This is a genomic window from Stenotrophomonas sp. BIO128-Bstrain (assembly GCF_030128875.1).
Classification (GTDB): Bacteria; Pseudomonadota; Gammaproteobacteria; order Xanthomonadales; family Xanthomonadaceae; genus Stenotrophomonas; species Stenotrophomonas bentonitica_A.
Genome location: NZ_CP124620.1, coordinates 2,853,862 through 2,963,277, shown reverse-complemented (window position 1 = coordinate 2,963,277; position 109,416 = coordinate 2,853,862). Strand labels below are relative to the sequence as shown.

General features: G+C 66.9%; 112 protein-coding genes, 13 tRNA genes, 1 other RNA gene and 2 pseudogenes (2 of these 128 cut by a window edge). 79 read left to right on the top strand and 49 right to left on the bottom strand.

The window, feature by feature from the left end:
* The 4 genes from POS15_RS13530 to POS15_RS13515 all read left to right on the top strand — a co-directional run.
* On the top strand, positions 1–735 hold the 3' portion of the coding sequence (locus tag POS15_RS13530; RefSeq protein ID WP_019185811.1) for an isocitrate dehydrogenase. Its footprint begins 273 nt before the window's first position; 735 of the gene's 1,008 nt are visible here — the last part of the coding sequence; the start codon falls outside the window, past its left edge; the stop codon is at positions 733–735.
* Between the two features lie 132 nt (positions 736–867).
* Complete coding sequence (locus POS15_RS13525; RefSeq protein WP_284128306.1) at positions 868–1,296, top strand: hypothetical protein; 429 nt, start codon at positions 868–870, stop codon at positions 1,294–1,296.
* A gap of 159 nt (positions 1,297–1,455) precedes the next feature.
* On the top strand, positions 1,456–2,199 hold the full coding sequence (locus POS15_RS13520; protein WP_046272381.1) for an isochorismatase family cysteine hydrolase: 744 nt from the start codon (positions 1,456–1,458) through the stop codon (positions 2,197–2,199).
* A gap of 57 nt (positions 2,200–2,256) precedes the next feature.
* Positions 2,257–3,165, top strand: a complete 909-nt coding sequence (locus tag POS15_RS13515) for a LysR family transcriptional regulator (RefSeq protein WP_046272380.1) — start codon at positions 2,257–2,259, stop codon at positions 3,163–3,165.
* 99 nt (positions 3,166–3,264) lie between these two features.
* Here the strand turns inward: POS15_RS13515 and POS15_RS13510 are convergent, their stop codons facing one another.
* The gene (locus POS15_RS13510) at positions 3,265–4,023 is read right to left on the bottom strand and encodes a Bax inhibitor-1/YccA family protein (protein WP_070426714.1); all 759 of its coding nucleotides are present in this window, start codon (positions 4,021–4,023) and stop codon (positions 3,265–3,267) included.
* 178 nt (positions 4,024–4,201) lie between these two features.
* Between POS15_RS13510 and POS15_RS13505 the strand changes: the two genes are divergently transcribed.
* The 17 genes from POS15_RS13505 to POS15_RS13425 all read left to right on the top strand — a co-directional run bounded on the left by POS15_RS13505 (position 4,202) and on the right by POS15_RS13425 (position 15,014).
* Positions 4,202–4,278, top strand: a tRNA-Pro gene (locus tag POS15_RS13505).
* 45 nt (positions 4,279–4,323) lie between these two features.
* Positions 4,324–4,400, top strand: a tRNA-Arg gene (locus tag POS15_RS13500).
* A gap of 35 nt (positions 4,401–4,435) precedes the next feature.
* A tRNA-His gene (locus POS15_RS13495) sits at positions 4,436–4,512 on the top strand.
* A gap of 81 nt (positions 4,513–4,593) precedes the next feature.
* Positions 4,594–4,669: transfer RNA gene (locus POS15_RS13490), tRNA-Lys, on the top strand.
* A gap of 161 nt (positions 4,670–4,830) precedes the next feature.
* Positions 4,831–4,906: transfer RNA gene (locus POS15_RS13485), tRNA-Lys, on the top strand.
* Between the two features lie 189 nt (positions 4,907–5,095).
* A complete protein-coding gene (locus tag POS15_RS13480) occupies positions 5,096–5,362 on the top strand; it encodes a hypothetical protein (protein ID WP_080341459.1) in 267 nt (88 codons plus the stop codon).
* A gap of 106 nt (positions 5,363–5,468) precedes the next feature.
* Positions 5,469–5,553 (top strand) — tRNA-Leu (locus POS15_RS13475).
* Between the two features lie 234 nt (positions 5,554–5,787).
* Positions 5,788–7,080, top strand: a complete 1,293-nt coding sequence (gene tig, locus POS15_RS13470) for a trigger factor (RefSeq protein ID WP_019185805.1) — start codon at positions 5,788–5,790, stop codon at positions 7,078–7,080.
* Positions 7,081–7,145: 65 nt separating this feature from the next.
* Positions 7,146–7,772 carry an ATP-dependent Clp endopeptidase proteolytic subunit ClpP gene (gene clpP, locus POS15_RS13465; RefSeq protein WP_019185804.1) on the top strand — a complete coding sequence of 209 codons (627 nt, stop codon included), beginning with the start codon at positions 7,146–7,148 and terminating at the stop codon, positions 7,770–7,772.
* Between the two features lie 126 nt (positions 7,773–7,898).
* Positions 7,899–9,188: an ATP-dependent Clp protease ATP-binding subunit ClpX gene (gene clpX / locus POS15_RS13460; protein ID WP_019185803.1), complete on the top strand. Its 1,290-nt coding sequence runs from the start codon at positions 7,899–7,901 to the stop codon at positions 9,186–9,188.
* Positions 9,189–9,330: 142 nt separating this feature from the next.
* Positions 9,331–11,805, top strand: a complete 2,475-nt coding sequence (gene lon / locus POS15_RS13455; protein WP_019185802.1) for an endopeptidase La — start codon at positions 9,331–9,333, stop codon at positions 11,803–11,805.
* A gap of 207 nt (positions 11,806–12,012) precedes the next feature.
* Positions 12,013–12,285: an HU family DNA-binding protein gene (locus tag POS15_RS13450; protein WP_019185801.1), complete on the top strand. Its 273-nt coding sequence runs from the start codon at positions 12,013–12,015 to the stop codon at positions 12,283–12,285.
* 11 nt (positions 12,286–12,296) lie between these two features.
* A tRNA-Val gene (locus tag POS15_RS13445) sits at positions 12,297–12,371 on the top strand.
* A 28-nt stretch (positions 12,372–12,399) separates the two neighbouring features.
* Positions 12,400–12,476, top strand: a tRNA-Asp gene (locus POS15_RS13440).
* Between the two features lie 107 nt (positions 12,477–12,583).
* A tRNA-Asp gene (locus POS15_RS13435) sits at positions 12,584–12,660 on the top strand.
* A gap of 90 nt (positions 12,661–12,750) precedes the next feature.
* Positions 12,751–12,827: transfer RNA gene (locus POS15_RS13430), tRNA-Asp, on the top strand.
* A gap of 213 nt (positions 12,828–13,040) precedes the next feature.
* Complete coding sequence (locus POS15_RS13425; RefSeq protein WP_284128305.1) at positions 13,041–15,014, top strand: peptidyl-prolyl cis-trans isomerase; 1,974 nt, start codon at positions 13,041–13,043, stop codon at positions 15,012–15,014.
* A 71-nt stretch (positions 15,015–15,085) separates the two neighbouring features.
* Here POS15_RS13425 and POS15_RS13420 read toward each other — a convergent pair whose 3' ends face one another.
* Together POS15_RS13420 and gloB are read right to left on the bottom strand one after the other, a co-directional pair.
* Positions 15,086–16,300, bottom strand: a complete 1,215-nt coding sequence (locus tag POS15_RS13420; protein ID WP_284128304.1) for a lytic transglycosylase domain-containing protein — start codon at positions 16,298–16,300, stop codon at positions 15,086–15,088.
* Positions 16,297–17,064 (bottom strand): hydroxyacylglutathione hydrolase, encoded by a 768-nt coding sequence (gene gloB, locus POS15_RS13415; protein ID WP_046272375.1) that lies wholly within the window; start codon positions 17,062–17,064, stop codon positions 16,297–16,299. The genes POS15_RS13420 and gloB overlap by 4 nt, the downstream gene beginning before the upstream one ends.
* A gap of 11 nt (positions 17,065–17,075) precedes the next feature.
* On the opposite strand from gloB, the gene POS15_RS13410 reads away from it, so the two are divergent.
* The 3 genes from POS15_RS13410 to dnaQ are packed head-to-tail and all read left to right on the top strand — an operon-like array spanning position 17,076 to position 18,920.
* The gene (locus POS15_RS13410) at positions 17,076–17,720 is read left to right on the top strand and encodes a methyltransferase domain-containing protein (protein WP_284128303.1); all 645 of its coding nucleotides are present in this window, start codon (positions 17,076–17,078) and stop codon (positions 17,718–17,720) included.
* 11 nt (positions 17,721–17,731) lie between these two features.
* Complete coding sequence (rnhA, locus tag POS15_RS13405; protein WP_019185795.1) at positions 17,732–18,184, top strand: ribonuclease HI; 453 nt, start codon at positions 17,732–17,734, stop codon at positions 18,182–18,184.
* A 4-nt stretch (positions 18,185–18,188) separates the two neighbouring features.
* A complete protein-coding gene (gene dnaQ, locus POS15_RS13400) occupies positions 18,189–18,920 on the top strand; it encodes a DNA polymerase III subunit epsilon (protein ID WP_019185794.1) in 732 nt (243 codons plus the stop codon).
* A gap of 48 nt (positions 18,921–18,968) precedes the next feature.
* Here the strand turns inward: dnaQ and POS15_RS13395 are convergent, their stop codons facing one another.
* On the bottom strand, positions 18,969–19,673 hold the full coding sequence (locus POS15_RS13395; RefSeq protein WP_019185793.1) for a protein phosphatase 2C domain-containing protein: 705 nt from the start codon (positions 19,671–19,673) through the stop codon (positions 18,969–18,971).
* 165 nt (positions 19,674–19,838) lie between these two features.
* Between POS15_RS13395 and POS15_RS13390 the strand changes: the two genes are divergently transcribed.
* Together POS15_RS13390 and POS15_RS13385 are read left to right on the top strand one after the other, a co-directional pair.
* Positions 19,839–19,929 (top strand) — tRNA-Ser (locus POS15_RS13390).
* Between the two features lie 667 nt (positions 19,930–20,596).
* Complete coding sequence (locus POS15_RS13385) at positions 20,597–21,004, top strand: DUF6165 family protein (protein WP_019185792.1); 408 nt, start codon at positions 20,597–20,599, stop codon at positions 21,002–21,004.
* Here the strand turns inward: POS15_RS13385 and POS15_RS13380 are convergent.
* The gene (locus tag POS15_RS13380; RefSeq protein WP_080341564.1) at positions 20,983–22,038 is read right to left on the bottom strand and encodes a glycosyltransferase family 9 protein; all 1,056 of its coding nucleotides are present in this window, start codon (positions 22,036–22,038) and stop codon (positions 20,983–20,985) included. The two genes, POS15_RS13385 and POS15_RS13380, sit on opposite strands and share 22 nt — an antisense overlap.
* A gap of 21 nt (positions 22,039–22,059) precedes the next feature.
* On the opposite strand from POS15_RS13380, the gene POS15_RS13375 reads away from it, so the two are divergent.
* Genes POS15_RS13375 through POS15_RS13365 form a run of 3 tightly spaced genes read left to right on the top strand, consistent with a single transcriptional unit; the run spans position 22,060 to position 23,947 of the window.
* Positions 22,060–22,809 carry a 3-deoxy-D-manno-octulosonic acid kinase gene (locus POS15_RS13375; protein ID WP_019185790.1) on the top strand — a complete coding sequence of 250 codons (750 nt, stop codon included), beginning with the start codon at positions 22,060–22,062 and terminating at the stop codon, positions 22,807–22,809.
* A complete protein-coding gene (locus POS15_RS13370) occupies positions 22,809–23,576 on the top strand; it encodes an MBL fold metallo-hydrolase (RefSeq protein WP_284128302.1) in 768 nt (255 codons plus the stop codon). Before POS15_RS13375 ends, POS15_RS13370 begins: the two co-directional genes overlap by 1 nt.
* Before the next feature lie 2 nt (positions 23,577–23,578).
* Positions 23,579–23,947: a nuclear transport factor 2 family protein gene (locus POS15_RS13365; RefSeq protein WP_284128301.1), complete on the top strand. Its 369-nt coding sequence runs from the start codon at positions 23,579–23,581 to the stop codon at positions 23,945–23,947.
* A 47-nt stretch (positions 23,948–23,994) separates the two neighbouring features.
* Here the strand turns inward: POS15_RS13365 and ffs are convergent.
* Positions 23,995–24,091, bottom strand: an RNA gene (gene ffs / locus POS15_RS13360) — signal recognition particle sRNA small type.
* Between the two features lie 278 nt (positions 24,092–24,369).
* Here ffs and sugE point away from each other — a divergent pair.
* Positions 24,370–24,687, top strand: a complete 318-nt coding sequence (gene sugE / locus POS15_RS13355; protein WP_019185787.1) for a quaternary ammonium compound efflux SMR transporter SugE — start codon at positions 24,370–24,372, stop codon at positions 24,685–24,687.
* A 90-nt stretch (positions 24,688–24,777) separates the two neighbouring features.
* On the opposite strand, the gene POS15_RS13350 is transcribed toward sugE, so the two are convergent.
* Together POS15_RS13350 and POS15_RS13345 are read right to left on the bottom strand one after the other, a co-directional pair.
* Positions 24,778–25,230 carry a GNAT family N-acetyltransferase gene (locus POS15_RS13350; protein WP_046273887.1) on the bottom strand — a complete coding sequence of 151 codons (453 nt, stop codon included), beginning with the start codon at positions 25,228–25,230 and terminating at the stop codon, positions 24,778–24,780.
* A 351-nt stretch (positions 25,231–25,581) separates the two neighbouring features.
* A tRNA-Ser gene (locus POS15_RS13345) sits at positions 25,582–25,674 on the bottom strand.
* A 136-nt stretch (positions 25,675–25,810) separates the two neighbouring features.
* Between POS15_RS13345 and dnaX the strand changes: the two genes are divergently transcribed.
* From dnaX to POS15_RS13325, 4 genes are all read left to right on the top strand, one after another.
* Positions 25,811–27,835 carry a DNA polymerase III subunit gamma/tau gene (gene dnaX / locus POS15_RS13340; protein WP_284128300.1) on the top strand — a complete coding sequence of 675 codons (2,025 nt, stop codon included), beginning with the start codon at positions 25,811–25,813 and terminating at the stop codon, positions 27,833–27,835.
* A gap of 6 nt (positions 27,836–27,841) precedes the next feature.
* Entirely contained in the window at positions 27,842–28,162 is a 321-nt protein-coding gene (locus POS15_RS13335) for a YbaB/EbfC family nucleoid-associated protein (RefSeq protein WP_019185335.1), read from the top strand.
* 96 nt (positions 28,163–28,258) lie between these two features.
* Positions 28,259–28,858, top strand: a complete 600-nt coding sequence (gene recR, locus POS15_RS13330; protein ID WP_019185336.1) for a recombination mediator RecR — start codon at positions 28,259–28,261, stop codon at positions 28,856–28,858.
* An 81-nt stretch (positions 28,859–28,939) separates the two neighbouring features.
* The gene (locus POS15_RS13325; protein ID WP_019185337.1) at positions 28,940–29,299 is read left to right on the top strand and encodes a histidine triad nucleotide-binding protein; all 360 of its coding nucleotides are present in this window, start codon (positions 28,940–28,942) and stop codon (positions 29,297–29,299) included.
* Positions 29,300–29,388: 89 nt separating this feature from the next.
* Here POS15_RS13325 and POS15_RS13320 read toward each other — a convergent pair whose 3' ends face one another.
* The 4 genes and pseudogenes from POS15_RS13320 to POS15_RS13305 all read right to left on the bottom strand — a co-directional run bounded on the left by POS15_RS13320 (position 29,389) and on the right by POS15_RS13305 (position 33,498).
* Positions 29,389–29,913 (bottom strand): Slp family lipoprotein, encoded by a 525-nt coding sequence (locus tag POS15_RS13320; protein ID WP_046273889.1) that lies wholly within the window; start codon positions 29,911–29,913, stop codon positions 29,389–29,391.
* Positions 29,910–31,594, bottom strand: a pseudogene (locus tag POS15_RS13315) (DUF3488 and transglutaminase-like domain-containing protein). Before POS15_RS13315 ends, POS15_RS13320 begins: the two are co-directional and overlap by 4 nt.
* Positions 31,587–32,501 carry a DUF58 domain-containing protein gene (locus POS15_RS13310; protein ID WP_284129646.1) on the bottom strand — a complete coding sequence of 305 codons (915 nt, stop codon included), beginning with the start codon at positions 32,499–32,501 and terminating at the stop codon, positions 31,587–31,589. The pseudogene POS15_RS13315 and the gene POS15_RS13310 overlap by 8 nt, the downstream one beginning before the upstream one ends.
* Before the next feature lie 43 nt (positions 32,502–32,544).
* Positions 32,545–33,498 carry a MoxR family ATPase gene (locus tag POS15_RS13305; protein WP_046273892.1) on the bottom strand — a complete coding sequence of 318 codons (954 nt, stop codon included), beginning with the start codon at positions 33,496–33,498 and terminating at the stop codon, positions 32,545–32,547.
* Between the two features lie 40 nt (positions 33,499–33,538).
* Between POS15_RS13305 and POS15_RS13300 the strand changes: the two genes are divergently transcribed.
* Both POS15_RS13300 and POS15_RS13295 read left to right on the top strand, forming a co-directional pair.
* Positions 33,539–35,380 (top strand): glycosyltransferase family 39 protein, encoded by a 1,842-nt coding sequence (locus POS15_RS13300; protein WP_046273893.1) that lies wholly within the window; start codon positions 33,539–33,541, stop codon positions 35,378–35,380.
* Between the two features lie 16 nt (positions 35,381–35,396).
* On the top strand, positions 35,397–37,106 hold the full coding sequence (locus POS15_RS13295) for a hypothetical protein (RefSeq protein ID WP_284128299.1): 1,710 nt from the start codon (positions 35,397–35,399) through the stop codon (positions 37,104–37,106).
* Positions 37,107–37,108: 2 nt separating this feature from the next.
* Here POS15_RS13295 and POS15_RS13290 read toward each other — a convergent pair whose 3' ends face one another.
* A complete protein-coding gene (locus POS15_RS13290; protein WP_284128298.1) occupies positions 37,109–37,681 on the bottom strand; it encodes a Maf family nucleotide pyrophosphatase in 573 nt (190 codons plus the stop codon).
* Positions 37,682–37,795: 114 nt separating this feature from the next.
* Between POS15_RS13290 and POS15_RS13285 the strand changes: the two genes are divergently transcribed.
* From POS15_RS13285 to POS15_RS13220, 14 genes are all read left to right on the top strand, one after another.
* Positions 37,796–38,305, top strand: a complete 510-nt coding sequence (locus tag POS15_RS13285) for a YceD family protein (RefSeq protein ID WP_019185345.1) — start codon at positions 37,796–37,798, stop codon at positions 38,303–38,305.
* 108 nt (positions 38,306–38,413) lie between these two features.
* A complete protein-coding gene (gene rpmF, locus POS15_RS13280; RefSeq protein WP_017357626.1) occupies positions 38,414–38,611 on the top strand; it encodes a 50S ribosomal protein L32 in 198 nt (65 codons plus the stop codon).
* 88 nt (positions 38,612–38,699) lie between these two features.
* Positions 38,700–39,677 (top strand): beta-ketoacyl-ACP synthase III, encoded by a 978-nt coding sequence (locus POS15_RS13275; RefSeq protein WP_019185346.1) that lies wholly within the window; start codon positions 38,700–38,702, stop codon positions 39,675–39,677.
* Positions 39,678–39,752: 75 nt separating this feature from the next.
* Positions 39,753–40,535 (top strand): serine/threonine protein kinase, encoded by a 783-nt coding sequence (locus POS15_RS13270; RefSeq protein ID WP_019185347.1) that lies wholly within the window; start codon positions 39,753–39,755, stop codon positions 40,533–40,535.
* 81 nt (positions 40,536–40,616) lie between these two features.
* A complete protein-coding gene (gene fabD, locus POS15_RS13265; protein WP_284128297.1) occupies positions 40,617–41,561 on the top strand; it encodes an ACP S-malonyltransferase in 945 nt (314 codons plus the stop codon).
* 74 nt (positions 41,562–41,635) lie between these two features.
* On the top strand, positions 41,636–42,379 hold the full coding sequence (gene fabG, locus POS15_RS13260; protein WP_046274024.1) for a 3-oxoacyl-ACP reductase FabG: 744 nt from the start codon (positions 41,636–41,638) through the stop codon (positions 42,377–42,379).
* A gap of 153 nt (positions 42,380–42,532) precedes the next feature.
* A complete protein-coding gene (gene acpP / locus POS15_RS13255; protein WP_017357544.1) occupies positions 42,533–42,772 on the top strand; it encodes an acyl carrier protein in 240 nt (79 codons plus the stop codon).
* A gap of 136 nt (positions 42,773–42,908) precedes the next feature.
* Complete coding sequence (gene fabF, locus POS15_RS13250; protein ID WP_284128296.1) at positions 42,909–44,171, top strand: beta-ketoacyl-ACP synthase II; 1,263 nt, start codon at positions 42,909–42,911, stop codon at positions 44,169–44,171.
* Positions 44,172–44,266: 95 nt separating this feature from the next.
* A complete protein-coding gene (locus tag POS15_RS13245) occupies positions 44,267–45,622 on the top strand; it encodes an aminodeoxychorismate synthase component I (RefSeq protein WP_046274026.1) in 1,356 nt (451 codons plus the stop codon).
* Positions 45,623–45,688: 66 nt separating this feature from the next.
* Positions 45,689–46,750 carry an endolytic transglycosylase MltG gene (gene mltG / locus POS15_RS13240; protein WP_046274080.1) on the top strand — a complete coding sequence of 354 codons (1,062 nt, stop codon included), beginning with the start codon at positions 45,689–45,691 and terminating at the stop codon, positions 46,748–46,750.
* The gene (tmk, locus tag POS15_RS13235; RefSeq protein WP_046274027.1) at positions 46,747–47,415 is read left to right on the top strand and encodes a dTMP kinase; all 669 of its coding nucleotides are present in this window, start codon (positions 46,747–46,749) and stop codon (positions 47,413–47,415) included. The genes mltG and tmk overlap by 4 nt, the downstream gene beginning before the upstream one ends.
* Positions 47,408–48,367, top strand: a complete 960-nt coding sequence (locus tag POS15_RS13230) for a DNA polymerase III subunit delta' (protein WP_019185354.1) — start codon at positions 47,408–47,410, stop codon at positions 48,365–48,367. Before tmk ends, POS15_RS13230 begins: the two co-directional genes overlap by 8 nt.
* Positions 48,364–48,717: a PilZ domain-containing protein gene (locus tag POS15_RS13225; protein ID WP_019185355.1), complete on the top strand. Its 354-nt coding sequence runs from the start codon at positions 48,364–48,366 to the stop codon at positions 48,715–48,717. The genes POS15_RS13230 and POS15_RS13225 overlap by 4 nt, the downstream gene beginning before the upstream one ends.
* A 65-nt stretch (positions 48,718–48,782) precedes the next feature.
* A tRNA-Val gene (locus tag POS15_RS13220) sits at positions 48,783–48,857 on the top strand.
* 120 nt (positions 48,858–48,977) lie between these two features.
* Here the strand turns inward: POS15_RS13220 and POS15_RS13215 are convergent.
* Both POS15_RS13215 and POS15_RS13210 read right to left on the bottom strand, forming a co-directional pair.
* Positions 48,978–50,669, bottom strand: a complete 1,692-nt coding sequence (locus tag POS15_RS13215; protein ID WP_284128295.1) for a hypothetical protein — start codon at positions 50,667–50,669, stop codon at positions 48,978–48,980.
* A gap of 88 nt (positions 50,670–50,757) precedes the next feature.
* Positions 50,758–50,949 (bottom strand): annotated as a pseudogene (locus POS15_RS13210) (IS30 family transposase); the annotation flags it as partial.
* Positions 50,950–51,214: 265 nt separating this feature from the next.
* On the opposite strand from POS15_RS13210, the gene POS15_RS13205 reads away from it, so the two are divergent.
* On the top strand, positions 51,215–52,126 hold the full coding sequence (locus tag POS15_RS13205; RefSeq protein WP_284128294.1) for a type II CAAX endopeptidase family protein: 912 nt from the start codon (positions 51,215–51,217) through the stop codon (positions 52,124–52,126).
* Between the two features lie 60 nt (positions 52,127–52,186).
* Here POS15_RS13205 and POS15_RS13200 read toward each other — a convergent pair whose 3' ends face one another.
* Positions 52,187–53,077, bottom strand: a complete 891-nt coding sequence (locus tag POS15_RS13200; protein WP_070473895.1) for a LysR family transcriptional regulator — start codon at positions 53,075–53,077, stop codon at positions 52,187–52,189.
* 112 nt (positions 53,078–53,189) lie between these two features.
* Here POS15_RS13200 and POS15_RS13195 point away from each other — a divergent pair, with 112 nt between their 5' ends.
* From POS15_RS13195 to POS15_RS13165, 7 genes are all read left to right on the top strand, one after another.
* The gene (locus POS15_RS13195; protein ID WP_102789132.1) at positions 53,190–54,248 is read left to right on the top strand and encodes an alpha/beta hydrolase; all 1,059 of its coding nucleotides are present in this window, start codon (positions 53,190–53,192) and stop codon (positions 54,246–54,248) included.
* Positions 54,245–55,453 (top strand): MFS transporter, encoded by a 1,209-nt coding sequence (locus POS15_RS13190; RefSeq protein WP_284128293.1) that lies wholly within the window; start codon positions 54,245–54,247, stop codon positions 55,451–55,453. The genes POS15_RS13195 and POS15_RS13190 overlap by 4 nt, the downstream gene beginning before the upstream one ends.
* Before the next feature lie 137 nt (positions 55,454–55,590).
* On the top strand, positions 55,591–55,938 hold the full coding sequence (locus POS15_RS13185) for a cyclophilin-like fold protein (protein ID WP_284128292.1): 348 nt from the start codon (positions 55,591–55,593) through the stop codon (positions 55,936–55,938).
* Between the two features lie 158 nt (positions 55,939–56,096).
* Complete coding sequence (locus POS15_RS13180) at positions 56,097–56,765, top strand: carboxymuconolactone decarboxylase family protein (protein WP_284128291.1); 669 nt, start codon at positions 56,097–56,099, stop codon at positions 56,763–56,765.
* Between the two features lie 49 nt (positions 56,766–56,814).
* On the top strand, positions 56,815–57,192 hold the full coding sequence (locus POS15_RS13175; protein ID WP_284128290.1) for an antibiotic biosynthesis monooxygenase family protein: 378 nt from the start codon (positions 56,815–56,817) through the stop codon (positions 57,190–57,192).
* A gap of 652 nt (positions 57,193–57,844) precedes the next feature.
* Positions 57,845–58,870: a DJ-1/PfpI family protein gene (locus tag POS15_RS13170; protein ID WP_284128289.1), complete on the top strand. Its 1,026-nt coding sequence runs from the start codon at positions 57,845–57,847 to the stop codon at positions 58,868–58,870.
* 14 nt (positions 58,871–58,884) lie between these two features.
* Positions 58,885–59,889 (top strand): GlxA family transcriptional regulator, encoded by a 1,005-nt coding sequence (locus POS15_RS13165; protein ID WP_284128288.1) that lies wholly within the window; start codon positions 58,885–58,887, stop codon positions 59,887–59,889.
* Positions 59,890–60,217: 328 nt separating this feature from the next.
* Here POS15_RS13165 and POS15_RS13160 read toward each other — a convergent pair whose 3' ends face one another.
* Positions 60,218–60,922, bottom strand: a complete 705-nt coding sequence (locus POS15_RS13160) for a LytTR family DNA-binding domain-containing protein (RefSeq protein WP_284128287.1) — start codon at positions 60,920–60,922, stop codon at positions 60,218–60,220.
* On the bottom strand, positions 60,910–62,619 hold the full coding sequence (locus POS15_RS13155) for a sensor histidine kinase (RefSeq protein ID WP_284128286.1): 1,710 nt from the start codon (positions 62,617–62,619) through the stop codon (positions 60,910–60,912). The genes POS15_RS13160 and POS15_RS13155 overlap by 13 nt, the downstream gene beginning before the upstream one ends.
* Positions 62,620–62,778: 159 nt before the next feature.
* Here POS15_RS13155 and POS15_RS13150 point away from each other — a divergent pair, with 159 nt between their 5' ends.
* The 4 genes from POS15_RS13150 to POS15_RS13135 all read left to right on the top strand — a co-directional run bounded on the left by POS15_RS13150 (position 62,779) and on the right by POS15_RS13135 (position 66,161).
* Positions 62,779–64,296 carry an alpha/beta fold hydrolase gene (locus POS15_RS13150; protein WP_235319016.1) on the top strand — a complete coding sequence of 506 codons (1,518 nt, stop codon included), beginning with the start codon at positions 62,779–62,781 and terminating at the stop codon, positions 64,294–64,296.
* Between the two features lie 97 nt (positions 64,297–64,393).
* Positions 64,394–64,690: a hypothetical protein gene (locus tag POS15_RS13145; RefSeq protein ID WP_284128285.1), complete on the top strand. Its 297-nt coding sequence runs from the start codon at positions 64,394–64,396 to the stop codon at positions 64,688–64,690.
* Positions 64,691–64,812: 122 nt separating this feature from the next.
* Positions 64,813–65,196 (top strand): YbjQ family protein, encoded by a 384-nt coding sequence (locus POS15_RS13140; protein WP_284128284.1) that lies wholly within the window; start codon positions 64,813–64,815, stop codon positions 65,194–65,196.
* Between the two features lie 86 nt (positions 65,197–65,282).
* On the top strand, positions 65,283–66,161 hold the full coding sequence (locus POS15_RS13135; protein ID WP_284128283.1) for an SDR family NAD(P)-dependent oxidoreductase: 879 nt from the start codon (positions 65,283–65,285) through the stop codon (positions 66,159–66,161).
* A gap of 73 nt (positions 66,162–66,234) precedes the next feature.
* On the opposite strand, the gene POS15_RS13130 is transcribed toward POS15_RS13135, so the two are convergent.
* From POS15_RS13130 to POS15_RS13110, 5 genes are all read right to left on the bottom strand, one after another.
* Positions 66,235–67,047: a sugar phosphate isomerase/epimerase family protein gene (locus POS15_RS13130; RefSeq protein WP_284128282.1), complete on the bottom strand. Its 813-nt coding sequence runs from the start codon at positions 67,045–67,047 to the stop codon at positions 66,235–66,237.
* An 88-nt stretch (positions 67,048–67,135) separates the two neighbouring features.
* Positions 67,136–67,318 (bottom strand): hypothetical protein, encoded by a 183-nt coding sequence (locus POS15_RS13125; RefSeq protein ID WP_152663795.1) that lies wholly within the window; start codon positions 67,316–67,318, stop codon positions 67,136–67,138.
* A complete protein-coding gene (locus POS15_RS13120; RefSeq protein ID WP_284128281.1) occupies positions 67,315–68,451 on the bottom strand; it encodes a PepSY-associated TM helix domain-containing protein in 1,137 nt (378 codons plus the stop codon). The genes POS15_RS13125 and POS15_RS13120 overlap by 4 nt, the downstream gene beginning before the upstream one ends.
* 140 nt (positions 68,452–68,591) lie before the next feature.
* On the bottom strand, positions 68,592–69,962 hold the full coding sequence (locus POS15_RS13115; RefSeq protein WP_152663796.1) for an ATP-binding protein: 1,371 nt from the start codon (positions 69,960–69,962) through the stop codon (positions 68,592–68,594).
* Entirely contained in the window at positions 69,955–70,638 is a 684-nt protein-coding gene (locus POS15_RS13110; RefSeq protein WP_070426764.1) for a response regulator transcription factor, read from the bottom strand. The genes POS15_RS13115 and POS15_RS13110 overlap by 8 nt, the downstream gene beginning before the upstream one ends.
* 177 nt (positions 70,639–70,815) lie before the next feature.
* On the opposite strand from POS15_RS13110, the gene POS15_RS13105 reads away from it, so the two are divergent.
* The 3 genes from POS15_RS13105 (at position 70,816) to POS15_RS13095 (ending at position 75,476) form a co-directional block, all read left to right on the top strand.
* A complete protein-coding gene (locus tag POS15_RS13105; protein ID WP_284128280.1) occupies positions 70,816–72,024 on the top strand; it encodes an efflux RND transporter periplasmic adaptor subunit in 1,209 nt (402 codons plus the stop codon).
* A 7-nt stretch (positions 72,025–72,031) separates the two neighbouring features.
* Positions 72,032–75,145, top strand: coding sequence for an efflux RND transporter permease subunit (locus POS15_RS13100; protein ID WP_046274042.1), 3,114 nt, complete (start codon positions 72,032–72,034; stop codon positions 75,143–75,145).
* A gap of 112 nt (positions 75,146–75,257) precedes the next feature.
* On the top strand, positions 75,258–75,476 hold the full coding sequence (locus POS15_RS13095) for a hypothetical protein (protein WP_143592064.1): 219 nt from the start codon (positions 75,258–75,260) through the stop codon (positions 75,474–75,476).
* Here POS15_RS13095 and POS15_RS13090 read toward each other — a convergent pair.
* A complete protein-coding gene (locus POS15_RS13090) occupies positions 75,473–75,883 on the bottom strand; it encodes a GFA family protein (protein ID WP_284128279.1) in 411 nt (136 codons plus the stop codon). The genes POS15_RS13095 and POS15_RS13090 overlap by 4 nt on opposite strands.
* A gap of 211 nt (positions 75,884–76,094) precedes the next feature.
* On the opposite strand from POS15_RS13090, the gene POS15_RS13085 reads away from it, so the two are divergent.
* Positions 76,095–77,072 (top strand): DUF4105 domain-containing protein, encoded by a 978-nt coding sequence (locus POS15_RS13085; protein ID WP_284129645.1) that lies wholly within the window; start codon positions 76,095–76,097, stop codon positions 77,070–77,072.
* Complete coding sequence (locus tag POS15_RS13080; RefSeq protein ID WP_070426768.1) at positions 77,069–79,018, top strand: alpha/beta hydrolase; 1,950 nt, start codon at positions 77,069–77,071, stop codon at positions 79,016–79,018. The genes POS15_RS13085 and POS15_RS13080 overlap by 4 nt, the downstream gene beginning before the upstream one ends.
* A gap of 21 nt (positions 79,019–79,039) precedes the next feature.
* Here POS15_RS13080 and POS15_RS13075 read toward each other — a convergent pair whose 3' ends face one another.
* Complete coding sequence (locus POS15_RS13075; protein WP_284128278.1) at positions 79,040–80,413, bottom strand: MFS transporter; 1,374 nt, start codon at positions 80,411–80,413, stop codon at positions 79,040–79,042.
* Between the two features lie 90 nt (positions 80,414–80,503).
* Here POS15_RS13075 and soxR point away from each other — a divergent pair, with 90 nt between their 5' ends.
* The gene (gene soxR / locus POS15_RS13070; protein WP_172838051.1) at positions 80,504–80,938 is read left to right on the top strand and encodes a redox-sensitive transcriptional activator SoxR; all 435 of its coding nucleotides are present in this window, start codon (positions 80,504–80,506) and stop codon (positions 80,936–80,938) included.
* Positions 80,939–81,099: 161 nt separating this feature from the next.
* Here the strand turns inward: soxR and POS15_RS13065 are convergent, their stop codons facing one another.
* From POS15_RS13065 to POS15_RS13055, 3 genes are all read right to left on the bottom strand, one after another.
* Positions 81,100–81,702, bottom strand: coding sequence for a short chain dehydrogenase (locus tag POS15_RS13065; protein WP_284128277.1), 603 nt, complete (start codon positions 81,700–81,702; stop codon positions 81,100–81,102).
* Positions 81,703–81,852: 150 nt separating this feature from the next.
* A complete protein-coding gene (gene proC, locus POS15_RS13060; protein ID WP_284128276.1) occupies positions 81,853–82,674 on the bottom strand; it encodes a pyrroline-5-carboxylate reductase in 822 nt (273 codons plus the stop codon).
* A 27-nt stretch (positions 82,675–82,701) separates the two neighbouring features.
* Positions 82,702–83,382 (bottom strand): YggS family pyridoxal phosphate-dependent enzyme, encoded by a 681-nt coding sequence (locus POS15_RS13055; RefSeq protein ID WP_284128275.1) that lies wholly within the window; start codon positions 83,380–83,382, stop codon positions 82,702–82,704.
* A 108-nt stretch (positions 83,383–83,490) separates the two neighbouring features.
* Between POS15_RS13055 and POS15_RS13050 the strand changes: the two genes are divergently transcribed.
* The 4 genes from POS15_RS13050 to POS15_RS13035 all read left to right on the top strand — a co-directional run bounded on the left by POS15_RS13050 (position 83,491) and on the right by POS15_RS13035 (position 87,651).
* On the top strand, positions 83,491–84,528 hold the full coding sequence (locus tag POS15_RS13050; protein ID WP_019185385.1) for a type IV pilus twitching motility protein PilT: 1,038 nt from the start codon (positions 83,491–83,493) through the stop codon (positions 84,526–84,528).
* 51 nt (positions 84,529–84,579) lie between these two features.
* On the top strand, positions 84,580–85,716 hold the full coding sequence (locus POS15_RS13045) for a PilT/PilU family type 4a pilus ATPase (RefSeq protein WP_019185386.1): 1,137 nt from the start codon (positions 84,580–84,582) through the stop codon (positions 85,714–85,716).
* Between the two features lie 111 nt (positions 85,717–85,827).
* Positions 85,828–86,391, top strand: coding sequence for a hypothetical protein (locus tag POS15_RS13040; protein ID WP_046274049.1), 564 nt, complete (start codon positions 85,828–85,830; stop codon positions 86,389–86,391).
* 276 nt (positions 86,392–86,667) lie between these two features.
* Positions 86,668–87,651 (top strand): aldo/keto reductase, encoded by a 984-nt coding sequence (locus tag POS15_RS13035; protein WP_046274050.1) that lies wholly within the window; start codon positions 86,668–86,670, stop codon positions 87,649–87,651.
* A gap of 103 nt (positions 87,652–87,754) precedes the next feature.
* Here POS15_RS13035 and POS15_RS13030 read toward each other — a convergent pair whose 3' ends face one another.
* Complete coding sequence (locus tag POS15_RS13030) at positions 87,755–88,576, bottom strand: alpha/beta hydrolase (RefSeq protein WP_046274051.1); 822 nt, start codon at positions 88,574–88,576, stop codon at positions 87,755–87,757.
* Positions 88,577–88,779: 203 nt separating this feature from the next.
* Between POS15_RS13030 and POS15_RS13025 the strand changes: the two genes are divergently transcribed.
* The gene (locus POS15_RS13025) at positions 88,780–89,487 is read left to right on the top strand and encodes a YitT family protein (RefSeq protein WP_019185390.1); all 708 of its coding nucleotides are present in this window, start codon (positions 88,780–88,782) and stop codon (positions 89,485–89,487) included.
* A 6-nt stretch (positions 89,488–89,493) separates the two neighbouring features.
* Here the strand turns inward: POS15_RS13025 and POS15_RS13020 are convergent, their stop codons facing one another.
* Positions 89,494–90,633 carry a hypothetical protein gene (locus POS15_RS13020; protein ID WP_284128274.1) on the bottom strand — a complete coding sequence of 380 codons (1,140 nt, stop codon included), beginning with the start codon at positions 90,631–90,633 and terminating at the stop codon, positions 89,494–89,496.
* Complete coding sequence (locus POS15_RS13015; protein ID WP_284128273.1) at positions 90,630–91,166, bottom strand: DNA-3-methyladenine glycosylase I; 537 nt, start codon at positions 91,164–91,166, stop codon at positions 90,630–90,632. Before POS15_RS13015 ends, POS15_RS13020 begins: the two co-directional genes overlap by 4 nt.
* Before the next feature lie 110 nt (positions 91,167–91,276).
* On the opposite strand from POS15_RS13015, the gene POS15_RS13010 reads away from it, so the two are divergent.
* The 3 genes from POS15_RS13010 to POS15_RS13000 are packed head-to-tail and all read left to right on the top strand — an operon-like array spanning position 91,277 to position 93,300.
* Complete coding sequence (locus POS15_RS13010; RefSeq protein ID WP_284128272.1) at positions 91,277–91,843, top strand: YqgE/AlgH family protein; 567 nt, start codon at positions 91,277–91,279, stop codon at positions 91,841–91,843.
* The gene (gene ruvX / locus POS15_RS13005; protein WP_019185394.1) at positions 91,836–92,333 is read left to right on the top strand and encodes a Holliday junction resolvase RuvX; all 498 of its coding nucleotides are present in this window, start codon (positions 91,836–91,838) and stop codon (positions 92,331–92,333) included. The genes POS15_RS13010 and ruvX overlap by 8 nt, the downstream gene beginning before the upstream one ends.
* Before the next feature lie 16 nt (positions 92,334–92,349).
* Entirely contained in the window at positions 92,350–93,300 is a 951-nt protein-coding gene (locus POS15_RS13000; RefSeq protein WP_019185395.1) for an aspartate carbamoyltransferase catalytic subunit, read from the top strand.
* 156 nt (positions 93,301–93,456) lie between these two features.
* Here POS15_RS13000 and POS15_RS12995 read toward each other — a convergent pair whose 3' ends face one another.
* From POS15_RS12995 to POS15_RS12915, 17 genes are all read right to left on the bottom strand, one after another.
* Positions 93,457–93,912, bottom strand: coding sequence for a transposase (locus POS15_RS12995; protein WP_284128271.1), 456 nt, complete (start codon positions 93,910–93,912; stop codon positions 93,457–93,459).
* Between the two features lie 329 nt (positions 93,913–94,241).
* Positions 94,242–95,042, bottom strand: coding sequence for a prolyl oligopeptidase family serine peptidase (locus POS15_RS12990; RefSeq protein WP_284128270.1), 801 nt, complete (start codon positions 95,040–95,042; stop codon positions 94,242–94,244).
* Positions 95,043–95,109: 67 nt separating this feature from the next.
* A complete protein-coding gene (locus POS15_RS12985) occupies positions 95,110–95,376 on the bottom strand; it encodes a hypothetical protein (RefSeq protein ID WP_046274053.1) in 267 nt (88 codons plus the stop codon).
* Between the two features lie 13 nt (positions 95,377–95,389).
* Positions 95,390–96,751: a magnesium transporter gene (gene mgtE, locus POS15_RS12980; protein ID WP_019185398.1), complete on the bottom strand. Its 1,362-nt coding sequence runs from the start codon at positions 96,749–96,751 to the stop codon at positions 95,390–95,392.
* A gap of 220 nt (positions 96,752–96,971) precedes the next feature.
* A complete protein-coding gene (gene ptsP, locus POS15_RS12975) occupies positions 96,972–98,681 on the bottom strand; it encodes a phosphoenolpyruvate--protein phosphotransferase (RefSeq protein WP_284128269.1) in 1,710 nt (569 codons plus the stop codon).
* Positions 98,682–98,740: 59 nt separating this feature from the next.
* Complete coding sequence (locus POS15_RS12970; RefSeq protein WP_019185400.1) at positions 98,741–99,010, bottom strand: HPr family phosphocarrier protein; 270 nt, start codon at positions 99,008–99,010, stop codon at positions 98,741–98,743.
* Positions 99,003–99,395, bottom strand: a complete 393-nt coding sequence (locus POS15_RS12965; protein ID WP_019185401.1) for a PTS sugar transporter subunit IIA — start codon at positions 99,393–99,395, stop codon at positions 99,003–99,005. Before POS15_RS12965 ends, POS15_RS12970 begins: the two co-directional genes overlap by 8 nt.
* A 197-nt stretch (positions 99,396–99,592) precedes the next feature.
* Entirely contained in the window at positions 99,593–100,483 is an 891-nt protein-coding gene (gene rapZ / locus POS15_RS12960; protein WP_284128268.1) for an RNase adapter RapZ, read from the bottom strand.
* Positions 100,480–101,430, bottom strand: a complete 951-nt coding sequence (hprK, locus tag POS15_RS12955) for an HPr(Ser) kinase/phosphatase (protein ID WP_019185403.1) — start codon at positions 101,428–101,430, stop codon at positions 100,480–100,482. Before hprK ends, rapZ begins: the two co-directional genes overlap by 4 nt.
* Positions 101,427–101,879, bottom strand: coding sequence for a PTS sugar transporter subunit IIA (locus POS15_RS12950; protein WP_019185404.1), 453 nt, complete (start codon positions 101,877–101,879; stop codon positions 101,427–101,429). Before POS15_RS12950 ends, hprK begins: the two co-directional genes overlap by 4 nt.
* Before the next feature lie 21 nt (positions 101,880–101,900).
* On the bottom strand, positions 101,901–102,227 hold the full coding sequence (gene raiA, locus POS15_RS12945; protein WP_046274055.1) for a ribosome-associated translation inhibitor RaiA: 327 nt from the start codon (positions 102,225–102,227) through the stop codon (positions 101,901–101,903).
* Positions 102,228–102,285: 58 nt separating this feature from the next.
* Positions 102,286–103,725, bottom strand: coding sequence for an RNA polymerase factor sigma-54 (locus POS15_RS12940; RefSeq protein WP_284128267.1), 1,440 nt, complete (start codon positions 103,723–103,725; stop codon positions 102,286–102,288).
* 42 nt (positions 103,726–103,767) lie between these two features.
* Complete coding sequence (gene lptB / locus POS15_RS12935) at positions 103,768–104,487, bottom strand: LPS export ABC transporter ATP-binding protein (RefSeq protein WP_019185407.1); 720 nt, start codon at positions 104,485–104,487, stop codon at positions 103,768–103,770.
* On the bottom strand, positions 104,487–105,062 hold the full coding sequence (gene lptA / locus POS15_RS12930; protein ID WP_019185408.1) for a lipopolysaccharide transport periplasmic protein LptA: 576 nt from the start codon (positions 105,060–105,062) through the stop codon (positions 104,487–104,489). Before lptA ends, lptB begins: the two co-directional genes overlap by 1 nt.
* Positions 105,040–105,606 carry an LPS export ABC transporter periplasmic protein LptC gene (gene lptC / locus POS15_RS12925; RefSeq protein WP_019185409.1) on the bottom strand — a complete coding sequence of 189 codons (567 nt, stop codon included), beginning with the start codon at positions 105,604–105,606 and terminating at the stop codon, positions 105,040–105,042. The genes lptA and lptC overlap by 23 nt, the downstream gene beginning before the upstream one ends.
* Positions 105,603–106,151: an HAD hydrolase family protein gene (locus POS15_RS12920; RefSeq protein ID WP_046274056.1), complete on the bottom strand. Its 549-nt coding sequence runs from the start codon at positions 106,149–106,151 to the stop codon at positions 105,603–105,605. Before POS15_RS12920 ends, lptC begins: the two co-directional genes overlap by 4 nt.
* A gap of 43 nt (positions 106,152–106,194) precedes the next feature.
* Positions 106,195–107,196, bottom strand: coding sequence for a KpsF/GutQ family sugar-phosphate isomerase (locus POS15_RS12915; protein ID WP_019185411.1), 1,002 nt, complete (start codon positions 107,194–107,196; stop codon positions 106,195–106,197).
* Between the two features lie 53 nt (positions 107,197–107,249).
* On the opposite strand from POS15_RS12915, the gene POS15_RS12910 reads away from it, so the two are divergent.
* The 3 genes from POS15_RS12910 (at position 107,250) to POS15_RS12900 (ending at position 109,167) form a co-directional block, all read left to right on the top strand.
* Positions 107,250–107,483 carry a BolA family protein gene (locus POS15_RS12910; RefSeq protein ID WP_019185412.1) on the top strand — a complete coding sequence of 78 codons (234 nt, stop codon included), beginning with the start codon at positions 107,250–107,252 and terminating at the stop codon, positions 107,481–107,483.
* Between the two features lie 104 nt (positions 107,484–107,587).
* Positions 107,588–108,862, top strand: coding sequence for a UDP-N-acetylglucosamine 1-carboxyvinyltransferase (gene murA / locus POS15_RS12905; protein ID WP_019185413.1), 1,275 nt, complete (start codon positions 107,588–107,590; stop codon positions 108,860–108,862).
* Positions 108,859–109,167, top strand: coding sequence for an EF-hand domain-containing protein (locus POS15_RS12900; RefSeq protein ID WP_284128266.1), 309 nt, complete (start codon positions 108,859–108,861; stop codon positions 109,165–109,167). The genes murA and POS15_RS12900 overlap by 4 nt, the downstream gene beginning before the upstream one ends.
* A gap of 33 nt (positions 109,168–109,200) precedes the next feature.
* On the opposite strand, the gene POS15_RS12895 is transcribed toward POS15_RS12900, so the two are convergent.
* A protein-coding gene (locus POS15_RS12895; RefSeq protein WP_019185415.1) for a DUF3108 domain-containing protein crosses the window boundary here: on the bottom strand, positions 109,201–109,416 show its final stretch. Its footprint extends 468 nt past the window's final position; only the last 216 of its 684 coding nucleotides appear in the window; the start codon falls outside the window, past its right edge; the stop codon is at positions 109,201–109,203.

Sequence of the window (109,416 nt, the reverse complement as noted above, 5' to 3'; positions counted from 1 at the left end):
TACGCCAACGTGCGTCCGGCGGTGTCCTTCCCGAACACCAAGTCGCGTTTCGGCGACGGCGTGGACCTGATCACCGTCCGTGAGAACACCGAAGGCGCGTACCTGGCCGAAGGCCAGGAAGTGTCGGCCGATGGCGAGACCGCCTTCTCCGGCACCCGCATCACCCGCAAGGGCTCCGAGCGCATCGTGCGCTACGCCTTCGAGCTGGCCCGCAGCACCGGCCGCAAGAAGGTCACCGCCGTGCACAAGGCCAACATCATCAAGTCGACCTCGGGCCTGTTCCTGGCCGTGGCACGTGAAGTGGCCGCCAAGTACCCGGACATCGAGTTCCAGGAAATGATCGTCGACAACTGCTGCATGCAGCTGGTGATGCGTCCGGAACAGTTCGATGTGATCGTGACCACCAACCTGTTCGGCGACATCATCTCCGACCTGTGTGCCGGTCTGGTCGGCGGCCTGGGCCTGGCCCCGGGCGCCAACATCGGTGAGAACGCGGCGATCTTCGAAGCCGTGCACGGCACCGCGCCGGACATCGCCGGCCAGGGCAAGGCCAATCCGTGCGCGCTGCTGCTGGCCGCCGCACAGATGCTGGACCATGTCGGCCAGGTCGAAAACGCCGAGCGCCTGCGCAAGGCCATCGTGGCCACGCTGGAAGCCAAGGATTCGCTGACCGGCGATCTGGGTGGCACCGGCAACACCATGGGCTTCGCCCAGGCCATCGCCAGCCGCCTGTAAGCGGCCGGCGCTCTTGCTGGATGCTGTCCCAGGCGGTATCCAGGCAACGCTGCGCATTGTTGAAGACGGGCCGTCCTTGTACGGCCCGTCTGCGTTTTAAAGTGTGGCTTTTCACCGACAGGGGTTTTGCAGATGCCTGATTCGGCTGTGTGGGTGGTGGCGGCTGTTGCCGTCTATGCGATCGGCGTAGGCATCTACTTCGTCTTCTGCTGGCCCTGGTCCCGTTCCCAGCGCGCGTTGCGTCGCCTGCGCAAGCACGGGGTCTGCATCCGCAACCTGCGGCACAGCGAAGCGCGCGCGCTGCAGTTGATCGAATGTCCGGCGGGGGCGCCGGTGTACCGGCTGGAGGGCGCCTGCGCGGAGTTCATCATCAGGGGCAAGAATGGGGCAGAGCATGTGCAGACCCTCGCAGGGGTGCCGGTGAAGTACCCGGCGGGCCTGGAACGTGCCGTGCGCGCTGGCAGCAACGCTGCCGAAGTGGTGCCAGGGCGAAAGGACGCGCTGATCGTGCGGCTCAATGGCGTCACGCTGGCGTCGTCGAGTCGAACCCTGCGCGGCTGATCGTTTACGGGCGCCCAAACGAAAAGCAGTCGCGCCTGGCGCGACTCCACACGATCGGTCTGTTCGAAATCTGCACAGATCATGTGTCAATCCATGGCTGGTTCGTGCGCCATCCGCCTCGCATCCTGTGCCCACTTTCCATCGCACAGGAGTCGTCCCATGAACCTCACGGCCTTCGGCCTGGCCAGCCTGATCGGCATGGCTGCCACCGCCCCGGTTGTTGCCACTGAACCGTCCCATCCCACCATCCGCCACATGGCGGGTGCCCCGGTGCCCGCCTCGCTCGACGCGGCGAAGACCGCGGTGCTGGTGATCGACTTCCAGAACGAATACTTCGATGCCCGTGCCGCGCCAGGTTTCGCCGGCGGCCGCATGGTCATTCCCGACGGCATGGCCGCACTGCGCCAGACCCGCCGCGTGGTCGACTTCGCCGATGCCCACGGCATCCGCGTCATCCACGTGCAGCATGTGCTGCCGGCGGGCGCGCCGCTGTTCGCGCAGGGGAGTGTCAACGTCGCCTTCCATCGCGACATGCAGCCGCGCAGTGGCGAAACCGTCATCCAGAAGGACAACGTCAGTGTGTTCGCCGGCGCCTCGGCTGCGGCGCTGGATACGGTGCTCAAGCAGGCCGGCATCGACACGTTGATCATCACCGGCCTGCAGACCCATGCCTGCGTCGTCGGGGCCGCCCGCGACGCGGCTGCCGCGCCGCGCGGCTACCGTGTCCTCGTGGCGTCCGATGCCAGCGCCAGTCGCGACCTCGACCTGGCCGATGGCACGCGCATCGGCCACCGCGCACTGCACGAGGCGTCCCTGGCGCAGATCGAGGATGCGTTCGGCGATGTCATGGCCACCGACGCGATCCTGGCCCTGACGGTCCGCGAGGCGGGCGAGGGCGCTTGATAAGCTGGGCAGGCCCGCATCCGGCGGGTCCTGCCACTCGCCTGGAGCTGACTGCCGATGGATCACTTCGCCGCCCTGCGCGCGCTGCGCGCCATCGTCGAGGCCGGCAGCTTCAGTACGGCCGCAGAGCGGCAGGGAACCACCCACTCCTCCCTGTCGCGGCAACTGCGGCAGCTGGAAGAGCACCTGCAGGTCCGGTTGCTCGATCGCACCACCCGGCGGCTGTCGCTGACCGAGGCCGGGCGCGACTATTACCGCGATGCCGTAGCCCTGCTTGAGCGGCTGGAGCTGGCCGACGACCGCGCCCGCGCGGGCCAGGCAGCGCCGAGCGGGCGCCTGCGCATCAGCGTGCCGCAGGTGGTGGCCAGCCAGGAATTGCCGCAGTGGCTGCCGGGGTTCCTGGCCCGCTATCCGCAGGTAAGCCTGGATCTGTCGGCCAACGACCAGCTGGTGGACGTGGTCGGGGGTGGTTTCGACATGGCGCTTCGCATTGCCGCCAGCCTGCCCGACAGCCAATTGGTGGCCCGCGAACTGGCGTGCTGCCCGCGTATCCTGGTGGCCGCGCCGGCTTACCTGGCCCGGCACGCCCTGCCGCGCCAGGCGGCGGACCTTCCGGCGCACACGCTGCTGGCGTTCCAGCCCGGCGCGGCCACTACCGCTTGGCACCTGCAGGGCCCGCGGGGCGCGCAGGCCAGCGTGGAGGCCGGCCAACGGCTGCGCGTGGACGCCACGCCCGCCCTCTATGCCGCAGTGCGGGCCGGCATGGGCATCAGCCTGTTTACCGCGTTGACCGTGCAGGACGATCTGCGCGCCGGTCGCCTGATCCATGTGTTGCCCGGCTGGCATGCCGGGCAGCGCCGCTACTTCGCGCTGTATCCGCACGCCCGTTCGCTGGCGCCAAAGGTGCGCGCGCTGGTGGAGCATCTGGCTGCGCATTACGCAGGGCAAGCCGGCGCGGCGGTCTAGTACCCTGCAAGGCGCTCCGGCCGGAGCTTGCCGGGGCGCCATGCGGGCGCATGAAAAAGGGCGCCCGAAGGCGCCCCTGATGCTTGCCTGGCCAGTGGCTCAGCGCTGCTGGATCTTGGAGAGCAGGCGCAGGAATTCCACGTACAACCACACCAGCGTGACCATCAGGCCGAACGCGCCGTACCACTCCATGTACTTCGGGGCGTGTGCGGCGGCACCGGTTTCGATGAAGTCGAAATCCAGCACCAGGTTCAGCGCGGCCACCGCCACCACGAACAGGCTGAAGGCGATGCCCAGCAGGCTGGCATCGTGGATCACCGGCACGTTGATGTTGAAGAAGCTCAGCACGAAGGAGGCCAGGTACACCAGCGCGATGCCACCGGTGGCGGCGAACACGCCCATCTTGAACTTCTCGGTGACCTTGATCACGCCACTGCGGTACAGCATCAGCAGCGCGAACAGGGTGCCGAAGGTCAGCAGCACCGCCTGGAACACGATGCCTGGGAACTTCATGTTGAACACGGCCGAGATCGCACCGAGGAAGAAGCCTTCCACCAGGGCATACATCGGCGCAGTGACGGGCGACCATTCCTTCTTGAACACGGTGACGAGTGCCAGGATCAGCCCGCCCACCGCGCCGCCGATGGTGTACATCATCGCGCTGGAGGACACCTGCCCATAGGCATCGACCGACTGGCTCCACGCGAACGCGGCCGTCAGCACGGTGAGCAGCAACAGGATGCCGGTCTTGTTGACGGTGCCGTTGATGGTCATCGCCTGGTCGGGGCGGGCCACGACCGAGCCGCTGGCCAGGTCGAGGAAGGTCGACTCGGAAAGTGCGGGATTGCCGCTGCGCATTGCCAATCTCCTTGATGGGGTAGGGGGCTGGCCATCCGGCCACTGACCCGAGCATAGCCGAAGCGACCCTCGCCAATGGCGACAGGTGAATTGATGTGTGAAAACCGTTGACAGATGCCACGCCGATTCCCACAATAGGCGGCTCTTTCGGGGGGAACCCCGGAGGGAAACAAACCGCCGGGGTATAGCGCAGTCTGGTAGCGCGCCTGCTTTGGGAGCAGGATGTCGGGGGTTCGAATCCCTCTACCCCGACCAAGCCCGCTGCTCAAACCGGGATTGGAATGCGACAATCCGGATCGAGCGCCCGTAGCTCAACTGGATAGAGCACCGGCCTTCTAAGCCGGCGGTTACAGGTTCGATTCCTGTCGGGCGCGCCATTCGGTGCAAGCGGTAGGAAGCAAAGTTTTCAGTGGTGGCTGTAGCTCAGTTGGTTAGAGTTCCGGATTGTGATTCCGGTGGTCGGGGGTTCGAGTCCCCTCAGCCACCCCACTGATTCAAACTGGTTCATCGAAAGTGAACCAGGGTTGCAAAAGGCAGCACACACGCTACAATGTGCGCCTGAGTTTTTCAGGGCTGTTAGCTCAGTTGGTAGAGCAGTTGACTCTTAATCAATAGGTCCAAGGTTCGAATCCTTGACAGCCCACCAAGACAGAAGCCATCGGGTCCGCCCGGTGGCTTTTTTCTTGTTTGCTACCCTACGTTGAACCGGTGGCGCATTGGCGGTCCACTGCCGCCATTGGCCATCCATTCAAATAAAACGCTTGCGTCGCGCGCAGGAAACCCTGCATAATTCGCCTCCCGATTTTCGGGCTGTTAGCTCAGTTGGTAGAGCAGTTGACTCTTAATCAATAGGTCCAAGGTTCGAATCCTTGACAGCCCACCACGACAGAAGCCGCCTGGTCCGCCAGGCGGCTTTTTTCTTTTCCGGGCGTGCGTATCTGAAAGCCTCCTGAAACCGGGGTCGAACGCGACACGCAGCGTTTCCAAGCTGCGCGACAGCGCACGGATCGCAACCGGCAATCAGGTTCCACTCGACGGACCGCGCTTAGGCGCCCATCGAGGTACGCCCATCATGACTCTCCGGATCCTTGCCGCCGTGGCGTTGACGGCCTGCGCGGCCGCGGCCGCCACGGCTGCCGAAACGCCCGCCCACGCGCCGCTGGACCCGGTCCTGGCCGGTTATGCCACGACCGTGATCCGCCACACTCTTCCTCCTGGCGGTTTCCAGCCGGCCAAGCCACTGGCCCGTGTCTCCATGCAGGATGCGCCCCAAGGCGAGGAACGCCAGGCGTTGGCGAAAGCGCCACTGCTTCCCGGCGTGGCGCTGCCGGCGCGATAGCCGCTGATCCGCGGGGTGGGGCACGCGCTTCACCTCGTTAAGCGACATGACGACCTTCCGCTTTCCGGCCCCGCCTGCAACAATGTGCGCTTGGGCTTTCAGGCTCGCGAAAGTGGCGGAATTGGTAGACGCCCTGGATTTAGGTTCCAGTGCCGCAAGGCGTGGGGGTTCGAGTCCCCCCTTTCGCACCAGTGCAGGGCGTTTTCGCCGGCACCATGACCATGGGCACGTCCCGGATCGGGGAGACGGCCACATGCTGGGCCCTTGGCGGCCCCCGGACGTTCTCGGCCCGCGCTGGCGGCGCTGGCGTTTATCGGCGAAACTACAGGGCTGCGGCGGGCATGCGCGTCCACGACCCCGCGTCCAAAACCCGTTTCATCCATCACATCGTGCCGGGGCCCATGCCGCCGGTGGCAGGAGTCAACATGCAAGCTTCGATCGAATCCACTGGCAATCTGGAACGCCGCCTGACCTTCTCGCTGCCGGAAGACCGCCTGCAGACGCACATCAGCGGCCGTCTGGGCGAGATCGCCCGCACCACGCGCATCAAGGGCTTCCGCCCGGGCAAGGTGCCGGCCAAGGTGATCGAGCAGCGTTTCGGCCAGCAGGTCCGCAGCGAAGCCGTCGATGGCCTGCTGCGTGAGACCTTCGATGCCGCCCTGCGCGAGCATGAACTGCGCATCGCCGGCACCCCGCGCATCGACAAGGGCGAGGGCGAGCTGTCCTTCGTGGCCACCGTCGAGCTGGTGCCGGACTTCGGCGACGTGGATGTCAGCAAGCTGACCGTGGTGCGCCACACCGCTGAAATCAACGACGCCGACATCGACCAGATGATCACCAACCTGCGCGAACAGCGCCGCAGCTGGAGCCCGGTCACCCGTGGCGCCCAGGACGGCGATCTGGTCGCGCTGGAAACCTGGTCGCAGGCCGGCGATGAGCGCCTGCCGGCCGAAGGCACCGAAAAGGGCAGCGTGATCGTGGGCCAGGGCATGATGTTCGAGCAGATCGAACAGGGCCTGGTCGGTCTGACCGCCGGTGAAGAAAAGACCCTGGACGTCGAGTTCCCGGCCGATTGGCGCGTCCCGGCACTGGCCGGCAAGCAGGTCAAGGTCACCGTCAAGGCGGTGGACGTGTCCGCGCCGGTGCTGCCGGAGGTGGATGCCGAGTTCATCAAGAGCTTCGGTGTGAAGGGCGGCGACGTGGAGCAGTTCCGCAAGGACATCCGCGCCAACCTGGAGCGCGAGCTCAAGGGTGCCCTGATGAACCGCCTGCGCCGCGAAGTCGGTGAGCAGCTGATCGCCGCCTACGCGTCGGTCGAAATGCCGCCGCGCCTGGTCGAGAACGAAGCCCGCGCCATGCTGGACCAGCAGCTCGAGCAGATCCGCCGCAGTGGCCGCAACCCGGGTGACGTCCCGGCCGACGCCCACGAAGGCTTCAAGGACGCCGCCGCCAAGCGCGTACTGGTCGGCCTGCTGGTCGGTGAAGTGGCCCGCAAGAACGACCTGCGTCTGGATCCCAAGCGCCTGAATGAAACCATGCGCCTGATCGCCTCGACCTACGAAGAGCCGGAGCAGGTCATTGAGATGTACCGCAACGACCCCCAGCTGATGAGTGGGCTGCAGAATCGTGTGATGGAAGAGCAGGTGATCGACTGGATCGCCGAGCGCGCCCAGCACACCGAAGAGAAGCTGTCGTTCCAGGACGCGATCCGCCAGTAAGCGGTCGTGTTTTACGCCCCGCGCCCTGGCGCGGGGTCGTTCCCCCCAAAATAGGTGCCTCACTAATGGACAACCGAACCACAGCCCTGAACATGGTTCCGATGGTGGTCGAACAGACCAGCCGCGGCGAGCGCGCCTATGACATCTATTCGCGCCTGTTGAAGGAGCGCCTGATCTTCCTCGTGGGCCCGATCGACGATCACATGGCCAACGTGGTGGTGGCGCAGCTGCTGTTCCTGGAAGCGGACAACCCGGAAAAGGACATCAGCATCTACATCAACTCGCCCGGTGGCGTGGTCACCGCCGGCATGGCGATCTACGACACCATGCAGTACATCAAGCCGGACGTGAGCACCATCTGCGTCGGCCAGGCGGCCTCCATGGGCGCCCTGCTGCTGGCGTCCGGCGCGGCCGGCAAGCGTTACGCGCTGCCGAATTCGCGCGTGATGATCCACCAGCCGCTGGGTGGCTTCCAGGGCCAGGCCACGGACATCGACATCCATGCCCGTGAAATCCTGACCCTGCGTTCGCGCCTGAACGAAGTGCTGGCCAAGCACACCGGCCAGTCGCTGGAGACCATCGCCCGGGATACCGAGCGTGACAACTTCAAGAGCGCGGCCGATGCGGTGGCCTACGGCCTGGTCGACCAGGTCCTGGAGCGTCGTCCGGAAGAGTCGATCCAGCCGGCATAACGTTGTACCAGGCCGGGAAACCGGCCTGTTTCCACCGGGTCGGGCGGGACTGGCGTCCTCCTGACCCTGTGCTATTCTCGAATCGAACCCCCGTTCAGTCGGGTGGGGTAACTGGGTAAGCGAAGCATGAGCGAAGACCGCCAAGGTCGTTCCACGGACACCGGCAAGATCCTCTACTGCTCTTTCTGCGGAAAGAGCCAGCATGAGGTGCGCAAGCTGATTGCGGGTCCGAGCGTGTTCATCTGCGATGAATGCGTCGAGCTGTGCAACGACATCATCCGTGAGGAGCTGGAGGAGAAGGCGCAGTCGGCCCGCAGTTCGCTGCCCAAGCCGCGCGAGATCCTCGAGGTCCTGGACCAGTACGTGATCGGGCAGAACCGCGCCAAGCGGACCCTGGCCGTGGCCGTATACAACCACTACAAGCGCATCGAGAGCCGCCAGAAGAACGACGAGGTCGAACTGGCGAAGTCGAACATCCTGCTGGTCGGTCCGACCGGTTCGGGCAAGACGCTGCTGGCCGAAACCCTGGCCCGCCTGCTCAACGTGCCGTTCACCATGGCCGACGCCACCACGCTGACCGAAGCCGGTTACGTGGGCGAGGACGTGGAGAACATCATCCAGAAGCTGCTGCAGAAGTGCGACTACGACGTCGAGAAGGCACAGCAGGGCATCGTCTACATCGATGAAATCGACAAGATCTCGCGCAAGAGCGAGAACCCGTCGATCACCCGCGATGTGTCCGGCGAAGGCGTCCAGCAGGCCCTGCTGAAGCTGATCGAAGGCACCGTGGCCAGCGTGCCGCCGCAGGGCGGTCGCAAGCATCCGCAGCAGGAATTCCTGCAGGTGGACACCAAGAACATCCTGTTCATCTGTGGCGGTGCGTTTGCCGGCCTGGACAAGGTGATCCAGCAGCGTTCCAACGATTCGGGCGGCATCGGGTTCGGTGCCAAGGTGAAGAGTTCCGAGCGCAAGCAGGAAGTGGGCAAGATCCTGGCCGAAGTCGAGCCGGAAGATCTGATCAAGTTCGGCCTGATTCCGGAGTTCGTCGGCCGCCTGCCGGTCGTGGCGACCCTGGAAGAGCTGGACGAGGCCGCCCTGGTGCGCATCCTGACCGAGCCGAAGAACGCCATCACCAAGCAGTTCAAGAAGCTGTTCGAGATGGAGCACGTCGAGCTGGAGTTCCGTCCGGACGCGCTGGCCGCCATTGCCCGCAAGGCGCTCAAGCGCAAGACCGGTGCCCGTGGCCTGCGTACGATCGTCGAATCGGTCCTGCTGGACACCATGTATGACCTGCCCTCGGCAGAGAATGTCAGCAAGGTGGTGGTGGACGAATCGGTGATCGAACACAAGTCCGAACCGTACCTGATATACCAGACGCCACCGGCGCCTGAACAGAAGGCGGCTGGCGCTGAATAATCAGTTCAAGTAATTGAATTGAAAGAAATTTTTCAGAACAGCTTGCATCTAGAAGCCGATGGCCCCATAACGAGGCCATCGGCTTTTTTTGTATCCGGGCGAGGCGCCCGGAGGCCATCCCCACTGTTCCACTGGAGCCCACATGGCCCGTTCCCCAACTGAGACTCTCGACCTGCCGGTACTGCCGCTGCGTGACGTGGTGGTGTTCCCGCACATGGTCATTCCGCTGTTCGTCGGCCGTGACAAGTCCATGCATGCGCTGGAGCAGGCGATGGAAGCGGACAAGCGCATCCTGCTGCTCGCGCAGAAGTCCGCCGAGACGGATGATCCGTCCGCCGCCGATCTGTACCAGGTCGGCACGCTCGCCCAGGTCCTGCAGCTGCTGAAGCTGCCCGACGGCACCATCAAGGTGCTGGTCGAAGGCCTGTCGCGCGTCAACGTCACCGACGTGACCGAGCGTGATGGCTCGCTGCACGGCGTGGGCATGGAAATCGAATCGGACGAATCGCGTGAGCCGCGCGAGATCGAGGCGATCGCCCGCTCGCTGATGTCGCTGTTCGAGCAGTACGTCAAAACCAATCGCAAGCTGCCGCCGGAGCTGCTGCAGACCCTGGCCGGCATCGATGAGCCCGCGCGCCTGGCCGATACCATCGCCGCGCATATCAGCGTGCGCCTGGCCGACAAGCAGCGCCTGCTGGAAACGCTGCAGATCGGCGACCGCCTGGAAATGCTGGTCGGCCTGGTCGATGGCGAGATCGACGTGCAGCAGATGGAAAAGCGCATCCGCGGCCGCGTGAAGTCGCAGATGGAAAAGAGCCAGCGCGAGTACTACCTCAACGAGCAGATGAAGGCCATCCAGAAAGAACTGGGTGACCTGGATGACGCGCCCGGCGAGATGGACGAGCTGGCGCGCAAGATCGCCGAGGCGGGCATGCCCAAGCCGGTGGAGACCAAGGCCAAGGCCGAGCTCAACAAGCTCAAGCAGATGTCGCCGATGTCCGCCGAAGCGGCGGTCGTGCGCAATTACCTGGAGTGGCTGCTGGGCGTGCCGTGGAAGAAGCGCACCAAGGTCCGCAAGGATCTCAAGGCCGCGCAGGACACGCTGGACGCCGATCACTTCGGTCTGGACAAGGTCAAGGACCGCATCCTGGAATACCTGGCGGTGCAGTCGCGCGTGAAGCAGATGAAGGGCCCGATCCTGTGCCTGGTCGGTCCGCCCGGCGTGGGCAAGACCTCGCTGGGGCAGTCCATCGCCAAGGCGACCAACCGCAAGTTCGTGCGCATGAGCCTGGGTGGCGTGCGCGACGAGGCCGAGATCCGTGGCCATCGCCGCACCTACGTCGGCTCGATGCCGGGCCGCATCGTGCAGAACCTCAACAAGGTGGGCAGCAAGAACGCGCTGTTCGTGCTCGATGAGATCGACAAGATGTCGATGGACTTCCGTGGCGATCCGTCCTCGGCGCTGCTGGAAGTGCTCGACCCGGAGCAGAACAACGCCTTCAACGATCACTACCTGGAAGTGGACCTGGACCTGTCCGAAGTGATGTTCGTGGCGACGTCCAACTCGCTCAACATCCCCGGCCCGCTGCTGGACCGCATGGAAGTGATCCGCATCCCCGGCTACACCGAGGATGAGAAGCTCAACATCGCCATGCGCTACCTGGTGCCCAAGCAGATCAAGGCCAACGGCCTGAAGCCGGAAGAGCTGGAGATCGAGGCCGATGCGATCCAGGACATCGTGCGTTACTACACGCGCGAATCCGGCGTGCGCAACCTCGAGCGCGAAGTGGCCAAGATCTGCCGCAAGGTGGTCAAGGAAATCGCGCTTGCCGGTCCGGTAGCGCCCGCCAAGGCGGCCAAGCCGGCCAAGGCCGGCAAGAAGGCCAGCGCGAAGAAGAAGGCGCTGGTGGTGGTCAACGGCAAGAACCTGGACAAGTACCTGGGGGTTCGCCGCGTCGATTTCGGGCGTGCCGAAGAGCAGAACGAAGTGGGCCTGGTCACCGGCCTGGCCTGGACCGAAGTGGGCGGCGATCTGCTGCAGATCGAATCCACCCTGGTGCCGGGCAAGGGCCAGCTGATCCTCACCGGCCAGCTGGGCAACGTGATGAAGGAATCCGCCTCGGCGGCCCTGTCGGTGGTGCGCTCGCGTGCCGAGCGGCTGGGCATCGACAATGAGTTCCTGCAGAAGCACGACGTGCACGTCCACGTGCCCGATGGCGCCACCCCCAAGGATGGCCCGAGTGCGGGTATCGCCATGGTCACCTCGCTGGTGTCCACGCTGACCAAGGTGCCGATCCGGGCCGAAGTGGCGATGACCGGCGAGATCACCCTGCGTGGTCGCGTCACCGCCATCGGCGGCCTCAAGGAGAAGCTGTTGGCGGCGCTGCGCGGCGGCATCACCACGGTCATCATTCCCGAGGAGAACCGCAAGGATCTGGCCGATATCCCCGCCAATGTCACCCGCGATCTGAAGATCGTGCCGGTGAAGTGGATCGAGGAAGTGCTCGACCTGGCCCTGGAGGCCCCGCTGACCGCACCGAAGCCCAAGAAAGATGGGCAACGTGTCACGGTACGCGGCAAGTCCAAGACAGCTTCCACAACGCGCGTCAAGCACTGACGCGTCCTGTGGAAATGCCCGAAACCCGCGTCGTTATTGGCTTTTCAGCTTGCGCGGGTAGGGGGGCACTGGTATAAAAGCACCACTCGCGAGTCAGCGTAAATCTGAATTCGGCGAACAGAGAACTTCACTGGCATCCGACGGCGTATCGTCGTCGGGTGTCTCAATGTTGAATCCGCGGAATCCCCGCCAAAGGAGCTGTAGAGAATGAACAAGACCGAATTGATCGACGCCGTTGCTGAAGCCGCCGACCTGACCAAGGCCGAGTCCAGCCGCGCCGTTGATGCCGTCATCGCTTCCGTCACCAAGGCCCTGAAGGGCGGTGACGCGGTGACGCTGGTGGGCTTCGGCACGTTCCAGGTCCGCGACCGCGCTGCCCGTACCGGCCGCAACCCGAAGACCGGCGACACCATCAAGATCGCTGCGTCGAAGAATCCGTCGTTCAAGGCTGGCAAAGCCCTGAAGGATGCCGTAAACTAAGCGGCTTGCTGGGGTGCTTAGCTCAGCGGTAGAGCGTCTCCTTTACACGGAGAGGGTCGGGGGTTCGAAACCCTCAGCACCCACCAGGCACTGCCAGTAAAAGTTTTGAAATGTGGAGCGGTAGTTCAGCTGGTTAGAATGCTGGCCTGTCACGCCGGAGGTCGCGGGTTCAAGTCCCGTCCGCTCCGCCAGTTTCAAGAAGGCCCCTGAGCAATCGGGGGCCTTGTTTTCTCCGCCGACGCATGTCGCGGTGAAGGCGGTAGAGCCGACCGTTGGTCGGCTGAAAGAATTAAAACATGGAGCGGTAGTTCAGCTGGTTAGAATGCTGGCCTGTCACGCCGGAGGTCGCGGGTTCAAGTCCCGTCCGCTCCGCCAGTTTTAAAAAAACCTCGAAAAAAGCAGCATTTCGGGGTGGGCAATCTGAATATCTTCGGATAGAATGAGCGCCTGCAAAGTTTCAAGTGCGGAGCGGTAGTTCAGCTGGTTAGAATGCTGGCCTGTCACGCCGGAGGTCGCGGGTTCAAGTCCCGTCCGCTCCGCCAATCTTTGAAGAGCCCTTGGTGAAAACCAAGGGCTTTTTTTTTTGTTTCCAATCCAGCAGATTGATCGGCAGCGCGGCGCACACCGTTTGCCCGCCGCGATCAGCGGGTGCGGCACCGGGCAGATCGCGCGCAGGGGCCGGCGCGGGCACTTTTGGAGCCTGCCGCGAAGCGGGTTACACTGCCGGGCTCGCCAATCAGGCCTTGATTTTTCCCATGCTGCAGAAACTTCGCGACAAGACCTCGGGCTGGATCGTTACCGTGATCCTGGGGCTGCTGATGATTCCGTTCCTGTTCGTGATCGACTCCAGCTACCTCGGTGGCGTCGGCTCGCAGAACGTGGCCAAAGTGGCCGCACCGCCGACCTGGTGGAAGTCCGCCCCGTCGTGGTGGCCGGTCTCGTTCCTGTGGCAGCACCATGAGATCAGCTCCAACGATTTCCGCGTGCGCTTCGAGCAGGCGCGCCAGCAGACACGCCAGGAGCAGGGCGAGGACTTCGATCCGCGCCAGTTCGAAAGCACGGAGAGCAAGCTGGCCGTGCTCGATCAGATGATCGATGAGCAGGTCGTGCGCCTGGCCGGCGAACAGTCCGGCATCGTGATCGGCGATGCCGCCGTGCGCGAGTACATCGCCTCGATCCCGGCCTTCCTCGGTGCCGACGGCAAGTTCAACCAGGACAACTACCGCATCGCGCTGGCCAGCGGCAATCCGCCGCGCACGCCGACGCAGTTCGAAGCGCTGGTGCGCGAGAGCATCCAGCAGTCGATCATTCCGTCGGCCCTGCAGCGTTCCGGGTTCACCACCCAGAGCGAAGCCGAGCGCCTGATGAAGCTGCTCGGTGAAACGCGTGATGTCGAACTGGCCGCGCTGCCGGAAACCCCGGCCGACACCGCCGAAGTGACCGACGCACAGATCAAGCAGTGGTATGACAGCCACACCAAGGATTTCCGCCAGCCGGAAACCGTGTCGCTGGAATACGTCGAAATCAACGGCGCGAACCTGCCTGCGCCGGCGGCCGCCGACGAAGCCACGCTGCGCAAGCGCTATGACGATGAGAAGGCGCGCTTTGCCACGCCGGAACAGCGTCTGGCCTCGCACATCCTGATCACCGCCGATGGCAGCGATCCGGCCAAGCTCAAGGCGGCTGAAGAGAAGGCAACCCGCCTGGCCGCCGAAGCCAAGGCACCGGGTGCCGACTTCGCCGCACTGGCCAAGGCCAACTCCGAAGATCCCGGTTCCAAGGACACCGGTGGTGACCTGGGCTGGGTGGAACGCGGCGCGATGGTGAAGCCGTTCGAAGATGCCCTGTTCGCCATGAAGGCGGGCGAGGTGACCGGTCCGGTCAAGACCGACTTCGGTTTCCACGTGCTCAAGCTGCGCGAGACCAAGGGCGGCGAAGGCCGTTCCTTCGACGAGGTGCGTGACCAGCTGGCTGCCGAGCAGCTCAAGGCCGATACCGACCGTGTGTTCACCGAGTTGAGCGGCCGCCTGGTCGATCTGGTCTACAAGAACCCGACCTCGCTGGAAGGCCCGGCCAAGGACATGAGCCTGCCGGTGCAGACCATCGGTCCGTTCACCCGCACCACCGCCAGTGGCATCGCCGCCAACCCGGCCGTGCTGCGCGCGGCGTTCTCCGACATCCTGACCCAGGACGGCACGGTGAGCGACCCGATCGAGCTGGGTCCGAACCACAACGTGATGATCCGCGTGACCGAGCACAGCCCGGAACAGGCGCTGCCGCTGGACAAGGCCCGTGAGCAGGTCATCGCCGCGATCCATGCCGACCGCACCCGCCAGGCGTCGGAGAAGGCCGTGGATGCCGTGCTGGCCAAGCTGAAGGCCGGTCAGACCCTGCAGGCGCTGGCGACCAGCGAGAAGCTGCAGATCAGCCCGCTGCCGGGCCTGCCGCGCACCCAGCCGGTGCCGACCCCGGAGATCAACCGCGCCGTGTTCAGCGCGCCGTTGCCCGCCGAAGGCAAGCCGAGCTACGGCAAGGTCGCCGTGCAGGGCCGCTACGTGATCTACGCGGTGACCAAGGTCACCCCGGGCAACGTCGCTGAAGTGGACGCGGCCCAGCAGCAGCAGCTCAAGGAGCAGCTGAGCCAGATCGACGGCATGGCCGCCGCCAAGGCCTACGTGGAAGCGATGCGCAAGCACTTCAAGGTGCAGACCGAAGAAGCCAACCTCTAACCGGGGCGGCTTCTGCTGGACAACAAAAAGCCCGGCGATGCCGGGCTTTTTGCGTTGGGGGTGGGCGCCGCTCAGTCTTCGACGCGCAACACCGCTCCCGGCTTGAGCACACTGCTGCCACTGAGGCCATTGAGCGACAGCAGGGCCTTCAACGGCATCCCGTAACGGCGGGCGATGGTCCAGGGCGATTCGCCATCGCGCACGGTGTGGCGGCGGCTGCGCGGGCGATCCGCGCTGGCCACCGTGCGGGTGGCGGCCGGCGCAGGCGCCGTACGGGCCGCCGGGCTATCCACTGGTGCGCTGGGAGCCGCCGCAATGGCGGCCACGCTGGCGCTGGCATCCACCGGCGCATGCGCGGTCGGGGCCAGAACCGTCACCTGGCCGGCCGGGCGGCCCTTGCCGCTGGCCAGGGCCGGGTTGAGCCGGGCGATCCGGGCCGGATCCAGGTCGCGCTGCTGGGCCCACTGCTGGACGCTGGTGCCCGCCGGCAGGGTATGCCCCTTCAGCACGGGCACGGTGCGGTCCAGCGAGGCCATCACGGCTGGCTCGGTTTCTGCGTCTTCCAGCACGCAGGCCAGCGCGTGCAGCTTCTCGACATAGGCATAGGTGACCGGCGACAGGCCGGGCAACTCCGCCGGACGCGCGTTCTGCGCGTTCATGCCGGCCTTGCGCAGCGATTGCAGGACCCGGTACTCGCCGGCGTTGTAGGCCATGGTGGCCAGGCGCCAGTCGCCGCCGAACATGCCGTGCAGGGTCTTGAGGTAACGCACCGCGGCCTGGGTGGAATCCACCGCCGAGAGGCGGCCGTCGTAGCCCGGGGTCATCTGCACGCGGTGGTTCTTGGCGGTGGTGGCGATGAACTGCCACAGGCCGGCCGGGCCGCCGCCGTTGCGGGCGTTGGGCCGGTAGCCGCTTTCCACGAAGGGAATCAGCGCAAATTCGGTCGGCAGGTCGGATCTGCGCAGCTCTTCCACCACATAGCCGAACAGCACCAGGGCGTCATCATCCTGGTTGGCCAGGCGCGAGGGGGCATGCGCGAACTGCTTCTGCCAGCGCGGGCTGGTCGCCTCGGCGTCGCAGGTAGGTTCAGCCAGGCCATCGCGGAAGCTGGCGAAGATGTCCTGCCCGTTGCGCACCGAGGCCGGCGGCAGCGCCGCAGCGGTCAGGGGGAGGGAGGACAGGCCGGCCACGTTCTGCGACATGCCGGCGGTCAACGACTGGGCGCCCGCGCTGCCGGCCGCGGCGATCGCCAGGCCCAGCGCGAGCGGCAACAATCGCCGACTCATGTTCGGAATCCGTCTTTCCAGTGTCGCAGCCCTGCGACAACATCGACTTCATCGGTAACGGGACGCCCGAGATGGGCGCTGACGGCCGCCTGGATGGCGGGGGTACTGGTACGCAGGAACGGATTGCATTCCAGCTCGCTTGCCAGTGAAACCGGCAGCGTGGGCAGGTCATCGCGGCGCATGGCCAAGGCCTCCTCATGGCGCTGCGACAGCGCAGCGTTGGTGGGGTCTACATGCCGCGCGAAGACGGCATTGGACAGGGTGTACTCGTGGGCGCAACAGACCATCAGTTGCGCTGGCAGGGACGCCAGCTTCCGCAGGGATGCCAGAAGCTGGGGAGGCGTACCTTCGAACATGCGCCCACAGCCCAGGCTGAACAACGCATCGCCACTGAAAAGGTGTTCAGCGGTGTGAAACGCGATATGGCTCCGGGTGTGCCCGGGCACGGATACTACGTGGAACCCCAGCCCCAATGCCTGAACGCATTCACCTTCAGCGACCCGATGGGCGGCCACCTGGATGCGCGGTTCTTCTGGCGCGTAAACCTCCACCGCCGGAAAACGCGCCTGCAGTTCTGCCACGCCACCGATGTGATCATCGTGGTGATGGGTCAGCAGAATGCTGTGGGGAGCCCATCCCTGCTGCGCTGCGGCAGCCAGAACGGGGTCGGCCTGGCCGGGGTCGATGACCACGGCGCGGCCGTCGTCGGCGACCAGCGCCCAGATGTAATTGTCCGCAAACGCGGGTAGGGCGGTCAGTCGCATAGAATTGGACCATGCCCCCCGCGCCGAGCCCCCGTCAAGCGACAGTCGCATCCTGGTTTGATACTGAACCGGCACAAGCCTTGTGCCGTCTGGAATCCGAGCGGTTGCGCAGCCTGCTCGCCGAGCGCCCGGTGAACCCCTGGCTGTGGCTGGCACCGACGCCCGGCTGGCTGGAGCGTGTCGAACTGCCCGGTCGCGGCCTGCGGCTGTTCCGCGACGGAGCGAGCTACGCCGGGGACGTGCACTGCGGGCTGCCGTTGCCGCTGCCGGACGAGAGCGTCAACGCGATCATCCTGCAGCACGTCACCGCGCGCGATGCCGAGCAGCTGATCGACGAGTGCGCACGGGTGCTGATGCCGGGCGGCCGCCTGTGGTTGTCCACGCTCAACCCGTTCAGCCCGTACCGCCGGCAGTGGCGCCACCACGGACTGGTGGTGCGCAGCCCGCAGCGGCTGCGCCATACCCTCACGCAGGCCGGTCTGAGCTGCGAAGACCTGCACTACCTCGGCCCGATGTGGCGCGACCGCTCGCCGGCCCGGCGCGACCTCGCTCCACTGCGCGCGGCCTGTCTGTTCACCGCTGAAAAACGCACTCTGGCCCTGCCGGGACCGACGCCCGTGGCCCTGCCACGCGGGCACGGGACCGTGGCCACCTGATCTGGAATGGAATGAAGACGATAGAAATCCACACCGACGGTTCCTGCCTCGGCAATCCCGGCCCGGGCGGCTGGGCGGCGTTGCTGCGCTACAACGCGCACGAGCGTGAGCTGAGCGGTGGTGAAGCGCATACCACCAACAACCGCATGGAACTGATGGCGGCCATCTCGGGGCTGGAAGCACTCACCGAGCCATGCAACATCGTGCTGTACACCGATTCGCAGTACGTACGCCAGGGTCTGACCGAGTGGATGCCCGGCTGGATCCGCAAGAACTGGAAAACCGCGGGCGGCTCGCCGGTCAAGAACCGCGAGCTGTGGGAGCGCCTGCACGCGGCCACGCTCAAGCACACCATCGACTGGCGCTGGGTCAAGGGGCATTCCGGCGATCCGGACAATGAGCGCGTGGACCAGCTGGCGCGCGACGCCGCGATCCGGATCCGTGCCGCTGGCCCGGTACACTGAGCCCATGCGTCAGATCATCCTTGATACCGAAACCACCGGCCTGGAGTGGCGGAAGGGCAACCGCATCGTCGAAATCGGCTGTGTGGAACTGCTCGAGCGTCGCCCCAGTGGCAACAACTACCACCAGTACCTCAAGCCGGACTGCGAGTTCGAGCAGGGCGCGCAGGAAGTCACCGGCCTGACCCTGGAATTCCTGGCCGACAAGCCGGACTTCGCCCAGGTCGTCGACGAATTCCTGGCCTACATCGACGGCGCCGAGCTGATCATCCACAACGCGGCGTTCGATCTGGGCTTCCTGGACAACGAGCTGTCGCTGCTTGGCGACCACTACGGCAAGATCACCGACCGCTGCACGGTGATCGATACGCTGAAGATGGCGCGCGAGCGCTTTCCCGGCCAGCGCAACTCGCTGGACGCGCTGTGCCGGCGCCTGGGCGTGGACAACGCCCACCGCCAGCTGCACGGCGGCCTGCTCGATGCCCAGATCCTGGGCGATGTGTACATCGCGCTGACCTCGGGCCAGGAAGAAATCGGCTTCGGCGCGGCCGACGACCGCAAATCCGGCAGCGCCCACGTGCAGACCTTCGACACCTCGCGCCTGCTGCCACGCCCGCGCGTGGTCGCCACCGCCTCGGAGCTGGAAGCACACGAAGCGCGCCTGGCCAAGCTGCGCAAGAAGGCCGGCCGCGCGATCTGGGATGGTGAGCCTGAAGCGGTGGAAGCGGTCAGCGCCTGAGGGCCCGACCCCGGCGGTAGATCCCGACCGTTGGTCGGGATGCCTGCCTCAATGGCACCGCACCAGGATCACGGTGATATTGTCCGAGCCGCCGCCATCCAGTGCGGCGGCGACCAGGGTATCCACGCATTCCTGCGCACTGGCATCGTCGAAGGCGAGGGTACGGGCAATGCCCTTGTCCTCGACCTCCTCGGTGAGCCCATCACTGCACAGCAGCAGCTGCATGCCCGGGCGCAGTTCACCGGTGGTGGTCGCCACATTCAGGTGCGCCGGATCGGTCACGCCCAGCGCCTGGGTCACCACATTGCGGTGCGGGTGCGCGCGTGCCTGTTCGGCGGTCAGATTGCCCTGCGCGACCAGCTCCTGGACCACGCTGTGATCCTGACTCAACTGGGCCAGCTTGCCGTCGCGCCACAGGTACGCGCGGCTGTCGCCCACCCACGCCACCTCGTAGCGATTGCCCTGGACCCGCGCGGCCACCACCGTCGTGCCCATCGGCAGGCTGTCATTGCGGCGGCGCGAGGTGCGGATGATTTCCTCATCGGCGATCCGGATCGCATGCGCCAGCGTCGCCCCGCGGCGGATCTCGCGCACGATGGTCTCGCGCGCCAGCGCACTGGCCACCTCGCCACAGGCGTGCCCGCCCATGCCATCGGCGACCAGCCACAGCGCCAGTTCGCCATCGCCGTAATACGTATCCTCATTGAGGTCACGGCGCAGGCCGGGGTGGGTCAGGTGTCCGAATTCGATCATGAAGGCGCGTGCCGGTAAGGATTGCGGGGGATAACGGCATGATCGCGGCCCGCCGGACATCCGGCAAGGCATCCATACAGAAGAAATTCACTTCTTTGCCCGCAATGACTTGTCGCCAGCGCGTCCTACCCGTATTATTCGCGTCCCGGTTCGCCGGGACCATCTGGAGAGGTGGCAGAGCGGTTGAATGTACCTGACTCGAAATCAGGCAGGCGTTTATAGCGCCTCGGGGGTTCGAATCCCCCCCTCTCCGCCAGATACATGAAAAAGGCCGCCCATTGGGCGGCCTTTTTCATGACCGAGATCGGGCGTTTTCCGACCGCTGCGAAATGAGCGGCGCCCAATTGCGGGGGGGATGAGAACCCCCGACGGGGGTTCGACGGATTCGCCAGGAGCGAATCCGGACAGACGAACGTCTGGCCCTGGAGCGCGCAAGCGCGGAAGGGCTGGGTGCATGGATGCACCCAGCAATCCCAATGAAGCGGCCACCCTGCTCCCGGAGCCCCAAGCGTCATCACCGACGTACCCGGGCGCGTGGCGACGCGTTCATCCCATCGACGTATCCAACTCCAAGAGGCGCGGCCCTGGAGCGCGCAAGCGCGGAAGGGCTGGGTGCATGGATGCACCCAGCAATCCCAATGAAGCGGCCACCCTGGCTCCGAAGCCACAGCGCCATCACCGACATACCCGGGCGCGTGGCGACGCGTTCATCGCCAACGGCGTCTCCAGCTCCAGGAGGCGCGGCCCTGGAGCGCGCAAGCGCGGAAGGGCTGGGTGCATGGATGCACCCAGCAATCCCAGCAATGAAGCGGCCATCGCGCAGCCACGCATGGCGTGGCTCTACCCGGGGCCCGCACCCCCCCCCCACACCCCGCCAACCTGCGCTCCGCTAAACTGCCCACCTCACGTAACGGATCTCCCCCATGACCGCTGAAATCCTTGTCCCCGTGTCCTTCGGTGAACTGCTCGACAAGATCTCGATTCTGCAGATCAAGTCCGAGCGCATCAGCGACGAGGCCAAGCTGGCCAACATCCGCACCGAACTGAGCGCGCTGGAAAAGACCTGGATGGCGCACCCGGCCGGGGTCAAGGACATCGCGCGCCTGCGTGCCGAGCTCAAGGCGGTCAACGAGCGCCTGTGGGACATCGAAGACAACATCCGCCTGCAGGACAAGGCGCAGGCCTTCGACGACCATTTCGTCGAGCTGGCGCGCAGCGTCTACCAGCAGAACGATGAGCGCGCCCGCATCAAGAAGGACATCAACCTGGCGCTGGGCTCGCTCTACGTGGAAGAGAAGTCGTACAAGGATTACGCGCCGCGCGGCGCGTAATCGGCGACATACCGTTCGAAGGCGGCGATGCCGTCCTCGACGGTGATCAACTGCATCACGTCGTCGAACTCGACCTTCGCGCCCCACTTCAGTTCGCTGGCCGGTTTGCCCAGGAACTTGCGCGCGGCATCGTCGTAGCGGTCCACGCAGTAGCGGCGGTCGGAGTAGGGGCCGCTGCGGTGCGGGTTGCTGGCCGCATGCAGGCCGAGCACCTTGGTGCCCATCGCGTTGGCGATATGCATTGGGCCCGAGTCGGGCGTCATCACCAGCGCGGCGCGCGCCAACAGCGCCGGCAGCTGCTTGAGCGTGTCCTTGCCGACCAGGTCCAGCGCCGGGGTGGCCAGCTGGGCCTGGATCGCATCGGCCATGCCGCGCTCCAGTTCGCTGCGCCCACCGCACAGCACCACCCGCCAGCCACGTGAGGTGGCGTGGTTGGCCACGGCCGCATAGCGGTCGGCATACCAGTTGCGGCGCACATGGCTGGAGCAGGGCGAGATCATCAGCACCGGGCGGCCATCGTCGGTCCACTGGGCGTTGGCCCACTCGACGGCGGCCGGCGGCACGGCCAGGTCCCAGCTGACCTCGGTCTGCTTCAGGCCGAGCGGTTCGCAGAAGCTGCCGATCGCATCCAGCACATGGATGCCGGGGCGGTCGGGGATGCGCTCATTGATGAAAAGCCCGTGAAGATCCTTGGAGCGGGCCTTGTCATAGCCAATGCGGCGCTTGGCCGGCACGAAGGCGGACAGCACGTTGGCACGGAAAGCCACCTGCATCTGCAGCAGCGCATCGAAGCGCCCGGCGGGAAGGCTGTCGCGCAGGGCGCGCATGCCGGCCAGGCCGGTCTTCTTGTCGTAGCTGTGGAAGGTCACGCCTGGCAGGCCATCGAGCAGCTTGTGGCCGGCCTTGTCGATGATCCAGTGCAGCGACACCCCGGGATCGGCCTGCTGCAGGGTGCGTACCAGCGGCACCACATGGGTCACGTCCCCCAGCGCGGACAAACGCAAAAGACACAAGGAAGAGGACGTTGGTGCCATGGTGTTGTTAGACTCGAAGGAATGGTCGCATTCGACGCCACTGAAGCGCTGACGCCCTGCCGCGATGGACGCGGTATCGGTGCCATTCTGTTCGACCGCGAAGCCTTGCGGCAAGCCGAGATGAGCCTGTTCGCACCGGCCCACTGGGGCGAGCGGGCACGGCCGGTCGGCGATGGCGGCCGTGGTGGTGCCTGGTTCGTCGATGCCCCCTTCGGTCATGCCGTGCTGCGCCAGTACCTGCGTGGCGGCCTGGCGGCCAAGCTCAGCCGGGACCACTACATCTGGCGCGGGGCCAACCGCACCCGCAGTTTCGCCGAGTTCCGGCTGATGCGTGCCCTGCGCGCGCAGAAGCTGCCGGTGCCGCGACCGATCGCCGCGTTCTACATGCGCGAAGGCCTGCGCTACAAGGCGGCGATCCTGATGGAGCGCCTGGAGGGCGTGCGTTCGCTGGCCGACCGCGCGCTGGTCGCCGGGCGCGGCGCGCCCTGGGAAGAGACCGGCCGGCTGATCGCGCGGTTCCATCGCGTCGGGCTGGACCACGCCGATCTCAACGCCCACAACATTCTGTTCGACGCCAACGGCCACGGCTGGCTGATCGATTTCGATCGCGGCGTGCTGCGCATCCCTGCCACCCGCTGGCGCGAGCGCAATCTCAAGCGGCTGCTGCGCTCGCTGATCAAGCTGCGCGGTGAGCGCAGCCAGGATGACGTCGAGAAGGACTACGCACGGCTGCGCCGCGCCTACGATCTGGCCTGGAACCGGGGTTACTGATGGACTGGGCACTGCGTTTCATGGGGGTCGGCAATGCGTCGGCCGTGCAGCTCGGTTCGCCGATGGCGGTGATCGAACGCGATGGACGCCCGTGGCTGACCATCGATTGCGGCGGGGAAGGGCTCACTGCGTTCCAGGCGCACTACGGCCATGTGCCGCAGGCATTGTTCGTCACCCATGTGCACCTGGACCACGTCGCCGGTTTCGAACGCCTGTTCGTCGATGCGTATTTCTCGCCCCAGCGTCGTGGGCGAATTCGCGTGTACGTGCCGGCGACGGTCGTGCCGCTGCTGCACAAACGCGTGGCCGATTACCCGAACGTGCTGGCAGAGGGCGGTGCGAATTTCTGGGATGCGTTCCAGCTGATCGTGGTCGGCGATGCGTTCTGGCATGACGGCGTGCGCCTGGAAGTGTTTCCGGTCCGGCATCACTGGCCGGAAACCGCCTATGGCCTGCGCCTGAAGGGTGCGGTCACCTGGAGTGGCGATACCCGGCCGATTCCGGAAATGCTGGCGCGCTACGCCGACGACAACGAACTGATCGCCCACGATTGCGGCCTGCATGGCAACCCGTCGCACACCGGTGTGGATGACCTGGAGCGTGAATACACGGCCGAGTTGCAGGCGCGGATGATGCTCTACCACTACGCCAGCGAGGCCGACGGCGAGGCGCTGCGCCAGCGGGGTCACCGCGTGGCCGTGCCTGGCGAACGTGTGGCGCTGGCGACTCCCACCGCCATGCACGTGCTGGCGCAGGATCCTCCCTGAGCATGGATGACGCGCTGGCCGCCCATCTGCAGGCGCTCGAACGCGCGTTGCACGAGCCTGCGGTCCGTGGCGATGTCGCGCAGCTGGCGGCATTGTTGGATGACGACTTCAGTGAGATCGGCAGCTCGGGTGCGTGTTTCGATCGGGCTGCTGCGCTGGCGGAGATTCCGCGCGAGCGCGCACAGGTCGAGATCGTGTCCACCGACTACCAGGTCGTGTTGTTGGCGCCCACCTTGGCACAGGTGCGCTATCGCAGCTGGTATGTGGTCGGCGGCGAGCGCCAGCGCGAGGTGTTGCGCAGTTCGCTGTGGCGGCTGCACGGCGAGGCATGGCGGGTGGTGTTCCATCAGGGCACGCCCGCGGCCCCTTGAGCGGCAGCATCGCTGGAGGGAAAAACCGGGCGCCCAAAAAGGTGGCGGCCCCGCCGGCTGACCTCGGCGCCCGCGTCGATCGATACCGTTGCTGCCTTCCGGCCCTGGCGGGATTTTCGACCTAGCGTCGCGAGGGGCCGACGGGGCCACCATAGAGACGTTCCGGCTGCAGGGCGATCGAGGATCAGCCGGCCGCAGGCGGAAGGTGCATCGCAGGAACAGGTCCGGCAGTGCAGTCGCGCATTCTAGCGCATGCACGGCCTGCAGCGCCAGACGCGGAGGCTGAATCCCGTGTAGCCCGGTGCCGCCGGAATAGGGCATGCGGCGAGTGGGTTGCTAAAATGCGTGGCACAGGAGGAACGGCCTCCCCCATTTCGGGAACCACTGACCAGGACGGCCTGGCCCCCATCAAGGAGGGCCGCATGGCCTGGATCTATCTGTTGGCAGCCGGTGTGCTGGAAATCGTCTGGGCGTTCTCGATGAAGCAGTCCGAGGGGTTCAGCAGGCTCACCCCCTCGATCATCACCCTCGTCACCATGATCGCCAGCTTCTGGCTGCTGTCGTTGGCGATGCGCACGTTGCCGCTGGGCACCGCGTACACGATCTGGACCGGCATCGGCGCGGTCGGCGCGTTCGTGATCGGCATTACCTTCCTCGGCGAGCAGGTCAGCGCGATGCGGATTGCTGCAGCGGTGCTGATCGTGAGCGGATTGGTGTTGATGAAGTTGAGCAGCAGCTGAGGCGTTCAAAACGCACGCTGCGCGCTCGGGCGTAGAGCCACGCCATGCGTGGCTGACGCACTGCTGACCCGATCGAATCACTGGCGCCGCTCAACGCGGCGCCAGTTCGAGCACCATCTCCACTGCGTCCAGTCCGGGGCCGTGCCCATCGGGGGTGATGTGGGTGACCGCGAAGCCGAGTCCGGCGTAGAAGTCCTGCGTGTGCTGGCTGGTGCTGAGCGTCACGCGCTGGGCGCCGAGTGCTTTTGCGTGGGCGAGGCGTGCGTGGGAGAGCTGCTTGCCCAGGCCTTGGCGATGTTGGGCGTTATCGACCATGCCCCAGCAGAAGGCCGCCGTGTGTTCGTTGTCCAGGGCGAGGCCGCCGCAGGCGACGACGTGGCCGTTGTGTTCGATGACCAGATAGTCGTGGGCGCGGTCTGGGTGAAGTAGATAGTTGGCGAAGTCGTGGCGTTCGTGTGGGGCGAAGTAACGCGGCACGTTGGTGTCGAACAGTGCCAGGCAGGCGGGGACGTCTGTTGGGGTGTAGGCGCGCAGGGTGGGCATGGGGGGACTTTGGCATAGGCGGGCTGCGCAAAGAGCAGCCGACCCGCGGTCGGCTCTACCGTTGGCGGTGGTGGCGCGGCGTGGGTGCAGACGTGGCAAGCGGCCTGGGATGCAGGGTGGCCGCTTCATTGGGATTGCTGGGTGCATCCATGCACCCAGCCCTTCCGCGCTGATGCGCTCCACGGACAGCCATTCGGCTGTCCGGATTCGCTCCTGGCGAATCCGTCGAACCCCCGGTCGGGGGTTCTCATCCCCCTCTCCATGGTTTCGCGCACTGCTACCGGAGCCGGATGAATGACGAACGTGAGAAACGCAAAAGGCCGCCCCGAGGGGCGGCCTTTTGCGTTTGTCTGGCGGAGAGAGGGGGATTCGAACCCCCGAAGCGCGGTTTAGACGCTTACACACTTTCCAGGCGTGCTCCTTCAACCACTCGGACACCTCTCCGGACCTGCCGCACACAACCCGCTGCAGGGGCGCAGATTCTAGCGGGGGAATCGGAATCGCACAAGCGGTTCGTCACGGGGGCAGGGGGGCTGGACAGGCGTGGCACAATGGTCGTCCCGATGAAGACGGTGGCCTGATGTCCTATCTCGTCCTTGCCCGCAAGTGGCGTCCGAAGCGTTTTGCCGAGCTGGTGGGCCAGGAACACGTGGTCCGTGCGCTCAGCAATGCGCTGGACAGCGGCCGGGTGCACCATGCGTTCCTGTTTACCGGCACCCGCGGGGTCGGCAAGACCACCATTGCCCGTATTTTCGCCAAGTCGCTGAACTGCGAGCAGGGCACCAGCGCCGATCCATGCGGCCAGTGCCCGGCCTGCCTGGATATCGACTCCGGCCGTTACATCGATCTGCTCGAGATCGATGCCGCGTCCAATACGGGTGTGGATGATGTCCGCGAGGTGATCGAGAACGCCCAGTACATGCCCTCCCGGGGCAAGTACAAGGTCTACCTGATCGACGAAGTGCACATGCTGTCCAAGGCGGCGTTCAATGCGCTGCTCAAGACGCTGGAAGAGCCGCCGGAGCACGTGAAGTTCCTGCTGGCCACCACTGATCCGCAGAAGCTGCCGGTGACGGTCCTTTCGCGCTGCCTGCAGTTCAACCTGAAGCGGTTGGACGAGGAACAGATCCAGGGCCAGATGACCAAGATCCTGGCCGCCGAGGAGATCGAGTCCGATCCGACTGCGATCGTGCAGCTGGCCAAGGCCGCCGATGGCAGCCTGCGTGATGGCCTGTCGTTGCTGGACCAGGCGATCGCCTATGCCGGCGGTGCGCTGCGCGAGGATGTGGTGCGCGCGATGCTGGGCACGGTGGACCGCACCCAGGTGGCGGCGATGCTGGATGCGCTGGCCGATGGTGATGGTCCGCGCCTGCTGCAGACCGTGGCCCTGCTGGCCGAGTTCTCGCCGGACTGGAGCGGGGTGCTCGACGCCCTGGCCGAAGCCCTGCACCGGATCCAGGTGCAGCAGCTGGTGCCGGGCGCCGCGACGGCGGGCGAGGGGATCGATGCCGAAGCCTTCGCCCAGCGCCTGCGTCCGGAAGTGGTGCAGCTCTGGTACCAGATGGCCCTGGGCGGTCGCCGTGACCTGCACCTGGCCCCAAGCCCGCGTGCTGGATTCGAGATGGCGGTGCTGCGCATGCTGGCGTTCCGCCCGGCATCGGCCGTCCCGCCGGTGCCCCGCGATCCGGGCACCGGTACCGAAGTGAACAGTGGCGGCCAGGCCAGTGGCCAGGGCGCCGGCATGGCCGCTGCGGCAGCGGCTTCGGCTCCGGCTCCGTCCGTGGCGCCCGCCAAGGCCAGCGCGCCCGTCGCTCAGGCAGCCCCGGTGGCGCCTGAGGCGCCGCTCGCCGCCCCGGTCGTCGCGCCCCCCGAGGCCGCAGCCCCGCCGCTGAAACAGGTTGCTCCCGCCCCGGCAGCCGCCGAGCCGGTTAAACCGGTCAAGCCGGCCAGGCCGAACGCGCCTGCCCCCGCTGCCGACGACGATCTGCCGCCGTGGCATCAGGAGAACGATGCGGCCGATCGCGACGAAGCGCTGGCTGCTGAAATGGCCACCCCGGATGCGGCCATGGTCGCTCCCTGGGAAGCGCCTCCAGAGCGGACCGCGGCACCGGCTGCTCCCGCGCCTGTGCGGGAAGCCCCCGCCCCGGTGGCTCGCCCGGAGGGTATCGCCATCGCACCCTCAGTGGCCGACGCCGCGCCGTCAGGGGCGAGCGGTGAGCTGACCGCCGATGCCTGGCTGGAACTGGTCGCCGGCAGCCAGCTCAATGGCCCGTCCAAGCAGCTGGCGGCCCACTCGGCGTTCATCAGCTACCAGCACGGTGTCTTGAAACTGGCGATTTCGCCCGGATTTGAGTACTTGATTTCGGACCGCTCGCAGGCGGCGCTGATCGCGGCATTGACCGGCCCCCTGGGGCAGGCTCCGCGTCTGGTGATCGATACCGGCGCGGCCGGTGCCGAGACCCTGCATCAGCGCGCTGACCGCCAGCGTGGCGAACGCCAAACGGCGGCGGAAGCCGCTTTCATGGCCGACCCGTCGGTGCAGTTGCTGATCCAGCAACACGGTGCCCGGGTCGTGGCCGATTCCATTCGTCCTTTTGAAGAGTAAAGAACCATGCGCGGCAATATCGCCCAACTGATGCAGCAGGCCCAGAAGATGCAGGAAAACCTGCAGAAGGCCCAGGAAGACCTCGCCAAGCTGGAAGTCACCGGCAGCGCCGGCGGCGGCATGGTCAGCGTGACCCTGACCGGCACCAAGGAATGCCGCAAGGTGCGCATCGATCCGTCGGTGCTTTCCGATGCGGAAATGACCGAAGACCTGGTGGCCGCAGCGTTCAACGATGCCTCCAACAAGATCGATGCCGAGTCGAAGAACCGCATGGGTTCGGCGACCGCTGGCATGCAGCTGCCCCCGGGCATGAAGCTGCCGTTCTGAGCCACGTCTGCGCCGGGTCGAGGCCTGGCGATGGTGGTGACCGCGCCGCGAAGCCTCCGGGCTTCGCGCGCTTGTTTCTGAGATGAGCGATCCGCCATGAGCCTGCCCCTGCTCGAACAATTGATCGAGGCCTTCCGCGTGTTGCCGGGCGTGGGCCAGAAGACCGCCCAGCGCATGGCCTACCACGTGCTCGAACGTGAGCGCGAGGGCGGCCAGAAGCTGGCCGAGGTGCTGGCCAAGGCGATCGAGCGGATCGGGCATTGCGCGCAGTGCCGGGATTTCAGCGAGACCGAGGTCTGTGCGGTCTGCGCCAACGGCAGCCGCGAGCGCCAGCAGCTGTGTGCGGTGGAATCACCGGCCGATCGCCTGGCGATCGAGACGGCTACCGGCTACCGCGGCGTCTACTTCGTGCTGCAGGGGCGGCTGTCACCGCTGGACGGCATCGGTCCGCGCGAGCTGGGCCTGGATCAGCTGGAAGCCCGCCTGAAGCAAGGCGAAGTGACCGAGTTGATCATCGCCACCAGTGCCACCGTGGAAGGCGAAGCGACCGCGCATTACCTGGCCCAGATGGCGCGCAGCCACAAGGTCCGCCCGAGCCGGTTGGCGCAGGGCCTGCCGCTGGGCGGTGAGCTGGAATACGTGGATCGCGGTACGCTGTCGCACGCCTTCGGTACGCGTACCGAAGTGCAGGAATGATCCCGCGCAACCCGCGCCGGTGATCGAAACCGGGCGTGCATCCGCGCTACTCTCCAAGGCCCTGTTACACGAGGTGCCCTCATGAGCCACGACACCCTGTTCGGCAAGATCATCCGCCGCGAAATTCCCGCCACCATCGTTTACGAAGACGAGGAGGTGCTCGGCTTCAAGGACATCGCACCGCAGGCGCCGGTGCACGTGTTGTTCATTCCCAAGCACGAAGCGATCCCGACCCTGGATGACGTGCGACCGGACCAGGCGCACCTGATCGGCAAGCTGGCGATGGCCGCCGCCGAGTACGCCCGCCGCGAAGGGTTCGCGCAGGACGGCTACCGTATCGTCATGAACTGCCGCGAGCACGCCGGGCAGACCGTGTTCCATATCCACCTGCACCTGCTGGCCGGCGCGCAGCTGGGTCACTTCGGCACGCCGAACGGCTGAGCGGGCCGGGGCAACAAAAAACGCCGCCCGAAGGCGGCGTTTTTTTTCAGCGCGTCCGCATCAGCGACGGGGACGCGCCACCTCCGGGCTTACCACCAGCCCCAGCCGCGGTAGCCCCAGCCGGGACCCCAGCCCGGGCCCCACGGGCCGTACGGGTAGGCGGGCACCACGTCGACCTGGCGCTGTTCCGGCCACAGGTAGATCACATCGGCGTCCAGCTTCGGCAGGCGATAGTCGTACTCGCCGATACGGGTGTTCTCGTAGCCGCCGATCTTGCCGATGAAGGTCACGTCCCGGCCCGGCTCGAACACCGCCGGATCGTAGAAGCCGGCGCGGCACGCGATGAAGCGGCCGTCACTGGCGTCGGCCGAGGTGGTGCTCGGGCGGCCACTGCCGTTGAGCGGGCGCGAAATCATCTGGAAGCAGGTCTGGCCCTGGCCCGGGTTGGTTTCGATGATGCGGCCACCCCAACGCACCGGAGTGCCCACCTGCTGGGTGGGAACCGCGTCACGCGGGCTGACCATACTGAACTGCCCCTGCAGCGGCTTGGGCGCGGTGGCGCAGGCAGCCAATGCCAGAGTGGCAGCAAGGGGAAGCAGGATTTGAATCTTCATGGGGATGCTCCGGAGGTCGGGCGATGCCTGCGCAGGTCGCGCAATAATGAAGTGAGGTCGACGTCAGCGCCAGCGTAGCGCGCCTGGACGAAACGCGCGCTGAGCGACAACAACGCCGGATCGGGCCGTTGCCGGTCCACCCGGCGGGCCCACTCGCTGGCCGGTTCGGCGCTGGCGCGTTCCAACCCATGGCGTGCATAGCGGCGTCCCAGCCGGTGCCAGGCCCGCAGCAGCGGGTCGCGTTCGCGTTCGCCCCGGGCCAGCAGCCACGCCATCCACCCTAGCGCGGCCAGCGCGAAGACAGTGAAAATTCCCACCAGTCGGGTCGGATCCAGGCGCTCGAAACCAAACGGTTCAAGAAGCCGTTGCTGGCGGTTGGCATCGAAGGACAGGATCAGGTCGTTCCAGCCCCGGCGCAGCCAGTCCCCCATCTGCCCGAACTGCAGCCAACGGCTGTTGAGCATCGCACCGGCGTCGCCCGCCGCCAGCCGGTCGTCGATCGTGTCGTAGATGCGTTCGGGGGCGACGGCCGCGGTCGGGTCGACCCGCACCCAGCCGCGCCCGGGCAGCCAGACCTCGGCCCAGGCATGGGCATCCATCCGGCGCAGCACCCAGTAGTCACCATAGGGATTGTGGACGCCACCGGCGAAGCCGGTCACGACCCGCGCCGGGATGCCGGCGTTGCGCATCAACACAACGAACGATGAGCTGAAGTGCTGGCAGAAGCCGGCCTGCTGGTCGAACAGGAACTCGTCCACGCCATCACGGCCCGGCTCGGGCGTGTCCAGGGTGTAGACGAAGCGCGCACGTACCCACTCGAGCGCGCGCTGCACGATCGCCGCATCGTTGCTGCCAGCCTCCTGCCGCCACTGCCGCGCCAGCACCGCCGTGCGCGGGTTCACGCCGTCGGGCAGCTGCAGCGCAAGGCGACGCTCGTAAGGCGTCAATGCGTCGGTGTAGGCCACGGCCGGGGCGGAACGCAGCCGCCAGCGGGTCAGGGCATTGAGTGCTGCGTGGCTGCGCAGGCTGTGGTTGGCATCCAGATCGCTGCCGGCAGGGGCCTGCAACGGCAGATCCAGCGCGACCAGCTGGCGGCGGTCGGTCGGCTCATAGTCGATCTGGTACTCCCACTGTGTGCTGGCGTGGGTCACCGCGGCGGGCGCGCGCTCGATCAGATGCCTGTCCTGCTCCCAGCGTTTGCCGTCGAACAGGCTGAGCACCGGGCCGCGCCAGTAGCGCTGCTGCGGTTCCGGAACCGCGCCAAAAAACTGCACGCGCAGCGCCGGGGTGTCATCGTCAGCGGCCCTTGGTCGAGCAGGAACGCCGCGAACGGGCCGAACAACCCGAAGCCGACCAGGCTGCGCGCATCGCGCAGGCTGCGCAGCTCGCTGGATTTCAACGCGAGCATCGCCGCCAGCAGCGCGCAGCCGGTATCGCGGCCCGGGCGCGGGCCCATCTGCCAGTAGATGGCGCCCAGCATGGCGAGCACCAGCAGCAGGCGCAGTGCCCCCGGCAGCAGGCGCTGCCGCGAAGCCAGGGCGGTCAGCAGTGCAACGCCGGCGATGACGGCCGCCAGCACGGTGGGCAGCTGCAGCAGCAGCGGCAACAAGCCCAGGGCCGCACTGGCCAGGGTCCAGTAGCGCGCACCGGGACTGAGCGGGGCGACGGCGCGGTCAGTCATGGGGCAACAGCGCCAACGCGCGCTGGCACAGATGGTGATGGGCACTGCCATTGCCGGGGCCGAGCACCGGCTGGCCGGGCAGCGTGAGGGTGTAGCGGCGCCCTTCGCGTTCGGCCAGGTCGACCCAGCGCGCCAGGCGCGCGATCCGCGCCTCGGTGCCCAGCGGGGCCAGGCGCCACCAGTCCAGCACGACCTCCACGCCGATCGGCTTTTCGTACTCGCGCACCAGCAGGGTGTCGCGCCGCGCAGAGTGCTTCCACGCGATGCTGCGCGTCGGGTCGCCGGGGCGATACGGACGCAGCTGATGCAGCTCGTCGCCGCTGGCATGCACACGGGTATGCAGCGGATCGCCGCCGCTCTCGGGCAACGCAGGGGCGTGCGCTTCCGGTGCGGCATAGACCAGCAAGGGTGTCTCCGGCCACACCCACGACCAAGCGCGTACCAGGCCCAGTGGCTGTGTGGTGGCGATGCGGATCCGGGAGAGATCGAACCAGCCGCGCTGATGCGTGGGCAGGTCGAGATCCACTTCGATCTGGTCGCTGTCCACCAGGTGCCCGAACGCTGCCACGCCGTCGTGCTCCACGTGCAGGCCGCGACGCGCGCGGGTATCGGTGCGCGACAGGCTGATGCGCAGCCGCAGCGGCGCGCCTGCGGCGACCGGTTCGGCGGATACCGCATCCACCTGCAACGCGGACAACTGCAGGTGGGCGCTGATCGCACTGGCGATGCTGACCGTGGCCAGCAGCAGCGCCAACAACAGGGCAGGGTTGTTGTTGTAGTTCAATGCACCGAGCAGCATCGCCGAGAGCAGCGCGGCGACGAACAGACCGAAGCGCGTCGGCAGCACATAGATGCGGCGCCGGTCGAACCGGCTGGGCAGGTGCTCCGGTCGGCGCGGTCGCGCCATATGCTGCAGGTACTGCCAGCGGGCTCCCCAGCCGCGGCGCATCTCAGTCGACCTGCACGGTCTGGAGGATGGCGCGGGCCAATGCCGGCCCATTGCCGGCTTCTGCCTCCGGCACCAGCCGATGCCCGGCCACCGCAACGAACAGGGTCTGCACGTCTTCAGGCACGACATGTGCGCGGCCCAACAGCAGCGCATGCGCCTTGGCGGCGCGCAGCAATGCCAGGCCCGCGCGCGGTGACAGGCCGACGCGCACCCCGGCGTGCTGGCGGCTGCGGGCCAGCAGCGCCTGCACGTAGGTGATCAAGGCTTCACTGGCGTGCACCTGGCCGACCGCCTCGCGCAGCGTCCGCACCTCCACCTCGCTCAGCCGCGCGGTGGCCTGCGCGATCAGGTGGCGGCGATCGGTGCCGCGCAGCAGCTCGCGCTCGGATTCGGGATTGGGGTAGCCCAGCGCCAACCGCAGCAGGAAGCGGTCCAGCTGCGAGTCCGGCAACGGGAAGGTGCCGGACAGGTCGACCGGGTTCTGGGTGGCGATGACGAAGAACGGGTCCGGCAGCGGGTGGGTCACGCCATCCAGGGTCACCTGCTGCTCGGCCATCGCCTCCAGCAGCGCACTCTGGGTACGCGGCGGGGCGCGGTTGATCTCATCGGCAAGCAGCACATGGGTGAAGACCGGGCCGGGGTGGAACTGGAACTGACGGCTGCCGGCATCGTAAACAGAGACGCCGAGTACATCGGCAGGCAGCAGGTCGGAAGTGAACTGCACCCGCTGGAAGCCCAGCCCGAGGCTGGAGGCCATGGCGTGGGCAAGGGTGGTCTTGCCCAGGCCGGGCAGATCCTCGATCAGCAGATGGCCGCCGGAGAGCAGCGCCACGAAGGCCAGTCGTACCTCCTGGGCCTTGCCCAGGACCAGCCCGTTGACCTGATCCTGGGCGGCGCGGAGAGACTGTCGCAGTACATCGGTTAGCATGGCTGGCACGGGGGGCGAATGATCCATGTCCGTCTCGTATCGATGATTCCACTGATTCTATAGAGCAATGCAGGGCGAACAACGCGCACGCACCATATTCCTGTTGTTGTGGACGCTGGTCACCGCCGTCAAGCTGGTGGTGGCCGCACGTCTGCCCTTGTTCGTGGACGAAGCTTTTTACTGGCAGGAAGGCCAGCACCTGGCGGCGGCCTATTCGGACCTGCCCGGGCTGACCGCATGGCTGGCGCGCCTGGGCGTGGAAGTGGGCGGCAACCATGTGCTCGCGCTGCGCCTGCCGTTCCTGGCGATCGGTGCGTGGCTGCCATGGCTGGTCTCGCGGATCGCCACGCGCTGGTTCGGCGCGGTGGCCGGTTGGCAGGCCGGCAGCCTGACCCTGCTGATGCCGCTGTCAGCCACGCTGGGCATGCTGGCCGTGCCGGATGTGCCGATGGCGCTGGCCGCCGTGCTGTGCCTGGACGCCGGTGCACGCCTGCTGCGCAACGTGGATGCGGCGGCGGCGGTGAAGCTGGCCGCAGGCCTGGCGATCGGCGCACTCAGCCATTACCGCTTCATCGGGGTGATCGTGGTCGGCTTCATCGCGCTGCTGGTGCTGCCGCAGGGCCGGCGCATGCTGCGCGATCCGCGCGTCTGGGTGGCCCTGACGGTCGGTGTGGTGGCGTGGCTGCCGCTGCTGTCGTGGAATGCCGACAACCATGATGCCGGCCTGAAATTCCAGGTGGTCGAGCGCCACCCGTGGGCGTTCGAGTGGAGCGGGCTGTGGTTCCTGGTGATCCAGCCGATGCTGGTCACCCCGATCCTGTGCATCGCGATGTGGAAGGTGGCCCTGGCCGGTACCCGCTCCGGTGGAGGCGCACGCGCCCAGTGGCGGTATTTCGGTCTGATCGGCGCGGTATCGACCCTGTCCATCTTCGCCCTGGGCTTCTTCACCGATGTGGAGCGCATCAGTTTCCACTGGCCGTTGCCGGGCTATCTCGCATTGCTCATCGCGGTGCCGGTCGTACTCAATGGCTGGCCGCGCTGGCTGCGCCGCACCGGCTGGTGGCTGGCCGGTGCCGGGTTGGCACTGGCCTTCGGCTATTACCTGATGGCGTCCGTGCCGAGCGTGCGCGAGCAGCTGGCCGGCTACAAGTATTACCCGCGCAACTTCGCCGGCTGGGAACCCCTGGCAGGCGCCGTGCGCGAAGAATTGAAGGGCATGCCACCGGGCACGCGCGTGCTGGCCGGCAACTTCAAGGTCGGCGCGGAACTGGGCTTCCAGTTGCGTGATCCCTCGATCGAGGTGCTGCGCCATCCGTTGAACGACAAACACGGCCGCAGTGCGCAGCTGGGGCTGTGGGGGTTGCTGCACGATGGTCAGCGCGACACGCCGATGCTGCTGGTGCTGTCCCCCAGCGACCAGCGCTATCGCGATCTGCTGGAGCGCTATCACGCGGTCTGCGGCCAGGTGGGCCCGCTGCCGCCGCCGCGCGTGGTCAGCAACGATCATGGCTATCAGCGCTTCCTGCTGTTCAAGCTGCCTGCCGGGCGGGTGGACGGGCCCTGCGTCACCCCGGCGATGGCCTGGGTGGATGCGCCGCAGCCGGATGCCAAGGTGGGCGACACGCTGGATGTGCGCGGCTGGGCCTTCAAGGACGGTGCCGGCATCGAACGCGTCCAGCTGTTTGTCGATGGGAAGCCGGTCGGCGATGCGGTCTACGGGCGCGCCTACGACATCACCAGCGCCTGGAAGATCTCCACCGATCCGCAGCATCCCAACGTGGCCTTCGATGCCACGCTGAACACCGCTCACCTCGCGCCCGGTCGCCATTGGCTGGGCATGACGCTGTACGGCAAGGACGGCAGCGTGGAGCAGTGGCAGGAACAGGCCTTCACCGTCCCCGCGCGCTGAGTGCGCGTGTTTTTTCATGGATGACACCCTCATGCGCAATGCCTCGCCGGAAACGGCTTCCGTGTCGGTGTCCCGTCCGGTCTCCGCGCCGGTGCCGCCCGCGCTGACGCGCCTGCTGTGGCTGGCGGTGGCTGCGGTCGTCGCGGTGGGCGTGGCGGCGATGCTGTGGCTCGCGCCGCGCGTGCTGTACGCCGATCCGTGGCGCTTCACCCAGAAGCTGCTGGAGATGCCGTGGCCATCGAACGTGCTGGTCTCGGACAACGGCCACCGCGAGATTCTGCCGAACCTGGTGCGGCATGCCGAGCTGTCCTGGCTGCATGGCAACCAGTGGCTGCAGATAGGCACAGGCGTGCTGCTGGCCCTGGCCACGGTGTGGCTGCTGGCCCGGATCATCAAGGCCGATGCGCTGGCGCCACCGGTAAGCGCGGCCGCGACCCTGATCGGGGCGCTGTCGATCTTCTGGCTCGGCAGCCAGCGCGCGCTCACCCATGGCAACGAGTCGGTGCATGCGTATCTGATCACTGCGGTGCTGATGGCCGGGGTGGCCATGCTGCTGCGTGGGGATCGCCGCGGTGCGGTGCTGGCGGCGCTGTGCGGTGTCGCCGCGACGTTCTCGTTCGGAAGCGGCGTAGCGGTGTTCGTCGGGCTGGCGGCGGTGCTGGTGGTGCGCCGTGCGCCGCTGTCGCACTGGGTACCGTTGATGCTGGGGCTGATCGTGGCGGTTGGCCTGCACCTGGGCATGGGCCGCACCGGCATGCCCTCGCAGATGGCGCTTGCGCCATTGGCGCAGCTGGACGTGCTGCTGCGCTGGCTGGCCTCGCCCTTCATCTACCTGGCCTGGCCTGCGCTGGATCCGGCGGCGGCACAGCAACTGCCGTTCGCGCCCGTGCGCGACGCGGTCCATTCGGTGGCGAGCGGGTACCAGTCGCTGTTCGGCCCGGTGATGACCTCGCGCTGGCCGCATCTGCTGGTGGGCGCGGTTGGGCTGGGCGGAGTGCTCGGAATGACCCGTTGCAGCTGGCAACGCGGGCGCAGCGCCGGCGCCGGGGAGTCGGTGGCGTTGGCGATGGCGTGGTTCGGGCTGGCTGTGGGCGGGCTGGTCGCGCTCAGTCGCTGGACCTATTTCGCCGATTACCCCACGCAGCTGGCCGCACCGCGGTATGTGCCGTGGTCGTGGCTGTTCTGGTGCGGCCTGCTGCTGTGGGCGACGGTCCGCGTGGGTCTGCGCCGCCCCCGGCCGGTGGTCTGGGGGGCACTCCTGCTGGCCCTGGTGGCCGTGCCGAGCACTGCGTGGATGGCCTACCTCGGCGCCAGCATGCAGCGCGTGGCCAACATGACGGCCACCGCGGCCGCGGCGGGGGTGGTCGATCCGGACCAGACCCATGGCGAGAGCGTACCCGGCGAAGTGCAGGCGGCACTGCCAAGCCTGCGCGCGCACGGGAGCGCGATGTTCGCCTGGCCCGAAACGCGCTATCTGCAGGGCAAACCCACGGCAGCCACCGCCTCGGGGGTGCCGCTCAGTGCGGTCTCGGTGGTCGCCGTGCGCAACCTGCTGGGCGGGCCCGCGTGGCGCGTGGAATTTGCTGCCCGGAGCCCGGCGCCGCGGCTGGTCCTGCAGTGCGCGGGACGCCCGGTGGGCCTGGCGATGCCGCTGGCCGGGCGCTGGGTCGGCTGGGCCACCGGGCCGCTGGATGCCGGCTGCCTGGAAGCGCTGCAGCTGCGCTGAGCTCAGGGCAGGGTGTAGCCGGCCTGGCGCAGCAGCTGGCTCACCGCGATCAGCGGCAGGCCGATCAGTGCGGTCGGGTCGCGGTTCTCGATCGCCTCGAACAAGGTGATGCCCAGCCCCTCGCATTTGAAACTGCCGGCGCAGTCCAGCGGCTGCTCGGCGGCCACGTAGCGGACGATTTCGGCATGATCCAGCGTGCGGAAATGGACCCGGGTCCGGTCGCAGGCGGCCAGGACCTCGCCGTCGCGCACCAGGCTCACCGCCGTGTGGAAGTCGACCACCTGGCCGGACATCGCCGCCAGCTGCGACTGCGCACCCTCGACCGTGCCGGGCTTGCCCAGCGCGGCGCCGTTCAGTTCCGCCACCTGGTCCGAGCCGATCACCCAGTGACCCGGGTGCAGGCGGGCCACAGCCTCCGCCTTGGCCTGCGCCAACCGCACGGCCACGGCCCGTGGGGCCTCGCCGGGGGCGGGGGTCTCATCCACCTCGGGGCGGGCGGTCTGCAGGGGCAGGCCAAGCCGTTCCAGCAGTTCACGGCGGTAGCGGGAGGTGGAGGCAAGCAGCAGTGGGGTCATGCGACAATACCGGGCACGGAAGGGCGGCAGTCTGGCCCCTCGGGGCGGGGATCGGCAACCTGACTGCGCAGGCATTTGACAGCAGCCCGGGCGATCCTTAACATTCAGCGGCTTATGTCCGCAAACGTGCCCGAAATGCTGGATGCTTGGCGGATGGTCGCAGCGCGCAGGCGCTTCGATGGCCAGGTGGATCTAGCGAAATTGACCCGCCTGCAAGGCCTTGTTGCCGATACCGAAGGTCAGTGCACCTATGCACTGGAATTCGCGCACGACGACATCCTGCGGGTATCCTATGTTGAACTGTCCATCGACACCGCGCTGCCGCTGATCTGTCAGCGCAGCCTGCAGCGTTTCCTGTTGCCGGTTTCGATGGTGCAGCGGCTCGGTCTGATCCGCAGCGAAGAGGAAGAATCCTCGCTGCCGGAAGGCTGGGAGCCGTGGCTGGTGCCCGAAGACGGCATGCTGCGACCGCTGGAACTGGTCGAGGACGAACTCGTCCTGGCCGTGCCCGTCGTGCCGTTGTCTCCCGATGGCGAGGCAGTGGACAAGGACTGGGCACCGACCGAAGAAGAAATCAGCAAGGCCAATCCGTTCGCGGCGTTGGCGGCACTGAAAAAACAATAGCAGCCGGATTGTCGTCGGCGGCTGCGGCGAAAGCGAAAACTGTGCTGGGCGCTGGCGTCCTGCGCGACGATACGACGAAGCAAAACGAACCGAGTTTGGAGCAATCCCATGGCTGTGCAGAAATCCCGTGTCACCCCGTCCCGCCGCGGTATGCGCCGTGCGCATGACGCCCTGAGCGCCAAGCAGCTGTCCACCGATCCGACCACCGGTGAAGTGCACCTGCGTCACCACATCACCGCTGACGGTTTCTACCGCGGCAAGAAGGTGATCACGACCAAGTCGAACTCGGCCGTCGAAGAAGATTGATTTGTGAAGGCCGCTGCCCGGTCGGGCGGCGGCCTTTACCCCATTCTTCCCGATCACCACGTTTGGTGATCGTGCTACAGGACATGCAATGAGCAAGCGGATCTACTCGAGGATCGCGGGCACCGGTAGTTATTTGCCCGAAAAAGTGTTGACCAACCAGGATCTGGAGAAAATGGTCGACACCAGCGATGAGTGGATTCAATCGCGCACTGGTATCCGCGAACGGCACATTGCGGCCGAAGGCGAGACCACCAGCGACCTCGGCTACCACGCCGCGGTACGTGCGCTTGAAGCGGCCGGTATCGACGCTTCGCAGCTCGACATGATCGTGGTGGGTACCACCACGCCTGACCTGATTTTCCCGTCCACCGCGTGCCTGATCCAGGCCAAGCTCGGTGCGAGCGGTTGCCCCGCCTTCGACGTCAACGCCGCCTGTTCGGGCTTCGTGTTCGCGTTGAGCGTGGCCGACAAATTCATTCGTTCCGGTGATGCACGCCATGTGCTGGTCATCGGTGCGGAAACCCTGACCCGTATCGTCGACTGGACCGAGCGCACCACCTGCGTGCTGTTCGGCGATGGCGCGGGCGCCGTCGTGCTCAAGGCCGACGAAGACACCGGCATCCTCAGCACCCACCTGCATTCGGATGGCAGCAAGAAAGAACTGCTGTGGAACCCGGTGGGCGTCTCGGCCGGTTTCGGCGAGGGCGACAATGCCCGCGGCGCGATCCTGATGAAGGGCAACGACGTGTTCAAGTACGCCGTCAAGGCGCTGGACTCGGTCGTCGATGAGACCCTGGAAGCCAATGCGCTGACCAAGGCCGACCTGGACTGGCTGATCCCGCACCAGGCCAACCTGCGCATCATCGAAGCCACCGCCAAGCGCCTGGAGATGTCCATGGACCAGGTGGTGGTGACGGTCGACAAGCACGGCAATACGTCCTCGGCCTCCGTGCCGATGGCGCTGGACCACGCGGTCCGCTCCGGCCGTGTGGAGCGCGGCCAGCTGCTGCTGCTGGAAGCCTTCGGCGGCGGCTTCACGTGGGGTTCTGCTCTGCTGCGCTATTGATAGTGTCAGTTACGACAACGTGACGCTGTCGTTACGGCCCCATTACGGGGCCGTAAGCATTTCAGGAGAACTGTCATGGTTGAGCCCATCGTCATCGAAGGGCAGCGCGCCTGGCTGAAGCAGTACGGCGAAGGAAGCCGCGTGGTCGCGCTGGGGCTGCTGAACTTCATCGCCCGCCGCTTCCAGCTTGATGCCCTGCGTCCACCACCGCACCGCGGGGGCGATGCCGCCCGCGAAACCGAAGCCCGCCGCCTGGCCGAACTGCAGGCCCAGGGCGTCAACGTCCCCAGCGTGATCGGCAGCGGCCACGCCGCCCTCGTGCTGGGCGACAACGGCTCCTCGTTCAACACCTGCCTTCGCGAAGCCGACGATGCCGGCCGCGACCGCCTGGTGTCCGCGGCGATGAACGCCATCGCCCAGGCTCACCGCAAAGGCGCTTATTTCGGCCAGCCACTGCCGCGCAACCTGACCTGGGACGGCAACGAGATCGGCTTCATCGATTTCGAAGAAGACCCCCTGGAAGTCATGGACCTCGCCCAGGCCCAGGCCCGCGACTGGCTGATGTTCGGCTACGGCGTGGCCAAGTACTACGAAGATCGGCCGCAGCAGCTGCAGAGCCTGATGGCGCAGGCCATGGACGGCGCCGAAGCGCCGGTCCTCGCTCATGCCCACGATGTCACCGGTCGCCTCCAGGGGCTGGCCCGTTACAGCATGAAAATGGGCCGCTCGGCCCGCGCGCTGGCCCACTCGATCCTGATCGTCCACGGCGCCACGACCCTGGGCGTGCTGATGCTGGCCGTGATCTGCATCGACTTCTTCAGCGACGGCGACCTCGACATCCTCCAGCTGTTCACCTGAGCCCACATACGCGGCAGTACAGACGAAGGGCGACGTTCCCCTTTATCATTCGCCGTTCGATTTTTGCAGGCGGATGATCGCGTGACCGATACCAATCTCGCATTCGTGTTCCCGGGCCAGGGCTCGCAGTCGCTGGGCATGCTGGCCGAACTGGCCGAGCTGCACCCGCAGATCCGCGAGGCCTTCACCGAGGCCTCCGACGGCGCCGGTGTCGACCTCTGGGCCCTTTCCCAGGGCGGCCCGGAGGAAATGCTCAACCGCACCGAGTACACCCAGCCGGCCCTGCTGGCGGCCAGCATCGGCGTCTGGCGCGCCTGGAACGCCGTTGGCGGCGCCAAGCCGGCCGTCCTGGCCGGCCACAGCCTGGGCGAGTACACCGCCCTGGTCGCCGCCGGCGCCCTGTCGCTGCGTGACGGCGCCCATCTGGTGCGCCTGCGCGGCCAGTTGATGCAGGAAGCCGCCCCGACCGGCGTGGGGGCCATGGCCGCCGTCCTCGGCGCGGAAGACGCCCTCGTCGTGGAGGTCTGCGAACAGGCCGCCGGCAGCCAGGTGGTCGTCCCGGCCAACTACAACTCGCCCGGCCAGATCGTCATCGGTGGCGACGCCGCCGCCGTGGACCGCGCGCTGGCCCTGTTGGCCGAGAAGGGCGTCCGCAAGGCCGTCAAGCTCGCCGTCAGCGTGCCCTCGCACACCCCGCTGATGCGCGAAGCCGCCAACCGCCTGGCTGAAACCATGGCTGGCCTGGACTGGCGCGCCCCGGCCCTGCCGGTGGTGCAGAACGTCGATGCCCGCGTGCATGACGGCGTGGACGTCATCCGCCAGGCGCTGGTCCAGCAGCTGTACCTGCCTGTCCAGTGGACCGGCTGCGTGCAGGCGCTGGCCGCCCGCGGCGTCACCCGGGTGGCCGAATGTGGCCCGGGCAAGGTGCTGAGCGGATTGATCAAACGCATCGACAAATCGCTGGACGCGCGCACACTGTCCACGCCCGCCGATTTCGAGACGGCCCGCGAGACCTGGGCCGCCTGATGTCTTCCGATCGTGCCCGCGCTGGACTGGCCTCGCGCCAGACCGGCCAGGCCGATCCCGTTCGAGGAAATGAGATGAGCAAGCCCCTTCAGGGTGAAATCGCACTGGTCACCGGCGCCAGCCGGGGTATCGGTGCCGCGATCGCCGACGCACTGGCCGCGCAGGGCGCGACCGTCATCGGCACCGCCACCACCGAGGCCGGTGCCGCCGCCATTGGTGAGCGCCTGGCTGCCGTGGGTGGCCACGGCCGCGCGCTGAACGTCACCGACGCTGCTGCGCTGGAGGCCGTGCTGGACGGTATCGCCAAGGAATTCGGCGCCATCAGCATCCTGGTCAACAACGCCGGCATCACCCGCGACAACCTGTTGCTGCGGATGAAGGAAGAAGACTGGCAGGCGATCCTGGACACCAACCTGACCAGCGTCTTCCGCACCTCCAAGGCCGTCATGCGCGGCATGATGAAGGCGCGCAAGGGCCGCATCATCAACATCGCCTCGGTGATCGGCGTGACCGGCAATGCCGGCCAAGCCAACTACGCCGCGGCCAAGGCCGGCATCATTGCCTTCTCCAAGTCGCTGGCCAAGGAAATCGGCTCGCGCGGGATCACGGTCAACGTGGTCGCGCCGGGCTTCATCGACACCGACATGACCAAGGCCCTGCCGGAAGAGCAGCGCACCGGGCTGGTCAAGTCGATCGCCCTGGAGCGGCTCGGCGAGCCGTCCGATATCGCCAACGCGGTGGCGTTCCTGGCCGGTCCTTCGGCCAGCTACATCACCGGCGAAACCCTCCATGTGAACGGCGGCATGTACATGCCGTAAGCATGTGGCGCAAGGACTGCGCCGCAAGTGGTTGATCCGTTTGATGTTTTGCTGCAATGCAAGGTGTCGCTGGTTTCCACTACACTATCCCACGGTCATCCCTCACCGGATGGCGTCATTTTTGAACCACTACTCCATCTGGAGCGATATCCAATGAGCACCATCGAAGAACGCGTCAAGAAAATCGTCGTCGAACAGCTTGGCGTCAAGGAAGAGGAAGTCACCAACAGCGCATCGTTCGTCGATGACCTGGGCGCTGACTCGCTGGACACCGTTGAACTGGTGATGGCGCTGGAAGAAGAGTTCGAGTGCGAAATCCCGGACGAAGAAGCCGAAAAGATCAGCACCGTGCAGGCTGCGATCGACTACATCAACGCCCACGTCAAGGCTTGATGTCAGGCGGCTCGCGCGCGGCCGTGGCGATTGCTGCGACCGCGTGCGGCAAACCCATGGGGCCGCGCTTGCGGCCCTGTGCTTTTGAGCGTTATACCGCGTGATACCCGCAACACCCGGGTCAGGAGAATCTGCAATGAAGCGTCGCGTCGTCGTTACCGGCATGGGCATGGTCTCGCCATTGGGCAATGATATGGCCAGCAGTTGGAAGGGCATCACCGAAGGCCGTTCCGGCATCGGTCCGCTGACCAACGTTTCGCAGTCCTACCTGGACCGTTTCACCACCAAGATCGCAGGTGAGGTCAGGGACTTCGACATCACCGCCGACAACGAACAGTTCGGCAAATTCCGGGTCACTGGCAAGGATGCCAAGAAGATGGACCCGTTCATTCATTACGGCCTCGGTGCCGCCTTCATGGCCTTGAACGATTCGGGCCTGGAAATCACCGACGGCAACGCCGAGCGCGTCGGCGCCATCGTTGGCGCGGGCATCGGCGGCCTGCTGGGCATCGAAGAGCAGACCATCGATTTCCACGAGGGCAAGAAGATCTCGCCCTTCTACGTGCCCAAGACCATCATCAACATGCTCCCGGGCCAGCTGAGCATCATCACCGGCCTGAAGGGTCCGTCGTTCTCGGCGGTCTCCGCCTGCGCGACCTCCAACCACTCCATCGGCACCGCGATGCGCATGATCCAGTACGGCGATGCGGACGTGATGGTGGTCGGCGGTGCCGAGCGCGGCTCCTCGCCGACCGCCCTGGGCGGCTTCTGCGCGATGAAGGCGATGAGCACCCGCAACGACGCACCGGCGGAAGCCTCGCGCCCGTGGGACAAGGATCGCGACGGCTTCGTGCTGGGCGACGGTGCCGGCATCCTGATCCTGGAAGAGTACGAGCACGCCAAGGCGCGTGGCGCGCGCATCTATGCCGAGCTGGCCGGTTTCGGCGCCAGCTCGGATGCGTACCACATGACCGCCCCGAGCGAGAACGGCGAAGGCGCGGCGCGCTGCATGACCATGGCGTTGAAGGACGCCGGCGTGACCCCGGAGCAGGTCGGTTACCTCAACGCGCACGGCACCTCCACGCCGCTGGGCGACCTGGGCGAAACCATGGCCATGAAGACCGCCTTCGGTGACCACGCCTACAAGATGATGGTCAGCTCCACCAAGTCGATGACCGGCCACCTGCTCGGCGCGGCCGGCGGCGTGGAAGCGATCTTCTCGGTGCTGGCGCTGCGCGACAACATCATTCCGCCGACCATCAACCTGCATGAAGCGGGCGAGGGCTGCGACCTGGATTACGTGCCCAACACCGCACGCGAAGCCAAGGTGGATGTGGTGATGTCCAACGGCTTCGGCTTCGGCGGCACCAACGGCACGCTGGTGTTCAAGCGCGTCTGACCGCCCGTTCCGTGCACTCCCACCCGGGCCGCCATCATGGCGGCCTTGGTGTATCTGGCCCCCGCGCACGCTTCGCGCCCTTCCGGTGTCCTGTCATGTTCCAGACGCTTCCGCTGCCCGCCACCACCGACCTGCTGGCCCTGCAGCGCCTGGCCCCGCAGCGCTACCCGCTGCTGATGGAGTCCACCGCCTCAGGCACCGCACAGGGGCGCTGGGACCTGCTGCTGATGGGCAGCGGCGAAGCGCTCGCGCTGCATGCCGACGGCGTGGTGCGTGATGCCGATGGCGTGGCGCATGACGGCCGCTTCCTCGACGTGCTCGACGCGCACTGGGCCGCCCTGCGGTTGCCGCGCGAGGAGACGACACTGCCGTTCCGCGGTGGCTGGGCACTGATGCTGGATTACGAACTGGCCGGGCAGATCGAAGACGTGCTGGCCTTGCCGGCGCGCGCCGATGGCCTGCCGTCCGCGCTGGCCCTGCGCTGCCCGGCGGCCGTGCTGCACGACCGCGTGCTCGGCCAGTTCCATGCCGTGTGCGAGAGCGGCCAGGCCGCGCTGCTGCAGACCCTGCAGGACGACCTTGCCGCGGCCGCCGCGCTGGCCCCGTTGCCGACCTGGCAGCCCCCGGTCGCGATCGGCGAAGACGCGCCACAGCGCTTCACCGACGGCGTCGGCAAGGTGATCGATTACCTGCGCGCGGGTGACGTGTTCCAGGTGAACCTGTCCCGCCGCTGGAGCGCGCAGTTCACCGAGGCGCTCTCGCCACAGGCGCTGTACGCGCAGCTGCGCGTGGCCAACCCCGCCCCGTTCGCCGGGCTGTTCATGGCGCAGGGCAGGGCGGTGGTCAGCTCTTCGCCCGAGCGTCTGGTGTCGGTGCATGGCGATGACGTGCAGACCCGCCCGATCGCCGGCACCCGCCCGCGTTTCGCTGGCGACGACGATGCCGCGCGGATCCAGGAACTGGTCGGCCATCCCAAGGAGCGCGCCGAGCACGTGATGCTGATCGATCTGGAGCGCAACGACCTCGGCCGCATCTGTGCGCCGGGCAGCGTGGAGGTGGATGAGCTGATGACCGTGGAGAGCTACGCCCACGTGCACCACATCGTCAGCAACGTGCGTGGCCGCCTTCGCGAGGACGTCAGCCCCGGCCAGGTGATCGCCGCGACCTTCCCCGGCGGCACCATCACCGGCTGCCCCAAGGTGCGCTGCATGCAGATCATCGCCGAGCTGGAGCAGACCGCGCGCGGCGCCTACACCGGCGCGTTCGGCTGGCTGAACCGCGATGGCGACCTGGACCTGAACATCCTGATCCGGACCGCCGAAGTGGCCGGCGATACCGCCAGCTTCCGCACCGGGGCCGGGATCGTGGTCGATTCGGTGGCCGACAAGGAACTGGACGAGACCCGCGCCAAGGCCCGTGGCCTGCTGCGGGCGCTGGGCAGCGATGCCTGAGCCGTTTGGCGGTGTGCAGTACCCGCGCGGTATGCTGCGCGGCGAAGAATTTGATTCGAGGTGACCATGGCGCGTGCGAAACGGGGATGTCTGGCCGTACTGGCCGTGTTGCTGGTGCTGGCCCTGCTGGTCGCGGCCGCAGGCGCATGGTTCTGGCATCGCCAGGGCGCGTTCGCCGATGCGCCGGTCACCCCCCGTGCGGAGAGCGTGGTGATCGCCTCGGGGGACGGCTTCAGCACCGTGCTCGGCAAGCTGCGCCAGGCCGGCGTGGACGAAGGCAGCGACACCCAGTGGCAGCTGCTGGCACGCCAGCTCGATGCCGCCGGCAAGCTCAAGGTGGGTGAATACGCGCTCGATCCGGCGCTGACCCCGCGCGAGCTGCTGACCCGCATGCGCCAGGGCCGCGTCCTGCAGCACCGCGTCACCATCGTGGAAGGCTGGAACATCCGGCAGCTGCGCGCTGCGCTCAAGCGCGCCGATCCGCTGGTGCACACCACCGATGCGCTGGACGATGCCGCGCTGATGAAGGCGATCGGCTTCCCCGGCGAACACCCGGAAGGCCGTTTCCTGCCCGAGACCTACGTCTACCAGCGTGGTGACAGCGACATCGACGTGCTCAAGCGCGCGCATGCCGCGATGGAAAAAGAACTCACCGCCGCGTGGGACAGCCGCGTGGACGATCTGCCGCTGAACTCGCCGTATGAGCTGCTGATCCTCGCCTCGATCATCGAGAAGGAAACCGCACTGCCCAGCGAGCGCCCGCAGATCGCCGGGGTGTTCATGCGCCGCCTGAAGATCGGCATGCGGCTGCAGACCGACCCGACCGTGATCTACGGCATCGGCAGCAGCTACGACGGCAACATCCGCAAGCGCGACCTCACCACCGATACGCCGTACAACACGTACACGCGCGCCGGCCTGACCCCGACCCCGATCGCCATGCCCGGGCGTGACGCGCTGCATGCCGCCGCGCAGCCAGCCAAGGGGGACGCGCTGTACTTCGTGGCCGTGGGCGATGGCAGTGGCGCGCACATCTTCTCGGCCAACTACACCGACCACAACGCCGCCGTTGCCCGCTACCTGCAGCAACTGCGCAGCAAACGCACCAACGAGGCCGCCCCCCAATGAGTCCCGCGCTGCACCGGCACCCGCATTTCGTCAGCCTGGAAGGGGGCGAGGGCGCCGGCAAGACCACCGCCATCAACGCGATCCGCGAGGCCCTTCACGCCCGTGGCCATGAGGTGGTGCTGACCCGCGAGCCCGGCGGCACCGCGCTGGCCGAGCGCATCCGCGCGCTGGTGCTCAAGCCGGACGAGGAGATCGCCGCCGAGCCGCTCTCGGCCGAAGCCGAGCTGCTGCTGGTGTTCGCCGCCCGCGCCCAGCACGTGCGCCAGGTGATCGCCCCGGCGCTGCAGCGCGGCGCCTATGTGCTGTGCGACCGCTTCACAGATTCCAGCTACGCCTACCAGGGCGGTGGCCGCGGCCTGGACCCGGCGTGGATCGCCGATCTGGAGCGCCGCGCCGTCGGCCTGCTGCCCGGCCTGACCCTGCTGCTGGATGTGGACGTAGCGGTCGGCCGTGCGCGCGCCAACGGCCGCGACCTGTGGCCGGACCGGATCGAAAGCGAGCACGATGATTTCTTCCAGCGGGTGCGCGCGGTGTTCCGCCAGCGTGCCAGCGAAGACCCCGCACGTTACCGCCTGATCGACGCCAGCCAGGACCAGGCCGGCGTCGCCGGCGCGGTGGTGGCGGCCGTGGATGCATGGTTGGCACAGGAGCCGGAACGTGGCTGAACCCTTTTCCCCCTGGCAGCAGCGCGCCTATGACCAGACCGTGGCCGCGCTCGACGCCGGTCGCCTCGGCCATGGCCTGCTATTCTGCGGCCCGGCCGGCCTGGGCAAGCTGGGCGTCGCGCTGCGGCTGGCCGAGCACGTGCTGGGGCAGGGCGAACCTGCCGCGGCCAAGCGCAGCGCCCAGCTGCTGGCCGCCGGGACCCACCCGGACCTGCAGCGGATCTCGTTCATTCCCAACAAATCCGGCGACAAGCTGCGCACCGAGATCGTGATCGAGCAGATCCGCGAGGTCTCTCAGAAGCTCTCGCTGACCCCCCAGTACGGCGTGGCCCAGGTGGTGATCGTCGATCCTGCCGACGCCATCAACCGCGCCGCCTGCAACGCCCTGCTCAAGACCCTGGAAGAGCCGCAGCCCGGCCGTTACCTGTGGCTGATCAGCGCCGACCCCGCCCGCCTGCCGGCCACCATCCGCAGCCGCTGCCAGCGCCTGGAGTTCAAGCTGCCGCCGCGCGAGGAAGCGCTCGCCTGGCTGCAGACCCTGGGCCACAGCGAGGCCAGCGCCCGCGAAGCGCTGGACGCCGCGCGTGGCCATCCCGGCCTGGCCGACCAGTGGCTGCGCGAGGATGGCTTGGCCCTGCGCCGCCAGGTCGCCACCGACCTGGAAGCCCTCGTCGCCGGCCGCGCCGGCGCGGTCGAACTGGCCCAGCGCTGGACCGCCGACGACAACGCCGCCCTGCGCCTGCGCCACGCCGCCGATCTCGCCCTGGCCCAGGCCACCGGCGGTGGCTTGACCGATCCCGATCGATTGCACAAGCTGGCCGCCTGGTTCGATGCGGCCAACCGCACCCGCGACCTGCTGCGCACTACGGTGCGCGCCGATCTTGCGGTGGTTGAGCTGCTGCTGGCCTGGGGAAAGGTCAACGAACGGCACGCCAAGGGGAATAGAGCATGAGCGCCACCAACGCCCGACAGGGCATCCTGTCCCTTGCCGTCAAGGACAAGGCCGCGCTGTACAGCGCCTACATGCCGTTCGTGAAGAACGGCGGCATCTTCGTGCCCACGCCCAAGCGCTACTTCCTGGGCGATGAGGTGTTCCTGCTGCTCACCCTGCCGGACTCCGGCGAGCGCCTGCCGGTGGCCGGCAAGGTGATCTGGGTGACCCCCGCCGGGGCCCAGGGCAACCGCGCGGCAGGCATCGGCGTACAGCTGGCCGATGGTGCGGAAGGGGAGACCGTCCGCCACCGGATCGAGACCCTGCTGGCCGGTATCCTGACCGCGGACAAGCCCACGCACACGATGTGAAGAAATTTCGGCGAAACCGTTGACGTCGAAATTTGCCGCCCTATAATGAGCGGCTCAGCAGCATCGGGCGGTTAGCTCAGCGGTAGAGCATTGCCTTCACACGGCAAGGGTCACAAGTTCGAACCTTGTACCGCCCACCATGATTCAGTCGAAAAAGCCTCCGGAAACGGGGGCTTTTTTGTTGGTTGTGCGCTCCACCTGCCGCTTATCGCGGAGCTGATCGTCAATGCGTTGGCTGCCAGCGCTCTCCGCTATGAGCGCTATTCCCCCGCACCATCGGCCAGGCTGTCCCAGATGCGCCCGTCACGTTGCGCTTCCGTGGTGATGTTGACCACCGCCTGTTCGCCCAGACGATCACGCAACTGCTGCAGATACAGGCTGCGAGGTGTCACCACCTGGCCCATCGACTGCACGATTCCCGCAGGCTCCTCCGGCGGGAATTTCCCGGCTGCAATAGCGCCCACCTGTCCCACGCTCCAGTTCATCGCGAAGGGCGGCGCCTGGACCACGTAGATGTCGTGCTCGGTGTTCCAGAACATCTGCTGTGCGCCTGCCCACCCGTGTCCCGTGCCGCTGTACCGGCGGTTCTGCGCCCGCAGCATGTATCCCTTGGTGTTGTCGTACAGCGTGCCGGTGGACCAGCGGTGATGGGGGCCGCTGTCGTTGCTGTCGCCCACGGCCAGGCAGTCCAGAAACACGTTGGGGCCGGGCACCCGTGCACCGATGACGAAGGTATGCCGGCCGCCCTGGTTGTAGCAGCGCTGGATCAGATTGAAGGCGGCGTTGCCCTCGTACAGGAACACATAGCGGCGGGCGCCCTGGGTCTCGCCATACCTCGGGTCGAGATAGGCGATGTCCTGCAGGGTATTGAACTGCGCGCCATTACGGGTCACGAAGCCATGCGATACATAACGCACGGTTACATCGCGAACCCATGAGTTGTAGGTTGCACCCAGGCGGAGTGCGGTAAAGGGGCCGGCATCGGCGGTGCCGTTGACCGTGCCGGTCTCGGGGTCACCTTCAAGGCGGAGGTCTTCGATGCCGACTTGGGAGATGCGGATCGGATCCGTGCGATAGATGCTGCCGCCACCAAAGCGGGACTCGATGGCATCCATGATCGGGGCATCGAGAGTGATGGTGTCATGGTCTACCGCGGTGACGACGCGTTCGCTGTACATGGCATAGTCGCTGGCCGTCCACCGGTATCGCGCGGTATCGATGCCCTCTGGGCCGACCCAGCGCGCGTTGGGTTCCCTCGCGATCGACACCGTATCGCCCACGCGATAGCCGGCTGCGGACGTTAACTTGATCCGCATCGCCCCCACCGGGACGTAGTCCATGTTGATTGCGGTACGGCGTGCGTCCAACGCTGCGCGGGGGACCGCAGATTCGCTGTTCCCCACTTCAAGAATTCTGCCCTGCCGATCGCTGATTTCGGAGCGGATCACCGTGCCGTCTGCACCTCGTCCTTCACCGCGCAGCACTACGCCGCCTGCACGGATGGTCAGCGTCCTGCTCACCGTGTAGTGGCCGCGCCGCAGCAGGACCGCGCCGCGCAGGCCCCGGCTGTCCGTGGCACGTAGGGAGACCGCATCGATCGCTGCCTGGATGCGGGGATAGTCATCTTCCGCGCTGGATGGCTCAAGGATCTCGATAACAGGAATGCTGGAGCGGGTGGGCAGACTGACTCCGCCTCCCTGGTAGCCGGCGCGGGAGAAGTCCGGGACGATGTTGCGGGCCTGATCGCCACCGCGCTCGGTATACACGCCATAGCGAAGCAATCCATCGCTGCCCAGGCTTGCCAAAGGGGCGTCTTTGGCACGGTTGATGGGGTGGGTGAAGGCGCGGGTCTCAGAAGCAGGCTCGGCCGCTAACAAGGTAGCGAACGGGCAGACTGGCAAGGCCACGACCGTCAGCACGGCGACTCGCCAAAACGCCGGGGGCAAAGGCATGCGGGCGACTTCCTTCCAGGAGGCGTGGCCTGCAATGTTAGCAACTGCTACCATACCTTCAGTCCGTGCAGCGGGTCCGGCAGGTCTGCTATTGGCCGAAAGCGGAAGCTTGTTGATGTCGCTCGATCGGTGTCTGGAAGTCCAGGGTCTTGCGTGGCCTCTCGTTTAGTTGCCTGGCCACGCTGTTGAGCTTGGCTTGGGAGAAGCTCGACAGATCAACGCCTTTCGGGAATTACTGACGCAGCAGCCCGTTCGTGTTTTCGTTCGAGCCGCGCTGCCAAAGACGCTCGCGAATCGACGCGGTGTCGCTGATGCGGCCGTGGTCCGCCTCCGCAACACTCCTGCTGCTTGGGCAGCTGTCTGTGTTTCATCGAACATATGAAACCGCCACCCAAAGCGGACACCACGGGCGACGACTCAGCGCCATCTCGTCGGCGATCCGGGTGATTCATCGGCGGCTTCTGTGGCTTGGTCGCAAACGGGTTGCCACGCCCCCCGCGCGGACGGCACCTTGCAGCGACGATCACGTCGACCTGGTGCCCTGCATGACCCCCGTTGCCCTGTATTCGCCCGATCCGGCCCGCGGCTGGCTGCCCTGGGCCTGGCTGACGCCGATCCTGATGATCCTGTTCAACGCCGTACCGGTGATCGCGCTGGACGGGTGGATGCAGTCACAGCATTGGTCGACGCCGAGCGGCGATCCGATCGGCCTCGCTGGCTTGTATGCGCTGCTGTGGATCGGCTTCGCGCCGACGCTGGCGGCCGTGCTCGCCTGGGTACGCTTCGTCGAAGGGCGCTCGCTGGCGAGTATCGGACTGACCGGTCCGGCACCGCTGAAAACCTTCCTGCGCGGATTGGCCGTTGGATTCGGCACGATCGCGCTGGTCGTAGTCGCGATCTGGATGGCTGGCGGCATGCAGGCGGCGGGCGTGGGGCAGGCCTGGCGGTCGCCCGTCAGCCTGCTGCACATCGGTCTACTGCTATTGAGTTTCATGTTCCAGGCGAGCGTGGAGGAAGTCATCTTCCGCGGTTGGATGCTGTCCGTGGTGGCGCGCAAGACCAATGTCACGGTGGCAGTGCTGCTGGTGTCGCTCGCTTTCTGCTTCCTGCATTTCAGTCCGCACCAGCCGCCCCGGGTCATGCTCGGCACGTTCCTGTTCTCGCTGTTCGCCTGCGCCTGGGCGCTGCGGACCGGCAATATCTGGGGCGTGATGGGCTGGCACGCGGGGTGGAACTGGTTGCTCGCGACCGGCTTCGAACTGCCCGTCACTGGCATCGATACGCACTTGCCGGCGCTGCTGGTGGCGCTGCGCCCCCAAGGCCTCGACACCCTGACCGGTGGCGCGCAAGGGCCGGAAGGCAGTTACCTGTGCAGCGTCTTCTTCGTCGCCGCGATCGCGTGGATCCAGTGGCGAAAGACGCGTGGAGCTCAGAACTTCTCGCCGACCAGCAGGTAGCGCCACTGCCCGGGCGGTATCGACACACTGGGTGATTCAATCCGAGCTTTCTGCTCCTCCTCATTCCAGCCTCAGCCACCCAACCAGCGCCGTAAATGCGGGCGAGGGCTGCCGGCGGTTTGGGTAGTAAAGGTGGTAGCCGGGGAAGGGTAAGCACCACTTATCGAGCACGGCAACCAGCCTGCCCGCCGCGATATGCTCGGCGACCATCGGCTCGGGCGCATAGGCCAAACCCAGGCCGTCCATGGCGGCATTGATGACGTGGGTCATGCTGTTGAAGACCAACGGTCCATCGCCGCGCACCGTGAACTCCTTGCCCTTCTCCTCAAACTCCCACGCGTAAATTGCGCCGTTTGGGCGATGCCGGATGTGTACGCAACGGTGTCGGGTGATGTCGGCGGGCTTCCTGGGCTTGGGATGTTTCTGGAAGTAGCCGGGGGATCCAACCACCACCAGCCGCCAATCCGGTCCGACCCTGACAGCGATCATGTCCTTGCTCAGCGCTTCCCCGAGCCGGATGCCAGCGTCGAAACGCTGCTCCACCACGTTGGTAAAGCCGTAATCCACGTAGAACTCAAGCGTGATGTCCGGGTACTCGGCCAGGAACCCGGCAAGCCGTGGTCGGATGATGGTCTCCATCGAATCATCCGTGCAGGAGATCCGTAGCGTTCCCGCCGGCCGGTCGCGCAGGTCCCCCAATGCTTCCACGCTGGCACCGATAGCCTCGAAGTGCGGTGCGATGGAGCGCATAAGGCGCTCGCCGGCTTCAGTGGGGGAAACGTTGCGGGTGGTGCGGGCCAGCAGGCGAATGCCCAGGCGCTCTTCCAGCAACCGCATCGAATGGCTCAGCGCAGAGGGCGTCACCCCAAGGCGAACGGCGGCCTTGGTGAAGCTCTGCTCCTGGGCCACCACCAGAAAGGCTTGCAGATCATTGGTCTTCACGGCGCTCATGGACCAATTGTGAGCTCAACTCAACAATGCATCAACTTTCAGCCGGCTTATCGCAGTAGCGGGCGGAGCCTATCGTGGCGACCTCAGTCCCCCCAACCGAGGCCGCACTCGCATGAAACCGACCACGTTGCTGCTGGCGCTGCTTGCCAGCTACGTACTTCCGCTTCCCGCCATGGCTGCCGAAACGCCTGGGGCAGCCCGTCCGGCCGGGGCAGACAACTTCTACCGCAGCCCCACGGTCACGGGTGAGCGCGTCAGCTTCCACAACCAGTACCAGATGGAAGTGGTAGGCACGCTGTACCGCCCTCATGGCTTGCCTCGCGGCGGCCGCGCGCCCGCCGTGGTGGTTGGCCACCCGATGGGCGCGGTGAAGGAGCAGAGCTCGCAGCTCTACGCGCAGAAGCTGGCCGAACAGGGCTTCGTTACGCTGGCGATCGATCTTTCCTTCTGGGGAGAGAGCGGCGGCGCCCCGCGGCACATGGTGGCGCCGGAAATCTATTCAGACGACATCAGTGCGGCTGTCGACTTCCTGAGTACGCAGGCCTATGTGGACCCGGATCGGATTGGCGGCCTGGGCATCTGTGGCAGCGGCAGCTTTGTGATCAGCGCCGCCAAGATCGACCCGCGCATCAAGGCCATTGCTACGGTGAGCATGTACGACATGGGTGCGGCGGCACGGCAGGGGCTGAACAACGGGCAATCGCTGGAGCAGCGCAAGACGATGATCCAGTCCGCAACGGGCCAGCGCCTGGCAGAGTTCAAGGGCGGGGCGGCAGTGTACGTGCCAGGCACGGTGAACAAACTCGATGCTGACACCCCTGCCATCCAACGCGAGTTTTTCGACTTCTACCGTACCCCGCGCGGCGCCTACACGCCAAAGGGCGATACGGCAGAGCTGACGACCCAGCCGCTCTTCAGCAGCTTGGTCAAATTCATGAACTTCTATCCCTTCAATGACATCGAGACCATCTCACCCCGGCCGATGCTGTTCGTCTCCGGCGACGCCGCACATTCACGCGAGTTCAGCGAAGACGCATACCAAAGGGCCGGCCAACCGAAGGAACTCTACTGGGTGAAGGGTGCGGGTCACGTGGACCTGTATGACCGCGCCAACCTGATTCCCTTCGAGAAACTGACGACGTTCTTCCAGCGCGGCCTGGCCGGGAAATGAGCCGCACACACGCGATTGCAGATCGCGCCAACTGGGGGGGCGTGCTCGCGATGACGTTGTGCGTCTTCGCGTTGATAGCCTCGGAATTCATGCCGGTGAGCCTGCTTACTCCCTTGGCGGCAGATCTGGGCGTGACCGAAGGGCTTGCCGGGTACGGCATTGCCATTTCGGGAGCCTTTGCGGTGCTGACCAGCCTGTTGATCTCCCGGTTGGCGGGCAACATGAATCGACGAACGTTGCTGCTGATCCTCACCGCATTGATGGCAGTGTCGGGTGTGGTGGTGGCCCTGGCTCCGAACTATCCGGTCTACATGATGGGGCGTGCACTGATCGGCGTGGTGATCGGTGGGTTCTGGTCACTGTCTGCCGCAACGGCAATGCGGCTGGTTCCGGCTGCGAAGATTCCGCGAGCCTTGGCAATATTCAACAGCGGCAACGCGCTTGCAACGGTAGTTGCGGCGCCATTGGGCAGCTACCTGGGCGGCATGATCGGATGGCGCGGCGCTTTCTTGCGCCTTCTGCCGGTGGCTGCCATAGCTCTCGCATGGCAGTGGGTTTGTCTGCCCTCCATGCCCGCGGAGAGCGGGCAGTCACAAGGCGGCTTGGTCGCGCTGTTCCGGCGGCGTGTGGTGGCACTTGGCATGCTTGCCTGCGGTGCCTTCTTCATGGGGCAATTTGCCCTGTTCACCTACGTGCGGCCGTTCCTGGAGCGGGTGACCAGTGCAGGAGCGTCTGCTGTACCACTGGTGCTGCTGGCCATCGGCATAAGTGGCTTCGTGGGCACGCTCGTCATTGGCGCGTTCATCAGGCGTGGGCTTTACCGAACGCTGGTGACCATTCCAGCCTTGATGGCGCTCATTGCTGTGGCCTTGGTTCCACTGGGGCACCAGCTTTGGCCGACCGCCGCACTGCTCTCGGCATGGGGCCTGCTGGCAACGGCCGCGCCGGTGGGCTGGTGGAGCTGGCTGGCCCGCACTTTCACCAACAACGCAGAGGCCGGCGGCGGGCTGATGGTGGCGGTGGTGCAGTGCTCCATCGCACTTGGCTCGACCGTGGGCGGACTGCTGTTTGACAGTCTCGGCTTTGCCAGTACGTTCCTGGCCAGTGCTGGCCTGTTGCTGTGCGCCGCGCTGCTCGCTTATGCCACGGCGTCCGACCGGGCGACCACGCCCGGGCCGGTGGTCGCTGTGGAGGCACGGGGCTGATGAGGCGCGTTACGTCGTTCACAGGAAAGCTACTTTGCCTCCTGCTTGCATTCGGGGGAACAGCGGCATGCTCTGCCGAGCCCGCTCATCACGCCATTGCAGCCAGGAAGGTAGAGTCAAACCCGGAAGTTCATTCCATGAAGATTCGACTGATCATCAACGATCAGGTGCTGTCGGCCACCATGGAAGACAGTATCCCGGCGCGCGAGTTCATCGCCCAGTTGCCGCTGACGCTGCAGCTTGAGGACTACGCCGCGAACGAGAAAATCGCGCAGCTTCCGCGCCGTCTCAGTGTGGCGGGTGAGCCGGAGGGATTCACGCCGGCGGCGGGCGACATCGCCTTTTATGCGCCGTGGGGAAATCTGGCGATTTTCCACAGGCCATTTGCGTACTCGAAGGGTTTGATCCGACTGGGTCGAATTGAAGGAGGACTGCAGGTCCTTCGCACGGACGGTCCGCTCGCGGTTCGGATTGAGTCCGACTAGCCGTTGGTTGCATGCCCAACCACACCACAAATGGGTGAGCTACATGGAAATCAACCGCCATGGCGCCCAAGCGTCCACCAAAGGATCGACGGACTGGTTTACGGGCACGGTCCGCATCGATCCGCTCAATGCCGCCTTTCGCACACGAAGGGGAAGCTATGAACGTCAACTCAGACGGGGGTTCTACCACCGAACTGGATTCCCGCCAGCAAGCCATCATTCCGATCAGCGCCTCCGCAGCTGCCGGCAACATGGATAGCCTTCGGGAGGCGCTGAATCAAGGCTTGGACGCGAGGCTGAGTCTTGCCGAAGCGCGAGAAATCCTCGTCCAGGTTTACGCCTATGCGGGCTTTCCGCGCAGCCTGAACGCGTTGACCGGACTGATGAAGGTGGCGGAGGCGCGCAGGCAGAGGGGCATCCAGGATGAAGCTGGCCGCGAACCTGCCAAGCCGATCCCCAAGGGCGACGCGTTGCTCGCTGCAGGCACCGCGAATCAGACCAAGCTGGCTGGTGGTCCGGTCTCAGGGCCATTGTTCGATTTCGCACCGCAGGCAAACGACTATCTGCGTACGCACCTGTTTGGCGACATCTTCGAGCGCGACAACCTGGATTGGCAGAGCCGTGAATTGGCCACGGTCAGCATGCTGGCGGCGATGTCCGGGGTGGGTCCTCAGTTGCAGTCTCACATAGGCATGAGCATGAACATCGGACTGCGGCCAGAGCATTTGTACCAGCTGGCTGATGTGCTCGAAGCGCACGTCGGCGTGGAGGCCGCGGAACGTGTTCGCGTCGGCATTCAAACTCAGCTGGAAGTGCGGAAAGAATGATGCCTACGCGAAAGACTTCTTTACTGTCATGCGCACCCGGGAGAACCAAGTGAACAAGATCATCATGGCCACGTTGTTCAGTATGTTGGCGTGCTCCTTCCGTGTTGGAGCGGAGGAGGCACAGATGACACGACTATCAAAGATCACCGTTGATGCAGACCATCTGCCCGCCTATCGAGACGAGTTGGCGGAAGAAGTTCGCGCCTCAATGGCGCTTGAGCCAGGCGTGCTGTCGTTGTATGCGGTTTTTGACAAGGAAGATCCTACTCGGCTGACGATCCTTGAAATCTATGCGAGTCGTGAGGCTTACGAGCAGCATCTGAAGAGCCCGCACTTCCTCAAGTACAAGAACGGGACGCTGCACATGGTCAAGTCCCTGGAGCTGGTTGATGTTGACCCTCTTCTGCCGGAGCTGAAGATCAAGTAGCAGTGAGCCTGGCTGGACGGACACGTGGGCCCGTCAGCTCTGCATTCACAGATGTGCTGACAGTGTTCGGAGTCCGCTCCTGGTCAGGAGCAGACGTGCACGGAGATTTCGCAAAGAGCACCTGGGCCAAGGCGACCTCGGTCTGCAGGAGCGGGAAGATCCGCTCGATGACCCGACGGATCGCAATGGATGTTGGCCAGTGAGGAGATCGCGCTCCACCGCTGTCCCTCGGCCTGCATGAGCAGGAAGGAAGGTTGGTGGTCACCTGCGCTGCTTGGCCCTGCTGCGGATGTCACGGCGCCAAAGCTTCACTATCTCAGCGCTGTGCACCCACGCTGCGCGTGAGCCGGACCTGCTCAAGGCGGACTTCGCGGCAGGCATCGAAGCGTAGCTGGCGGTTTCTCCTCAACCGGAAGGACAGGGTCATGGCAGGAAATGACGCAACCGCGACATTGTTGCCGTGGCGGAGGGAGCAAAGAATGCACGCACATCACTTACCTATGGCAGCACCATGGCACCTCGCACTTTCCCTGGACGCATTCTGTATGCCGCGTGGGCTGTATCTGTGGTGCTGGCCGGATGTGCAGGGCCGCCAGCCAGAACGACGCGACCCGCCGAGCAAGCGCCGAGTGCCTCTTCCACCCAGGAGTCGGTGATCCCCGCCTATCGTCCACGGCCCGGCCGCGCCCGGGCCGTGATCGCGGTAGTGGGGGAAAACATCGGCGTGGAGGTCAGCGACTTCCTGGTGCCGTTCGCGATCCTGTCCCGTGCCGGCACCCTCGATGTGTCCGCGGTGACGCTCGACCCGGGGCCGCTGTCCACATTTACCGATCTCGGGCGGCCAGGGTTCCGGATCGCGACGGACACGACGGTGTCGCAGTTCGATGCGATCCATCCAGAGGGGGCCGACTACATCATCGTGCCCGCGCAGGCCGCCACGCCGCGCCTCATCGCGTGGCTGAAGCGGCAGTCCGGCCAAGGGGCGACGATCGTCACCATCTGCAACGGTGCCCTTGTCGCCGCGCAGATGGGGACGTTCGATGGGCGGCGCGCCACAGCGCATTGGTCGACCGCTGCGACGCGGGGAAAGCAGTACCCCGGGATACGCTGGTTGCCGAATCGACGGTATGTTGCCGATGGAAACTGGGTGTCGACCGCGGGCGTAAGCGCTGCCATCCCCGCGTCCATCGCGCTCGTGGAGGCCATCAGCGGGCGTGAGCAGGCCCAGCACGTTGCCCGGGCGGTGGGCGTCATGGCGTGGTCGGCGGAGCATGACAGCGATGCCTTTTCCCCCCGGTTGGGCACAACGGCGGTGCCGCTGGCAAAAGTGCTTTACACCAATCGATGGCTGCACGGCCGCGATCAGATCGATGTGATGGGGGTACCGGGAATCGATGAGGGCGCGCTCGCGTTGACCATCGATGCGTACTCGACCACCGGCCGCAGCCAAGCCTATCTTGTGTCCATCACTGGCGAACCCTTTGTGACACGCCACGGACTGCGCATCCTGCCTGATCGCCAGCGCATGACTGACAGTGACGCCCCGTTGGTGATTGCCGCCGACCTGGTGCCAGTGATGGCACTGGATGCTGCACTCGATGGCATCATGCATCGATATGGCCGCGCAACGGCCACGGGCGTCGCGCTGGCGTTCGAGTACCCCGACTTTCCGCGTTGAACGCACAGGGCCCCATGTCCGACCCATCCGCAACGCGTCACGTTGTACTGCTCGCCCACGAGAACATGAACGTGCTTGATCTCACCGGGCCGCTCCAGGCGCTGCACACGGCCAATCAGTGCAGGCCGCTGGCCGAGGGCAGGCTGCGCTATGAGATTACCGTCGTATCCGAACATGGCGGTCTGGTGGCCACCAGCGCCGGGCTGCAGGTGATGTCGAAGGCACTGGCCAGCCTGGAGGACGTCGCGATCGATACGTTGATGGCGCCAGGTGGCTGCCGCGGTGACGTGTACGAGGCATCCGCAGCACTGGTGACGTGGGTGGCAGCGCGGGGCCAGACAGTGAGGAGGTTGTGCTCGATCTGCACGGGCGCGTTCCTGTTGGCCGCCGCAGGGCAGTTGGAGGGGCGGCGCGCGGCAACGCACTGGGACTGGGCAACGCGGCTATCGAGCCTGTACCCCGGCGTACACGTGGATGCTGACCGGATCTTCGTGCGGGATGGCAATGTGTGGTCCTCGGCAGGTGTCACCGCAGGCATCGATCTGACGCTTGCGTTGATCGAGGATGATCACGGACACCGGCTCGCCATCGACGTGGCGCGACAGCTGGTCGTGTTCGTCAAGCGTTCGGGCGGGCAGTCGCAATTCAGTGCGCCGCTGTCGGCGCAGTCCAGCACCGGTGGCGATTTCGCCGAGCTTCACGGCTGGATGGCGGCTCACCTGCACGAGGATCTGCGCGTGGAGGTGCTGGCTGACTGGATGAACATGTCGCCGCGCACTTTCGCCCGTGTCTACCGCAGCAGATGTGGCGTCACGCCTGCCAAGGCAGTGGAAATGTTGAGGCTGGAAGCCGCACGGCGCCTGCTCGAGTCCGGCACATTGCCGATCAAGCGGGTTGCGGCGCTGACGGGGCTGTCAGACGAACAGACCCTGCGTCGTGCCTTCCTTCGTGTGCTCGGCGTGGCACCCGGCGACTACCGGGAGCGCTTTCGCAGCAGCGCTCCTGTCCAAACGGGTTGACGGCGGAAGCGGCGGCGCGTCAATCGTGCTGATACCAAGAACATGGCAGATCCGGACAGCGTCAGTCTCGTCACAAACCCGAGCCTCACCGTCGTTGGTGCGAGCCATGGTTGATCATGCTGAGAGCCGTGGATATGAGGCGCAGTACAATTGCCAGTGTGACAACGTCGCATCGAATGCGCTTGCACAGTCGCTCGGGCTGACGCCGTACGGCAAGTGGGAAGTTGCATTCGCGCCGTAGCCTTGCCGGTCACTGGTGCATGAAGTGAAACCAGCGTCCCACGGGCAAACAGTGCTTGTGTTTTACATGCCGGTTCTGGACTGGGATTCAACCAGTCGACCCGATGTCCCTACGAATCTCTTCAACAAACGCCCGCCCCACCGGCACCTCAGCCCCATCATTCAACATCAACCAATACCGGCTCCCCGAAGCCGCGTGCAGCGTCCGCACATGCTTCAGATTGACCATATACGACCGGTGGCAGCGCACAAAGTCCGGCGGCAGCACGGCAGTAAGACTCGCCAGCGATTTGTCATGCAGTTCACTGCGCCCATCACGCATGCGCACCTCGCTGTAATCCCCATCAGCGCGAATCCACAGAACATCCGCGAGTTCCACCATCGCCGTCCCCTGTGCATGCCAGACGCCCAGGTAACGCGCGGCGCCAGACCGATACCGCCCGACATCCAGCAGTCGCTCCAGCGCCTGCCCCAGCCGTTCGCGTGAGAAGGGCTTCGGCACGAAATCCAGCACCCCATGCTCAAACGCCTGCAGCGCCCGCTCCCGATGCGCGGAGACCACCACGCAGTGGTATCGGCCAGCCACCACGCGCTTCAGCAGGTCGAAACCATCCTCCCCACCCAGATTCAAATCCAGCAGCAGGCCGTCATACACGCTGCGCTGCAGCCGGTCACCCGCGGCGTCCAGGTCGGCCACGGCATCGAATCGGGCGCGGCTGCCAGCCAGTTCGGTGCACATCCGCAGCAGCCTCTGGCGGACCAGCAGTTCATCCTCGACGATCAGGATGCGCATGTCAGCTCCATGCGGCCGTACCAGTCGTTGCCATCGGCGCCCTGCTCAAAGTGCCAGCCCTCCGGCCAGGTGGCGGCCAAGCTTGCCTCAATGTAGCGCGTGCCCGTGCCTTGCCCGCGATGCGGGGCGGTTCCGCGTGCGCTACGAAGCTCCAATATCCATCGGTCGTCCTCGCGTTGAACACGCAGGCGGAACGGATGCCCGGCGCACGCCACCGCCCCCGCATGGGTGAGGGCATTCTCGACCTGTGCATGCAGCACGCCGGGTGGCAGCCACAGGCCCGTGTGTTCGCCCTCGACCTCAAGACCGATGTGGCGATCCAGCGCGAGCCCGACGATGTCCAGGTGGTTGCGGCACAGCGCCAGCTCTTCCTCCAGCGGCACGCTGGGGCGGGTGCTGCTCTCGCGCAGGCGGTCGAACTGCTCGGCCAGCGATTCGACCAGGCGGCTGGCGCGCATCGGTGCCTGTTCGATCAGTTCCTGCAGCCCGGTGAGGGTGTTCATCAGCCAATGCGGGTGAATCCCTCGCTGCAGCAGCTGCAGCGAGAGGCGGGCGCGCTCTTCGCGCAGCTGCGCGTTGTGGTGGTCCAGCCTACGCAGTTGCGCGGCGTGGCGGATCAGCAGGAAGCCCATCAGCACGGCCAGGAACAGAAAGTAGGGGCCATCGAGGAAGATGCCGCCGGCGAAGGGGACGGCCAGCGCGCCTGCCACGACCAATGTGAGGATCGGCCAGCGTTCGTCCGGTTCGCCGCGGGCGCGCAGCAGCACGCAGGCGGAGGTCAGCAGGCTGAGCAGCAGCAGTGCGGCACCGCGGCCGTCGAAGCTGGGCACGAAGGCGGCCAGCGCCAGCAGGGTGGCGAGATAGGCCATGCGGGCTGTCTTCGGCACCGCGACGCCGAAACGACGCGCGAGGTAAGCCGGCAGTAGGATCGCTGCGGCGAGGTGCAGCAGAAGCAGCATGAGCAGTCGCGGGCCGTGCCACGGGTAGGCATACCCGACCAGCGGCCGCCATGCTTCGACAACGGGTAGCGCAAGGCCGACCACACCCAGCGCCAGCAACAGGCGCGCACCCGGCACCCGTGGTCGGCCGCGCTGTGCGGCGAGGAAGTACAGGCACGCCGCGCCGAGTGCACCGGTGGCGAGGGCGGCGATCAACCACGCTCCGATGCCGTGGCCGTAGATCGAGGCGGCTGGCCCGACCGCAACGAAGGCATCCGCACCGCGCGGCTTGAGCCACTGATGATGGCTGGAGGCGAGCAGCACCACCTCATCGGTGCCGCTGCGCGAGGAGGGCGGCAGCACACGGATGATGTCCACCTGTCCCGGCTGCTCTTCGTCTGCGTTTCGGCCGACGATGCCGTTGGCGGCCAACGGCTGGCCGTTCCAGAAGGGCCGGCTGGCGGCGCGCACCGAGACGCGCAGTGCGCGGTCGGCCGCGTCCTGGTTTGCCGGCGCGGGCAGGCGCCAGCGCAGCCAGTAAGGACCGCGCCACTGCACCAGTTCGCGTTGGTTGGCCGGTTGCCAGGCCAGTGTCTTCGGCGGCGCGGTGGGCAGTGCGCCATCCGCCCCCAGCGTAGCGAGCGCCATCTCCTGGGCTTCGTAGTAGCGCACCCCCGGTGCGGGCGCGACCAACAGCAGCCACGCGGCGATTGCGATGAGCAGGACGGCGAGGGCGGCCAGGGTGCGTGGGATCTGCATGGGCCCATCGTATCGGTTGCATGGAGCTGCTGGACCCCCGTCTGGAGCTGTTCGGCGGACGGGCCATCCTCGGCCGCCGTGGGGACGGCGATGCTGCAGGCGTGGTGCACGCGCTGTCACTCGCCGCTCGATTCCCTTATCGCCCAACCGGAGGCCGTCATGTCCAACGTCCCGCTGTCCCTGTTCCGTTCTCTTCTTCCCGGCCGGCACCTGCGGATCACACGGTGGGCGGCGCTGTGCCTCGCCCTTGCTGGCGCGTCGCCCGCGCTGGCCAGTGGGGCGCCGGCGCCGCTGGTGTTCACTCCCTATGCGTTCGAGACACAGAAGCACGGCACCATCGCGGCCGAAGCGGGCTACCTGGAGGTGCCGCGTCGGCATGCAGACCCCAACGGACCGCGCATGCGCCTGCGGGTAGTGCGCCTGCCGGCGACCGGCGGCGAGGGTCGCGCGGCACCGGTGGTGTACCTGGCCGGCGGCCCGGGTGGCTCGGGAATCGGGACCGGGCGCGGTCCGCGCTGGCCGGTGTTCGATCAGGTCCGGCGCGAGACCGACGTGCTGCTGCTCGACCAGCGCGGGGCGGGCGAGTCCGAACCGCCGCCGCCGTGCCCGCACCAGCACACGTTCGACGATGCACAGCCGCTGCAGCACGACGCCGCGCTCGCCGCGCTGCGCGGGGTGGCCGCCCGCTGCGTGGCGTACTGGCGGGAGGCCGGCGTGGACCTGGGGGCCTACACCACCGCCGAGAGTGCCGGTGACCTGGAGGACCTGCGGCGGGCGTTGAAGGTGCCGAAGATCAGCCTGTGGGGCATGAGCTACGGCACCCATCTGGCGCTGGCCACGGTGCGCCTGCACGGTGCTGGTCTCGACCGGGTAGTGCTGATGGGCACGGAGGGACCCGATGACACATTGAAGCTGCCGCTGTCGGCCGATGCGCTGCTGGCGGAGTTGAGCGGGGCGGCCAAGGAGGCGGGCTTCGATGACCTGACCGGCTCGGCCACGCGGGTGCTGGCAGCACTGCGTGAGCAGCCGCGCCAGGGGCGCAGTGTCATGCATGGCGGCAAGCCGGTGATGATCGGCGAGTACGACGCGCAGCTTGCGATCAGTGCCAGCCTGGGACGGCGCATGACGCAGCAGTGGCTGCCGCTGATCCTGCGCGATGCCGAAAATGGCGACTACGATCTGCTGGCGGCAATGGTGCTGCTGCTGCGCAGTGAGTACGGCAGCTACGGCGCGATGTCGCTGGCGATGGACGTGGCCTCCGGGCAGAGCCCGCAGCGCCGGGCACTGGCCGAGGCGCAGGCCCGCGAGAGCCTGTTCGGCGATGCGCTGAACTTCCCGTTCCCGGCGCTCGGCGATGGCCTGGGGCTGGTCGATCTCGGCGACGCCTTCCGTGGGCCGCTGCGCAGCAACGTGCCGGTGCTGTTCATCAGTGGCACGTTGGACGGGCGTACGCCGCCGGCCAACGCCGCAGCGCTGCGGCCGGGTTTCCGAGACAGCCGCACGCTGTTGGCACGCGGCGCCAGTCATGACAACGAGATGTGGCTGGGGAATCCGGCCATCGCCGCGGGCATCGCCGATTTCCTGGCCGGACGGGCGGTGGGTGATGCCGAGCTCGACGTGGGCGCACCGGTGTTCGCGCGGAGCAAGCGCGATCTGGTCGACCCGCGGGGTCGCTGAGGGCCGCCGGACGTACCGCGATGTGCAGGCGCCGGGAACCGGCCGAGGTGTATGGTTTCGGCTGGCCCTGGCGCTTGCGCCCACACAGGAGGACGCGATGACCGATTCAGCGGTGGCACCCGTGCACGGCACGCCCGACGATTACGGCGACACGCTGTACCGGGTGTATTTCGAAGTGGGCGAGTGGGAGGGCATCGCGCGCGATGCAATCACCACGTTCCTGGTCGAGCGCGCCAGCGACCACCCTGCCTTCGATTTCGACGCCTCGCTGCTGCACGCGCGTCCACACGGGTACGAAGTGGACCTGCCGATGCAGCTGATTCCCGAGGTGGTGCGGGCGCTGGCCGAGCAGAATGTGGCGGTATACCAGGTGGTCAGGCTCGGTGGCGTCTAGGGGGGCACTGGAAGGTCACCCGGCATCGCATCCGCGTTCTGCTTGGCGCTATCCTTCGGCCAGCTCCAGCCGCACCCTGCGCGCTGGCCGGATCGATACTCTCACCCTGGATAGAGGCAGCAATGGCGGATCCTTACAACAGCGGTGGCCGCGCAGGCCCCGCAACCCGGCTCGACGATGCGTTGGTGACCACGGCGATGGAATTGCCCGGTTTCCGCGTGGTGCGCAGCCTGGGCGTGGTGCGTGGCATCACCGTGCGTTCGCGTTCGATCGTGGGCAATTTCCTCGGCGGGCTGCAGACCATCTTCGGTGGCAACATCACCATCTACACGCAGCTGTGCGAGCAGGCGCGCGAAGAGACCTATCGGGACATGTCCAATCATGCGCGGATGTTGGGCGCCAACGCGATCATCGCCATGCGCTATGACGCCACCGACGTGATGACCGGCCTGACCGAAGTGCTGTGCTACGGCACGGCGGTGATCGTCGAGCCCACGCACGTCTAGGCATCCTGCGTGCGATATGCCCTGAGTATCGCTGCAAGCTGTCATCGGTATTGGCATCCGCGCTGCGCAAGGCGGATGCTGTCTGCATGACGATCAACGACACACTTTCTTTTGCCGGGCAGGTTGCCCTGGTCACCGGTGCCGCTGGCGGACTGGGACTCGCTTACAGTCGATTGCTGGCACAGCGCGGTGCACACGTGGTGATGCAGGATGTGGGCGCCGCCCTGGACGGCACCGGCACCGATCCGCGGCGGATCGATCAGGCGGTGGCGCGCCTGCATGCACAGAGCCTTTCTGTCGAGGCCAGCCACCATGGCGTCGATACCCGCAGCCGGGCGGCAGCGCTGGTCGCCGATATCCTGCAGCGGCACGGCCGCCTGGATGCGATCGTGCACAACGCCGGCTGGGTCGAGTACCAGCGTATCGATGCGGTGGACGAGGATCGTTTCGATCACATGATGGCGGTCGCGGCCAAGGCGCCGCTGTGGTTGGCGCAGGCCGCATGGCCGGCCATGCAGGCGCAGGGCCACGGCCGCATCGTGCTCACCACCTCCGACCGTGCGCTGTATCCGCAGTACGTGCAGCACGGGCTGGCGGCGTATGCGGCGGCGAAGTCGGCCGCGGTCGGGATCGTCAACGTACTGGCAGCCGAGGGCGCGGCGCATGGCATCGTGGTCAATGCGGTATCGCCGGTGGCCAAGACCCGCATGTGGGGCGTGGAGGGCGAACCGGATGAACTGCATCCGGAGGGCGTGGCGCCGGGTGTCGTGTTCCTGGCTTCACGTGCCTGCATCGAGGGCGGCTGGATCCTGCGGGCCAGCAACGGGCAGTTCCATGCGACCCGACTGACCGAGGCCGAGGGCGTGCATTACCCGCGTGATCTGCGGGCAGTTTCCGCCCGCAGTATCGAGGACGTCGCCGCGCAGTGGCAGGACATGGCAAGGCCGGCCGTCGAGCCGCGCTGACGCCACGCACGTGCCTCCTTGAGCGCTTGGCGCGGCACCCTGGTGCCGTCGCATGAGGGCAGCCGGAAACACATCAGCGCGCCAGCACCGCCTCCAGCGCCGCCATGGCCTCGCGCGCCACCTCATGGGGATCACGGGCCTTCAGCGCGTCATTGAACACCTCCAGCCCGATCGGCCCGCTGTAACCCATCTCGGCCAGCGCATCGATCAGCGTCTCCAGCGGCCAGAGGCCATCGCCCGGCAGGCAGCGGTGATGCCGCGCCTGCGTGGTCACCTGCCCGGGCAACGGCTGGGCCAGTACATCCGACAGCTGCACCAGCGCGATGCGCTCCACCGGGATGTCGCGCAGGTCATCGGCCGTACGCCCGGCGGCGAACAGGTGGAAGGCATCGACCACGATATCCAGGTTCGGCGCCCCGACCTGCTCGATCTGCTGCCACGCCGAGGGCAGGGTGGAGTGCAGACGACTCCAGGCCATGCCTTCGTAGGCGATACGCAGGCCGTGCTCAGCGGCACGCAGGCACAGCCAGCGCAGGTCGTCGGCAACCCGCTCGGGCGCGTAGTCGGTTGCCGTGCAGGCAGGCACCAGCACAGTGCCTGCACCGACGTCGTTTGCCAGCGCGAGCAACGACATCGCCTCGGCACGCTTGCTCTGGCGAGTGGCGGCTGAAGCGCCATCAAAATCCAGCAGCACCTGCACGTCGGTGAGCTGCAGGCCGGTGCGCGCCAGGGCTGTACGCACGTCGGCGACGGATGAGGACGCGACATCCTCACGCCACAGTTCGACCTGCGCGAATCCTGCCGCGGTGGCGGCCTCGAGTTTGTCGACCGTGTCGCCGCCAAGCAGGATCGTGTTGAGGAAGCGGGGGCCGGGCAATCGGTTCATCGGGACAACGCCTTTGCACGCAGTGGATCTCGCGCTCCATGCTATCGACCCGGGCATCGGCGTCCTGTGCAGATGTGCCCGCGCCGCGTCAGCGCGTGCGTTTCACCCACGCACGCACCACCAGCGCGATCAACGCGGTGAACACGAGCCAGGAGATGAGGTCCAACAGCCCGTCGCCGATCAGCGCGCTGACCAGGCCGACCACACTGGCCAGTGCAAGCCACGCCGGGGCGATGAAGGGGCTGCGCGGTGGTTTCACCGGTGCGCTCATGCGGCACCCCCATGCTGCGCGGCGCGCTCGATCTCGGTGACGCGTGCGTCGGTACTGCCACGCTTCACCCACAGATACAGGCCGCTGATCAGCACCGCGATGGTGAGCAGGTCCAGCAGGGCCCACAGCACCTTCAGCGGCAGCTTGCCGTAGTCGCCGAAGTGCAGCGGCTGGCTCAGCAGCAACACGCTCATGTAGGCCGGCAACTGCGGTTGCGCGGTGAGCTCGCCGGTCTTGGCATCGATCAGCACCGGGCGGTACAGGCGCTCGGTGAGGGCGGTGTTGCCCTGCATGAACACGCCATAGTGGTGGTCACCGCTGTAGCCGGTGCCGGGGAAGCTGACGAAGGCCGGGCGCATGCCGGGCTCGGCGGCACGTGCGGTTTCCACGGCGGCCTGCAGCGAGGCCAGCGTGGCCGGCCGTGGCTGGCCAGCATAGCGGGCCGCGAACTCGCCGAGCTGCTCGCTCTGCCAGGCCTGTTCCAGCGGCTTGGCGATGGTGTTGATGGCGCCGGTGACGCCCACCACCAGTGCCCAGCCGAGGGTGACCACGCCCAGCACGTTGTGCAGGTCCAGCCAGGCCAGCCGGCGGTTGCGGCCGGTGCGCAGCGTGCCGAAGCGCTGCTTGCGCATGAACGGGCCATACAACACCAGGCCGGAGATGATCGCCACCGCGAACAGCAGCCCCATCGCGCCCATGAACAACATGCCGGGCAGGCCGAGGAAAAGATCGGTGTGCAGGCGGTACAGGAAGTACATCACGCCTTCGTTGAACTGCGCGGCCGGCAGCACCTCGCCGGTGGTCGCGTGCAGCAGCGCGGTGTGCATCTGCGGTGGCGGGGTGTCCGGGCGTGCACCGGTGTTGACGTACACGGTGGGTGCGTCCGGATCCCAGCCGACGAACAGCGGCACATCGCCGGGATACTGCGCCAGTGCGGTGCGCACCTGCGCGTCCAGATCACGCGGCGTGGCATCGGCCGCCGTGGTGGCCACGTCCGGCTCGTTGAGGTGGGCGATTTCCTCGCCGAACACCAGCGGCAGGCCGGTCAGACACAGCAGCAACAGGAACAGGGTACAGACCAGGCTGGTCCACTTGTGGATCAGGAACCAGGCTTTGATGGTGGCACGTTGCATGAAGGCTCTCGGGCGATGGCTGGAGGCACGCGGTGTCGCGACCGGCGGGCAGGTCGCGACGGATTATCCGGATGCCGGGTGGGAATACAAAAGAGTCTCCCCCAGACCGGCCAGACCGGCCAGACGCGATGCGCCCTCGTTCAGCGAAGGCCCTCGGCCGCACAGCGGATGCTCAACCACGCCCCGCCCCCGGGCGCATCCCCGGCGCGGACCCGGAAGCCGTGCAGGCCGGCAATCGCGGCCACGATCGACAGCCCCAACCCGAACCCCTCGGTGGACTCGCCGCCACTGCCGCCGCGGAAGAAGCGCTGGTAGATCAGGGTGCGGTCCTGCGGTGGAATACCCGGTCCGTTGTCGATCACATCGATCCGCGGTGTGCCGCGGTCGTCCACCGCGCGCAGCACGATCCGGCCCTGCGTGGGGGTGAAGTGCAGCGCGTTGGAGAGCAGGTTGGCCAATGCTTCGAACAGCAGCTCGCGGTCGCCCCACAACGTGCCCGCCTGCGGGTCGATCTCCAGCAGCAGCTGCTGGTCCTTCTCCTCGGCCAGTGGCAGGTAGAACGCATGCAGTTCCCGCAGCAGCTCGCCCGCATCCAGTTCGACGAAGGCGGAGCGGCGCTGGTGGCTTTCCAGTTCGGAAATGCGCAGCAGCGCCCCGAAGCGCGCCATCAGCCGGTCGGTTTCGTCCAGCGCCTTGTCCAGCTGCGCCGCGCGCGGGTCATCTTCCTCCAGCCCGACACGGGTGCGGTACAGATGCGCGCGCAGGCGGGTGAGCGGGGTGCGCAGATCGTGGGCGATGCTGTCGCACACGCCTTTGACTTCGGTCATCAGCTGCTCGATGCGTTCGAGCATGGCGTTGACGATGCTCGACAGGCGGTCGATCTCATCCGGGCGCCCGGACACCGGCAGGCGCTGGCCGAGATCGCCGGCGATGATCCGCTTGGTCGCGGCCTCTATCTCCTGGATCCGCTTCAGCGGGCGCCGGCGCAGGATGTGCCAGCCGGCCAGGCCGGGAATGATGGTCAGCGAAACGCCCCACAGCAGCGCATCGAGGATGATGCTGTTGACCGCGGTGAGCTTGCCGCTCTGGCGCACGAACACCAGCAGCCGGCCATCCTGGGTTTCCACCCCGAGCGCGCGCCCGGGGGCATTGATCGGGCCGCTGCGCAATGACCAGCTATCCACTGCCTGGGCATGTCCATCCATGCGCAGGTCGCCGGGAATCGCCAGCAGCGGGCCGGCCAGCGGCTCCCCGGCGCGGCTGAAGATCCCATAGGCATACGCCCCGTGCAGGTCGTAGCGCAGGCTGTCGCGCAGCGCATCGTCCAGCGCCTGGCCGTTGAACTTCTCGAACAGGTGGGCGCGCTGCTGCAGGCCGGATTCGGCGAGGTCGTTGAGATAGTCCGAGACGCGCCAGTACATCACGCCCAGCAGCACGCTGGACCAGGCGACGAACAGCACGCAGTACAGCCCAAGCAGCCGGCTGCTGGAGGAACGCCATTGATCAGACATGGTCGTCCAGGACATACCCGGTGCCACGCACGGTACGGATGGGCTGGGCACGGCCTGGCTGGTCGATGCGCTTGCGCAGGCGGCCGATGTGGACATCGATCAGGTTGGTGCCGGGATCGAAGTGATAGCCCCACACCTCCTGGAACAACATGGTACGGGTGACCACCTGGCCGGCGTTGCGCACGAGGAACTCCAGCAGTTTGAACTCGGTGGGCAGCAGGGGGATCTCCTCGCCCGCCCGGCGCGCGGTGCGGGTCATCAGGTCCAGCTCCAGCTCGCCGGCGCGCAGCTGGTTGCCGGTCACGGCAGGCTGCCCGTGGCGGCGGATCAGCACCTCCACGCGGGCCGCCATCTCGTCCGAGGCGAAGGGTTTGGTCAGGTAGTCATCGCCGCCGGCGCGCAGGCCGCGGACCCGCTCATCCACATCGGAGAGTGCACTGATCATCAGTACCGGGGTGGTGATGCCCTGGCGGCGCAGGGCGGTGACCAGGGCCAGGCCATCGATGCCCGGCAGCATGCGGTCCAGGGTGATCACGGCGTAGTCCCCGCGGGCGGCCATCGCCAGCCCGTCCTCGCCGTTGCCCACCCGGTCCACCTCGAAGCCGTGGCTGCGCAGTTCCGTGGCGATTTCCTCGGCGGTGACGAGGTCGTCCTCGATAGTGAGTACGCGCGGCATGGGCCACTTTGACGATTGGGACGGGTGCATCGTCGCAACCCCCTGTGGGGACTGCAAATGAAAAATGTTTCATGCGGTTTTCGCCGGATCCTCGCCCCGGTTCTCCTATATTCGCCCCGAGCAGTGGCCCTGCCATCCGGGCCGCCTGCCCCGTTCTCGCCTGGAATCCCGCCCCCCATGACCGACCCGCTCCCGTCCTCCCCGGCTTCTGGCCCGTTGCCCGGCCCCTGGCGTCTGCCGCTGCTGGGGTTGGCGGTGGTGGCGTTGGCGCTGGGTGCCTGCAGCAAGCAGACGCCCAAGGCGCCCGGCGCGGCGCCGGAGGTGACGGTACTGACCCTGCAGGCCCAATCGCTGGCGCTGGCCCAGGAGCTTCCCGGTCGGACCGTGGCGTCGCAGGAATCGGAGGTGCGCCCGCAGGTCTCCGGGGTGTTGCAGGCCCGGTTGTTCGAGCAGGGCGAGAGGGTGAAGGCCGGGCAGCCGCTGTTCCAGATCGAACCGGCGCTGTACCAGGCTGCGGTGAACGAAGCGCAGGCCAACGTGCGCACCGCGCAGGCCACTGCGGTGGCGGCACGGCTGCGTGCCCAGCGCATGCAGCAGCTGGGCGCGGGCCAGCTGGCAGCGCAGCAGGATGTGGATGACGCGGTGGCCACCCACCAGCAGGCGGAGGCGGCGGTGCAGGCGGCGCAGGCAGTGCGCGATACCGCACGTACCAACCTGGGCTTCGCCCGGGTGACCGCGCCGATCAGCGGGCGGATCGGCCGCGCGCTGTTCACCCCGGGCGCGCTGGTGACCGATGGACAGGCCGAGCCGCTGGCGCGGATCCAGCAGGTGGACCCGATGAACGTGGATATCACCCAGTCCAGCAACGAATACCTGGCGCTGCGCCGGGCGATCGCCGCCGGTGGCGTGGAGGCGACCCGCGCGCCGGTGCAGCTCAAGCTCTCCGATGGCACCGCCTACCCGCTGGCCGGCACGCTGGAATTCGCCGACATCGATGTCGATCAGGAAACCGGCAGCATTACCCTGCGTGCGCAGTTCCCGAATCCACAGGGACAGCTGCTGCCCGGCATGTACGTGCGCGCCCAGGTCGGGCAGGGCACGCGCCAGCAGGCCTTGCTGGTACCGCAGGCAGCGGTGGACCGCAGCCCGAAGGGCGAGGCGCTGGCGTGGGTGGTGGGGGCGGATGGCCGCGTGCATCAACGCACCTTCACCACGGCGCGTGCGGTGGGCGACCAGTGGCTGGTGCTCGAGGGCCTGCGTGCCGGTGAGCAGGTCGTGCTCAGTGGCCGCCAGGGGCTGAGCGAAGGCGCCACGGTACGCATCAAGCCCGCCACCGCAGCCGCACCGGCCCCGGCGCCTGCCGCCGCGCCGGCCGGCGAAGGCTGAGCGGCCGATGCTGCCGCGCTTTTTCATCCACCGCCCGGTCTTCGCCTGGGTCCTGGCCATCTGCATCATGGCGCTGGGCACCATCGCGGTGACCCAGCTGCCGGTGGAGCAGTACCCGGACATCGCGCCACCGCAGGTCAACATCACCGCCAACTACACCGGCGCCTCGGCGCAGACGGTGGAAGACAGCGTCACCCAGGTGATCGAGCAGCAGATCAAGGGCATCGACCACCTGTTGTATTTCTCTTCCACCAGTTCGTCTTCGGGCCAGGCGCGGATCACGGTCACCTTCGACCAGCGCGCCAACCCGGACATTGCCCAGGTGCAGGTGCAGAACAGCGTCAACCAGGCGATCAACCGGCTGCCGCAGGAAGTGCAGCAGCAGGGCGTGACCGTGGCCAAATCGCAGGGCGATTCGCTGATGGTGGTATCGCTGTATGACACCCACCGGCGCATGGAACGGGTGGACGTCTCCGATTTCCTGGTCAGCAATGTGCAGGACCCGATCAGCCGCATTCCCGGTGTGGGCGAAATCAACGTGTTCGGCTCGCCCTATGCGATGCGCATCTGGCTGGACCCGCACAAGCTGCGCGCGTTCGACCTGATGCCCTCGGATGTGCGTGCCGCGATCCAGGCGCAGAACACCCAGGTCACCGCCGGTGAACTGGGCGCATTGCCGACCGGGCCGGAGCAGGCGCTCAACGCGACCGTGACCGCACAGTCGCGGTTGCAGACCGCCGAGCAGTTCCGCGCGATCATCCTGCGCACCCTGCCCAGCGGCGCGGCCGTGCACCTGGGCGATGTGGCGCGGGTGGAGATCGGCGCGGAGAACTACCAGACCAGCAGCTTCCTCAACGGCTATCCCGCGGCCGGTTTCTCGGTGACGCTGGCCTCCGGCGCCAACGCGCTGGAAACCGCCGATGCGGTGCGCGCGGAGATCGAGCGCCTGCGTCCCAGCTTCCCGCCGGGCCTGGAAGTGGCCTACCCGCGCGACAGCACGCCCTTCGTGCGGGTCTCCATCGAAGGCGTCATCCACACCCTGATCGAGGCGATCGTGCTGGTCGTGGTGGTGATGTTCCTGTTCCTGCAGAACCTGCGCGCGACGCTGATTCCGGCGATCACCGTGCCGGTGGTGTTGCTGGGCACGTTCGGCGTGCTGGCGGTGGCCGGCTTCACCATCAACACGCTCACCTTGTTCGCGATGGTGCTGGCGATCGGTTTGCTGGTGGACGATGCGATCGTGGTGGTGGAGAACGTCGAACGCATCATCCACGAGGAACACCTGCCGCCGCGCGAGGCGACCGAGAAATCGATGGGCGAGATCACCGGTGCGCTGGTCGGCATCACCGTGGTGCTCGGCGCGGTGTTCCTGCCGATGGCCTTGTTCGGTGGTTCCACCGGCATCATCTACCGGCAGTTCTCGATCACGATCGCCTCGGCGATGGCGCTGTCGGCGCTGGTCGCGCTGACGCTGACCCCGGCGCTGTGCGCGACCCTGCTCAAGCCGTCCAGCGCGCAGAAGCCGCCGGGCCGTTTCTTTGCCTGGTTCAACCGCGGCGTGGAGCGCAGCCAGAACGGGTATCGCGGCAAGCTGGGCGGGATCGTGGCGCACCCGCGGCGCTGGATGGCCTTCTATGTGCTGCTGGTGATCGGGGTGGTCGCGTTGTACGCGCGCATGCCGACCGGGTTCCTGCCGGTGGAAGACCAGGGTCAGGTGACGTTCCAGTTCTCTACCCCCGAAGGCACGCCGATGGCGCGCACCGAGGCGCTGGGCGAACAGATCAGCCGCTATTTCATGGAGCATGAAAAAGACAGCCTGGACGTGGTGTTCGTGGTGGTCGGCCGTAACAACGCCGGCACCGGCCAGAACGCGGGGCAGGGGTTCATGGCGCTCAAGCCGTGGTCCGAGCGCGATGCCGAGCACAGCGCCGGGGCCATCATTGCCCGTGCCAACGCGCACTTCCGCAACCTGCCCGATGCGAAGGTCAACGTGCTGGCGCCACCGGCGGTGCGTGGGCTGGGGCAGTCCAGCGGGTTCGAGTTGTGGCTGCAGGACAACAGCGCGGCCGGGCGTCCGGCGCTGCAGGCGGCGCAGGAAAAGGTGGTGCAGGCCGCAAGCGATGACGACCGGCTCACCTCGGTGCGGTTGAATGGCCTTGGCGACAAGGCCGAGCTGCATCTGGACATCGACCAGGCGCAGGCCAGTGCGCTGGGCCTGGCCCAGGCGGACATCAATTCAACGCTGTCTTCTGCGTGGGGCGGCACCTACGTCAACGACTTCCTCGACCGCGGCCGGGTCAAGCGCGTGTACGTGCAGGGTGACCAGCCCTACCGCAGCGTGCCCGATGACATCGGCCAATGGTATGTGCGCGGCAGCAACGGGCAGATGGCCTCGTTCGCCAGTTTCGCCAGCAGCCACTGGTCGCGCGGGCCCCAGCTGCAGCAGCGCTTCAACGGCCTGCCGGCGATGCAGATCCAGGGCAGTGCCGCCGAAGGGCGCAGCTCGGGCGAAGCGATGCAGACCATGCAGTCCCTGGTGGCCGATCAGCCCGGGTTCGCGTTGCAGTGGAGCGGACTGTCCTACCAGGAACAGCTGTCCAGCAACCAGACGTTGTGGCTGTATGCGGCCTCCATCGCCTTCATCTTCCTGTGCCTGGCCGCGCTCTACGAGAGCTGGACCGTGCCGGTGGCGGTGATGCTGGTGATCCCGCTGGGCGTCATCGGCACGGTGATCGCCACCACCGCGGCGGGCTTCGTCAACGACATCTACTTCCAGGTGGGGCTGCTGACCACGATCGGTCTGTCGGCCAAGAACGCGATCCTGATCGTGGAATTCGCCGAGGCCGAGTACCGCGCGGGCAGTTCGGCGGTGGATGCGGCGCTGAAGGGCGCCCGTCTGCGCCTGCGGCCGATCGTGATGACCTCGCTGGCGTTCGTGGCGGGCGTGATCCCGCTGGCCCTGGCCACCGGCGCTGGCGCCGTGAGCCGGCGCGAGATCGGCGTCAGCGTGATCGGCGGGATGCTCTCCGGCACGCTGCTGGCGATCGTGCTGGTGCCGCTGTTCTTCGTGCTGGTACGGCGGCTGGGCAAGGCCCGCCCGGATCGGGCGGCAGAACACTGAACGGCGGGGCGCCCCGGACCCCGGATTTCATCTTCTTGACCCATTCCGTTCACGGTCTCCATGCCGGCGGGCCATTAGCGTAGATCGTCCCCACAGCGCTTGGAGACATGCCATGAATCCCCTGCAGACGGTCGCTCGGACCATGCGAAACGGGTTGGAAGAAGTGGCGGCCCTGCTGGTCGGCCAGCGCGCGGAGTCGCTGCGTCAGGACGATACCGCCGCGCCCGGGGTCGGCATCCCGATGCCGCGCCGGTTGCCTCTCAAGCGCCCGCTGCTGCATGGGCGCAAGGGCATGGCCCCGTGGCAGAAAATCGGCCCGGGTCGCCGCTAGGGGCGTTTGGCATCGGCGGGGTGGTTGACCCCGTCGTTGACCGGCACCTCGCCGATAGCAAACGGATTGATCCCGTCCAGACAGCCGACGTTATAGCCGAACTCAGCCGGTGAAGAACGTCGCTGATGGTGTGTGTAGATGCCGCACACGCTGCAGAAGTGGTGGCGGGCGACGTGCGTGTTGAACTGATACAGCCGCAGTTCGTCATGCCCCTGCACGATCTCCAGATCCGCCAGCTTCACCGAGGCCACGATGGCGCCGCGGCGCCTGCACATCGAACAATCGCAGCGGCGGGGCGAGACCACGCCGTCCGGCAGGTGCAGGCGCAGCACGACGGCTCCGCAATGGCAGCGCAGCAGATGGTGGCGCTGGATGGGCACCCCCCCGATGGTGGTCAGTCCCTGCATGGGTGGTGCGTCCCTGGTAGCCATGAGTGGCCCCAGTATGCGATCGCGCGGGGCGGCCATGCCAGGCCCTGACGGCGTCGGGGGTGAACGCCGGGTCGAAGCTGAACAGGCTCGACATGCGGCGAACACAGGGGTTATGGCTAACTAGCGCCCCGGACAGACGACGGATCGATGCGTGAAGAAGGCAGGACGATGGGGGCTGGCGCTGCTGATGCTGCTGGCGGCGCTGTGGATCACCGGTTTGCTGGCCTACCAGCTGCCGGGGCCCGGCTGGTTGCGGTACCTGCTGGTCGGCCTGTGGGCGGTATTCGCCGTCACCGGGGCGGTGGGCGTCGCGCGCGCGCGCGCCGGGCGCTGGCCGGGCGTGCTGTACGGCGTGGCACTGGTTGCCTCGGGCATCTGGTGGCTGCTGCTTACGCCGCGCCAGGACCGGATCTGGGCCGACGATGTCGCCCAGCGCCTGAAGGTGATCGAGGTGGATGGCCCACGCGTGGTGCTCGACAACGTCCGTGACTTCACCTGGCGCAGCGAGACCGACTACGACGCGCGCTGGGTGCGCCGCGAGTACAACCTGGACCAGCTGCGCTCGGCCGATCTGATCCTGTCCTACTGGATGGGGCCGGCCATCGCGCACACGCTGATCTCCTTCGGTTTCGACGATGGCCGCTACCTGGTGTTCTCGCTGGAGATCCGCAAGGAGCGCGGCGAGTCGTTCTCCGCGCTGGGCGGGTTCTTCCGCAAATTCGAGATGACCCTGGTCGCCTCGGAGGAAACCGACATCGTGCGCACGCGTACCAACGCGCGTGGCGAAGACGTCTATCTGTACCGCCTGCACGGCATGACCCAGGCGCAGCTCAAGGCCCTGTTCGTCTCCTACCTTGGCGAGGCGCGCAAGCTCGACGCCGCGCCAGCGTTCTACAACACGTTGACCAGCAACTGCACGACCATCGTGTACGAACTGGCCAAGCAGATCGCGCCGGGCCTGCCGATGGATTACCGGCTGCTGGCCTCGGGCTACTTCGCCGAGTACGCGCGCGATCTGGGCGTGCTCACGCCGGGCGTACCGTTCGAAACGCTGAAGGCACGCGGCCGGATTACCGACCGTGCGCGGGCGAGCCATGCAGACGATGATTTTTCACAGGTGATTCGCCGGGACGTCCCGGGGACAGGGCAGGGAAGCGTTCCATGAGTTCCGCATTGAAGCTGTTGCCGCACCGCGCGTTGCCGATACTGGCCGTGGTGCTCTCGCTGCTACTCTCCAGCGGCTGCGCGATGGTCACCATGAAACAGGTGGCCCCGACCGAATACCTGGCCAACAAGCGCGGCGACGTGCTGACCTCAGGCAAGCTCAGTGCCGCTTCGCAGGAAACGCTGAGCGTGATCGGCATGGACGTGGCGCAGTGCGAAAAGGACGTGGCCACCTGCCAGAAGACGTTGGAAGACACCGACGTGCTGCCCGAGGAACAGCGGCTGTCCGCACAGTCCGAGCTGTGGGTGAAGACCGCGCTGGCGCTGACCCCCAAGCCCAAGGACCGCGAGAAGACGCCGATGTCCGATGCGGCGCTGGATGCATGGCTGGAAGCTGCGCGCTATGCCTACGCCTACCTGTTCTTCAGCGGCCGAACGCCTTCGGACCGCGCCTTCGAGGATCGCCAGACCCAGGTTCGCGATTACTACAACTACGCTGCCGAGCAGACCGCCTCGGTGGTGTTCAAGCGCAGCCGCGAGAGCGCGCTGGAAGGCGAGGACTACAACGCCGCGGTGGCCGGTGAGCGCTGGACGCTGACCTCCGATTTCGATGAGCTGCGCATGCAGAGCATCCCGACCCGGATGGTGTCCGCCTCGGCGGTGAGTTTCGCCGGCCTGCGCAGCACCTATCGCCGCGATGGCTTCGGCGCCGAGCTGGTGGTGATCATGGACCCGCCCAAGCTGGTGGCCCCGGCCGATGGCGAGAAAGCGGAGATTCCGCAGTACAGCGAGATGTCGGCGATCAACGCCACCGCCCTGCTGCGCTTCAAGGGCGACAACCTGCAGCAGGTGCTCGATACCACCCAGGTGCTGTTCGACGTGTACTCGCCCGAGTCCACCGAGAGCGTGGACCTGCACGGTGAGAAAGTGCCGCTGGCGGGCAACTTCACCGCGGCCTACGGCTTGTGGCTGGCCCAGTCCGGCTTCGCCACGCAGTCACTGCGCACCCTGTTCGGCATGAGCGAGGGCATCGGTGCGCCGCACATGTACCTGATGCAGCCGTGGGACCCCAACCGCCGCATCATCTTCATGCTGCACGGCCTGGGCAGCAGCCCGGAAGCCTGGGTGAACGTGGCCAACGAGATCATGGGCGATCCCGAGCTGCGCCGTCATTTCCAGGTCTGGCAGGTCTATTACCCGACCAACGCGCCCATCGCGCTGAACCGCTACGAGATCAACCAGGCCTTCAACAACACCCTCAAGCACTTCGACCCGACCGGCAGCACACCGGCGGCCAAGGACATGGTGTTCATCGGCCACAGCATGGGTGGCGTGCTCGCGCGACTGCTGGTGACCTCCTCCGGCGATGTGCTGTGGAACGACCTGCTGGCCAACTACGACCTCAAGGGCGAGCGCTTGAAGCGGGTGGAAGCCAAGCTCGGCCCCCTGCTGCATTTCACCGCCGAGCCGAACGTGGAGCGGGTGATCTTCATCGCGGCCCCGCACAAGGGCACCGACATCGCGGGCAATCGGCTGGGGCGCCTGATCGGCCGGCTGGTGCGCCTGCCGATCACGATCCTGGGCAAGTTCGAGGATGTGTTCCTGACCCTGCAGGAATCCGAATCGGCCAACAGCACCACCAAGCTGCAGATTCCCAACAGCATCGACAACCTCAAGGCCAGCGATCCATTCGTGAAGGCCGCCGGCGCGCTGCCGATCACGCCGGGCCTGAAGTACCACTCGATCATCGCCCAGCGCAAACCGGAGGTGCCGTTGCAGCAGTCCGACGATGGCCTGGTGCCGTACTGGAGTGCGCACCTGGACGGTGCGGTATCGGAGAAGGTGATCATCTCCGGGCACAGCGTGCAGGAAACCCCGCAGGCCGTGCTGGAGATCCGCCGCATCCTGCGCGAGGACCTCAAAGAGGTTGGCGACACGCATCCGTGAGGATGCGTGGCATCTCCTGCTTCAGATTCGCCGCGCCACCACCACGCTGAGCATGGCCAGCACCAGCATGATCGCGAAGGTCAGCAGGTAGCCCAGCGCCTCACGGCCCTCCAGGAACAGCGCGAACAGCGAGCCGGAGACGGCCAGCGTGGTCGCCACGCCGAGGGCCTCGCTGAGCTGCAGGGCGGAGGTGTTGGCGCCCTGCTGCGCTGGCGGTGACAGCGACAGCGTGAGCACCGACAGGCTGGGATAGATCAGCCCCATGCCCAGCCCGGTCAGTACCCAGCCGGCCATGGCCGTCCACAGCGGCACGCCGGGCTGGATCGCCAGCGAGGTGGCCAGGATGCCCGTGCACATCAACAAGGCACCGGCCTGCAGCAGTTGCCGGCGCGACCAGCCACGCTGCTGGTGGCCCTGCAGCCACGAGCCGGAGAACCAGCCCAGTGCCCCCAGGCTCAGTGCCACGCCGGCCACGACCGGCGTCAACCCGCGCTCGCGCTGCAGCAGCAGCGGCAGGAACGCTTCGCAGCCGAAGAAGGCCGAGGCCGCGATCCCGCGCAGGGCGATCACGCTGGGCAGGCCGCGACGCAGGCGCAGCGTGCCGGTCGGCAGCAGCTTCCAGCTGCACAGGGCGAGCAGGGCGAGGGCGGGGGCCAGCAGTGCCACGGCGAGCCATCCCTGCTGCTGGCCGCCGATGTACAGCGCAAGCGCGCCGAAGGCGGCCCCTACCGCCCAGGGCACCACGTTGCGGCTGCTGGTGCCGGTGGCGACCGTGCCCACCTGGCGCAGGGCCGGGCGCAGCAGCAGTGCCGCCGGGATGGCCAGCAGCGGCACGATCAGGAACACCCAGCGCCAGCCCAGGTGCTGCACGATCAGGCCGCTGATGCTGGGGCCGACCAGCGAGGGCACCACCCAGCCGGCCGAGAAGGCGGCGAACACGCGCGGCCGCATCGGTTCGGGGAAGGAGCGTCCGACCAGCACATACAGCGCCACGGAGATCGCGCCGGCCCCCAGACCCTGCATCAGCCGCCCGAGCACCAGCACCGGCATGTGCTGGGCGAAGCCGGCCACGAGCAGGCCGGCAACGAAGCAGGCCAGGCCCAGCCACAGCGGCCGTGCCGGGCCACGCTGGTCGCTCCAGCGGCCGGACAGCGTCATCCCGATCACGCTGGTGGCCAGGGTGCCGCCGAACGCCAGCGCGTACAGGCGCAGGCCGTCCAGGTCATGGGCAACGGTCGGCATCGCCGCAGCCACTGCCAGCGCTTCGAAGCCATGCAGCGAGACCAGCGCGACCATGCCGATGGTGGTCGCCCGGTAGGCCGGCGACAGGATCGAGGGGATCGGGGCATCCTCCACCGGAGCGGTGGCGGGCGGAGTGGAGGCGTCAGCGGACATGCGGATTCCAGACATCGGGGGGAGGGCCGGGGTTGCAGTGCACTCCGGCGGCGCGCAGGATGCCACCTGAACCAAGGTTGAGGTCAAGCAGTGATCGCGCAGGAACTGAGTGTAGGCGAAGTCGCCAAACGGAGCGGCGTGGCCGTCTCGGCGTTGCATTTCTACGAGCGCAAGGGCCTGATCCGCAGCCTGCGCACCGCCGGCAACCAGCGCCGCTTCGCGCGCGACGTGCTGCGCCGGCTGGCAGTGATCCGGGTCGCCCAGCGGGTCGGGATGCCGCTGGAGGCGGTGGCGACCGCTTTTGCCGCCCTGCCGGAGAACAAAACGCCGACCAAGGCCGAGTGGGCCAGGATGTCGGCGCTGTGGCGCAGTGAGCTGGACCAGCGCATCGAGCAGTTGCTGCTGCTGCGCGACCAGCTCACCGACTGCATCGGCTGCGGCTGCCTGTCGTTGAAGCGTTGCCGCCTGACCAATCCCGGCGACACGCTGGGCGATCAGGGCGACGGCCCGCGCCGCTGGGAGTAGAGCCGGCCAGCGGCCGGCGGGGGCCCCCGCTTGCCACCCGTAGTGCCGGCCGCTGGCCGGCTCTCGTGGTGCCATGCATGGTCTGGAGCCGGCCAGCGGCCGGCACTACCTGGGTTGACGCCCGCTTGCCACCTGTAGTGCCGGCCGCTGGCCGGCTGCCCTCACCAGACGGTGAACACCTGCCCGCTCTGGATGCCTTCCACGCTGCGCTGGTAGGCCAGCGACGCGCGCTGCGCCGTCACCGGTTCAAAGCCCGGGAAGTAGGCGCCGTAGTCGTCCATCGATTCGGCCAGCACGTTCGGGCTGACTGCATTGATGCGCAGCCCACGCGGCAGCAGCTCGCAGGCTGCGGCGCGCACGAAACCTTCGAGCGCGGCGTTGGCTGCCGTGGCGTTGGCGCCGTCGCGGATCGGCTGGGCGCTGATGATGCCGCTGGTCAGGGTGATCGAGCCGCCGGTGTTGAGGTGATGCTGGGCGGCCAGGCTCAGCCGCACCTGGCCCAGCAGTTTGTCCTGCAGCCCCAGGTTGAAGTCGGCCGGCCGCATCTGCGTCAGCGGACCGAAGTGGACCTGGCCGGTGGTGGCGATCACCGCGTCGACCTTGCCCACCTTCTCGAACAGCGCCTGCACGCTGGCGTCGTCGGTGAGATCCACCTGCACGTCGCCGCCGTGGCGGCCGGCGCGGATCAGTTCGTGGTGCACGCCGAGCGTACTGGCGACCGCCTGGCCCAAGGTGCCGCTGGCACCGACAAGCAGGATCTTCATGTGCATGTCTCCCGTAAACGTAGGGGTAGAGCCACGCCACGCGTGGCTGCTTCTTGTTCCGGCATCGCGGGCCAGCCACCCATGGGGTGGCTCTACCCGGTCAGGGGGCGGCCAAGGTAACGCCACGCCATGCGTGGCGACGCTTGGTCCTCAGTCATTCGCCGCCGACAATGCCTGCCCGCGCGTGGTCGCCGCGTCGATCGCGCGCGCCACGATGGCTTCGAAGCCATCGCCTTGGAAACTTTTGATCGCCGCCTGGGTCGTGCCGTTCGGCGAGGTCACCCGGCGACGCAGTTCGGCCGGCGCTTCGCCGGATTCATCCAACATGCGCGAGGCACCGAGCAGGGTCTGCACCACCAGCGTGCGGGCCGCCTCGGCCGGCAGGCCTTGCGCGATCCCAGCCGCCTCCATCGCTTCGGCCAGCAGGAACACGTACGCCGGGCCGCTGCCGGAGACCGCGGTGACGGCATCCATGCGCGCTTCGTCGTCGATCCACACGGTGCGCCCTGCCGTGGCCAGCACGGTATCGGCTTGGGCGCGTTGCGCGGCGCTGACCCTGGCAGTGGCGAACAGGCCGGTGACACCGGCGCCGAGCAGGGCGGGCGTGTTGGGCATCGCCCGGACCACGGCGTGGCCGCCGCCCAGCCAACGGTCCAGCTGGCTGCTGGTGATGCCAGCGGCGATGGAGACCACCAGCGGTTGCTTGCCGTGGGCGATGGCGGTGAGCGAGGCGCAGACATCGCGCAGCACCTGCGGCTTGACCGCCAGCACCCACACGGTGCCCTGTGCGGCAGCTTCGGTCGCGCTGGCGTAGGTCCTGACGCCGAATTCGGCCGTGAGCGCGTCACGCAGCTCGGTCACCGGCTCGGCGACATGGATGCTGGCCGGGGCCACGCCCTGGCGGACCAGGCCGGCGATCAGGCTGCGGGCCATGTTGCCGCCGCCGATGAAGGTGATGGGGGACGTACTCATGAACTCTCCTTGGAACGGGCGGGGCGCTCAGGCCGGTCGCGGGCGTGCGCCGAACAGCGCGGTGCCGACGCGGACCAAGGTGGCGCCATGGGCGATGGCCTCAGGGTAATCGCTGCTCATGCCCATCGACAGCGTATCCACCTGCGGGTGCGCTGCCGCCAGCTTGGCAAACAACGTGGCCATGCGGGTGAAAGCGGCCTGCCGGCGTTCAGCGTCAGGCCACGGGGCCGGGATCGCCATCAGCCCGCGCAGGCGCAACTGCGGCGCGGCAGCGATGGCGGTGGCGAGGGCATCGATGTCCTCCGGCGCGCAGCCGTGCTTGCTGTCTTCGTCGTCGATGTTGACCTGGATCAGCACGTTCAGCGGCGGCTGGCCGGCTGGGCGATGCGTGGCCAATGCGGTGACCAGCTTGAGGCGGTCCACGCTCTGCACCCAGTCGAAATGGCGGGCCGCCAGTTCGGCCTTGTTCGACTGCAGGTGACCGATCAGGTGCCACTCCAGGCCCAGCGATGCCAGTGCCTCGATCTTGGCGACCGCCTCCTGCACGTAGTTCTCGCCGAAAGCGCGCTGGCCCTGCGCGGCCAGGGCCTGCACGGCCTCGGCCGGCTGGGTCTTGGAGACCGCCAGCAGGACCGGATCTGGCCGCCCGGCGGCCGCGGCCGCGTTGTGCAGGTTCGTCAGGAGGGTGGGCAGAGGCTGGGGGGTCACGGCGGGTCCGGTGGATCAGGGGCTGGCGCGTATTGTGCACATCTCGCTCTATACTGCCGCCCGGGGAAAGAACCTTCCAGTCGCAGCAGTCATGGGGAGTAGCAGCGCATGGATATCGCCGAACTGTTGGCGTTTTCCGTAAAGAACAAAGCGTCGGATCTTCATCTGTCGGCCGGCCTGCCGCCGATGATCCGCGTTGACGGCGATGTCCGTCGCATCAATATTCCGGCCCTGGACCACAAGCAGGTCCACGCGCTGGTGTACGACATCATGTCGGACAAGCAGCGTCGCGATTACGAGGAGTTCCTCGAGGTCGATTTCTCGTTCGAGATTCCTTCGCTGGCGCGCTTTCGTGTCAACGCTTTCAACCAGAACCGCGGTGCGGGTGCGGTGTTCCGTACCATTCCCTCCGAGGTGCTCACCCTGGAAGACCTGGCCTGCCCGCCGATCTTCCGTGAGCTGATCGATCAGCCGCAGGGGCTGATCCTGGTCACCGGCCCGACCGGTTCGGGCAAGTCGACCACGCTGGCGGCGATGATCGACCACATCAACAAGAACGAATACGGCCACATCCTCACCGTCGAGGATCCGATCGAATTCGTGCACACCTCGCAGAAGTGCCTGATCAACCAGCGCGAAGTGCATCGCGATACGCACGGCTTCAATGAAGCGCTGCGCTCGGCACTGCGTGAGGATCCGGACATCATCCTGGTCGGCGAACTGCGCGATCTGGAAACCATCCGCCTGGCGCTGACCGCCGCGGAAACGGGCCACCTGGTATTCGGCACGCTGCACACCAGCTCGGCCGCCAAGACCATCGACCGCATCATCGACGTGTTTCCCGCCGGCGAAAAGCCGATGGTGCGCTCGATGTTGTCCGAGTCGCTGCGCGCGGTGATCTCCCAGGCCCTGCTGAAGAAGGTCGGTGGTGGGCGTACGGCTGCATGGGAAATCATGGTCGGCACCCCGGCCATCCGCAACCTGATCCGCGAAGACAAGGTCGCGCAGATGTACTCGGCGATCCAGACCGGCCAGCAGATGGGCATGATGACCCTGGACCAGCACCTGCAGGACCTGGTCAAGCGCAGCCTGATCACCCGCAACCAGGCACGCGAGTACGCCAAGGACAAGCGGATTTTCGAATAGTGGTAGTGCCGGCCGCTGGCCGGCTCCTGAAAACCTCCGGAGTACACCGCGATGAGCACCACCACCATCGACTTCACCTCGTTCCTCAAGCTGATGGCGCACCAGAAGGCCTCGGACCTGTTCATCACCGCGGGCATGCCGCCGGCGATCAAGGTCAACGGCAAGATCTCGCCGATCACGCAGACACCGTTGACGCCGCAGCAGAGCCGCGACCTGGTGTTGAACGTGATGACGCCGGCGCAGCGCGAAGAGTTCGAAAAGACCCACGAATGCAACTTCGCCATCGGCCTGTCCGGTGTCGGCCGCTTCCGCGTGAGCTGCTTCTACCAGCGCAACCAGGTCGGCATGGTGCTGCGCCGGATCGAAACGCGCATTCCCACCGTGGAAGAGCTGAGCCTGCCGCCGATCGTCAAGACGCTGGCGATGACCAAGCGCGGCATCATCCTGTTCGTCGGCGCGACCGGTACCGGTAAATCGACCTCGCTGGCGGCGATGATCGGCTACCGCAACCACAACTCGACCGGCCACATCATCACCATCGAAGACCCGATCGAATTCGTGCACAAGCACGAAGGCTGCATCATCACCCAGCGCGAAGTCGGCATCGATACCGACAGCTGGGAGGCGGCGCTGAAGAACACCCTGCGCCAGGCCCCGGACGTGATCATGATCGGCGAGGTGCGTACCCGCGAGGGCATGGACCACGCCATCGCTTTTGCTGAAACCGGCCACCTGGTGCTGTGCACGCTGCACGCCAACAACGCCAACCAGGCGATGGACCGCATCATCAACTTCTTCCCGGAAGACCGTCGCAACCAGCTGCTGATGGATCTCTCGCTGAACCTCAAGGGCGTGGTCGCCCAGCAGCTGATCCCCTCGCCGGACGGCAAGACGCGCAAGGTCGCGATGGAAATCATGCTGGGTACGCCGCTGGTGCAGGATTACATCCGCGACGGTGAGATCCACAAGCTCAAGGAAGTGATGAAGGACTCGGTCCAGCTGGGCATGCGCACCTTCGACCAGAGCCTGTTCGAGCTGTACCAGGCCGGCGAGATCAGCTACGAAGACGCCCTGCGCTACGCCGATTCGCAGAATGAAGTGCGCCTGCGCATCAAGCTCTCGCAGGGCGGCGACGCACGCACGCTGTCGCAGGGGCTGGACGGGGTGGAGATCTCCGAGATCCGCTGAGCGGGGGCTGTAAAAGCCGGCGCGGCTCTGCGATAGTCTCGCGGTCGCGGGCCACCGCGATGCAGGGGGCGCCGGCACCTCGCCGGTATCAACGCATCAGGTGATGGGCATATGGACATGCACGATCCGTACCGCGCGCCGGCGGCGTCTTCCGCACTGCCGGCGGCGACTTTCGCCACCAACGGCGTCGCAACGTACTACGCACCACCCACGCTGAAGATCGCGGCGTTGTCGCTGGCCACGCTGGGTCTCTATCCGGTGTACTGGTTCTGGCGCAACTGGCGCGCGATCAAGCGCGAAACCGGTGGAGATCAGTGGCCGTGGGCGCGCGCGTGGTTCTCACCGCTCTGGTCGTTCCTGTGCTTCAGCGACCTGCGCGATGTGGCCGCCAATCGCCGCCGCACGCTGGCGATCGCACCGGGCCTGCTGGGCGTGGCCTACTTCCTGCTGTATGTGGCCAGCCGACTGCCCGATCCCATGTGGCTGGTCGCGCTGTTCACCTTCGTCCCGCTGTTGCCGGTCAACAGCCTCCTGCGGCGCTACCATCGCGACGAAGGCATGGACACGCGGGCGCTGGACCGCTTCGGGGTGTGGCACATCCTTGCGGTGGTCGTGGGCGGTCTCTTCCTGCTGCTCACGGTGGTTGGCACCCTGCGCGGCGATGGCGTCTCCTGAGGGCTGGATGATGGTGGCAGTGCGCAACTGATCCTGATCGACGACGAGCACGTGCAGCTGAAGACCTTGGATCCAACAGCTGCAGCAGCGCCGATGCATCACGATCAAGGCTGAAAAGGTCACCTGCACACTGCCGGCATGATGCGTATCTGCCTCGTGCATTGATTGATTAGCCACGCTCATGACCGACAGCACTCCACACCCTCCAATCCCGGCAGCGGCAGGGCTATGGTGGCACTCCCCCATGACGCCGGTCCCACCGGCAGGAGTACCACCATGCAGACACGTGAACTGGGCCGCAGCGGCCTGCGGGTTTCGGCCCTCGGGCTCGGCTGCATGGGGCTGAGCTACGGCTATGGCCCGGCCACCGACCGTACCGAGGCGATCGCCTTGCTGCGCGCGGCGGTCGAGCAGGGGGTCACCTTCTTTGATACGGCCGAAGCCTATGGGCCGTTCCTCAACGAGGAACTGCTGGGCGAAGCGCTGGCGCCGTTCCGTGACCAGCTGGTGATCGCCACCAAGTTCGGCTTCAAGGATGGCCACGCCGACGCCGGCCTGGACAGCCGCCCCGAGCGCATCCGCGCGGTGGCCGAGGCCAGCCTGTCGCGTTTGAAGACCGACCGCATCGACCTGTTCTACCAGCACCGGGTCGACCCGAATGTGCCGATCGAGGACGTGGCCGGTACGGTCAAGGACCTGATCGCCGAGGGCAAGGTGAAGCACTTCGGGTTGTCCGAGGCCGGCGTCGATGCCATCCGCCGGGCGCACGCCGTGCAGCCGGTGGCGGCGCTGCAGAGCGAATACTCCCTGTGGTGGCGCGAGCCGGAACAGGCCGTGCTGCCGGTGCTGGAAGAACTGGGTATCGGCTTCGTGCCGTTCAGCCCGCTCGGCAAGGGCTTCCTGACCGGGGCGATCAACGTAGGCACGCAGTTCGCGGCCGATGACTTCCGCAACAGCGTGCCGCGGTTTGCGGCCGAAGCCCGCCAGGCCAATCAGGTGCTGGTGGACCGCATCAGCGCGATAGCCGCCGACAAGCGGGCCACGCCGGCCCAGATCGCCTTGGCCTGGCTGCTGGCGCGCGAACCGTGGATCGTGCCGATTCCCGGCACGACCAAGCTGCATCGCCTGACCGAGAATCTGGGCGCGGCTGCGGTGGTGCTGAGTGAGGCCGACCTGCAGCAGATCGGTGCGGCGCTGGACAGCATCGCCATCGTCGGGGATCGCTACAACGCCGAGCGGCAGAAGCTGGTCGCGCACTGAGCGGGGCGCTGGGCGCACGACACCGGCCAACGCAGCCAGGATCGGCACGCGCGATACCGTCCCACACATTCGGGTAGGTGCCGACCGTTGGTCGGCACACACCTCACCCGCGAATGAACGCCAACAGATCCACGTTGATCACGTCCGCATGGGTGGTACACATGCCATGTGGGTAGCCTTTGTAGACCTTCAGCGTGCCGTGCCTGAGCAGCTTGATGGCCAGCTCCGCCGAATCGGCGATCGGCACGATCTGATCGTCGTCGCCGTGCATCACCAGCACCGGCACGTCGATCTTTTTCAGGTCGTCGGTGAAGTCGGTTTCCGAGAAGGCCTTGATGCAGTCGTAGTGCGCGTTGATCGCGCCCATCATCCCCTGCCGCCACCAGTTGTCGACGATGCCCTGTTGCGGCGGCGTGCCCTCGCGGTTGAACCCGTAGAACGGAATCGGCACGTCGCGGTAGAACGCCGCACGACCCGCGACCAGTGCCTGCCGGAAGCCGTCGAAGACCGCCTTCGGCGTGCCGCCGGGGTTGGCCTCGCTCTTGACCATGATCGGTGGCACCGCACCGATCAGCACCGCCTTGGCCACGCGCCCGGGCTTGGCCTGCGCGACGTAGTGCGCGACTTCGCCACCGCCGGTGGAATGCCCGATGTGGATCGCATCGCGCAGGTCCAGGTGATCGGCCAGCGCATTGACGTCGGCAGCGTAGGTGTCCATCTCATGCCCGCCGCTGGTCTGCGAGGAGCGGCCATGGCCGCGGCGGTCGTGCGCGATCACGCGATAGCCCTGCAGCAGGAAGAACTGCAGCTGGCTATCCCAGTCATCGGCGCTGAGCGGCCAGCCGTGATGGAACACGAGGGGCTGACCCTTGCCCCAGTCCTTGTAGAAGATCTCGGTGTTGTCGGCGGTGGTGACGTAGGGCATGGCACGGAACTCCTGAGGGAGGGAGGGCACGGCGGGGTACCCACACATGCTGCGGCTGGGGGGTGTTCAGCGGGGATGAACGGCGGATGTCGGTCCGGCGTCGGTGGCCCGGCACCTCCGCCGGCGGCGGCTGAATCAATTTCACCAGCAACTGTCACGCCGATCGTGTCTAATACCGCTCCCCACGCCACACCCCCACCCCCATGTCCCTTGAATCCCATGGCCCCGCGCCGTGCGACGACGCTGACGGCCACCTGGTCACCGCAGGCCCGCTGACCCCGCCCCCCGACAGCGCCGGCACCGTGGCCGACGAGAAAGCCCTGCGCCATTCCGTGGCCGAGGACGTGCAGGGCATGATCCTGGCCACGCTGGTGGCGTCGCTGGGCCTGGCTATCTTCGCCAAGGGCGGGCTGATGATCGGCGGCATGGCCGGGCTGGCCTTCCTGGCCCACTACGCCTTCGGCTGGAACTTCGGCCTGGTGTTCGTGCTGGTCAACCTCCCTTTCTATTGGGTGGCCGTGCGGCGCATGGGCTGGGAATTCACCCTGAAGACCTTCGCGGCGGTAACCGCCTGCGGTGTGCTGACCGACCTGCTGCCGCGCTGGGCCGACTTCGCCCACATGAGCTCGCTGTACTCGGCGATCGTCGGCGGCGCGCTGGCTGGCCTGGGCATCCTGTTCTACATCCGCCACCGGGCCAGCCTGGGGGGCATCGGCATCCTGGCGGTGTACCTGCAGCGCACGCGGGGCTGGAGCGCCGGCAAGGTGCAGATGTCGTTCGACACGCTGCTGATGTGCGTGGCGTTCTCGGTACTGTCCCCCTCCAAGGTGATGTACTCGGCGATCGGTGCGGTGGTGCTCAGCCTGGTGCTGATGTTCAACCACCGCCCGGGCCGCTACATGGGCGTCTGATGCCGGTTACTCACCCTGCGGCGGCACCGGCACGACGCTCACGCCGGAGACCCAGCGGCGGCTGCGCAGGTCCAGCGTCGCCGCCTGCTGGCCCGGGCCGCGGTACAGCCACAGCTGGCAGCACAGCGCGTGGTCGCCGGCATAGCTGCTGCGCAGGGCGATGAGCGAAGCGCTGTAGCACTGGCCTCCCGAGCGGATCACGGTGTCGGCGGCGGTATCGAAGGTATAGCTGCCGGCGCCGCGCCAGGGCCACGCGCCGGTCTCGTCCGGGTCGGTCCCGGCCGGCATCGGGCAGCGCCCCTGCTCATCGCCGAAATGCGCGACGCCCTCGCCATCGATGCTCAGCGCGGCCAGCAGGCGGTCGATGTGCTTGAGCAGGCGCCGGTCCGCTGCGATCGCCGCGGCATCGGCATCCAGCGGTTCGCCATCGACATGCATCACCGGGTCGGCCAGCCAGTGCTCGCGGCCGTAGCGCACCTGCAACTGCACCGCCGGGCTGCGCTCGCGCGGGTCAACCGACAGCGGCCGGTTCAGCAGCAGGGTGTCGCCGTAGTAGTCGCCATCGCGGTAGGCGATGTAGCTGACCCCATCGATGCGCAGCCAGTACAGGCCCTGGTCGCTGCCGCGCCCGCTGATCCCGTACTGCCCCTGTGCCCAGGGGCGCTGCAGGTCGAGATTGTCGGGTACCACGAAGCCGCGCTGCGGATCGCGCCGCAGCATCTCCACCTGCGTATACAGGCCGGTGCCGCCGCTGTAGGCGCTTTGCACCAGGTCGCGCTTGTCGTCCCCATCCAGATCGAGCAGGGAGAGCGACAGCTCGCCCATCTCCACCGGTACGGTGTGCCGGGCGTCGGTCTCGCGCAGATAGCGGGTCACCGCCGCCCAATCGGCCGGGGTGACCGTGGGCGGGCGCACCAGCGCGGGCAGTGGCGCATCACTGTCGCCGGCCACCGGGATCTGCAGGTCCACGCCGGTTTCGTCGCGGTAGCGGGCCAGCACCGTATCGATCGGGGCCGGGTCGTCGGCCGCCACGGCGGCGATCTCCGCGCGCAGGCGCTCCAGCACGGTGTCCAGATCGCTCGCGGCAGCCAGCGGGGGCAGGCTCAGGGCAGCGAGCAGCACAGCCCGCACGACGGGGTACGTCACGCCTGGCGCCAGGCCGGCTTGAGCGTGTCGATGCGCTTGAACACCGGGCAGTCCGGGCTGTGCGCGCCGGGCAGGTAGCCCAGGCTCATCAGGAACTCGCCGGTGATCTCCCCGCCGGTGAAGCGGAACGTCTTCTTGAACAGCTTCACCCAGGCCGCCTTGTCCAGCGGATGGTGGGCATCCAGCCACCCGGCGAAGCTGCCGTGGCTAGCCCGCAGCTGCTGGATCACCTGGGCATTGTGGACGGCCGCGTGCACCTTGAGCCGGTTGCGGATGATCCGGGCATCGTTGAGCAGGCGCTCGATATCGCGCTCGCCATAGGCGGCCACGGTGTCCACGTCGAAGCCGTCATAAGCGGCGCGGAAGCCCTCGCGCTTCTTCAGGATGGTCTCCCAGCTCAGGCCGGCCTGGTTGATCTCCAGAATCAGGCGCTCGAACAGCTCGCGCTCTTCGCGCTGCGGGAAGCCGTACTCGTGGTCATGGTAGCGGCCGTGGACCGGATGGCCGGGGGCGATGAGGCAGTAACCGGACACGTGCAGCTCCTTGCGATGGCGGATCAGGCGCGCGGGCCGGGGGCACGCGCGCAGGCCTGCATTATGTCAGCGCGAAAGCGCACATCACGGCCAACGGCTAGAATGGGGCCATGTCTGAACTGTCCACTTCGCTTGCCCACCACCTGCTGGTCGCGCTGCCGTCGCTGACCGACCCCACCTTTGCCCGTACCGTGGCGCTGATCTGCCAGCACGACGAGAACGGCGCGATGGGCGTGCTGGTCAACCAGCCCTCCGAGTACACCCTCGGCGAGGTGCTGGCCCAGATGGAGATCGCGACCACCAGCGACACCCTGCGTGGCCAGGTCGTGCTCAACGGCGGCCCGGTGCACCCGGAGCGTGGCTTCGTGATCCACGATGATGCGCGCAGCTGGGATTCCAGCCTGGCCGTGGGCGAGGGCGTCTTCCTCACCACCTCGCGCGACATCCTCGAAGCCATGGCGCGCGGCGAAGGCCCGCGCAATGCGCTGGTCACCCTGGGCTGTGCCGGCTGGAGCGAAGGGCAGCTGGAAACGGAAATCGCCGAGAACAGCTGGCTGGCCGTGCCGGCCGATGCCGAACTGCTGTTCAGCACGCCGCTGGACGAGCGCTGGCAGGGCGCGGCCGCGCGCATCGGCGTGGACCTGTTCCGCCTCACCGATTACAGCGGCCATGTCTGAGCCGGCCACGCCAGCGCCCGCCGCGGCCGCACCGCCGACGATCCGCCGTGATGGCACGGTGCTCGGTTTCGATGTCGGCTCGCGCCGGATCGGCGTGGCCATCGGCAGCTCGTTCGGCACCCATGCGCGTGCGATCGCGGTGGTCGATGTACATGGCAACGGGCCGGACTGGACCGCCGTGGAGCGCCTGATCAAAGAGTGGCGGCCGGACGGCCTGGTGGTGGGCGATCCGCTCACCCTGGATGGCCAGGACCAGCCCAACCGCAAGCGCGCGCAGGGCTTTGCCCGCCAGCTGCGGGAACGTTTCAAACTGCCGGTGGTGCTGGTCGACGAGCGCTCCAGCTCGGTCGAGGCCGCACGCCGGTTCGCGGTCGAGCGTGCCGAAGGCCGCAAACGCCGCCGCGATGCCGCCGCCCTGGATGCAGTGGCTGCGGCGGTGATCATCGAACGCTGGCTCTCCTGCCCGGATGACGCCACCCCCGTTTCCTGACCCTCAGACCCTGCCCATGACCGCCTCGCAACTCGATTCCGATGGACGCCTGCGCCACCTGCTGACCCTGGAAGGTCTGCCCCGCGAAACCCTGCTGCAGCTGCTCGACCGCGCCGGCCAGATCCGCGATGCGGCCGTCGGGCGGGTGGGCAACAAGCGCCACGTGCTCGGCGGCTCGGCGGTCTGCACGCTGTTCTTCGAACCCTCCACGCGCACCCGCAGCTCGTTCCAGCTGGCCGCGCAGCGGCTGGGCGCGGACGTGCTGAACTTCGATGCCTCCACCTCGTCCACCCGCAAGGGCGAGACCGCCTGCGACACGCTCAAGAACCTGGAAGCGATGGGCGTGCGCGGCTTCGTGGTGCGTCATCCCGATGATGGTGCGGTGGCGGCGCTGGCTGCCGCAGCGGGCGAGGGCACGGCCCTGGTCAACGCCGGTGACGGCCGCAGCTCGCACCCGACCCAGGGCCTGCTGGACATGCTGACCCTGCGCCAGGCCAAGGGCAGCGATTTCTCGAAGATGAAGGTCATCATCGTGGGTGACGTGAAGCACTCGCGCGTGGCCCGCACCGACCTGCATGCCCTGCGCACGCTGGGCGTCGGCGAGATCCGCGTATGCGGCCCGCAGTCGCTGCTGCCGGACGATGACACCCTGAAGGGCTGCATCGTCGGCGACGATTTCGACGCGATGCTGGAAGGCGCCGATGCGCTGATGATGCTGCGCCTGCAGCGCGAGCGCATGGAAGAAGGCCTGGTGCCCTCGCTGGAGCAGTATCACGCGCAGTACGGCCTGGATGCGACGCGCCTCAAGCGCGCCGGCACCGATGCCGCCGTGTTGCACCCGGGCCCGATCAACCGCGGCGTGGAGGTCACCGACGAGGTGGCCGATGGTCCGCAGTCGTGGGTGCTGCGCCAGGTCGCCAACGGCGTGGCCGTGCGCATGGCGGTGCTGGAAACGTTGTTGGGGTGAGCGTCCGTTTAACACGGTAGGCATCGACCGTTGGTCGATGCATGACCGGTAGTGCCGGCCGCTGGCCGGCTCCGCAGAAATCCCAACAGCGCACCGGGTAGTGCCGGCCGCTGGCCGGCTCCCGATGTTTGTTGCGGAGCCGGCCAGCGGCCGGCACTACCGGTCATGAGGCCATAGGGTCCATGCGTACGGATAGTCGCCGATCTGCTCTGACAGACCTGCCCGGATCGGATTGCCCAAGAGGTACATCGCATGCCGACGCAGCGCCGCGTCGGAGCGGACGGCGTGATCGTGGTAACCCGCTTGCCACAGCGCACCACCGCGACCATGCGCGCGATTGATCGCCAAGGCGGTCGATGATTTGAAGCGTCGAGCGATATCGGCGAGCGGCTTCGTCTTCAGTTCCAGCAACCAGTGCAGATGGTCGGGCATGACGACCCAGGCAAGGGATCGTGCATATCCACGTTCGTCCATTTCTCTCAGGCGGCACATGGCGATCGCGGAAACGTCGGGATCATCAAACCAACGCCGGCGGTTGTGGCAGACCATGGTCAGGACATAGGTCTGCCCTGGAATCGAACAGCGCCCTGCGCGTAGTCGAGAAGAACTCATGGCGCATCGTCAGTGATTCCGCAGCGCCGCGATGTCGGGCAAGGACGCAAGCGCTTATGGCGGAATACCACGAGAGCGTAGTGCCGGCCGCTGGCCGGCTCCGCATGAGCCGCGACATGATGAGGGTAGTGCCGGCCGCTGGCCGGCTCCGCGGCGCGTCTGCGATCACGAACAGCATGGGGTGATGACGGAATGTTGCGGAGCCGGCCAGCGGCCGGCACTACCTGAAGCTTTGAGGATCTCCGCGGAGCCGGCCAGCGGCCGGCACTACCTGACGCTGTCAGGATCTCTGCGGAGCCGGCCAGCGGCCGGCACTACCGAAAATGCCATTACCGCTTCTGCGCGAACAGCCATTCCCACATCGCCGCATCCGCATAGGTGGCGTCCCAGGCGTTGTGGTTGCCTTCGGGGTACTCGGTGTAGCGGACGTCCTTCGCGCCGGCCTGCTGGAACGCGGCGTGGAGCTTGCGGTCGTCGTCCGGCGGCACCACGTCGTCCAGCGCACCATGGAATATCCAGATCGGCACCTGTTTCATGCGCTGGGCGATGGCTGCGTACGGATCGGCTTCGTGGGCGACGTCCTCCACGAACAGGGTGGGGCGCACCGCACGCGGCGCCAGCACTGCGCCGCAGACCGGCACGATGGCGGCGAAGCGGGTCGGTTCGGCCAGCGCGATGTTCCAGCTGCCGTAGCCGCCCATCGACATCCCGGTCAGGTACTGGCGCTGTGGATCCGCACCGAATTCGGCGATGGCGGCATCCAGTGCAGCCAGCGCGATGCGGTTGTTCTCGCCCGACCACTCCTGGTCATTCGGCGTCTGCGGCAACACCACCAGCGCGGGGAAGGTGGAGGCGTGCTGGCGCAGGTATGGCCCCAGCCCGGCCTGGGTCTGGCGGCGGCCGTCGCGCCCCCGTTCACCCGAGCCGTGCAGGAACAGCACCACCGGCAGTTCGCCACGTGAGGCCGCTGCATTGCGCGGCACGAACACCTGGTAATACGCGGTCTGCCCATCCACTTTGACCGCACGGCCGACGAACTGGCCGCCGGAGGCCGCCGGAGTGCTCGCGCAGCCGGCTACCGTCATCATCGCCACTGCCCACAGCAGCCATCCACTCCAACGTCGCGCCATTGTCGTGCCTTGTCTGAAATCGATTTCAGTCTAGGCCCGGTGGCGTGTCGGAGCATCTTGCAGTGCATCAGTCCGGGCGCGGCGCCGCGGCGAGGATGTCCAGCTGTTCGATGGCTTCAGGGTGGCCTTCGGCGGCTGCCGCCTGCACCTGGGCCAGGCTGGGGTGGACCACCAGCAGGATCGGGTTCTCGCACTGCGGGCAGTCGAACTGGGCTTCGTCTTCGTGCAGTTCCATCGGCATCTGCCGCGCGCTGCCCTGCCATTCGCAGGCAGCGCAGGTATACGTCGCGTCACGCCAACCGGGGACGAAATAATTGTCGAGGGTCACGGCCATGCGGGGTCCAGGGTCAGTGCAGCAGGATCAGGGTGGCCAGGCCGAGGAAGCTGAAGAAGCCCATGACGTCGGTGACGGCGGTGACCACCACGGTGCCGGCCACGGCCGGGTCGACGTTCATGCGCTTGAGCAGCAGCGGCAGCAGCACGCCGGCCAGGGCCGCGGCGCAGAAGTTGATGATCAGCGCCAGGGTGATCACCAGCGACAGCAGGAAGCTGTGGAACCAGAGGTAGGCGATGATGCCGACCACGGTGCCGATCAGGGTGCCGTTGATCAGCGCGACGCGCGATTCCTTCCACAGCAGGATGCGCGCGTTGCTCTGGCCAACCTGGCCCAGGGCGATGCCGCGCACCATCAGGGTCAGCACCTGCACGGCCGCATTGCCGCCCACGCCGGCCACGATCGGCATCAGCACGGCCAGCGCCACCACCTTCTGCAGGGTCAGCTCGAACTGGCCGATCACGCTGGCCGCCAGGAACGCGGTACACAGGTTGATGCCGAGCCAGACCACGCGGCCGCGCACGGCGCGCTTGATCGGCGAGAACAGATCTTCTTCTTCGTCCAGACCGGCGGCGCCCAGCGCCTGGTGCTCGGCCTGCGACCGGATGATGTCGACCACGTCATCGATGGTGATGCGGCCGAGCAGGATGTTGTTGTCGTCCACCACCGGGGCGGAGACCCAGTCATGATCGGAGAACTGGCGCGCGACTTCATCGGCGCTCTCGCCGACGTCGATCGCCGGCTGTTCGTCATCGATCAAGCGGTTGATCGGGGTGTTGTCCTCATGCGTCACCAGCGCGGCCAGCGAGAGGCGGCCCAGGTACTGATGGCGGCGGCTGACCACGAACAGGTGATCGGTGTGGTCGGGCAGTTCGCCGCGCAGGCGCAGGTAGCGCAGCACCACGTCGACGTTGACGTCGGCGCGCACGGTCACCACGTCCGGGTTCATCAGGCGGCCGGCGCTGTCCTCGGGATAGGACAGCACCTGCTCGAGCCGCTCGCGGTTCTCGCGGTCCATCGACTTGAGGACTTCGTCGATGACCGTGTCCGGCAGATCCTCGACCAGGTCGGCAAGGTCATCGATGTCCAGGTCTTCGACCGCGGCGATGATCTCGTCCGGGTCCATGTCGGCCAGCAGGCTTTCGCGGACTTCCTCGCCGACGTGGACCAGCACCTCGCCATCGTCTTCCGGATCGACCAGGCCCCAGACAATCTCGCGCTTGCCCGGGGGCAGCGATTCGAGCAGGTTGCCGATTTCCGCCGGCGCCAGGGTATTGACCAACCGACGGACCGGACCCAACCGCCCGCTGTCCAGTGCATCGGACAACAGCCGCAGCTGGCGCGCCGTCTTGTCGTGGCGTACGGCTTCGGCCATGCGCAGCTCCTGCGGAAAAAGAAAAAGGCCGCTATCCGGTGGAGGATGCGGCATGGGCGGTGGTCACCGCGTCATTATCGCGTGCTTGTGTGTCAATCGGGTAGGGCGCAGACGGCGATGCGCGTGGGACGCACGCATTCAACGACGGTAGTGCCGGCCGCTGGCCGGCAACCACGCATACCGATCCGAAGGTTCATGCGGAGCCGGCCAGCGGCCGGCACTACCGGGCCTTTTCGATCCAGCGTTCGATGCCACGCCGGTCGCGCGCCTGCAGCAGCTTGGGCGCCATCGCCTGCAGCACGGACAGGTCGCTGTCGCGCACCGCGCGGCGTACTTCCAGCAGGGTGCCCGGGTGCAGGCTGAATTCCGTCAGCCCCAGCGCCAGCAGCAGACGCGTCATCAGCGGGTCGCCGGCGATCTCGCCGCACACCGCCACCGGGATGTTGTAGGCCTGGCCGGTGCGCAGGATATGCGCCAGCAGGCGCACCACCGCCGGGTGCAGCGGGGAGTACAGCTCGCCGACCGCCTCGTTGTTGCGGTCGGCGGCGAGCAGGTACTGGACCAGGTCGTTGGTGCCGATCGAGAGGAAGTCGACCAGATCGATGAAGCTCTCCAGCGCGATCGCGGCGGCTGGCACTTCGATCATCGCGCCGAACGGGATGTGCTCGGCCACTTCGTGGCCTTCCGCGCGCAGCAGCTCGGCCTGTTTGGCCAGCCGCCGGCGCACGGCGAGGATCTCCTCGCGGGTGCTGACCATCGGGATCAGGATGCGCAGCTTGCCGTAGGCCGAGGCGCGCAGGATCGCGCGCAGCTGGGTGTCGGCCACCTTCGGCCGCGCCAGCGACAGGCGCACGCCGCGCAGGCCCAGCGCCGGGTTCTCTTCGTTGCTCAGGGTCAGCCCGGTGCGGTCGGCCTTGTCCGCGCCCAGGTCCAGGGTGCGGATGGTGACCGGCCGTCCGCTCATGCCCAACGCGGCATCGCGGTAGGTCTCGAACTGCTCCTGCTCGTCGGGCAGCTCGTTGCGCTGCAGGAACAGGAATTCGGTGCGGTACAGGCCCAGCCCGTGCGCGCCCAGCGCATGGGCCTGGGTGACGTCTTCGCTGGATTCGGCGTTGGCCAGCAGCGCGATGTCGACGTTGTCGCGGGTGCGGCTGGGCTTGGTGCGCAGGCGCCCGAGTTCGCGCTGTTCGCGCGCATGCTCGCGCAGCCGCACGCGGTAATCGCGCAGGTCCGGTGCCTGCGGGTTGATGGTCACCGTGCCGTCGCTGCCATCCATGATCAGCACGTCGCCATCGGCGACCTTCTGCAGCACGTTCGGCACGTTGACGATCAACGGCAGGTGCAGGCTGCGCGCCAGGATCGCGCTGTGCGACAGCGCGCTGCCGCCGGCGGTGATGATGCCGACCACCCCGTGGGCCTGCAGCTGGGCCAGCTCGGACGGGGCGATGTTGTCGCAGATCAGGATCTCGCCGGCCATGCCTTTGACGTCCGGCGGGCGCTTCTGCAGGAAGGCATGGATGCGCCCGATCACATGGTCCAGATCGTCCATGCGGCTCTTCAGGTAGGCATCGTCCATGCCATCGAAGACCTTGGCCAGGCGGTCACGCTGCACGCGCAGCGCGTAGCCGGCGCTGTAGGGGCCACTGCGGATCAGCTCGTCCAGGCCGAACAGCAGTTCGGGGTCATCCAGCAGCAGCGCATGCAGCTCGAGGAACTCGCCGACTTCCTGGTTGAGCGCGCCATGCAGGCGCTGGCGCAGATCGTGCATTTCGCCGCGGGCCGCTTCCACGGCCACGTGCAGGCGCTCCAGTTCAGCCTCGACCTTGGCCGGCGGAATGCGCTGCTCGGCCACTTCCAGGGCGTGCGGCAGGCGCACCCGGGCGCGGCCCAGGGCGTTGCCGCGCGAGGCACCGTGCCCGGACAACAGCATCGCCCCGGACGCGGTCCGGGCCGGTGCGGAGGATCCCGGTCGCGGTTGCCCCCCCATGCTCAGTTGTCCTCGTCGAAACGCCGTTCGAACAGGGCCACCACCGCGTCCATCGCGGCGGCTTCGTCCTCGCCGTCGATGCGCACGGTGACCGGGGTGCCCTGGCCGGCGGCCAGCAGCATGACGCCCATGATGCTCTTGGCGTTGATCTCACGGCCCTTGGCGGCCATGGTCACGTTGCAGCGGAAAGGCGCCAGCTCCTGCACCAGCTTGGCAGTGGCGCGGGCATGCAGGCCCAGGCGGTTGGAAACAGTGAGTTCACGTTCAAGCATCGTCGACAATCGCTCCATTGCGAGTGCCTGCCGCGGCAGTGGCAGGCAGTTGATCCAGTCCCTGTTCCGGATAATTCATCACCCGCATCAACATCGGCAGGCTCAGCGCCGAAACCCGGCGTGCCGGGGTGCCCAGACGAGCCAGTTGCCCGGCCAGATTGCTGGGGCTGGCGCCGTACAGGTCGGTCAGGATCAGCACGCCCTGGCCACTGTCCACCCGGCGCAAGGCGGCCGAGGCGAGCGGGAGCAGGACGTCCATATCTGCGTCGAACGGTACTTCGAAAGCTTCGGTCTTCAGCGGCAGGTGCCGCAGCAGACGGGTCGCCACGTCCAGCAGGGCCGTGCCGACACCGGGATGAGTTACGAGGAGAATGCCACAGGTCATTGCCGAACGTTAACAGGTCAACATGAATTGGCGATAGCACGCGTGAAAGACTGCTGTGTTCCGCGGTTCAGCGTGTCGATGACCTGTCCCGGGTCGGCGCAGGACAGGGCGATGGGGAGAGGCCGCGTCGAGGTTCGGCCAGGCATGTCGCCACGCCCGGCCCCGATACGTGCCGGCGGCCGCCGGCGATGCCGTTTTCAGTCGAGTTCGCGATGGAACGTGGCCACTTCCGGCCAGCCCTGGTCGCGGGCATGGCGGGCCATGCGCTCGGCCATGTAGACCGAGCGGTGCTTGCCGCCGGTGCAGCCGAAGGCGACCGTGACATAGCTGCGGGTGTCATTGCCCAGCCGTGGCAGCCAGGTGTCGAGGAAATCGACCAGCTGGCCGGCGTAGCGCTTTACGTCGGGCTGCTCGTCCAGGTGCTCGCGCACGCCGGCATCGCGGCCCGAGAGCGGGCGCAGCTCCGGGTCCCAATGCGGATTGGGCAGGACCCGCACGTCGAACACGAAGTCGGCCTCGGCGGGGACGCCGCGCTTGTAGGCGAACGATTCAAACAGCAGCGAAAGCTTGTTGCCGTGGGCGAGCGCGAATTCGGTGACCACCTTGCGGCGAAGCTGGTGCACGTTGAGGCTGCTGGTGTCGATCACTGCATCGGCGGCACGGCGCAGCGGCGCGGTGAGTTCACGCTCGCGGGCGATCGCTTCGGGCAGCGACAGCCCCAGCTGGCTCAGCGGATGGCGGCGCCGGGTGTCGGCGTAGCGCTTGAGCAGGGTTTCATCGGTGGCATCGAAAAACAGCAGCTGCGCATCCAGGCCGGCGGCCTTGGCGTCTTCGCGCCAGTGCGAGAGCTGGGTCAAATCGCTCTGCGCGCGCACGTCGATGCCGACTGCCAGCCGGCGCGGCGCTTCGCGGCCCGGATCACCCAGCAGACTGCGCACGAAATCCGGCAGCAGGTCGATCGGCAGGTTGTCCGAGCAGTAGTAATCCAGGTCTTCGAAGGTCTTCAGTGCGACCGTCTTGCCGGAACCGGACAGGCCACTGACGATGATCAGGGTGGCGGCGGTCGGGGCGGAGGCGGGGGTGGTCATGGCGTGCGACGTTCCAACATGTTGCTGTGGCGGGCGATGAACATCGCGGCCGGGTCGATGCCCTTGGTCCGCAGGATGTGCAGGCGCGTGGCGGCTTCGGTCAGCACGGCCAGGTTGCGGCCGGGCATCACCGGCAGGGTGATCAGCGGCACATCCAGGTCCAGCACGTGGCGGGTACCCGAGTCGCCGGTCAGGCGTTCATAGCCGTAAGGAGTGGGCTCGGTCATCGGCTTGGTCAGGTGGACGATCAGCCGAAGGTACTTGTTCTTCTTTACAGCCGTGTCACCGAACATCTCGCGCACGTTGAGCACGCCCAGGCCGCGCACTTCCAGCAGGTCCTGCAGCAGCTCCGGGCAGGTGCCGTCGAGCACGTCGGGGGCGATCTGGGTGAATTCGGGAGCATCGTCGGCCACCAGGCGGTGGCCGCGGCTGAGCAGTTCCAGCGCCAGCTCGCTCTTGCCCGAGCCCGCTTCGCCGGTGATCAGCACGCCGATGGAGTAGATCTCCATGAATACGCCATGCAGGATCACCCGCGGCGCCAGCGTGCGCGCCAGGTGGTAGGAGAGGTGGTTGAGCAGCTCGTGGCCACGCTTGGGCGAGATCCACAGCGGGGTCTGCGATTCGTCCGCAGCCGCGCGCAGGTCTTCCGGGCAGGACTGGTTGCGGGTGATCACCAGCGCCAGCGGATGGGACTGCATGATCCGCTCGATCGTTTCCCAGCGCTGGCGCGAGTCCAGCGAATCCAGCCAGGACAGCTCCTCGGTGCCGAGGATCTGCACCTTGTTGGGGTAGATCGCGTTGAGGTACCCGGCCAGCGAGGGGCGGCGGGAGACCTTGTTGCCGGCCTCCAGCTCACGGCGCTCGCCCTGCTGGCCGGCGACCCAGCGCAGGCTCAGGCGGTCGCGCTGCTGTTCGAACAGTTCGCGCGCGGTGATGCTGGTATTCATGCGGCACTCGCCGGCGGGGGGAATTCGATGACCCGACGCAGCGCGTCGCCGTCGCGCGCTTCGCGCAGCGCCTGGCGGATGGCCGGCTCGGAGAACAGCTCGGCCAGCTCGGACAGCAGCATCAGGTGTTGATGGGTGTAGTGCGCGGGCACGGCAATCGCGAAGACCAGATCGACCGGCTCATCGCCGCCGAACTCCACCGGCGATTCCAGCCGCAGCAGCGCGCCTCGGGGGCGTTCAAGCAGCGGGGCACGGCCGTGCGGGATGGCGATGCCGTGGCCGATCGCGGTGCTGCCCAGCGTCTCGCGCTGGCACAGGTTCTGGTACAGCAGCTCGGCGTTGGCTTCGCGGCAGGCCAGCAGCCGGGCTGCGGCCATCAGCACGCTGTCGCGATCGGCGGCCGGCAGCACTTGCGTGCGGACGGCCGCCAGAAGATCAGTCAGAGGCATGTCGGGGTGGAAACGAGGGCATCAGCCCTCATTGTCGCCCACCGGCAGCGGTTGCGGTGCGTGCTGCTGCTTTTTCTCTTTGTGCTTGATGACCAGGCGGTCGAGCTTGTCGGCCAGGATGTCGATTGCCGCATACATGGTGGGGCCGCTGGCGTCCGCGTGCAGAGTCTGCCCGGGAACATTCACACTCGCATCGGCATGGTGCTCCGGCTTGCGGATCGACAGTTGCACGCGGACCTCGCAGTGCTGGTCGAAATGCTTCCTCAGCCGTTCCAGCTTGGTCTCCACGTACTCGTTCAGAGCCGGGGTGATCTCAAGGTGGTCCTTGCCAAACGTCTCGATGTGCATCGGGTTTCTCCTTTGTTCGGATGTGCCAATGAACCTTCCCGCCGGGCGCGGTGGAGCGTCAGACGATTCGTACCCTTTCGTGCGAGGCGGAAATGTTCATGGCTTCACGATACTTCGCCACGGTGCGTCGCGCCACCGGTATTCCCGAGGTTTTGAGCAGGTCAGCCAGCTTGGCGTCAGAAAGCGGCTTGCGCGGGTTCTCGTCATCGATCAGGCGGCGCAGCATGGCCTGGATGGCGGTACTGGAGGCTTCGCCACCGCTGTCGGTGTCGATGCCGGAGGCGAAGAACGCGCGCAGCGGCAGCGTGCCGCGCGGGGTGTGCACGTACTTGCGGGCGATCGCCCGGGAAATCGTGGATTCGTGCAGGCCGAGCTCGCCGGCCACTTCCCGCAGGGTCAGCGGGCGCAGGGCCTGTTCGCCGAACTCCAGGAAGGCGGCCTGCTGGTCGAGCAGGCAGCGCATCACCCGCAGCAGGGTCTCGCCGCGGGCCTCCAGGCCCTTGAGCAGCCAGCGCGCCTCCTGCAGATGGGCGCGCATGTAACCGGCGTCGGCCTCCCCGCAGCGGCGGATCAACTGTTCGTAGCCTCGGTGGATGACCACCCGCGGCCCGGCGTGGCCGGCCAGGGCCGCGCGCCAGACGCCGTTCTGGCGCCAGACCACGCAGTCGGGCACCACGTAGCTGTCGTGGGAGAGCTCGCCGATCTGGGTGCCCGGGCGCGGGTCCAGCGAGCGCAGCAGCTGCACCGCCACCTCGACCTCGGCCAGCGGCTCGCGAAGCTCGTGGGCGATGCCGGCCACGCCGCTGCGCGGCAGGCGCTCCAGCGGCCCATCGGCGATGCGCCGGGCCAGGGCCAGGCCGGGGGTATCGGCGGGCAGTACCAGCAGCTGCAGGTCCAGGCACTCGCCCAGGCTGCGCGCACCCACCCCGACCGGGTCGAAGCGCTGGATCTGGTGCAGGACGGTCAGGATTTCGGCCTCGTCGGCCTGGATGGCCGGGCGCAGGGTCTCTGCGATGGCCGTGAGCGGCTCGCGCAGGTAGCCGTCCTCTTCGAAAGCGTCGATCAGGGCCGCGCCGATGCTGCGGTCGCGGACCGACAGGTGCGACAGGTGCAGCTGCCAGAGCAGGTGGTCGGCCAGCGATTCGGTCTCGGCCACGCGCTCGGCGGCACTGCCGTTGTCGTCATCGTCGAAGGAGCCGCCACTGCTGCCGCTGGTCCAGTCGCCTTCGCCGGGCGACCACTCGTCGCCGGCGGAGACCTGGTGCTCCCCATCGGCATGGGTATCGGCGGGGGCGGGCGGGGGACTGTCCTCGCCGGGGCTGGCCTCGAGCGCCGGTTCAGCGTTCTCGGCCCAGTCCAGCAGCGGGTTGGTTTCCACCGCCTCGTTGATTTCCAGCTCCAGCTCGGCGCTGGACATCTGCAACAGCTTGATCGCCTGACGCAGCTGCGGCGTCATGACCAGGTGTTGCCCCATCGATGTCTGCAGCCGTGCTTTCATGCCTGTGCCGAACGGAAGGAAGGCGTTGCGGCGGCCGCTGGATCAGAGCTTGAAGGTATCCCCAAGGTAGACGCGGCGGACGTCGGCGTTGGCCAGGATCTCGTCCGGCGCGCCCTGTGCCAGCACGCTGCCCTCGTTGAGGATATACGCGCGGTCGCAGATTCCCAAGGTTTCGCGGACATTGTGGTCGGTGATCAGCACCCCGATCCCGCGCTGCTTGAGATGGGTGACGATGCGCTGGATTTCACCGACCGAGATCGGGTCGACGCCGGCGAACGGCTCATCGAGCAGGATCAGGCGCGGTTTGGCGGCCAGCGCGCGGGCGATTTCACAGCGGCGGCGCTCACCGCCGGAGAGGCTGGCCCCGAGCTGGTCGGCCACGTGGTTGATCTGCAGTTCGTCCAGCAGGCTGGCCAGTTCCTTTTCGCGGCCGGCCTTGTCCAGGTCCTCGCGCAGTTCCAGCACCAGGCGCAGGTTGTCGGCCACGGTCAGCTTGCGGAACACCGAGGGTTCCTGCGGCAGGTAGCCCACGCCCTGCTTGGCGCGGGTGTACATCGGGTCGCTGGTGATGTCCTTGCCGTCCAGCACGATGCTGCCGGCATCGGTCTCGACCAGCCCCACGATCATGTAGAAGCAGGTGGTCTTGCCGGCACCGTTGGGGCCGAGCAGGCCCACCACTTCACCGGCCTCCAGGGTCAGCCCGAAATCCTTGACGACTTCACGCTGCTTGTAGCGCTTGCGCAGGCCTTTGGCGACGAGCATTACTTCTTGCTCCCGGCGGCGGGCGGGGTGGCGGGCTTGGCCGCGGGCGTGGCCGGCTTGGCCGCCGGGGCGGCCGGTGCGGCGCCCTTGTTCTTGGGCTGGATCACGGTGCGCACGCGGGTGCCGTCGCCACCGCTCTGCATGTTGCCGGTGCGCGTGTTGTAGGTCATTTTCTGGCCGCTGTTGGTGCCGCGCGGCGACTCGACCTTGTAGTTGCCGGTGAGGATGATCACTTCGCTGTTGACGTTGTAATCCATGTTGTCGGCCCAGGCATTCATCTTGGAGCCGTCATCCATTTCCTGCTCCAGCGTGGCCTGCTTGCCGGTCAGCACGACGCGTTCGATATCGCCGTTCTTGCGGAACAGATCGGCGTTGGCCGCATGGATCACCAGGGTGCCCTGGGTGATCACCACGTTGCCGGTGAACGTGCACTTGCCCGCATCGTCGGTCAGGTTGCAGTCGTTGCTGTTGGATTCCAGGTTCATCGGCTGGTTGCGGTCGGACGACTTGGCCAGCGCCACGCCGGGCAGCAGCAGGGCGAGCAGCGCGAGCTTAGCGGGCAGCGTTCGGTTCATAGCGGGTCTTGACCTGTGAAAGGAGTTTGTACTGCCGGGTTTTCATGTCGGCTTCAAAGCCGACGCCTGTCTGTGACAGGCCCGGGCGGGTCATGGTGACCCGGGCATCGGTCCTGGCGCGGTTCTCGTTCGGGAACACGTCCAGATGATCGGTGCGGAAGGTGGTGGGCACAACGCCGGGGACCTTGGGGCTGTCGCCGCTGACGTTGCCGATGAGCTTGAGCTGGTCGCCCTTGGCGCTGACCCAGCCGCTGTCCCCGCGCATCTCCCAGTGATTGCCGTCCTGGTCGGGCAGCAGGAACACCGGGGTGGTCAGGGTCATGGTTTCATCACTGCGCGCACGCTCCAGCAGCGGGGCGCGCAGGGTGGTGGATTCCTTGCCCTGTTCGTCCAGCGCCACGATCTGGAAATCGTGCAGCACGTAATCCTTGGTGGCATCCTCGCCCTCGGCCACGGGGGCCTTGTCGCGATGGTGCAGGGCCAGCCAGCCGGTCAGCAGTGCGGCGACCAGCAGCAGGCCGCCGATGGCGGTACGCACGTTCATGCGCCGAACCTCGCCAGCACGACGTCCACATGACCCTGTGCGGCCAGCAGGACATCGCACAGCTCACGCGCGGCGCCCTGGCCACCGTCGCTGCGGGTCTGCCAGTGCACGCGTTCGGCGATCCACGGGTGGGCATTGGCCGGCGCGACCGCCAGGCCGACCGCGCACAGCGGGCCGAGATCGGGCAGGTCGTCGCCCATGAAGGCCACCTGGTCCAGGCCGATGCCGTGCTGCCCGCACAGCGCCTTGACGCTGGCCAGCTTGTCGCCGACCGCGATCTGGGTATCGATGCCCAGGTCCGCGCCGCGCTTGAGCGCGGACTGGCTGTTGCGCGCGGTGATCAGCACCGGGTGGATACCGTGGTGTTGCAGCAGTTTCAGGCCGAGTCCGTCCTGCACGTAGTACGCCTTGCTCTCGTTGCCGTCCTTGTCGTAGTAAAGCCGACCGTCGGTGAGCGTGCCGTCCACGTCGAAGCACGCCAGCCGGATACGGCCGGCGACGGCATGCAGGTGGGACGGGAAACCGGGCAACGGGGAGTAGGGCATCGTCTGGGGGCAGCTCAGCTGAATGGAGGAAGGCAACTGTGGTTTAAACCACCCGGGCCCGCAACAGGTCATGAATGTTGAGCGCGCCGACCAGATGGCCGTCGGCATCGACCACCATCAAGCCGTTGATCTTGTGGGCTTCCATCAACTGCGCGGCCTCGGCCGCCAGCTGGTCGGCACCGATGGTGCGCGGGCCGCGGGTCATCACATCGGCGATCTTCGCGCTGCGCACGTCCAGGTCGGTATCCAGCGCACGACGCAGGTCGCCGTCGGTGAACAGGCCGATCAGGTGGTTGTCCGCGTCCACCACGGCGGTCATGCCCAGGCGCTTGCGGCTCATCTCCACCAGGGCCTCGCTGAGGCTGGCGCCGACGTCCACGCGCGGCAGCTCATCGCCGCTGTGCATGACATCGGTGATGTGCAGCAGCAGGCGGCGGCCGAGGCTGCCGGCCGGGTGCGAGCGGGCGAAATCATCGGCCGTGAAGCCGCGCGCATCGAGCAGGGCCACGGCCAGTGCATCGCCCATGGCCAGCGAGGCGGTGGTGCTGGAGGTCGGGGCCAGGGCCAGCGGGCAGGCCTCGGCCGGTACGCTGACATCCAGGTGAACGTCGGCGGCGCTGGCCAGGCTGGACTGCGGCCGCCCAGTCATCGCGATCAGGCGGTTGCCCTGGCGCTTGAGCACCGGCAGCAGCATCAGCAGTTCGTCGGACTCGCCCGAATAGGACAGCGCCAGCACCACATCGGCCTCGGTGATCATGCCCAGGTCGCCGTGACCGGCTTCACCGGGGTGCACATAGAAGGCCGGGGTGCCGGTCGAGGCCAGGGTAGCGGCGATCTTGCGGGCCACATGGCCAGACTTGCCCATGCCGGTGGCGACCACGCGGCCCTTGCCCTGCAGGACCAGCTGGCAGGCCTGGCTGAACGCCTCGCCCAGCCGCTCGGCGACCGCGCCCAGCGCATCGCGCTCGATCTCGAACACGCGGCGGCCGCTGGCGACCAGTGCCGCAGCGTCGGCCGGATGGGGGAGTTGGGGCGAGACAGCCATGCGAGCGCCACGTGGAAGAGTAGAATGAGCGCTCATTTTATTAGGAAAGCCCGTTGGACGCCGAGACCATCCGCAATCTGATCGAAACCGGCCTGCCTGGCGCCCGCGCGGACGTGCAGGGTGACGACGGCGTGCACTTCGAGGCCACCGTGGTCTGCGACGCCTTTGCCGGAAAAATGCCGCTAGCGCGTCACCGCATGGTCTACGCGACCCTGGGCGATCTGATGGGCGGGGCGATCCACGCGCTGGCGCTGAAGACGGTCACCCCGGCCGAAGCGGGCGGTTGATTCCGGGGTACCCCTCACGGTTATCGTTTCAGCCGACCCACGGTCGGCTACCCAGACCATTCAGCCGACCAACGGTCGGCTCTACCTCATTCCAAGTAGATTCCATGGCCAAGATCGTAGTGACCGGCGGCAAGCCGCTGCACGGTGAAGTGAACATTTCCGGCGCCAAGAACGCTGTCCTCCCCATCCTGTGCGCGACCCTGCTGGCCGATGCGCCGGTGGAGATCACCAACGTGCCGCACCTGCACGATGTGGTCACCACCGTGAAGCTGCTCGGCGAGCTGGGTGCCAAGGTCACCATCGACCAGGGCACCCTGTCGCGCGGCAGCGCGATCGTGGTCGACCCGCGCTCGGTGGACCAGCACGTGGCGCCGTATGAGCTGGTCAAGACCATGCGCGCCTCGATCCTGGTGCTCGGCCCGCTGCTGGCCCGCTTCGGCGCGGCCGAAGTGTCGCTGCCCGGCGGCTGCGCGATCGGCTCGCGTCCGGTCGACCAGCACATCAAGGGCCTGCAGGCCCTGGGTGCGGAAATCACCGTCGAGAACGGCTTCATCAAGGCCCAGGCCAAGCGTCTGAAGGGGGCACACTTCACCTTCGACATGGTCAGCGTCACCGGCACCGAAAACGTGCTGATGGCCGCCGTGCTGGCCGAAGGCACCACTGTGCTGGACAACGCGGCGATGGAGCCGGAAGTCACCGACCTGGCGCACTGCCTGATCGCGCTCGGCGCGAAGATCGAAGGCCTGGGCACCGCCCGCCTGACCATCGAAGGCGTCGAGAAGCTCTCCGGTGGCCGTCATGAAGTGCTGCCCGACCGTATCGAAACCGGCACCTTCCTGGTTGCCGCGGCGATGACCGGCGGCAAGGTCACGGTCAACCGTGCCCGCCCGAACACCATGGACGCGGTGCTGGCCAAGCTGGTGGAGGCCGGTGCGCACATCGAGACCACCGAAGACAGTATCACCCTGGACATGGGCGGCAAGCGCCCGCGTGCGGTCAACCTGACCACCGCGCCGTATCCGGCGTTCCCGACCGACATGCAGGCGCAGTTCATGGCGCTCAACTGCGTGGCCGACGGCGTGGGCGTGATCAACGAAACGATCTTCGAAAACCGTTTCATGCACGTCAACGAACTGCTGCGCCTGGGCGCGGACATCCAGGTGGAAGGCCACACCGCGATCGTCCGTGGTGCCGAGCAGCTCAGCGGCGCGCCGGTGATGGCCACCGATCTGCGCGCCTCGGCCTCGCTGATCCTGGCCGGCCTGATGGCCGAGGGTGATACCACCATCGACCGCATCTACCACCTGGACCGCGGCTACGAGAACATCGAAGAGAAGCTGTCCTCGCTGGGCGCCACCATCCGGCGCGTCGCGGCATGATCCTGCGCGGCCGGTTCACCCGCCGCCGCAAGGCGCTGCTGGTCCTGGTGCTGATCGTGCTGGCATGGCTGGGCTACGCCTGGTATGCCGGCATCGCGATCACCCAGGGCATCCAGCAGGAAGACATGGACTGGAACGCCGACGGCACGGTCAGCCGTACCGAGGTGTTCCAGTCGTTCCATGCGGTCGGCGTGGACAAGAGCGTCGACGGCAACCGCCACTGCAGCACCTACTACTGGCGCGATACGCGGCAGCAGATCCGGGTGGACTGCAGGACGGTCTTCGGCGAGGCCAAGCCGGAATGAAAAAACGCCCGCGCAAGCGGGCGTTTTTCTTGGTCAGTTCATGCCTTTGATCGTCAGGTCCAGCGCATCCTTGCCGCTCTCACGCTGCAGCAGGCGCGCCGGCACCGGGAACTCCGGCACGATCCAGGCGATCAGTTCCTTGTTGCCGTCCACGCGCGAGACCTTCGTCGCGTCGTAGGACTTGCCGGCCACGGTGATCTTTTCCTTGCCGACCACCTTGTAGGACATCGGCTTGATCCGGCCTTCGTC

Excerpts from the sequence above, each read along its gene's own strand:
- POS15_RS13285 (WP_019185345.1), top strand. The coding sequence starts at position 37,796 with ATGTCCGCAAACGTGCCCGAAATGCTGGATGCTTGGCGGATGGTCGCA.
- POS15_RS13050 (WP_019185385.1), top strand. The coding sequence starts at position 83,491 with ATGGATATCGCCGAACTGTTGGCGTTTTCCGTAAAGAACAAAGCGTCG.
- POS15_RS13420 (WP_284128304.1), bottom strand. The coding sequence starts at position 16,300 with ATGAGTCGGCGATTGTTGCCGCTCGCGCTGGGCCTGGCGATCGCCGCG.
- POS15_RS13105 (WP_284128280.1), top strand. The coding sequence starts at position 70,816 with ATGACCGACCCGCTCCCGTCCTCCCCGGCTTCTGGCCCGTTGCCCGGC.
- POS15_RS12915 (WP_019185411.1), bottom strand. The coding sequence starts at position 107,196 with ATGGCTGTCTCGCCCCAACTCCCCCATCCGGCCGACGCTGCGGCACTG.
- dnaX (WP_284128300.1), top strand. The coding sequence starts at position 25,811 with ATGTCCTATCTCGTCCTTGCCCGCAAGTGGCGTCCGAAGCGTTTTGCC.
- POS15_RS13030 (WP_046274051.1), bottom strand. The coding sequence starts at position 88,576 with ATGCCCTACGTCACCACCGCCGACAACACCGAGATCTTCTACAAGGAC.
- POS15_RS13100 (WP_046274042.1), top strand. The coding sequence starts at position 72,032 with ATGCTGCCGCGCTTTTTCATCCACCGCCCGGTCTTCGCCTGGGTCCTG.
- acpP (WP_017357544.1), top strand. The coding sequence starts at position 42,533 with ATGAGCACCATCGAAGAACGCGTCAAGAAAATCGTCGTCGAACAGCTT.
- POS15_RS13515 (WP_046272380.1), top strand. The coding sequence starts at position 2,257 with ATGGATCACTTCGCCGCCCTGCGCGCGCTGCGCGCCATCGTCGAGGCC.
- POS15_RS13095 (WP_143592064.1), top strand. The coding sequence starts at position 75,258 with ATGAATCCCCTGCAGACGGTCGCTCGGACCATGCGAAACGGGTTGGAA.
- POS15_RS13425 (WP_284128305.1), top strand. The coding sequence starts at position 13,041 with ATGCTGCAGAAACTTCGCGACAAGACCTCGGGCTGGATCGTTACCGTG.
- POS15_RS13110 (WP_070426764.1), bottom strand. The coding sequence starts at position 70,638 with ATGCCGCGCGTACTCACTATCGAGGACGACCTCGTCACCGCCGAGGAA.
- POS15_RS13045 (WP_019185386.1), top strand. The coding sequence starts at position 84,580 with ATGAGCACCACCACCATCGACTTCACCTCGTTCCTCAAGCTGATGGCG.
- POS15_RS12990 (WP_284128270.1), bottom strand. The coding sequence starts at position 95,042 with ATGGCGCGACGTTGGAGTGGATGGCTGCTGTGGGCAGTGGCGATGATG.
- POS15_RS13165 (WP_284128288.1), top strand. The coding sequence starts at position 58,885 with ATGTCCGACCCATCCGCAACGCGTCACGTTGTACTGCTCGCCCACGAG.
- POS15_RS13000 (WP_019185395.1), top strand. The coding sequence starts at position 92,350 with ATGACCGCCTCGCAACTCGATTCCGATGGACGCCTGCGCCACCTGCTG.
- POS15_RS13350 (WP_046273887.1), bottom strand. The coding sequence starts at position 25,230 with ATGCCCACCCTGCGCGCCTACACCCCAACAGACGTCCCCGCCTGCCTG.
- mltG (WP_046274080.1), top strand. The coding sequence starts at position 45,689 with ATGGCGCGTGCGAAACGGGGATGTCTGGCCGTACTGGCCGTGTTGCTG.
- POS15_RS13370 (WP_284128302.1), top strand. The coding sequence starts at position 22,809 with ATGGACTGGGCACTGCGTTTCATGGGGGTCGGCAATGCGTCGGCCGTG.
- POS15_RS13130 (WP_284128282.1), bottom strand. The coding sequence starts at position 67,047 with ATGAACCGATTGCCCGGCCCCCGCTTCCTCAACACGATCCTGCTTGGC.
- gloB (WP_046272375.1), bottom strand. The coding sequence starts at position 17,064 with ATGCGACTGACCGCCCTACCCGCGTTTGCGGACAATTACATCTGGGCG.
- rapZ (WP_284128268.1), bottom strand. The coding sequence starts at position 100,483 with ATGACCACCCCCGCCTCCGCCCCGACCGCCGCCACCCTGATCATCGTC.
- POS15_RS12970 (WP_019185400.1), bottom strand. The coding sequence starts at position 99,010 with ATGCTTGAACGTGAACTCACTGTTTCCAACCGCCTGGGCCTGCATGCC.
- fabF (WP_284128296.1), top strand. The coding sequence starts at position 42,909 with ATGAAGCGTCGCGTCGTCGTTACCGGCATGGGCATGGTCTCGCCATTG.
- POS15_RS13040 (WP_046274049.1), top strand. The coding sequence starts at position 85,828 with ATGGACATGCACGATCCGTACCGCGCGCCGGCGGCGTCTTCCGCACTG.
- POS15_RS13295 (WP_284128299.1), top strand. The coding sequence starts at position 35,397 with ATGGATGACACCCTCATGCGCAATGCCTCGCCGGAAACGGCTTCCGTG.
- POS15_RS13380 (WP_080341564.1), bottom strand. The coding sequence starts at position 22,038 with ATGGCACCAACGTCCTCTTCCTTGTGTCTTTTGCGTTTGTCCGCGCTG.
- POS15_RS12965 (WP_019185401.1), bottom strand. The coding sequence starts at position 99,395 with ATGACCTGTGGCATTCTCCTCGTAACTCATCCCGGTGTCGGCACGGCC.
- POS15_RS13145 (WP_284128285.1), top strand. The coding sequence starts at position 64,394 with ATGACCGATTCAGCGGTGGCACCCGTGCACGGCACGCCCGACGATTAC.
- POS15_RS12985 (WP_046274053.1), bottom strand. The coding sequence starts at position 95,376 with ATGGCCGTGACCCTCGACAATTATTTCGTCCCCGGTTGGCGTGACGCG.
- POS15_RS13290 (WP_284128298.1), bottom strand. The coding sequence starts at position 37,681 with ATGACCCCACTGCTGCTTGCCTCCACCTCCCGCTACCGCCGTGAACTG.
- POS15_RS13180 (WP_284128291.1), top strand. The coding sequence starts at position 56,097 with ATGAACGTCAACTCAGACGGGGGTTCTACCACCGAACTGGATTCCCGC.
- POS15_RS13520 (WP_046272381.1), top strand. The coding sequence starts at position 1,456 with ATGAACCTCACGGCCTTCGGCCTGGCCAGCCTGATCGGCATGGCTGCC.
- POS15_RS13035 (WP_046274050.1), top strand. The coding sequence starts at position 86,668 with ATGCAGACACGTGAACTGGGCCGCAGCGGCCTGCGGGTTTCGGCCCTC.
- murA (WP_019185413.1), top strand. The coding sequence starts at position 107,588 with ATGGCCAAGATCGTAGTGACCGGCGGCAAGCCGCTGCACGGTGAAGTG.
- POS15_RS13125 (WP_152663795.1), bottom strand. The coding sequence starts at position 67,318 with ATGAGCGCACCGGTGAAACCACCGCGCAGCCCCTTCATCGCCCCGGCG.
- POS15_RS13300 (WP_046273893.1), top strand. The coding sequence starts at position 33,539 with ATGCAGGGCGAACAACGCGCACGCACCATATTCCTGTTGTTGTGGACG.
- sugE (WP_019185787.1), top strand. The coding sequence starts at position 24,370 with ATGGCCTGGATCTATCTGTTGGCAGCCGGTGTGCTGGAAATCGTCTGG.
- POS15_RS12950 (WP_019185404.1), bottom strand. The coding sequence starts at position 101,879 with ATGCCTCTGACTGATCTTCTGGCGGCCGTCCGCACGCAAGTGCTGCCG.
- rpmF (WP_017357626.1), top strand. The coding sequence starts at position 38,414 with ATGGCTGTGCAGAAATCCCGTGTCACCCCGTCCCGCCGCGGTATGCGC.
- POS15_RS13450 (WP_019185801.1), top strand. The coding sequence starts at position 12,013 with ATGAACAAGACCGAATTGATCGACGCCGTTGCTGAAGCCGCCGACCTG.
- POS15_RS13275 (WP_019185346.1), top strand. The coding sequence starts at position 38,700 with ATGAGCAAGCGGATCTACTCGAGGATCGCGGGCACCGGTAGTTATTTG.
- lptB (WP_019185407.1), bottom strand. The coding sequence starts at position 104,487 with ATGCTCGTCGCCAAAGGCCTGCGCAAGCGCTACAAGCAGCGTGAAGTC.
- POS15_RS13510 (WP_070426714.1), bottom strand. The coding sequence starts at position 4,023 with ATGCGCAGCGGCAATCCCGCACTTTCCGAGTCGACCTTCCTCGACCTG.
- rnhA (WP_019185795.1), top strand. The coding sequence starts at position 17,732 with ATGAAGACGATAGAAATCCACACCGACGGTTCCTGCCTCGGCAATCCC.
- tmk (WP_046274027.1), top strand. The coding sequence starts at position 46,747 with ATGAGTCCCGCGCTGCACCGGCACCCGCATTTCGTCAGCCTGGAAGGG.
- POS15_RS13525 (WP_284128306.1), top strand. The coding sequence starts at position 868 with ATGCCTGATTCGGCTGTGTGGGTGGTGGCGGCTGTTGCCGTCTATGCG.
- POS15_RS13120 (WP_284128281.1), bottom strand. The coding sequence starts at position 68,451 with ATGCAACGTGCCACCATCAAAGCCTGGTTCCTGATCCACAAGTGGACC.
- POS15_RS13010 (WP_284128272.1), top strand. The coding sequence starts at position 91,277 with ATGTCTGAACTGTCCACTTCGCTTGCCCACCACCTGCTGGTCGCGCTG.
- POS15_RS13320 (WP_046273889.1), bottom strand. The coding sequence starts at position 29,913 with ATGAAGATTCAAATCCTGCTTCCCCTTGCTGCCACTCTGGCATTGGCT.
- POS15_RS13385 (WP_019185792.1), top strand. The coding sequence starts at position 20,597 with ATGACCGCTGAAATCCTTGTCCCCGTGTCCTTCGGTGAACTGCTCGAC.
- POS15_RS13075 (WP_284128278.1), bottom strand. The coding sequence starts at position 80,413 with ATGTCCGCTGACGCCTCCACTCCGCCCGCCACCGCTCCGGTGGAGGAT.
- POS15_RS13375 (WP_019185790.1), top strand. The coding sequence starts at position 22,060 with ATGGTCGCATTCGACGCCACTGAAGCGCTGACGCCCTGCCGCGATGGA.
- POS15_RS13185 (WP_284128292.1), top strand. The coding sequence starts at position 55,591 with ATGAAGATTCGACTGATCATCAACGATCAGGTGCTGTCGGCCACCATG.
- POS15_RS13025 (WP_019185390.1), top strand. The coding sequence starts at position 88,780 with ATGTCCCTTGAATCCCATGGCCCCGCGCCGTGCGACGACGCTGACGGC.
- POS15_RS13150 (WP_235319016.1), top strand. The coding sequence starts at position 62,779 with ATGTCCAACGTCCCGCTGTCCCTGTTCCGTTCTCTTCTTCCCGGCCGG.
- POS15_RS13155 (WP_284128286.1), bottom strand. The coding sequence starts at position 62,619 with ATGCAGATCCCACGCACCCTGGCCGCCCTCGCCGTCCTGCTCATCGCA.
- POS15_RS13205 (WP_284128294.1), top strand. The coding sequence starts at position 51,215 with ATGACCCCCGTTGCCCTGTATTCGCCCGATCCGGCCCGCGGCTGGCTG.
- dnaQ (WP_019185794.1), top strand. The coding sequence starts at position 18,189 with ATGCGTCAGATCATCCTTGATACCGAAACCACCGGCCTGGAGTGGCGG.
- POS15_RS13215 (WP_284128295.1), bottom strand. The coding sequence starts at position 50,669 with ATGCCTTTGCCCCCGGCGTTTTGGCGAGTCGCCGTGCTGACGGTCGTG.
- tig (WP_019185805.1), top strand. The coding sequence starts at position 5,788 with ATGCAAGCTTCGATCGAATCCACTGGCAATCTGGAACGCCGCCTGACC.
- POS15_RS13365 (WP_284128301.1), top strand. The coding sequence starts at position 23,579 with ATGGATGACGCGCTGGCCGCCCATCTGCAGGCGCTCGAACGCGCGTTG.
- POS15_RS13310 (WP_284129646.1), bottom strand. The coding sequence starts at position 32,501 with ATGGCGCGACCGCGCCGACCGGAGCACCTGCCCAGCCGGTTCGACCGG.
- lptA (WP_019185408.1), bottom strand. The coding sequence starts at position 105,062 with ATGAACCGAACGCTGCCCGCTAAGCTCGCGCTGCTCGCCCTGCTGCTG.
- POS15_RS13085 (WP_284129645.1), top strand. The coding sequence starts at position 76,095 with ATGCTGCTGGCGGCGCTGTGGATCACCGGTTTGCTGGCCTACCAGCTG.
- POS15_RS13160 (WP_284128287.1), bottom strand. The coding sequence starts at position 60,922 with ATGCGCATCCTGATCGTCGAGGATGAACTGCTGGTCCGCCAGAGGCTG.
- proC (WP_284128276.1), bottom strand. The coding sequence starts at position 82,674 with ATGAGTACGTCCCCCATCACCTTCATCGGCGGCGGCAACATGGCCCGC.
- POS15_RS13195 (WP_102789132.1), top strand. The coding sequence starts at position 53,190 with ATGAAACCGACCACGTTGCTGCTGGCGCTGCTTGCCAGCTACGTACTT.
- POS15_RS13225 (WP_019185355.1), top strand. The coding sequence starts at position 48,364 with ATGAGCGCCACCAACGCCCGACAGGGCATCCTGTCCCTTGCCGTCAAG.
- POS15_RS13200 (WP_070473895.1), bottom strand. The coding sequence starts at position 53,077 with ATGAGCGCCGTGAAGACCAATGATCTGCAAGCCTTTCTGGTGGTGGCC.
- POS15_RS13395 (WP_019185793.1), bottom strand. The coding sequence starts at position 19,673 with ATGATCGAATTCGGACACCTGACCCACCCCGGCCTGCGCCGTGACCTC.
- POS15_RS13140 (WP_284128284.1), top strand. The coding sequence starts at position 64,813 with ATGGCGGATCCTTACAACAGCGGTGGCCGCGCAGGCCCCGCAACCCGG.
- lon (WP_019185802.1), top strand. The coding sequence starts at position 9,331 with ATGGCCCGTTCCCCAACTGAGACTCTCGACCTGCCGGTACTGCCGCTG.
- fabG (WP_046274024.1), top strand. The coding sequence starts at position 41,636 with ATGAGCAAGCCCCTTCAGGGTGAAATCGCACTGGTCACCGGCGCCAGC.
- POS15_RS13090 (WP_284128279.1), bottom strand. The coding sequence starts at position 75,883 with ATGCAGGGACTGACCACCATCGGGGGGGTGCCCATCCAGCGCCACCAT.
- POS15_RS12920 (WP_046274056.1), bottom strand. The coding sequence starts at position 106,151 with ATGCCCTACTCCCCGTTGCCCGGTTTCCCGTCCCACCTGCATGCCGTC.
- hprK (WP_019185403.1), bottom strand. The coding sequence starts at position 101,430 with ATGAATACCAGCATCACCGCGCGCGAACTGTTCGAACAGCAGCGCGAC.
- POS15_RS13080 (WP_070426768.1), top strand. The coding sequence starts at position 77,069 with ATGAGTTCCGCATTGAAGCTGTTGCCGCACCGCGCGTTGCCGATACTG.
- POS15_RS13190 (WP_284128293.1), top strand. The coding sequence starts at position 54,245 with ATGAGCCGCACACACGCGATTGCAGATCGCGCCAACTGGGGGGGCGTG.
- POS15_RS13410 (WP_284128303.1), top strand. The coding sequence starts at position 17,076 with ATGCCCCCCGCGCCGAGCCCCCGTCAAGCGACAGTCGCATCCTGGTTT.
- lptC (WP_019185409.1), bottom strand. The coding sequence starts at position 105,606 with ATGAACGTGCGTACCGCCATCGGCGGCCTGCTGCTGGTCGCCGCACTG.
- clpX (WP_019185803.1), top strand. The coding sequence starts at position 7,899 with ATGAGCGAAGACCGCCAAGGTCGTTCCACGGACACCGGCAAGATCCTC.
- POS15_RS13325 (WP_019185337.1), top strand. The coding sequence starts at position 28,940 with ATGAGCCACGACACCCTGTTCGGCAAGATCATCCGCCGCGAAATTCCC.
- POS15_RS12995 (WP_284128271.1), bottom strand. The coding sequence starts at position 93,912 with ATGAGTTCTTCTCGACTACGCGCAGGGCGCTGTTCGATTCCAGGGCAG.
- POS15_RS12940 (WP_284128267.1), bottom strand. The coding sequence starts at position 103,725 with ATGAAAGCACGGCTGCAGACATCGATGGGGCAACACCTGGTCATGACG.
- POS15_RS13065 (WP_284128277.1), bottom strand. The coding sequence starts at position 81,702 with ATGAAGATCCTGCTTGTCGGTGCCAGCGGCACCTTGGGCCAGGCGGTC.
- POS15_RS13270 (WP_019185347.1), top strand. The coding sequence starts at position 39,753 with ATGGTTGAGCCCATCGTCATCGAAGGGCAGCGCGCCTGGCTGAAGCAG.
- raiA (WP_046274055.1), bottom strand. The coding sequence starts at position 102,227 with ATGCACATCGAGACGTTTGGCAAGGACCACCTTGAGATCACCCCGGCT.
- POS15_RS13335 (WP_019185335.1), top strand. The coding sequence starts at position 27,842 with ATGCGCGGCAATATCGCCCAACTGATGCAGCAGGCCCAGAAGATGCAG.
- POS15_RS12900 (WP_284128266.1), top strand. The coding sequence starts at position 108,859 with ATGATCCTGCGCGGCCGGTTCACCCGCCGCCGCAAGGCGCTGCTGGTC.
- ruvX (WP_019185394.1), top strand. The coding sequence starts at position 91,836 with ATGTCTGAGCCGGCCACGCCAGCGCCCGCCGCGGCCGCACCGCCGACG.
- POS15_RS13245 (WP_046274026.1), top strand. The coding sequence starts at position 44,267 with ATGTTCCAGACGCTTCCGCTGCCCGCCACCACCGACCTGCTGGCCCTG.
- ptsP (WP_284128269.1), bottom strand. The coding sequence starts at position 98,681 with ATGCTGTTGTCCGGGCACGGTGCCTCGCGCGGCAACGCCCTGGGCCGC.
- clpP (WP_019185804.1), top strand. The coding sequence starts at position 7,146 with ATGGACAACCGAACCACAGCCCTGAACATGGTTCCGATGGTGGTCGAA.
- POS15_RS13115 (WP_152663796.1), bottom strand. The coding sequence starts at position 69,962 with ATGTCTGATCAATGGCGTTCCTCCAGCAGCCGGCTGCTTGGGCTGTAC.
- recR (WP_019185336.1), top strand. The coding sequence starts at position 28,259 with ATGAGCCTGCCCCTGCTCGAACAATTGATCGAGGCCTTCCGCGTGTTG.
- POS15_RS13305 (WP_046273892.1), bottom strand. The coding sequence starts at position 33,498 with ATGGATCATTCGCCCCCCGTGCCAGCCATGCTAACCGATGTACTGCGA.
- mgtE (WP_019185398.1), bottom strand. The coding sequence starts at position 96,751 with ATGGCCGAAGCCGTACGCCACGACAAGACGGCGCGCCAGCTGCGGCTG.
- POS15_RS13480 (WP_080341459.1), top strand. The coding sequence starts at position 5,096 with ATGACTCTCCGGATCCTTGCCGCCGTGGCGTTGACGGCCTGCGCGGCC.
- POS15_RS13135 (WP_284128283.1), top strand. The coding sequence starts at position 65,283 with ATGACGATCAACGACACACTTTCTTTTGCCGGGCAGGTTGCCCTGGTC.